117 protein-coding genes, 13 tRNA genes and 1 riboswitch are annotated in these 115,087 nt (G+C 42.0%); of the genes, 27 read left to right on the top strand and 103 right to left on the bottom strand.

Translation table 11 applies throughout. The features are described from left to right. Window positions 1–91 precede the first annotated feature (91 nt). Window positions 92–280, top strand: coding sequence for a hypothetical protein (locus Q1B03_RS07515; RefSeq protein WP_299739944.1), 189 nt, complete (start codon window positions 92–94; stop codon window positions 278–280). Between the two features lie 173 nt (window positions 281–453). Here the strand turns inward: Q1B03_RS07515 and Q1B03_RS07510 are convergent, their stop codons facing one another. Further along, complete coding sequence (locus Q1B03_RS07510) at window positions 454–714, bottom strand: metal-sensitive transcriptional regulator (protein ID WP_299739942.1); 261 nt, start codon at window positions 712–714, stop codon at window positions 454–456. A gap of 145 nt (window positions 715–859) precedes the next feature. On the opposite strand from Q1B03_RS07510, the gene Q1B03_RS07505 reads away from it, so the two are divergent. Together Q1B03_RS07505 and ugpC are read left to right on the top strand one after the other, a co-directional pair. Continuing rightward, window positions 860–1,777, top strand: coding sequence for a CdaR family transcriptional regulator (locus tag Q1B03_RS07505; protein ID WP_299739940.1), 918 nt, complete (start codon window positions 860–862; stop codon window positions 1,775–1,777). A gap of 96 nt (window positions 1,778–1,873) precedes the next feature. Continuing rightward, window positions 1,874–2,971 (top strand): ABC transporter ATP-binding protein, encoded by a 1,098-nt coding sequence (gene ugpC / locus Q1B03_RS07500; RefSeq protein WP_299739938.1) that lies wholly within the window; start codon window positions 1,874–1,876, stop codon window positions 2,969–2,971. 50 nt (window positions 2,972–3,021) lie between these two features. Here the strand turns inward: ugpC and Q1B03_RS07495 are convergent, their stop codons facing one another. After that, the gene (locus tag Q1B03_RS07495; protein WP_299739936.1) at window positions 3,022–3,273 is read right to left on the bottom strand and encodes a hypothetical protein; all 252 of its coding nucleotides are present in this window, start codon (window positions 3,271–3,273) and stop codon (window positions 3,022–3,024) included. Window positions 3,274–3,567: 294 nt separating this feature from the next. On the opposite strand from Q1B03_RS07495, the gene Q1B03_RS07490 reads away from it, so the two are divergent. Beyond that, window positions 3,568–3,786 (top strand): alpha/beta-type small acid-soluble spore protein, encoded by a 219-nt coding sequence (locus tag Q1B03_RS07490; RefSeq protein ID WP_064091756.1) that lies wholly within the window; start codon window positions 3,568–3,570, stop codon window positions 3,784–3,786. A 114-nt stretch (window positions 3,787–3,900) separates the two neighbouring features. Here the strand turns inward: Q1B03_RS07490 and fumC are convergent, their stop codons facing one another. The 4 genes from fumC to Q1B03_RS07470 all read right to left on the bottom strand — a co-directional run bounded on the left by fumC (window position 3,901) and on the right by Q1B03_RS07470 (window position 7,741). Next, window positions 3,901–5,286 (bottom strand): class II fumarate hydratase, encoded by a 1,386-nt coding sequence (gene fumC / locus Q1B03_RS07485; protein ID WP_299739932.1) that lies wholly within the window; start codon window positions 5,284–5,286, stop codon window positions 3,901–3,903. Window positions 5,287–5,469: 183 nt separating this feature from the next. Then, a complete protein-coding gene (locus Q1B03_RS07480; RefSeq protein WP_299739931.1) occupies window positions 5,470–6,204 on the bottom strand; it encodes an amino acid ABC transporter ATP-binding protein in 735 nt (244 codons plus the stop codon). Window positions 6,205–6,237: 33 nt separating this feature from the next. Further along, the gene (locus Q1B03_RS07475) at window positions 6,238–6,933 is read right to left on the bottom strand and encodes an amino acid ABC transporter permease (protein WP_113971234.1); all 696 of its coding nucleotides are present in this window, start codon (window positions 6,931–6,933) and stop codon (window positions 6,238–6,240) included. Continuing rightward, window positions 6,917–7,741 (bottom strand): amino acid ABC transporter substrate-binding protein, encoded by an 825-nt coding sequence (locus Q1B03_RS07470; protein WP_299739926.1) that lies wholly within the window; start codon window positions 7,739–7,741, stop codon window positions 6,917–6,919. The genes Q1B03_RS07475 and Q1B03_RS07470 overlap by 17 nt, the downstream gene beginning before the upstream one ends. Before the next feature lie 204 nt (window positions 7,742–7,945). Between Q1B03_RS07470 and Q1B03_RS07465 the strand changes: the two genes are divergently transcribed. Then, window positions 7,946–8,557, top strand: a complete 612-nt coding sequence (locus Q1B03_RS07465; protein WP_341357740.1) for an SDR family oxidoreductase — start codon at window positions 7,946–7,948, stop codon at window positions 8,555–8,557. Between the two features lie 75 nt (window positions 8,558–8,632). Here Q1B03_RS07465 and Q1B03_RS07460 read toward each other — a convergent pair whose 3' ends face one another. The 14 genes from Q1B03_RS07460 to yfcC all read right to left on the bottom strand — a co-directional run bounded on the left by Q1B03_RS07460 (window position 8,633) and on the right by yfcC (window position 22,305). Continuing rightward, window positions 8,633–9,127 (bottom strand): hypothetical protein, encoded by a 495-nt coding sequence (locus Q1B03_RS07460; protein WP_299739924.1) that lies wholly within the window; start codon window positions 9,125–9,127, stop codon window positions 8,633–8,635. Further along, window positions 9,124–9,504 (bottom strand): hypothetical protein, encoded by a 381-nt coding sequence (locus Q1B03_RS07455; protein WP_299739922.1) that lies wholly within the window; start codon window positions 9,502–9,504, stop codon window positions 9,124–9,126. The genes Q1B03_RS07460 and Q1B03_RS07455 overlap by 4 nt, the downstream gene beginning before the upstream one ends. Window positions 9,505–9,541: 37 nt before the next feature. Next, a complete protein-coding gene (locus Q1B03_RS07450) occupies window positions 9,542–9,772 on the bottom strand; it encodes a hypothetical protein (RefSeq protein ID WP_299739920.1) in 231 nt (76 codons plus the stop codon). 3 nt (window positions 9,773–9,775) lie between these two features. Further along, a complete protein-coding gene (locus Q1B03_RS07445) occupies window positions 9,776–10,795 on the bottom strand; it encodes an ABC transporter permease subunit (RefSeq protein ID WP_299739918.1) in 1,020 nt (339 codons plus the stop codon). Beyond that, entirely contained in the window at window positions 10,788–11,690 is a 903-nt protein-coding gene (locus tag Q1B03_RS07440) for an ABC transporter permease subunit (protein ID WP_299739916.1), read from the bottom strand. The genes Q1B03_RS07445 and Q1B03_RS07440 overlap by 8 nt, the downstream gene beginning before the upstream one ends. A 124-nt stretch (window positions 11,691–11,814) precedes the next feature. Continuing rightward, window positions 11,815–13,833 carry an ABC transporter ATP-binding protein gene (locus Q1B03_RS07435; RefSeq protein WP_299739914.1) on the bottom strand — a complete coding sequence of 673 codons (2,019 nt, stop codon included), beginning with the start codon at window positions 13,831–13,833 and terminating at the stop codon, window positions 11,815–11,817. Continuing rightward, window positions 13,830–15,587 (bottom strand): ABC transporter ATP-binding protein, encoded by a 1,758-nt coding sequence (locus Q1B03_RS07430; protein ID WP_299739912.1) that lies wholly within the window; start codon window positions 15,585–15,587, stop codon window positions 13,830–13,832. The genes Q1B03_RS07435 and Q1B03_RS07430 overlap by 4 nt, the downstream gene beginning before the upstream one ends. Before the next feature lie 552 nt (window positions 15,588–16,139). After that, the gene (locus Q1B03_RS07425) at window positions 16,140–16,454 is read right to left on the bottom strand and encodes a YbjQ family protein (protein WP_299739910.1); all 315 of its coding nucleotides are present in this window, start codon (window positions 16,452–16,454) and stop codon (window positions 16,140–16,142) included. Then, window positions 16,451–16,663, bottom strand: coding sequence for a sigmaY antisigma factor component (locus tag Q1B03_RS07420; protein ID WP_113971228.1), 213 nt, complete (start codon window positions 16,661–16,663; stop codon window positions 16,451–16,453). The genes Q1B03_RS07425 and Q1B03_RS07420 overlap by 4 nt, the downstream gene beginning before the upstream one ends. Then, a complete protein-coding gene (locus Q1B03_RS07415; RefSeq protein WP_299739908.1) occupies window positions 16,660–16,980 on the bottom strand; it encodes a YxlC family protein in 321 nt (106 codons plus the stop codon). Before Q1B03_RS07415 ends, Q1B03_RS07420 begins: the two co-directional genes overlap by 4 nt. Next, window positions 16,958–17,497, bottom strand: a complete 540-nt coding sequence (gene sigY / locus Q1B03_RS07410; protein WP_299739906.1) for an RNA polymerase sigma factor SigY — start codon at window positions 17,495–17,497, stop codon at window positions 16,958–16,960. The genes Q1B03_RS07415 and sigY overlap by 23 nt, the downstream gene beginning before the upstream one ends. Before the next feature lie 369 nt (window positions 17,498–17,866). Further along, a complete protein-coding gene (locus tag Q1B03_RS07405) occupies window positions 17,867–19,138 on the bottom strand; it encodes an MFS transporter (RefSeq protein ID WP_299739904.1) in 1,272 nt (423 codons plus the stop codon). Between the two features lie 415 nt (window positions 19,139–19,553). After that, window positions 19,554–20,726, bottom strand: coding sequence for a beta-aspartyl-peptidase (gene iadA, locus Q1B03_RS07400; RefSeq protein ID WP_299739902.1), 1,173 nt, complete (start codon window positions 20,724–20,726; stop codon window positions 19,554–19,556). Window positions 20,727–20,802: 76 nt separating this feature from the next. Beyond that, window positions 20,803–22,305: a putative basic amino acid antiporter YfcC gene (yfcC, locus tag Q1B03_RS07395; protein ID WP_299739900.1), complete on the bottom strand. Its 1,503-nt coding sequence runs from the start codon at window positions 22,303–22,305 to the stop codon at window positions 20,803–20,805. A gap of 174 nt (window positions 22,306–22,479) precedes the next feature. Between yfcC and Q1B03_RS07390 the strand changes: the two genes are divergently transcribed. After that, a complete protein-coding gene (locus Q1B03_RS07390; RefSeq protein WP_299739899.1) occupies window positions 22,480–24,537 on the top strand; it encodes a sigma-54-dependent Fis family transcriptional regulator in 2,058 nt (685 codons plus the stop codon). A gap of 245 nt (window positions 24,538–24,782) precedes the next feature. Here the strand turns inward: Q1B03_RS07390 and Q1B03_RS07385 are convergent, their stop codons facing one another. Beyond that, complete coding sequence (locus tag Q1B03_RS07385) at window positions 24,783–25,073, bottom strand: hypothetical protein (protein ID WP_299739897.1); 291 nt, start codon at window positions 25,071–25,073, stop codon at window positions 24,783–24,785. Between the two features lie 139 nt (window positions 25,074–25,212). Between Q1B03_RS07385 and Q1B03_RS07380 the strand changes: the two genes are divergently transcribed. Then, window positions 25,213–25,737, top strand: coding sequence for a universal stress protein (locus Q1B03_RS07380; RefSeq protein WP_299739895.1), 525 nt, complete (start codon window positions 25,213–25,215; stop codon window positions 25,735–25,737). A gap of 55 nt (window positions 25,738–25,792) precedes the next feature. On the opposite strand, the gene Q1B03_RS07375 is transcribed toward Q1B03_RS07380, so the two are convergent. Next, complete coding sequence (locus Q1B03_RS07375; RefSeq protein ID WP_299739893.1) at window positions 25,793–26,245, bottom strand: helix-turn-helix transcriptional regulator; 453 nt, start codon at window positions 26,243–26,245, stop codon at window positions 25,793–25,795. A gap of 156 nt (window positions 26,246–26,401) precedes the next feature. On the opposite strand from Q1B03_RS07375, the gene Q1B03_RS07370 reads away from it, so the two are divergent. Further along, window positions 26,402–27,808: a deoxyribodipyrimidine photo-lyase gene (locus Q1B03_RS07370; RefSeq protein ID WP_299739892.1), complete on the top strand. Its 1,407-nt coding sequence runs from the start codon at window positions 26,402–26,404 to the stop codon at window positions 27,806–27,808. A 61-nt stretch (window positions 27,809–27,869) separates the two neighbouring features. On the opposite strand, the gene Q1B03_RS07365 is transcribed toward Q1B03_RS07370, so the two are convergent. Then, complete coding sequence (locus Q1B03_RS07365; protein ID WP_299739890.1) at window positions 27,870–29,114, bottom strand: dicarboxylate/amino acid:cation symporter; 1,245 nt, start codon at window positions 29,112–29,114, stop codon at window positions 27,870–27,872. Between the two features lie 386 nt (window positions 29,115–29,500). Here Q1B03_RS07365 and Q1B03_RS07360 point away from each other — a divergent pair, with 386 nt between their 5' ends. Continuing rightward, the gene (locus tag Q1B03_RS07360) at window positions 29,501–29,929 is read left to right on the top strand and encodes a phosphatase (protein ID WP_299739888.1); all 429 of its coding nucleotides are present in this window, start codon (window positions 29,501–29,503) and stop codon (window positions 29,927–29,929) included. Between the two features lie 46 nt (window positions 29,930–29,975). On the opposite strand, the gene splB is transcribed toward Q1B03_RS07360, so the two are convergent. From splB to Q1B03_RS07320, 8 genes are all read right to left on the bottom strand, one after another. After that, window positions 29,976–31,004, bottom strand: a complete 1,029-nt coding sequence (splB, locus tag Q1B03_RS07355; RefSeq protein WP_299739887.1) for a spore photoproduct lyase — start codon at window positions 31,002–31,004, stop codon at window positions 29,976–29,978. A gap of 12 nt (window positions 31,005–31,016) precedes the next feature. Further along, entirely contained in the window at window positions 31,017–31,262 is a 246-nt protein-coding gene (locus Q1B03_RS07350; RefSeq protein WP_299739885.1) for a transcriptional regulator SplA domain-containing protein, read from the bottom strand. Between the two features lie 125 nt (window positions 31,263–31,387). Beyond that, a complete protein-coding gene (locus Q1B03_RS07345) occupies window positions 31,388–32,167 on the bottom strand; it encodes a TatD family hydrolase (RefSeq protein WP_299739883.1) in 780 nt (259 codons plus the stop codon). After that, window positions 32,160–32,897: an ABC transporter ATP-binding protein gene (locus Q1B03_RS07340; protein WP_299739881.1), complete on the bottom strand. Its 738-nt coding sequence runs from the start codon at window positions 32,895–32,897 to the stop codon at window positions 32,160–32,162. The genes Q1B03_RS07345 and Q1B03_RS07340 overlap by 8 nt, the downstream gene beginning before the upstream one ends. Before the next feature lies 1 nt (window position 32,898). Further along, window positions 32,899–33,660 (bottom strand): ABC transporter permease, encoded by a 762-nt coding sequence (locus Q1B03_RS07335; protein ID WP_299739879.1) that lies wholly within the window; start codon window positions 33,658–33,660, stop codon window positions 32,899–32,901. Then, complete coding sequence (locus Q1B03_RS07330) at window positions 33,657–33,950, bottom strand: thiamine-binding protein (RefSeq protein ID WP_299739877.1); 294 nt, start codon at window positions 33,948–33,950, stop codon at window positions 33,657–33,659. The genes Q1B03_RS07335 and Q1B03_RS07330 overlap by 4 nt, the downstream gene beginning before the upstream one ends. A 12-nt stretch (window positions 33,951–33,962) precedes the next feature. Continuing rightward, a complete protein-coding gene (locus Q1B03_RS07325) occupies window positions 33,963–34,949 on the bottom strand; it encodes an ABC transporter substrate-binding protein (RefSeq protein WP_299739875.1) in 987 nt (328 codons plus the stop codon). Between the two features lie 175 nt (window positions 34,950–35,124). Further along, a riboswitch (TPP riboswitch) is annotated at window positions 35,125–35,234 on the bottom strand. Window positions 35,235–35,311: 77 nt separating this feature from the next. Then, window positions 35,312–36,217, bottom strand: coding sequence for a phosphotransferase enzyme family protein (locus Q1B03_RS07320; protein ID WP_299739873.1), 906 nt, complete (start codon window positions 36,215–36,217; stop codon window positions 35,312–35,314). 86 nt (window positions 36,218–36,303) lie between these two features. On the opposite strand from Q1B03_RS07320, the gene Q1B03_RS07315 reads away from it, so the two are divergent. Next, a complete protein-coding gene (locus Q1B03_RS07315) occupies window positions 36,304–37,206 on the top strand; it encodes an aldo/keto reductase family oxidoreductase (RefSeq protein ID WP_299739871.1) in 903 nt (300 codons plus the stop codon). A gap of 53 nt (window positions 37,207–37,259) precedes the next feature. Here the strand turns inward: Q1B03_RS07315 and Q1B03_RS07310 are convergent, their stop codons facing one another. The 5 genes from Q1B03_RS07310 to Q1B03_RS07290 form a co-directional block, all read right to left on the bottom strand. Beyond that, a complete protein-coding gene (locus Q1B03_RS07310) occupies window positions 37,260–37,445 on the bottom strand; it encodes a Fur-regulated basic protein FbpA (protein ID WP_299739869.1) in 186 nt (61 codons plus the stop codon). Between the two features lie 91 nt (window positions 37,446–37,536). Beyond that, window positions 37,537–38,430: a cation diffusion facilitator family transporter gene (locus Q1B03_RS07305; RefSeq protein ID WP_299739867.1), complete on the bottom strand. Its 894-nt coding sequence runs from the start codon at window positions 38,428–38,430 to the stop codon at window positions 37,537–37,539. A 10-nt stretch (window positions 38,431–38,440) separates the two neighbouring features. Next, window positions 38,441–40,552, bottom strand: coding sequence for a heavy metal translocating P-type ATPase (locus Q1B03_RS07300; RefSeq protein WP_299739865.1), 2,112 nt, complete (start codon window positions 40,550–40,552; stop codon window positions 38,441–38,443). After that, window positions 40,542–40,913, bottom strand: a complete 372-nt coding sequence (locus Q1B03_RS07295) for a metalloregulator ArsR/SmtB family transcription factor (RefSeq protein WP_299739863.1) — start codon at window positions 40,911–40,913, stop codon at window positions 40,542–40,544. Before Q1B03_RS07295 ends, Q1B03_RS07300 begins: the two co-directional genes overlap by 11 nt. 323 nt (window positions 40,914–41,236) lie before the next feature. After that, the gene (locus Q1B03_RS07290) at window positions 41,237–41,566 is read right to left on the bottom strand and encodes a hypothetical protein (RefSeq protein ID WP_299739861.1); all 330 of its coding nucleotides are present in this window, start codon (window positions 41,564–41,566) and stop codon (window positions 41,237–41,239) included. A 308-nt stretch (window positions 41,567–41,874) separates the two neighbouring features. On the opposite strand from Q1B03_RS07290, the gene Q1B03_RS07285 reads away from it, so the two are divergent. The 3 genes from Q1B03_RS07285 to Q1B03_RS07275 all read left to right on the top strand — a co-directional run bounded on the left by Q1B03_RS07285 (window position 41,875) and on the right by Q1B03_RS07275 (window position 45,419). Beyond that, a complete protein-coding gene (locus tag Q1B03_RS07285; protein ID WP_299741270.1) occupies window positions 41,875–43,170 on the top strand; it encodes a hemolysin family protein in 1,296 nt (431 codons plus the stop codon). A 167-nt stretch (window positions 43,171–43,337) separates the two neighbouring features. Beyond that, entirely contained in the window at window positions 43,338–44,624 is a 1,287-nt protein-coding gene (locus tag Q1B03_RS07280) for a GntP family permease (RefSeq protein WP_299739859.1), read from the top strand. 18 nt (window positions 44,625–44,642) lie between these two features. Next, window positions 44,643–45,419, top strand: a complete 777-nt coding sequence (locus tag Q1B03_RS07275; RefSeq protein WP_299739857.1) for a 3-hydroxybutyrate dehydrogenase — start codon at window positions 44,643–44,645, stop codon at window positions 45,417–45,419. A gap of 44 nt (window positions 45,420–45,463) precedes the next feature. Here Q1B03_RS07275 and Q1B03_RS07270 read toward each other — a convergent pair whose 3' ends face one another. Next, complete coding sequence (locus Q1B03_RS07270; protein WP_299739855.1) at window positions 45,464–47,068, bottom strand: DASS family sodium-coupled anion symporter; 1,605 nt, start codon at window positions 47,066–47,068, stop codon at window positions 45,464–45,466. A gap of 265 nt (window positions 47,069–47,333) precedes the next feature. Between Q1B03_RS07270 and Q1B03_RS07265 the strand changes: the two genes are divergently transcribed. Further along, a complete protein-coding gene (locus tag Q1B03_RS07265; protein WP_299739853.1) occupies window positions 47,334–47,963 on the top strand; it encodes a YitT family protein in 630 nt (209 codons plus the stop codon). A gap of 37 nt (window positions 47,964–48,000) precedes the next feature. Here the strand turns inward: Q1B03_RS07265 and Q1B03_RS07260 are convergent, their stop codons facing one another. The 4 genes from Q1B03_RS07260 to Q1B03_RS07245 form a co-directional block, all read right to left on the bottom strand. Further along, on the bottom strand, window positions 48,001–48,345 hold the full coding sequence (locus Q1B03_RS07260; protein ID WP_299739850.1) for a hypothetical protein: 345 nt from the start codon (window positions 48,343–48,345) through the stop codon (window positions 48,001–48,003). 135 nt (window positions 48,346–48,480) lie between these two features. Next, complete coding sequence (locus tag Q1B03_RS07255) at window positions 48,481–49,893, bottom strand: SpoVR family protein (protein WP_299739848.1); 1,413 nt, start codon at window positions 49,891–49,893, stop codon at window positions 48,481–48,483. A gap of 161 nt (window positions 49,894–50,054) precedes the next feature. Further along, window positions 50,055–51,245 (bottom strand): MFS transporter, encoded by a 1,191-nt coding sequence (locus Q1B03_RS07250; protein ID WP_299739846.1) that lies wholly within the window; start codon window positions 51,243–51,245, stop codon window positions 50,055–50,057. 389 nt (window positions 51,246–51,634) lie between these two features. After that, window positions 51,635–51,937, bottom strand: coding sequence for a DUF3889 domain-containing protein (locus Q1B03_RS07245; RefSeq protein WP_148968280.1), 303 nt, complete (start codon window positions 51,935–51,937; stop codon window positions 51,635–51,637). Between the two features lie 166 nt (window positions 51,938–52,103). Here Q1B03_RS07245 and Q1B03_RS07240 point away from each other — a divergent pair, with 166 nt between their 5' ends. Further along, complete coding sequence (locus Q1B03_RS07240) at window positions 52,104–52,358, top strand: YhdB family protein (RefSeq protein WP_299739838.1); 255 nt, start codon at window positions 52,104–52,106, stop codon at window positions 52,356–52,358. Window positions 52,359–52,477: 119 nt separating this feature from the next. Here the strand turns inward: Q1B03_RS07240 and Q1B03_RS07235 are convergent, their stop codons facing one another. The 6 genes from Q1B03_RS07235 to Q1B03_RS07210 all read right to left on the bottom strand — a co-directional run bounded on the left by Q1B03_RS07235 (window position 52,478) and on the right by Q1B03_RS07210 (window position 60,371). Then, window positions 52,478–53,017, bottom strand: coding sequence for an NADPH-dependent FMN reductase (locus Q1B03_RS07235; protein WP_299739836.1), 540 nt, complete (start codon window positions 53,015–53,017; stop codon window positions 52,478–52,480). A 21-nt stretch (window positions 53,018–53,038) separates the two neighbouring features. Further along, window positions 53,039–53,674: a response regulator transcription factor gene (locus Q1B03_RS07230; protein WP_299739834.1), complete on the bottom strand. Its 636-nt coding sequence runs from the start codon at window positions 53,672–53,674 to the stop codon at window positions 53,039–53,041. 17 nt (window positions 53,675–53,691) lie between these two features. Further along, window positions 53,692–54,813: a GAF domain-containing sensor histidine kinase gene (locus Q1B03_RS07225; protein ID WP_299739832.1), complete on the bottom strand. Its 1,122-nt coding sequence runs from the start codon at window positions 54,811–54,813 to the stop codon at window positions 53,692–53,694. A 187-nt stretch (window positions 54,814–55,000) separates the two neighbouring features. Continuing rightward, on the bottom strand, window positions 55,001–56,752 hold the full coding sequence (locus tag Q1B03_RS07220; protein ID WP_299739830.1) for a phospho-sugar mutase: 1,752 nt from the start codon (window positions 56,750–56,752) through the stop codon (window positions 55,001–55,003). Between the two features lie 168 nt (window positions 56,753–56,920). Next, window positions 56,921–58,462, bottom strand: coding sequence for a bifunctional GNAT family N-acetyltransferase/carbon-nitrogen hydrolase family protein (locus Q1B03_RS07215; protein ID WP_299739829.1), 1,542 nt, complete (start codon window positions 58,460–58,462; stop codon window positions 56,921–56,923). A gap of 235 nt (window positions 58,463–58,697) precedes the next feature. Continuing rightward, the gene (locus Q1B03_RS07210) at window positions 58,698–60,371 is read right to left on the bottom strand and encodes an alpha-glucosidase (protein ID WP_299739827.1); all 1,674 of its coding nucleotides are present in this window, start codon (window positions 60,369–60,371) and stop codon (window positions 58,698–58,700) included. A 165-nt stretch (window positions 60,372–60,536) separates the two neighbouring features. Between Q1B03_RS07210 and Q1B03_RS07205 the strand changes: the two genes are divergently transcribed. Both Q1B03_RS07205 and Q1B03_RS07200 read left to right on the top strand, forming a co-directional pair. After that, window positions 60,537–60,962 (top strand): disulfide oxidoreductase, encoded by a 426-nt coding sequence (locus Q1B03_RS07205; protein ID WP_299739825.1) that lies wholly within the window; start codon window positions 60,537–60,539, stop codon window positions 60,960–60,962. 1 nt (window position 60,963) lies between these two features. Continuing rightward, a complete protein-coding gene (locus tag Q1B03_RS07200; RefSeq protein ID WP_299739823.1) occupies window positions 60,964–61,437 on the top strand; it encodes a thioredoxin family protein in 474 nt (157 codons plus the stop codon). Window positions 61,438–61,624: 187 nt separating this feature from the next. On the opposite strand, the gene Q1B03_RS07195 is transcribed toward Q1B03_RS07200, so the two are convergent. Next, window positions 61,625–62,026: a DUF5365 family protein gene (locus tag Q1B03_RS07195; protein WP_299739821.1), complete on the bottom strand. Its 402-nt coding sequence runs from the start codon at window positions 62,024–62,026 to the stop codon at window positions 61,625–61,627. 171 nt (window positions 62,027–62,197) lie between these two features. Here Q1B03_RS07195 and Q1B03_RS07190 point away from each other — a divergent pair, with 171 nt between their 5' ends. Further along, complete coding sequence (locus tag Q1B03_RS07190) at window positions 62,198–63,082, top strand: RluA family pseudouridine synthase (protein ID WP_299739820.1); 885 nt, start codon at window positions 62,198–62,200, stop codon at window positions 63,080–63,082. 61 nt (window positions 63,083–63,143) lie between these two features. Here the strand turns inward: Q1B03_RS07190 and wrbA are convergent, their stop codons facing one another. The 8 genes from wrbA to Q1B03_RS07150 form a co-directional block, all read right to left on the bottom strand. Beyond that, window positions 63,144–63,758 carry an NAD(P)H:quinone oxidoreductase gene (gene wrbA / locus Q1B03_RS07185; protein WP_299739818.1) on the bottom strand — a complete coding sequence of 205 codons (615 nt, stop codon included), beginning with the start codon at window positions 63,756–63,758 and terminating at the stop codon, window positions 63,144–63,146. Window positions 63,759–63,967: 209 nt separating this feature from the next. Then, complete coding sequence (locus Q1B03_RS07180) at window positions 63,968–64,375, bottom strand: DoxX family protein (RefSeq protein WP_299739816.1); 408 nt, start codon at window positions 64,373–64,375, stop codon at window positions 63,968–63,970. A 282-nt stretch (window positions 64,376–64,657) separates the two neighbouring features. After that, window positions 64,658–65,488, bottom strand: coding sequence for an aldo/keto reductase (locus Q1B03_RS07175; RefSeq protein ID WP_299739814.1), 831 nt, complete (start codon window positions 65,486–65,488; stop codon window positions 64,658–64,660). Window positions 65,489–65,613: 125 nt separating this feature from the next. Further along, window positions 65,614–67,881, bottom strand: a complete 2,268-nt coding sequence (gene helD / locus Q1B03_RS07170) for an RNA polymerase recycling motor HelD (protein WP_299739812.1) — start codon at window positions 67,879–67,881, stop codon at window positions 65,614–65,616. A 497-nt stretch (window positions 67,882–68,378) separates the two neighbouring features. Continuing rightward, entirely contained in the window at window positions 68,379–69,560 is a 1,182-nt protein-coding gene (locus Q1B03_RS07165; protein ID WP_299739810.1) for a HAMP domain-containing sensor histidine kinase, read from the bottom strand. Between the two features lie 227 nt (window positions 69,561–69,787). Continuing rightward, a complete protein-coding gene (locus tag Q1B03_RS07160) occupies window positions 69,788–70,720 on the bottom strand; it encodes a RimK family alpha-L-glutamate ligase (protein ID WP_299739808.1) in 933 nt (310 codons plus the stop codon). A gap of 91 nt (window positions 70,721–70,811) precedes the next feature. Next, window positions 70,812–71,273 carry a large conductance mechanosensitive channel protein MscL gene (mscL, locus tag Q1B03_RS07155; protein ID WP_299739806.1) on the bottom strand — a complete coding sequence of 154 codons (462 nt, stop codon included), beginning with the start codon at window positions 71,271–71,273 and terminating at the stop codon, window positions 70,812–70,814. 205 nt (window positions 71,274–71,478) lie between these two features. Then, the gene (locus tag Q1B03_RS07150) at window positions 71,479–72,438 is read right to left on the bottom strand and encodes a LacI family DNA-binding transcriptional regulator (RefSeq protein WP_299739804.1); all 960 of its coding nucleotides are present in this window, start codon (window positions 72,436–72,438) and stop codon (window positions 71,479–71,481) included. A 163-nt stretch (window positions 72,439–72,601) separates the two neighbouring features. On the opposite strand from Q1B03_RS07150, the gene Q1B03_RS07145 reads away from it, so the two are divergent. Further along, window positions 72,602–72,742: a hypothetical protein gene (locus Q1B03_RS07145; protein WP_299739802.1), complete on the top strand. Its 141-nt coding sequence runs from the start codon at window positions 72,602–72,604 to the stop codon at window positions 72,740–72,742. Between the two features lie 27 nt (window positions 72,743–72,769). Here Q1B03_RS07145 and Q1B03_RS07140 read toward each other — a convergent pair whose 3' ends face one another. After that, window positions 72,770–73,078: a helix-turn-helix domain-containing protein gene (locus Q1B03_RS07140; RefSeq protein ID WP_299739800.1), complete on the bottom strand. Its 309-nt coding sequence runs from the start codon at window positions 73,076–73,078 to the stop codon at window positions 72,770–72,772. A 150-nt stretch (window positions 73,079–73,228) separates the two neighbouring features. Between Q1B03_RS07140 and Q1B03_RS07135 the strand changes: the two genes are divergently transcribed. After that, complete coding sequence (locus Q1B03_RS07135) at window positions 73,229–73,840, top strand: nitroreductase family protein (protein WP_299739798.1); 612 nt, start codon at window positions 73,229–73,231, stop codon at window positions 73,838–73,840. Window positions 73,841–73,886: 46 nt separating this feature from the next. Here Q1B03_RS07135 and cydC read toward each other — a convergent pair whose 3' ends face one another. Together cydC and cydD are read right to left on the bottom strand one after the other, a co-directional pair. After that, window positions 73,887–75,605 (bottom strand): thiol reductant ABC exporter subunit CydC, encoded by a 1,719-nt coding sequence (gene cydC / locus Q1B03_RS07130; RefSeq protein ID WP_299739796.1) that lies wholly within the window; start codon window positions 75,603–75,605, stop codon window positions 73,887–73,889. Next, on the bottom strand, window positions 75,606–77,336 hold the full coding sequence (gene cydD / locus Q1B03_RS07125; RefSeq protein ID WP_299739795.1) for a thiol reductant ABC exporter subunit CydD: 1,731 nt from the start codon (window positions 77,334–77,336) through the stop codon (window positions 75,606–75,608). A 238-nt stretch (window positions 77,337–77,574) separates the two neighbouring features. Here cydD and Q1B03_RS07120 point away from each other — a divergent pair, with 238 nt between their 5' ends. Further along, window positions 77,575–77,730: a hypothetical protein gene (locus tag Q1B03_RS07120; protein ID WP_299739793.1), complete on the top strand. Its 156-nt coding sequence runs from the start codon at window positions 77,575–77,577 to the stop codon at window positions 77,728–77,730. 99 nt (window positions 77,731–77,829) lie between these two features. Here Q1B03_RS07120 and Q1B03_RS07115 read toward each other — a convergent pair whose 3' ends face one another. After that, the gene (locus tag Q1B03_RS07115) at window positions 77,830–79,473 is read right to left on the bottom strand and encodes a M20/M25/M40 family metallo-hydrolase (protein ID WP_299739791.1); all 1,644 of its coding nucleotides are present in this window, start codon (window positions 79,471–79,473) and stop codon (window positions 77,830–77,832) included. Window positions 79,474–79,717: 244 nt separating this feature from the next. On the opposite strand from Q1B03_RS07115, the gene Q1B03_RS07110 reads away from it, so the two are divergent. Beyond that, on the top strand, window positions 79,718–81,019 hold the full coding sequence (locus Q1B03_RS07110; protein ID WP_299739789.1) for an NCS2 family permease: 1,302 nt from the start codon (window positions 79,718–79,720) through the stop codon (window positions 81,017–81,019). Window positions 81,020–81,045: 26 nt separating this feature from the next. Here Q1B03_RS07110 and Q1B03_RS07105 read toward each other — a convergent pair whose 3' ends face one another. From Q1B03_RS07105 to Q1B03_RS07095, 3 genes are all read right to left on the bottom strand, one after another. After that, entirely contained in the window at window positions 81,046–81,636 is a 591-nt protein-coding gene (locus Q1B03_RS07105) for a histidine phosphatase family protein (protein WP_299741269.1), read from the bottom strand. A 68-nt stretch (window positions 81,637–81,704) separates the two neighbouring features. Next, window positions 81,705–82,190 carry a tetratricopeptide repeat protein gene (locus tag Q1B03_RS07100; protein ID WP_299739787.1) on the bottom strand — a complete coding sequence of 162 codons (486 nt, stop codon included), beginning with the start codon at window positions 82,188–82,190 and terminating at the stop codon, window positions 81,705–81,707. A gap of 15 nt (window positions 82,191–82,205) precedes the next feature. Next, on the bottom strand, window positions 82,206–82,742 hold the full coding sequence (locus Q1B03_RS07095; RefSeq protein WP_299739785.1) for a GNAT family N-acetyltransferase: 537 nt from the start codon (window positions 82,740–82,742) through the stop codon (window positions 82,206–82,208). A 314-nt stretch (window positions 82,743–83,056) separates the two neighbouring features. On the opposite strand from Q1B03_RS07095, the gene Q1B03_RS07090 reads away from it, so the two are divergent. The 3 genes from Q1B03_RS07090 to Q1B03_RS07080 all read left to right on the top strand — a co-directional run bounded on the left by Q1B03_RS07090 (window position 83,057) and on the right by Q1B03_RS07080 (window position 85,206). Then, complete coding sequence (locus Q1B03_RS07090; RefSeq protein ID WP_299739783.1) at window positions 83,057–84,007, top strand: L-lactate dehydrogenase; 951 nt, start codon at window positions 83,057–83,059, stop codon at window positions 84,005–84,007. Between the two features lie 87 nt (window positions 84,008–84,094). Then, the gene (locus tag Q1B03_RS07085; RefSeq protein WP_299739782.1) at window positions 84,095–84,544 is read left to right on the top strand and encodes a hypothetical protein; all 450 of its coding nucleotides are present in this window, start codon (window positions 84,095–84,097) and stop codon (window positions 84,542–84,544) included. A gap of 8 nt (window positions 84,545–84,552) precedes the next feature. Next, a complete protein-coding gene (locus tag Q1B03_RS07080) occupies window positions 84,553–85,206 on the top strand; it encodes an SIMPL domain-containing protein (protein WP_299739780.1) in 654 nt (217 codons plus the stop codon). 172 nt (window positions 85,207–85,378) lie between these two features. Here Q1B03_RS07080 and Q1B03_RS07075 read toward each other — a convergent pair whose 3' ends face one another. The 14 genes from Q1B03_RS07075 to Q1B03_RS07010 form a co-directional block, all read right to left on the bottom strand. Beyond that, window positions 85,379–85,918, bottom strand: coding sequence for an NAD(P)H-dependent oxidoreductase (locus Q1B03_RS07075; protein ID WP_299739778.1), 540 nt, complete (start codon window positions 85,916–85,918; stop codon window positions 85,379–85,381). Window positions 85,919–85,993: 75 nt separating this feature from the next. Continuing rightward, on the bottom strand, window positions 85,994–86,419 hold the full coding sequence (locus Q1B03_RS07070) for a MarR family winged helix-turn-helix transcriptional regulator (protein WP_299739776.1): 426 nt from the start codon (window positions 86,417–86,419) through the stop codon (window positions 85,994–85,996). Between the two features lie 72 nt (window positions 86,420–86,491). Further along, window positions 86,492–87,298, bottom strand: a complete 807-nt coding sequence (gene proC / locus Q1B03_RS07065; protein WP_299739774.1) for a pyrroline-5-carboxylate reductase — start codon at window positions 87,296–87,298, stop codon at window positions 86,492–86,494. A gap of 118 nt (window positions 87,299–87,416) precedes the next feature. Beyond that, on the bottom strand, window positions 87,417–87,620 hold the full coding sequence (locus tag Q1B03_RS07060; protein WP_299739772.1) for a hypothetical protein: 204 nt from the start codon (window positions 87,618–87,620) through the stop codon (window positions 87,417–87,419). Next, window positions 87,617–88,639: a phosphotransferase enzyme family protein gene (locus Q1B03_RS07055; protein WP_299739770.1), complete on the bottom strand. Its 1,023-nt coding sequence runs from the start codon at window positions 88,637–88,639 to the stop codon at window positions 87,617–87,619. The genes Q1B03_RS07060 and Q1B03_RS07055 overlap by 4 nt, the downstream gene beginning before the upstream one ends. A gap of 11 nt (window positions 88,640–88,650) precedes the next feature. Then, complete coding sequence (locus Q1B03_RS07050) at window positions 88,651–88,971, bottom strand: YciI family protein (RefSeq protein ID WP_299739768.1); 321 nt, start codon at window positions 88,969–88,971, stop codon at window positions 88,651–88,653. Between the two features lie 200 nt (window positions 88,972–89,171). Next, window positions 89,172–89,888 (bottom strand): DUF421 domain-containing protein, encoded by a 717-nt coding sequence (locus tag Q1B03_RS07045; protein WP_299739766.1) that lies wholly within the window; start codon window positions 89,886–89,888, stop codon window positions 89,172–89,174. Window positions 89,889–89,999: 111 nt separating this feature from the next. After that, the gene (locus Q1B03_RS07040) at window positions 90,000–90,491 is read right to left on the bottom strand and encodes an STAS domain-containing protein (protein WP_299739764.1); all 492 of its coding nucleotides are present in this window, start codon (window positions 90,489–90,491) and stop codon (window positions 90,000–90,002) included. Between the two features lie 150 nt (window positions 90,492–90,641). Continuing rightward, window positions 90,642–91,811, bottom strand: coding sequence for a sporulation protein YhbH (gene yhbH / locus Q1B03_RS07035; protein WP_299739762.1), 1,170 nt, complete (start codon window positions 91,809–91,811; stop codon window positions 90,642–90,644). Between the two features lie 277 nt (window positions 91,812–92,088). Further along, window positions 92,089–92,262: a multidrug ABC transporter ATPase gene (locus Q1B03_RS07030; protein ID WP_299739760.1), complete on the bottom strand. Its 174-nt coding sequence runs from the start codon at window positions 92,260–92,262 to the stop codon at window positions 92,089–92,091. 78 nt (window positions 92,263–92,340) lie between these two features. Beyond that, complete coding sequence (locus Q1B03_RS07025; RefSeq protein ID WP_299739758.1) at window positions 92,341–92,523, bottom strand: hypothetical protein; 183 nt, start codon at window positions 92,521–92,523, stop codon at window positions 92,341–92,343. Window positions 92,524–92,621: 98 nt separating this feature from the next. Further along, window positions 92,622–94,517, bottom strand: coding sequence for a PrkA family serine protein kinase (locus Q1B03_RS07020; protein ID WP_044337899.1), 1,896 nt, complete (start codon window positions 94,515–94,517; stop codon window positions 92,622–92,624). Between the two features lie 400 nt (window positions 94,518–94,917). Continuing rightward, window positions 94,918–96,207 (bottom strand): purine/pyrimidine permease, encoded by a 1,290-nt coding sequence (locus Q1B03_RS07015; RefSeq protein WP_299739753.1) that lies wholly within the window; start codon window positions 96,205–96,207, stop codon window positions 94,918–94,920. Beyond that, window positions 96,204–96,875: an ankyrin repeat domain-containing protein gene (locus tag Q1B03_RS07010; RefSeq protein WP_299739751.1), complete on the bottom strand. Its 672-nt coding sequence runs from the start codon at window positions 96,873–96,875 to the stop codon at window positions 96,204–96,206. The genes Q1B03_RS07015 and Q1B03_RS07010 overlap by 4 nt, the downstream gene beginning before the upstream one ends. 105 nt (window positions 96,876–96,980) lie before the next feature. On the opposite strand from Q1B03_RS07010, the gene Q1B03_RS07005 reads away from it, so the two are divergent. Beyond that, window positions 96,981–97,877: a LysR family transcriptional regulator gene (locus Q1B03_RS07005; RefSeq protein WP_299739749.1), complete on the top strand. Its 897-nt coding sequence runs from the start codon at window positions 96,981–96,983 to the stop codon at window positions 97,875–97,877. A gap of 68 nt (window positions 97,878–97,945) precedes the next feature. On the opposite strand, the gene nfsA is transcribed toward Q1B03_RS07005, so the two are convergent. The 4 genes from nfsA to queG all read right to left on the bottom strand — a co-directional run bounded on the left by nfsA (window position 97,946) and on the right by queG (window position 101,428). Then, window positions 97,946–98,695, bottom strand: coding sequence for an oxygen-insensitive NADPH nitroreductase (gene nfsA, locus Q1B03_RS07000; RefSeq protein ID WP_299739747.1), 750 nt, complete (start codon window positions 98,693–98,695; stop codon window positions 97,946–97,948). 86 nt (window positions 98,696–98,781) lie between these two features. Continuing rightward, window positions 98,782–99,255, bottom strand: a complete 474-nt coding sequence (trmL, locus tag Q1B03_RS06995; RefSeq protein WP_299739745.1) for a tRNA (uridine(34)/cytosine(34)/5-carboxymethylaminomethyluridine(34)-2'-O)-methyltransferase TrmL — start codon at window positions 99,253–99,255, stop codon at window positions 98,782–98,784. Window positions 99,256–99,321: 66 nt separating this feature from the next. Beyond that, complete coding sequence (locus Q1B03_RS06990) at window positions 99,322–100,200, bottom strand: amidase domain-containing protein (protein ID WP_299739743.1); 879 nt, start codon at window positions 100,198–100,200, stop codon at window positions 99,322–99,324. A 94-nt stretch (window positions 100,201–100,294) separates the two neighbouring features. Next, the gene (queG, locus tag Q1B03_RS06985; protein ID WP_299739741.1) at window positions 100,295–101,428 is read right to left on the bottom strand and encodes a tRNA epoxyqueuosine(34) reductase QueG; all 1,134 of its coding nucleotides are present in this window, start codon (window positions 101,426–101,428) and stop codon (window positions 100,295–100,297) included. 110 nt (window positions 101,429–101,538) lie between these two features. On the opposite strand from queG, the gene Q1B03_RS06980 reads away from it, so the two are divergent. Then, window positions 101,539–102,210, top strand: coding sequence for a B3/4 domain-containing protein (locus tag Q1B03_RS06980; protein WP_299739740.1), 672 nt, complete (start codon window positions 101,539–101,541; stop codon window positions 102,208–102,210). A gap of 337 nt (window positions 102,211–102,547) precedes the next feature. Here the strand turns inward: Q1B03_RS06980 and Q1B03_RS06975 are convergent, their stop codons facing one another. The 22 genes from Q1B03_RS06975 to Q1B03_RS06870 form a co-directional block, all read right to left on the bottom strand. After that, entirely contained in the window at window positions 102,548–103,516 is a 969-nt protein-coding gene (locus tag Q1B03_RS06975) for a sugar phosphate isomerase/epimerase (protein WP_299739738.1), read from the bottom strand. A gap of 12 nt (window positions 103,517–103,528) precedes the next feature. Beyond that, window positions 103,529–104,569 (bottom strand): Gfo/Idh/MocA family protein, encoded by a 1,041-nt coding sequence (locus tag Q1B03_RS06970; RefSeq protein WP_299739736.1) that lies wholly within the window; start codon window positions 104,567–104,569, stop codon window positions 103,529–103,531. 17 nt (window positions 104,570–104,586) lie between these two features. After that, window positions 104,587–105,612, bottom strand: a complete 1,026-nt coding sequence (locus tag Q1B03_RS06965; RefSeq protein ID WP_299739734.1) for a Gfo/Idh/MocA family protein — start codon at window positions 105,610–105,612, stop codon at window positions 104,587–104,589. 21 nt (window positions 105,613–105,633) lie between these two features. Continuing rightward, window positions 105,634–106,359 carry a ThuA domain-containing protein gene (locus Q1B03_RS06960; RefSeq protein ID WP_299739732.1) on the bottom strand — a complete coding sequence of 242 codons (726 nt, stop codon included), beginning with the start codon at window positions 106,357–106,359 and terminating at the stop codon, window positions 105,634–105,636. 15 nt (window positions 106,360–106,374) lie between these two features. After that, complete coding sequence (locus Q1B03_RS06955) at window positions 106,375–107,949, bottom strand: response regulator (protein ID WP_299739730.1); 1,575 nt, start codon at window positions 107,947–107,949, stop codon at window positions 106,375–106,377. Continuing rightward, window positions 107,930–109,741 carry a sensor histidine kinase gene (locus Q1B03_RS06950; protein WP_299739728.1) on the bottom strand — a complete coding sequence of 604 codons (1,812 nt, stop codon included), beginning with the start codon at window positions 109,739–109,741 and terminating at the stop codon, window positions 107,930–107,932. Before Q1B03_RS06950 ends, Q1B03_RS06955 begins: the two co-directional genes overlap by 20 nt. Window positions 109,742–109,882: 141 nt before the next feature. Next, window positions 109,883–111,160: an ABC transporter substrate-binding protein gene (locus Q1B03_RS06945; protein ID WP_299739726.1), complete on the bottom strand. Its 1,278-nt coding sequence runs from the start codon at window positions 111,158–111,160 to the stop codon at window positions 109,883–109,885. Between the two features lie 82 nt (window positions 111,161–111,242). Beyond that, window positions 111,243–112,070: a carbohydrate ABC transporter permease gene (locus Q1B03_RS06940; RefSeq protein ID WP_299739724.1), complete on the bottom strand. Its 828-nt coding sequence runs from the start codon at window positions 112,068–112,070 to the stop codon at window positions 111,243–111,245. After that, the gene (locus Q1B03_RS06935; RefSeq protein ID WP_299739722.1) at window positions 112,070–113,011 is read right to left on the bottom strand and encodes a carbohydrate ABC transporter permease; all 942 of its coding nucleotides are present in this window, start codon (window positions 113,009–113,011) and stop codon (window positions 112,070–112,072) included. The genes Q1B03_RS06940 and Q1B03_RS06935 overlap by 1 nt, the downstream gene beginning before the upstream one ends. Window positions 113,012–113,685: 674 nt before the next feature. After that, a tRNA-Gly gene (locus Q1B03_RS06930) sits at window positions 113,686–113,759 on the bottom strand. 3 nt (window positions 113,760–113,762) lie between these two features. Further along, a tRNA-Leu gene (locus tag Q1B03_RS06925) sits at window positions 113,763–113,846 on the bottom strand. Window positions 113,847–113,854: 8 nt separating this feature from the next. After that, window positions 113,855–113,928, bottom strand: a tRNA-Cys gene (locus Q1B03_RS06920). Window positions 113,929–113,935: 7 nt separating this feature from the next. Further along, window positions 113,936–114,010, bottom strand: a tRNA-Gly gene (locus tag Q1B03_RS06915). 4 nt (window positions 114,011–114,014) lie between these two features. After that, a tRNA-Gln gene (locus tag Q1B03_RS06910) sits at window positions 114,015–114,086 on the bottom strand. Window positions 114,087–114,125: 39 nt separating this feature from the next. Further along, window positions 114,126–114,201 (bottom strand) — tRNA-His (locus Q1B03_RS06905). 11 nt (window positions 114,202–114,212) lie between these two features. Next, window positions 114,213–114,286 (bottom strand) — tRNA-Trp (locus Q1B03_RS06900). Between the two features lie 80 nt (window positions 114,287–114,366). After that, a tRNA-Tyr gene (locus tag Q1B03_RS06895) sits at window positions 114,367–114,450 on the bottom strand. Between the two features lie 19 nt (window positions 114,451–114,469). After that, window positions 114,470–114,545, bottom strand: a tRNA-Thr gene (locus Q1B03_RS06890). A gap of 13 nt (window positions 114,546–114,558) precedes the next feature. Then, window positions 114,559–114,634 (bottom strand) — tRNA-Phe (locus Q1B03_RS06885). A 17-nt stretch (window positions 114,635–114,651) separates the two neighbouring features. After that, a tRNA-Asp gene (locus tag Q1B03_RS06880) sits at window positions 114,652–114,728 on the bottom strand. Window positions 114,729–114,862: 134 nt separating this feature from the next. Further along, window positions 114,863–114,936 (bottom strand) — tRNA-Met (locus Q1B03_RS06875). Between the two features lie 75 nt (window positions 114,937–115,011). Further along, window positions 115,012–115,087 (bottom strand) — tRNA-Val (locus Q1B03_RS06870).

The following is a 115,087-nucleotide window of genomic DNA, read 5'->3' as shown; positions in this document are numbered from 1 at the left end:
ATAATCCAAATGAGATAATAAATAAATTATTTCGTACATCATGCATAACTTCAGCCCCCTTTCCAAAACTAAAGAAAGGAGGCTGATAGGCATGAAAAAGGATAATAAAGATGATCAATTCCTTCCAGATACGAATTATGAAGGAAAAGAAAAAGCATTTCTCGATGTTGACCGCTTCATCAACGAAGGAATGTCCGGCGGTTCCGTCCACATGAGGGAAAACACAACCAATATCGAAGAAGCAATCGAAATCACCGACCACGAAGAACCACCGAAATAGAAAAGCGGAGGGGGCTTGCCCAGAGGCGACAAGCATAAGACGAGAATGCCGGAAAGGCGCTTTTTGCCTTTTTGGCATTCTCGTCTTATGACCTCGAGCCTCTAGCCACCGGAGCTGGACAAACAAAAAAGCTGCCAATCAAGGAGTCTTTCCCTGAGGCAGCTTCTTACCATTTATCGACTTCTGACAAGCATATTGACGGCTTCTTGAATAGCATCTTCTGCATTGATGCCCTCTTCTTCCGATTCACGTATGCAAGCTTCCAGGTTTTTGGCTACGATGAGGCCGATTGTACGGTCAACGGCAGTACGTACGGCAGATAATTGAGTCACAACATCTTTACAATGTTTTTCCTCTTCCATCATTTTCAACACGCCGCGGACTTGTCCTTCAAGACGTTTCATTCGATTCGTAACTTCTCTATTATATTCCATTTTGGACACCTCATAATGATTTATTTCTACAATAGTATTAAAATTAGTGAATTTTTGCAATCATGCACCCTTTGATTACTCGGACTATTTCAGTACAATATCATTATAACCTTTTTTACTATAATAATGAACAAAGAGGGATGACATGTTTACATCTTTACGTAAAAAATTTCCTGATGCTATAATCCAACACCATTATCCAACCAATCTTGAAGCTACAAAGATTTGGTTTACAAATGAAGCAGAAGATGAATACATAGGCATTGATAAAAGTGAGATCACTCCGGAGGAAATGGAGTTATTGCATTGCTTGTTCAAAGAAATTAAGAACCCGTCGGGACCCGGCAATGATTCTCCCCACTCTACGGAATGGTTCTCTTATTTATTTAAGAACGGACCAATCCCTTCAAATATAGCAGGAGAATTTCGTATCATTCAATTCTCCATGAAGGAAAGTTTGGACCAGCTTCTATTAAAAGAGGCGTTTCAACATCTTTTACCTCTCAACACGACTCTTGTATTACTAGATGACAATATGGGGTTGCTCATTGAAGAGAAAAATGAATGGAATATGGATGAAGAGCAATTGCTGTCGATTTCACATGTGATTGAATCGGACTTTTTCGTCAGCCCTTCATTTTTCATAGGTCAATTTCATGTAATGGATTCCTATTTCCCTCTCACTTTTAAATATGAGCAGGAGTTATTTTCGTTTTCCAGAACGGTTCAGAAGCAGTCATTCATTCATACCGTCGTGACAGTGCTGCCTGCATTCACCCTGCATCATTTACCTCAGGAGTGGAAAACACAGCTATTCTCGAAGGTTACCGAAACCTTCAGGGAAGATGCTGAACTGATTTATACCGTGAAGGCTTTTCTTGAAAACCAATCAAATATCAGTCAAACAGCCAAGAAATTATTCATGCACCGAAACAGCGTTCAGTATCGAATTGATAAGTTTATTGAAAAAACCACTATTGATATTAAAACATTTCAAGGCGGTATATTAGCCTATTTCGCCTGCTTGAACTTTCAATCTGACAACCTGCCTAAAAAGGAGTAAGGAACTTTGTGCAGGTTGACCATATCGTTTTGAATCCGCTTTCTCTATAATGAAGCTATAGATGAAAACGATTGCATTTCAAGGAGGAGAAAGAAAATGGCTGAATTAAAATTAGATCATATCCACAAAATTTATGATGGGAAGGTAACGGCAGTAAATGACTTTAACCTTCACATTCAAGATAAAGAATTTATCGTATTTGTTGGACCATCGGGCTGCGGAAAATCAACTACCCTGCGCATGATTGCAGGACTTGAAGAAATTTCAAAAGGAGATTTCTCCATTGACGGAAAACGCGTGAATGATGTGGCGCCAAAAGACCGTGACATCGCCATGGTTTTCCAGAACTATGCCCTTTACCCACATATGAGCGTATATGATAATATGGCATTTGGCCTTAAATTACGTAAGTTCGATAAACAGGAAATTGACCGTCGTGTTCAAGAAGCGGCTAAGATCCTTGGCCTTGAAGCACTGCTTGATCGTAAACCGAAAGCACTATCAGGCGGTCAGCGTCAGCGTGTAGCACTTGGCCGTGCCATCGTCCGTGATGCGAAAGTGTTCTTAATGGATGAGCCATTATCCAACCTTGATGCTAAGCTTCGTGTGCAAATGCGTGCAGAAATCGCCAAGCTTCACCAACGTTTACAAACTACAACGATCTACGTAACACATGACCAAACAGAAGCCATGACAATGGCGACACGTATCGTTGTCATGAAGGATGGAGTCATTCAACAAGTTGGTTCTCCTAAAGAAGTATACGATAAGCCTGAAAATGTTTTCGTAGGCGGATTCATTGGATCACCTGCTATGAACTTCTTCCACGGATCCCTTGAAGAGGGGAAATTCGTTATCGGCAATGCTAAGGTATCGGTACCTGAAGGGAAAATGAAAGTACTTCGCGAGCAAGGTCATGTAGGCAAGAGCATCGTCCTGGGAGTGCGTCCTGAAGATATTCATGATGAGCCCCTTTTCTTAGATACTGCTGAAGGTGCCAAAATCACGGCGAAAATTGAAGTATCTGAATTGACAGGTGCTGAAACAATGCTTTACTCTCAATTAGAAGGACAAGAATTTGTAGCCCGCGTTGATTCCCGTACAGATATCGTGGCTGGTCAAACGATTGAACTTGCTTTTGACATGAACAAAGCCCACTTCTTTGATTCAGAAACTGAGTCAAGAATCCGATAAGAACATAAAAATGCCGCACTCATTTACGAGTGCGGCATTTTTTATATCGTTTAAAACTCTGTCAAATCAATGCTTTTCCCCTCTTCTTCCCCACATCGTACACATGTAAACAGATGCAGGCAAGTATCCGAGCAGCTGCTATTTGGTATGCCATCGGCTAATTGAACATGCTGTATATCCATGTACGCACTGTACTCATCGTAAAAATCATAATATCTTCCCTGATCCGTTGTAGAGTCACCACACTTCTTGCAAAGCCCCCTATATTCAACGATTCCATTACATAATGCGCAAGCTTTCATGCTGTGTCACCATACTTTCAATCTAATCATTGTATAGTGTTATCCTTTTTACATTCATGATGATTTATGTAGAAAAATTATAGGTATTTAACAGGAATAAATTCCCTGTCCTCACTTTGAATATAATTCCCCGGAAAAACCATAATACCTAGTAACAAGGCAGCAACAAGCCTTCTTACACCCAACACGATGGGTTACACCATACTAAAGATGGTCGCTCATGGAATAGCGGGCTGGTGCAAATCCAGCTAACCCAACCAAAAAAACTTATACATTTTAAGGAGATGACAGATTATGCAACAGCAACAATCTCGCAGCAATTCATCTAACCAATTAGTAGCTCCAGGAGCTCAACAAGCAATCGACCAAATGAAGTACGAAATCGCTTCTGAATTTGGCGTACAATTAGGGCCAGATGCAACAGCTCGTGCTAACGGTTCTGTAGGTGGAGAAATCACTAAACGCCTAGTTCAAATGGCTGAACAACAAATCGGTGGCGGGTACCAACAATAATTAGCAATTTCATATGAATGGATCAAGCCCCCGGTTTTTGACTGGGGGTTTTAATTATGTCTGTTTGGCGTTATGAAAAGAACTGGCCCATTTTATTAGAGCCAGTTCTTCCTGTTATTTATTATGAACCATGTTCGCGGGATCGATCCATTCGTCATATTGCTCTTCTGTTAAGTAGCCAGATTCTATGGCTGCTTCCTTTAATGTAGAGCCATTATTGTGAGCTTTCTTAGCAATTTCAGCCGCTTTTTCATACCCGATATGAGGATTTAATGCCGTTACCAGCATAAGGGACCTTTGAACAAAGTCTTCTATTACCTCTACGTTCGCTTCAAGTCCTTTCACACACTTATCGTTAAATGACTTTATGCCATCTGTAAGCAGGCGTACGGATTGCAGCATATTATAGATGATGACTGGTTTAAATACATTAAGCTCGAAGTTACCTTGACTTGCGGCAAACCCTATAGCCGCATCATTTCCGAAAACTTGTGTCACTACCATCGTCACTGCTTCACTTTGGGTCGGATTCACTTTACCTGGCATGATTGAACTTCCTGGTTCATTCGCAGGTATCGTAATTTCTCCGATTCCACTTCTGGGACCGCTCGCTAACCACCTTACATCATTCGCTATTTTCATAATATCAGCAGCGAGGGCCTTTACAGCACCATGTACGTACACGATTTCATCATGGGACGTTAAGGCATGAAACTTATTATCAGATGAGACAAACTTGATGCCTGTTTGATTTTCTAATTGTCTTGCCACTTTGTCGCCGAATTTTGGATCGGCGTTAATCCCCGTCCCTACAGCCGTTCCCCCTATAGCCAGATTGACTAATCGATGAACGCTTTCTCTTAGCATGCTATAGGATCTTTCCATCATGGCCCGCCAACCGCTGATTTCCTGTCCCAGCGTCAATGGTGTTGCATCTTGAAGATGGGTACGGCCTATTTTAATGATGGATTGAAATTGGTTTTCTTTTTCTTTCAGTGTCGAGGTAAATTCCTGAAGGATCGGAAATAGCTTTGATTCGATTTCCTGATAAGCTGCGATATGCATCGCTGTCGGAAATGTATCATTGGAACTTTGGGACATGTTCACATCATCGTTGGGATGAACTTTTTCATCCACACTTTTTTCTTCAAGGATTTCATTCGCACGAAAGGCAATTACTTCATTTACATTCATATTGGATTGAGTACCGCTACCTGTTTGCCATACGACAAGCGGGAAATGATCATCCCATGTTCCTTCCAGTATTTCATCACATGCTGTACTGATCGCCTGCTGTTTCGCTTCTGAAAGCTTTCCAAGTGAATGGTTAACAACCGCAGCCGCTTTCTTTAGCTGGGCGAAGGCATATGTAACCTCAATGGGCATTTTCTCTGTACCGATTTGGAAGTTTTCTTTACTCCGTTGAGTCTGGGCACCCCAATATTTTTCTTTCGGCACCTTCATTTCTCCGATTGTGTCACGTTCAATACGATATTCCATTCTGGTTCCTCCCTTGTTTTGATCTTGTTATTACCATATTTCCACTAATCCTGGTGAACTAACCTTTTTCTGAGAAGTTTATTTGAGACTCATCAATTTATTCTTAGAAATTGTAACGTTGAGGTGTTCCTTCATGAATATAAAAAAGATGAATGAGCATCTGTCCCATTCATCTTTTACACTCTATTGTATTAAATTCAGGAATTGTTTCGTACGTTCATTCGTAGGGTTTTCGAAGACCTCCTGTGGCGTGCCTTCTTCTACGATATATCCGCCATCCATGAAGATGACCTTATCGGCTGCTTCTTTCGCGAATCTCATTTCGTGAGTAACGACAACCATGGTCATCCCTTCTTCGGCAAGATCCTTCATTACCTTCAGAACTTCTCCTACCAGTTCAGGATCGAGTGCAGAGGTGGGTTCATCGAAGAGCATCACTTCCGGCTCGATAGCGAGTGCTCTTGCGATTCCGACCCTTTGCTGCTGTCCACCTGAAAGCTGGAACGGATAGTAGTCAACTTTGTCACCCAATCCTACTTTTTCAAGCAATCTGATGGCTTTTTCCCTAGTTTCAGACTTGTTACGCCTCTGTACAATAGTAGGTCCTTCCATGACGTTTTCCAGGGCTGTCATGTGAGGGAACAAATTGTAGTTTTGGAACACCATCCCTGTCTTTCTTCTTAGTTTAATAAGCTCTTGCTTGGATACTTTTTTATTGAAATCAACGGAGGTACCGCCTATTGAAACGGTTCCGTCATTAGGGATTTCGAGGGCATTCAAACAACGCAGGAAGGTTGTTTTCCCAGAACCTGAAGGGCCGATCAGGACGATTACCTGTCCTTTATTCACCTCAACATTCATTCCCTTTAACACTTCTAATTGATCAAATCGTTTCGTTAATCCTTTGATGGAAATCATATTCAATCTCCTTTAATTTGTTGCGGCATATAATTACTTGGCAATATATCGATCTAGTCGTGTCTCGATACGGCCTTGAATGATGGATAAGATAAAGCAAATGATCCAGTACAAGAGGGCAGCTTCCATGTACATAAGCAGGAACTCATAGTTGGTCGCAGCAATCTCCTGTGCTTTTCTGAACATTTCTGTTACAAGAATCAATGAAGCCAGCGACGTGTCCTTCACCAGACTAATGAATGAATTCGATAACGGCGGGATGGATACACGAGTAGCTTGGGGCAGGATGATTCTCTTTAAAGCTTGTGAATACGTCATACCGATGGAATAGCCTGCTTCCCATTGACCCTTGGGAATCGATTGAATCGCTGCACGGACGATTTCAGAGGAGTAGGCACCTTTATTTAATGAGAAAGCAATGATGGCAGACGGGAACGGATCAAACTTTATTCCAAGTGTCGGTAAGCCGTAGAAAATAATGAACAATTGAACAAGTAATGGTGTTCCCCTAATGGCAGATACATAAAATCGAGCAATTCCTCTTAAAATCGATACATTGGACAAACGGGCAAGTGCAGTAAGGACGGCCAGGATCATTCCTAAAGCAAAAGAAATCAGCGTCAGAGGGATAGAATAATACAAAGCTCCCTCTAGCATTGGAAGCAGGGAGCTTTGTAGTATATCAATCATTGCTTCGGGATCCTGGTAGATACTACTTAGGAGATACATCTTCTCCGAACCATTTCTCAGAAATCTCTTTGTACGTACCGTCTTTCTTCATTTCCTCTAACGCTTTGTTAACTTCTTCTACTAACTTGTCGTTTCCTTTACGGAACATCAGACCACTTTGTCCGGCCTCTTCAGCTTCAGCAGCTATTTTGACATTTGCGTTCGGCTGTTTCTTTAAATAGTCAAGAATTGAAATTTTATCGTTTACAGTTACATCTACTCTGCCTTGCTCAAGAAGTTGGATAGATTGTGCCAAGCCTTCAACGGGCTGAATTTCCGCCCCATTTTTTTCAGCGATATCTCTATAGTTACTTGTCAGAGATTGAGCAGAAGTTAATCCTTTAATATCTTCAAATGTCTTCACATCGTTATTGTCTTTGGATACAACCACTACTGCACTTGATTCGATATATGGTGTTGAGAAATCATATTTCTCCTGGCGATCTTCACGAATCCCCACTTGGTTTGCAATTACGTCAAAACGCTTAGAGTTCAAGCCTTCAAACATCGCGTCCCATTGTGTTTCCTGGAATTTCGCTTCAACGCCCAGACGCTTTGCTACTTCACGGGCAATCTCTACATCAAATCCAGTCAGTTCCCCGGATTCGTCGTGGAATGTGAAAGGAGGGTATGTACCTTCCGTTCCAACAAGTAATTCTCCTTCTTCCATGACTTGGTCGTATAGTGATGTTTTAGAGTCTTCTTTAGAATCACCACTTGATTCTTCTTTATCATTAGATTGACCACACGCAGCTAATACCATGGATAAAGCTATTAGCATGATGATGGATAATTTCCATTTTTGCATCGTATAACCCCCACTATTCTTATCGGATTTAAATTCGTTACGATTGTCATCATAAAACGAGACAAGAAATAAGTCAACATAAAAGTTTTCAATTCGAGACTTTTTTTATTCTTCTCCTTCCTAGTATGTAACCTGAGATGCAGATTCATGTAAATAATAACGGTTTTGCGGTACACTATTTCCATAGTGAGACTGGAGGTCATAATGATGAAAATCGCTTTATTCGGAAGCACCGGGCGGGTCGGTTCTGTTGTCTTTCAACAAGTAAAATCTGTACATGAGGTAAACCGTCTGATAAGGAGCGAAACTGATAGAGAAGCGTGCAGCAATGATATTGTAGGCGATGTACTGAACGAAGAAGATGTGATGAGAACCATTGAAGGCTGTGACACGGTAATCAGCTGCTTGAATACAGATAAAAACGACGTACTCACAAGGAGTATGCCCAACCTCTTAAAAGCCATGAGATATCATGGAGTGAAAAGAATCATTACCTGTGGTACCGCAGGGATCCTTCAATCCCGAAAAGATTCAGCAGTATTTCGATTCCAGTCAAGTGAATCTAAACGAAGAAGCACAACTGCTGCCGAAGACCATTTAAGAGCCTATTTCATCTTAAAAGCCTCAGAGATGGACTGGACGATTGTCTGTCCAACCTATTTACCTGATGGAGAAAGACTGGGAATATACCGAACGGAAAAGGAAGTCCTGCCTCCTGAAGGAAAAAGCATCTCCATGTATGACACCGGGGATTTTATCTACCAACAGCTCGAGGATGATAGATATATCAGAACTCGTGTGGGGATTTGTTATTGAGTGTTTGGGACGCAGGTCTCTTGTCTCAGGCTCTACCAAAAAGAAATAGGGACAGTCCCCTGTCCCTACTACTCATTATTTGAAAATAGTTGAAATGATTTCGTCTGTTGTCATTCCGCTCTCCACTTCGAAAGTACCCGGACGCAAATCATTTTCAAGTCCGCGCTTTTCAACTTCTTTGTAGAAGTCGAGGCCGCTTTTGATGATGTTTGCGTTCTCCAGGGCATTCCCGACGTCAATGCTGGTCATTCCGGTAGACACGGTCAACATTGTACGATAAACGACACTGTCATCGTTTTTCCGCTCTTTAATGTCTTCCTTTTCTTCTTCCTGCTTCTCGTTCATGGCAGCGAGCTGCTTATTCCATTCATCTTCGGTATGTATAACAAAGCCATTGGAAGTAAGTTGTTTTACCATTTCTTCTTCTGTGAGTTTCTCCGTTTTAACGGTTTCCGCTTTCCCTGTACTTTCGGCTTCAGTAGGACCAAACATATATACAGACCCAATTACAGTGGTTGCAATTAATAGACCTGCAGCAAAACTGCGCAATGAATTAGGTGTCACTCTCATTGTGCTACTAAGCCCCTTTCAGCCTTTTGGGCCCTAAATGGCGCAAGCAGATGTTCTACTTCATTAGGCTTCAGCTTTGTTTTTCCCGCTATGCTTTCAATGGAATAGCCCCTTTTATACAAATCAAGCATCTCACGCAGCAGGGTGCGCTCCTCAGATCCCGCTAATGCAACCCCTGCCTGCTGGGCTGTAATTTCGGCATCCAATTGAATATTTCGTAACTGCTTCTCCAGTTCATGAACCTCATTCAACACAGAAATCGATACATGCTCTATCTGTTGCTCAAGCTGCGAGTTGGTTTGTGTCGTTTTAATAAACGATAAAATGAGCAGCACAACTGCTGTCCCAAATAAAATGGCGATTGCCCATCCCATCATAGGATCCTCCCTTTATGAAACTTTTTTATCAATTAAATTATACATTGATAAAGGGAGAAATTCGATTTAAAACGACAAAATCCCACGAAAGTCCTGTTTTCTTAACAGGAAATAGTATTTTTGCTTGAATGACAGGGTATAATTGGTGACCCCTTTGGCGTTTTTCTACCAAAAAGAGTCCGTTTTTATCCAAAAACACAAAATTTGTTGGGATTTTGGGATTTTGGGAATTTATTTTCAAATTCCCAACTTTTATTTTCAAACGCACATCCTACCCCCTATATGTCTCCTCGGACTCCATCACAAACATTTCACCTTCCACACGCTCCACAGATCCCCTCTGCTTCCCATCCCCTTTCCTGATTCTCTTCACTCTCCCCTTGTCACCCAACAGTACCCGTTGAAGCGATGTCGCCATAAGATTATAGGAAAGCACAGTGAATGATAATGCAATAAGGGGCACAAAAAGAATCCACGGTGCCACCATCAGTTCAAAGTAGGCTTTCCCGATATTTCCTGCCCATTCATTGGAAAGAGAAAACAATCGCGTTACTCCCATCATGATTTCCCTTTCTACAGCCCCTCCCAGGAAAATCTCAAGAAAGCCGAGATGAGCAAATAATATCAGTACCGCCACATTTCGCTGAAAAAACAACAAGATCAGACGCGGGAATAAATTTCTCAGGATATGCCTCCGATACAAAGATAAGCCACTTGCTCCCAACGTTCTGGCACTCAGGACAAACTCTTCCTGGAGCACTTTCTTAATCTCTTTGGATAGGACTACAATCAATGGCGGAATGCCGATCAGCGTCAGGATGAAGATCTGAATACTTATCACTTTCACAAATGCCTTTTCCGGTTCATCGATGACGAAACTGATTGGTGAAAGGAGCATGAAGGCGATGACAGCCATGGGGATATAGACCATGGACTCTACCAACTCTTCAAATACCCTTTGCACTTTTTTAAAGAAGTTTATAAAGATCACTGATAATGAAAAAGCCAGTACCACCTGAAGAAGGCTGATGATCAATCCAATGATGATGGTAAACTTCGCCCCCTGAATGACATATGACCATAAGGGTAGACCCAATCGATCTGACCCGAACGGAGGCAGCTCAGCCGGTGTGAACGGCGGCCCCACTGTTTCGCCGTTATAGTTAAAGAAACTATACATCTTCACCTTTTCTTCTATAAATGGTTCATACAAAAAACTCAGCACTAATAGGCCCGTAATGAATAGGAACCCAATGAGAAACTGTGGCTGCTTCCAGAGATCTTTAAGCATAGGTCCCGTCCTCCTTTAGTCCGATGCTCTTCTTCATGCGCATCTCAATCAAAGTAAAGACCAGATAGAATGGGAGGAAGATGACAGTGGAAATAATCACAAAAGTGAATCCACTCGACCAGATCAGTAAATCCATTATCCCCCTCATATTGAACAATCTTTCTAATATAAACAAATTGGATAGCATAAAGGAGAAAATGATTTTGGATCGGTAGAATAGGCTGTAGACTACGTTCCTGAAACCATGTGTCACTATGACTTGAAATGCATTGAGACCTTTCCCCCTGGCGAGCTCTATGTACGGTTTCCGGTCTTCCTCTTTCAGCAGGAGAACGATGGTTTTAATTAAGAATACGGTCGGCACGATCGTTAAGCAGGTGACCGGCAACAGGTATAATTCTTCACCCGTCATGGCAATATCCCCTATTAACACACCGGTATGACGGAAATACATCACTACAGCCAGTTGAATACCGATGATGATGAATACATCGGGAAGCGATTCGAGGATATTCACCAGACTTAAGAACGCACGTTGCATCCATTTGGAAGAAAGAGAGATGAATAAACTGATTAAAAATGAAATTCCAACCGCCAATCCCAGAGAAAATACGAATACCTTCATGGAGTAGAAATATCGTTCAGCCAGAACATCCTGAAGCGGATATTCCTTACTCAGAACAAACAAGATCCACTGATCCTGTTGAAAGATTCGTGAGAATACATGATAAATTCCTAGGAAATATTCTTTCGGATAAAAGCCAAATGAGCTTCCTTGATCATTCATCATCAAATAATATAATTCCGTGTTTCCTCCTCCATAGAATAAGACGGGCAGCACGCTTATCAGTATAAAGCCCACAATAATAAGTACGAGTTTACGAAGTGCCTTCATGATTTCCCCCTTGTGATTGTCTCTATCTATTTACTGTTCTTGTAAGAGGTGAAAAAATCCTTTTTCTGGATAAATTTTAAAAAAGAAAAGCACCCGACTCTATCAGTCGGATGCTTCCCGTGTCCTATCCTGCCTTATCACCTTTTGCCCCCTGCTGGAGCTGGTACATTTGATGGTATCGTCCCATCCGCTTCATCAATTCGTCATGATTGCCCCGTTCGACGATTTCCCCTCGATCTAAAACCAGTATTTGATCGGCATTCTTAATCGTAGAAAGTCGATGAGCGATGATGAAGGTCGTTCTTCCCTTTTTCAACACTTCCATCGCTTCTTGAATGATGGCTTCCGTCTCTGTATCAATACTCGACGTCGCTTCATCCAAAATCAGGATCGCTGGATTAAAGGCGAGAGCCCGTGCAAAGGAAATCAATTGACGCTGCCCTGAAGAAAGAGTGCTTCCTTTCTCGATCACGGGTTCGTCATAGCCGTTCTCAAGGTTTTTGAACACCTTTTCCGCACCAACGGCCTTGAGTGCTTCTTCCACCTGTTCCCTCGAAATCCGAGGATCATCAAGACTTACGTTGGATGCGATTGTACCCGTAAACAAATAAGGATCCTGTAAGACAATCCCCATATGCTCGCGAATTGTTTGATAGGGAATATCGACAATGTCTTTTCCGTCAATCAGGATTTTTCCTTCATTGCTATCGTAGAAACGGAATAATAGATTCATGATCGAGCTTTTCCCTGAACCTGTGTGTCCCACCAGGGCAACAGTTTCGCCTCTGCTTGCGGTAAACGTGATATCCTTCAATACATATTCATTTTCCTTGTACCCAAAGAAAACATTCTCAAAGCTGACATTTCCCTCATAACGATTCATTTTCTCATCTTCAACAGAAGTTCCACTCTCTTCTAGCAGTCGGAAAACCCGCTCCCCTGCCACTAGTGCCTGTTCAAGGTTCGCAAGCTGATTTACGATTCCTGTCACCGGCTGGAACAAACGGTTGATGTAATCGACAAAGGCATATAGTACGCCCAATGTTACCACCGATCCTACTCCGGTAGAGGCTCCTCCGAAATACCATATGAATGCCACGAAGGTGATATTTCTTAATACCCCTACAAGGTTATGGGAGGTCATTGAATTTAAGCTTAAAAGTTTATTTTGATATTTGAAGTGAGTTTCGTTCAAGTCTTCGAATTCTTCGTTTGTTTTCTTCTCTCTGCTGAAAGCCTGAATGATGTTCATGCCCTGTATCGATTCATTGATCATGGCATTGATATCGCTCACTTTCGATCTGATGATGTGATTGTATTTAGACGCATAAATACGGTACAGGTACGTCCATACAACCAGAATCGGGATCAGGATCAAGCAGATGGCCGCCAATTTCGCATCAAGTATAAAGAGTGCTATATAAATTCCAATAATATAAATCGTACTTGAGAAAAAAGTCGATAAAACTGTTACATACAGGTCTCTGATCGCTTCGGTGTCGTTTGTGATCCTCGCTACGACCTTCCCTGCCGGCAGATTATCAAAATAACGGATCGGCAGCTTCTGGATATGCTGAAAAACGTCATTACGCATTTTCTGAATCACACGGTTTGCAGCTTTCTGAAGGTAGAATCGCTGACCGTATTGGAAAAAGGCGGCGATTACCAATAAGCCAAAATAAAAGGCAATCAATTTGATAATTTTCGGGATTTCCGGATTATAAAAACGCAGCAGCTCGTTTCCCTTCAATTTTTGGGCGGGATAAGTTGCTGACTCATCCCCTTTTGTAATGGTCATTTCCCCTGCTGTGACAGATCGTTCACCATCAAAGGAAACACTAGAAGGAACGAAATAAAATGCTCTTCCCACTTGAAGAATACGGATGTCTTCCCCTTTGCTCTCCCCTTCAGAGAAATATTGATCACGCTTATACCAATTGCCCTCATAGGAAACAGCTTCTTTTCCCTCCACTGTTTCATACCAGGTTGATTCTATTCCAAGAATATGATCATCGATCAGTTTTTTTGCAATGAAAGGTCCTGCAAGTTCTGCCGCTACTGACACACTAAGCATCAAAAGGGCAGCAATAATGATTTTTTTGTAAATAAGGGCATAATCGACTAGTTTTCTTCCGACGTTCATGCGCCCACCTCCTCTAGTGAGGAATCTTCAACTTGTTGGCGATCGAATTGTTCTTTATACCAACCACCGTTTTCAAGGAGTCGTTCATGTACCCCTTCTTCTACCACTTTTCCATCTTCAAATACGATGATCCAATCTGCATGCTGAACCGCCGAGAGACGATGAGTCGTAATAATCGTTGTTTTTCCATCACGTTCTTTTCTTATATTGTCAATGATCTTTGCTTCTGTCTTGGCGTCAACAGCGGATAGCGAGTCATCAAGGATCAGTATTTCCGGATTTTTGATAAGTGCCCGGGCTATCGAAATCCGTTGCTTCTGACCACCTGAAAGCGCCACACCCTTTTCTCCTACAAGAGTGGTCAATCCGTCCGGAAGCATTTCAAGATCTTTTTTGAAATCAGCCAGTTCAATGGCTTGTTCCAGGTCTTGTTCAGTCGCATCATGTCTGCCGAACAGAATGTTTTCTCTAACGGTCCTTGAGAAAAGGACATGATCCTGGGGTACGTAGCCGATCCAGTCCCTTACCTGCTGGATGGTCAAGTCACTGATCGGGACACCTCCTATGGATAAAGCCCCTTTTCCGGCAGGGTATTCACGGAGGAGCTGCTTGATAAAGGTCGTTTTTCCACTTCCAGTCTTCCCGACGATTCCAAGAGTGCTTCCTTGATGGATATTCACATTAATATGGGACAGATTTAACACTTGTGAGGATGGATATTGAAAGTCCACATCCTTAAACCCTATGCGATCAGGAGAATCTATCCATTGAGGAGTCTCAGAATCCTGGACGTCCTGAACATAATCAAGGGTCTCCTGAACCCGGTCAAGTGAGGCATTTCCGCGCTGCATGACATTTATTAACTCACCAATGGCAAACATCGGCCAAATCAGCATACCGAGATACACATTAAAGGAAACAAGCTCTCCCAATGTGATCGACTGATGAAACACAAGATATGCCCCGTAGCCGAGTCCAATTAAATAACTTAGCCCTACAAGTACTTTTATGGTAGGTTCAAAGAGTGAGTCAATCTTTGCCACTCCTATATTCTTGTTATATACATCTTCTGTCATATCAGCGAAACGCTTCTCATCAGCTCTTTCCTGGACGTACGCACGAATGACACGAACGCCCGCAATGGACTCAAGCACTTTATCATTCAAGTCCCCGAATGAATCCTGAGCTTCCGTAAATCTCTTATGAATTCTCGCACCGTACACCTTCATCAACATTGCCATGATCGGCAATGGCAGTATAGCCGCTATGGTCAGTTTCCAGCTGATAAGAAATCCCATTGTAAAAAGGATCGTTAACATAAAGACACTGGAATCGATTAAGGTCAACACTCCGAAACCGGCTGTGACCGAGATGGCCTTCAGGTCATTCGTTGCCCTTGCCATTAAATCTCCCGTACGATTTTTCTCGAAAAACGTCGGTGTCATCTTTAACAAATGTCCCATGAATTTACTGCGGAGCTTCCGTTCAACCAGAAAGGCCCCTCCAAATAATTGATACATCCACACATACGTCATTGCGTACGATATGATAGCGATCCCGGCGATCAACCACAGATATTCCCCTACGACATCCCACGTCATCGCACCCAGGTGAATGTCATCAATGGCATTTCCGACAAGCTTAGGAGGAATCACATCAAGGATTCCGACAATCGTCAATAGAACGATCGCCACCGTATATCTCTTCCAATTTTCAATAAAAAACCATGATAATTTCTTAAAAATACTAAACATTCCACATTACCTCCTCTTGTTGATTTTCTTCACTATCCGCCTTCTGTCTCCACAGCAGACATCATCTTCTTCATTTGAATGATTAACATATTCATTTCCTCCTTCTAAATTAGGTATATATGTGATCAAGGATGGTCCTTGGGTACACCTAAACGAAAAAAAGACAGACGCTTAAGGCTTTTAACACTAGATCTGATAGAGGTTTCCTTTCGAATCCCCACCAATCTGTTGCGCCTTAAAACGTCCGTCTTTGTTTTTGGACATACAAAAGCACAGATTATATGCATAACCTGTGCCATTAATATTCATATTTCAGAATGATTAAGGAGTTACTGGTTATGTGATGATATGAAATTGGCTGCTGGTACTCCATGAATTGTATACACTTTCATCATCACAAACCCTCCATTCATTTTTATTATTAATTCCATTAATAACCATACTATACGCTTGAAATTGTGTCAATATTATTTTTATTATTAATTTTCTATATACTATATGTGATACCACATCAATAGTGAACCACCATTATTCTACGCTTTCACTTTTCATTTATTCCACGACGACAGCCGTTCCGTAAGCAATAATTTCTGAAGCATTCTGCATGACGGCAGAGGTTTCTAAACGAACGGCAATAACGGCATTTGCACCTTTTTGAGAAGCTTCTTCCATCATACGATCTATCGCCTGTTTCCTTGCCTCCTCCATCAACTCACTGTATTCGCTTATTTCTCCACCAATAATGGTTTTAAGACCGGCAATAATGTCTTTGCCAATATGCTTGGCTTGTACGGTACTACCCCTTACAAATCCTTTTAATTCTTTTACTTCTTTACCTGGTACAAAATCGGTTGTCACAATAATCATGATTCCCTCTCCCCTGCCTTGAATTTTCTCCAAATCTTCTTTGCAAATATGAAATAAAAGATAAGTGGAAACGGGCACTGAATCAATCCCCAGATCCCCCAGAACCAATAGTTATGTCCGTTCTTCCGGGCATCGATAAACAGGTAAATACTTTGAGTCAGAAGGATCGGAATGACAAGGGGTAAAATATATAGTTCTTCTTTCGTCATATCCTTTTCACCTTTTTCGTATATGTTATGCCAGTAAAGATCGAGGCTCCCACAAAGATGGCGACTTGAAGGAGAAGAAATAGAATTGGCATTTGAAATAACGTAAGGGAAAACACAGTCAAGATACAACAGGCCAGAAGAAGAAAGATGGTGAGATCTCGTTTAAACCTTGCTTTAAGCTCCACTTGCTTATCCTCTACTAATTGCTCGAACCACTGCAGGGACGGGGTGCTTTCGTCAATGTCTTCATCAATTGACTGGAATCCCTCCTCCAGTAATTTCTTTAATTCATCGTTATGTTCCTGATGATTGTTCATCTATTTTCAACTCCTTCCTCAGCCGGATGATCCCATGATGAACACGGGATTTCACTGTCCCGGGTGGCACTTCTGTCATTTGACCAATCTCTTCATAGGAATAACCGTAGTAATGTTTAAGGATGATAGGGAGCCTGATATCTTCTGATAGTGTGGATAGGGCTGCCAGCACATCATTCCATTCTTCATTCCTTGACTCCATCTCCCATTTTAATTTTCTAACGTTCACTTCTTCATTCTGCCAGTTCTGTTCTCTTTTCTTTTTACGCTGCAGATCAATATAACGATTGGTTGCGATGGAAATCAGCCATGATGAAAATTTTGATTTCCCATTGTATTGATGAATCTTCTCTACACATTTTGCCATTGTATCCTGAGCAAGCTCCTCTGCCTGATCCCGATTCATTGTCACTTTCATTAAGTATTTCACTAGAAAAGGATAATGCTCTCGAAAAAGAATAGCAAAGGCTTCGTGATTCCCTTTTTTCGCCCGTTTGATCAGATCTCTCTCTTCCATCCTTTACTGTCCTTTCTTTCCACCCCAGCCTGCGAGTTCATTAATAAGACGCACAAGAAGAAAAATCGTTCATAAAATCATTATACTTTTTTTGAAATATTTTCATTCTATTTTCAAAAGCCTTTTTTCGCAAAGATTGTTTCTTTATAACATTGGATCTGCCAGGGCTCTGTCAATCAGTGTGTGCTGGATGGTGAGGAGAACCGCTCCGCTTGCAGCTAGCGTTCGGCCGAGCCAGCCCCGCGGAAAGCGAGCATCCTGTAGCAGAAATCAACTACTTCTTCTCTAAAATAGCAACAAACTTTTCGGGAAATCCCACAATAAAGCCCTCTATGAATAGCCCTTTTCTATTCATAGAGGGAATCTCACTTAGCCATTCAGAACAGCAGGCTGAGCATTCTTTTCTTCTTTCACATATTTAGGTAGAATGATGGTGTAGAAGATACCTACTATGATTAGGCATCCTCCAACGAGCCAGTAGAGCATTTCAACGGTTACGACGGTAGGGAATGTCAAGGCAATCACTCCCAGTGTAATCGATTGTGACAGCATCATAAGAGGATTGATCCACCCTTGCACCCTGCCCATCATTTTTGGATCAATGATGCTCGGCATCCATCCTCCGATGGCAATATTCACAAGGGGTAACCCCAATGCGGCAAAAAAGATGATCGTGAGGAAGATCCAAGTCGCAGGCGCAAAAGATGCTGCGATGATAAATGTTCCGGAAATAACCAGCCCTGCAACGATCAACACATGAAACTTATACTTCTGAGCAAGCATCGAAGAGAAGATACTGCCGATCAATACACCCGCGCCGAATGCGACACCTAATAGAATCGAATATTCTTCATAAGACTCTGGGGCTAATTTATATTTCAATATGAAAATAGGAATGACCGAGAATCCGCCGTTCACAATTCCAAATACGACAAACCCTCCAATTAAGGATAACAACAGCTTGTGATTCAGAATATAATTCATCCCCGCTGTAAAATCCTTCCTCACAGACTGAATGTTCAAGTCTGTCCACGTATGCTTGCCGTTTGGAAGACGAACCTCTTCAGGAATGATACATTTCCTGATTAAGATGGCAGAAATAACGAATGTAACAAAATCGACTGCAATCGCACCGTAGATCCCCGCCGTCCAATATACAAAGATGGCCACTGCATTTCCAAGTAACATAAACAAGCTCATCACCATCTGATTCAAGCCGGCGGCCGTTGAATAATCATCTTTCGAAAGCACTCCTTGCAATATCCCCTGTTCAGCAGGAAAGAAAAACTTCTGAACGCCGCTTCGTAGAAACAAGATCGTAAATATGAGGGGCAGCCAGCCAATGTAGATGGCCCCGAATAATAAAAGTGTAAGGAACGCACTGATTGTATCACAGTGATAGGCGATTTTTTGCCGGTCCATTCTGTCAGCGAATACTCCAACAAGAAAGAAGACGAGAAGAGTGGGTAATGAGTACATCATTTCAGTCAGGGAAGCATACATGGGTTGCTCGGAAAACCGATCCAGCAGATAAAACATAAAGGCAGTCAAACCAATCACACTTCCCATATGCGAAGTGAAATTAGCAAAAAATAACTTTAGAAATATTGGATTCTTAAAGATTTCGATCATTTTTTTCATGAATAACCGTCTCCCATCAATGATTAACTATCTTTATCATATAAGGAAGGTTAAGTGAACTTGAGGGTCTATTGGTGGTTTTTTCCTCCGTCTGTAGTCGGATGTGGATCGGGAGGCTGGAAGTCTAACAAAAAAAGCGTAGGAATCTACATACCCCATTGTGTATTATAGTCATTTCAGTAACCCACTTGTGCCAAAATCGGGGGTTGTTGTGCCAGTTTTGTTGTTTATTGAGCCACTTTTGGTATTTGTTGTGCCAAATTGTGAACCTCTCTCTGAGTTCAACCAACAATACCCTGCCACTTTACCATTTATTGGCCAAACCAGCACACTAAATCGCCACGTATTCAATCCATACATACACAAAAAAAATAGCCCAGAGCCCCACGGCTCCAAGCTATTTAAAACCAAACAATTATTCAAACGTGCCCTTCACTATTGCTTCCCCGTTCTCTACCATCAACTTCCCCTTGGCAAACACCGTGTTTACTTCAAGTGTATTTTTATCCAACAGCACCAGATCAGCGTCTTTTTCAGCCTCAACGTGACCTTTTTGCTTTAATTTCAGGATTTTGGCAGGATTTGATGTAATGACTTTAATGGCTGTTTCCAAAGGAATCCCTTCTTCCAGAACAGCGTCTTTCACTTCACAGTATAAACTGGAAACCTGGCCAATCTGTAATCCTATCAGCTCGCCGTCCCCATCAAAATTAGGCAGGCTTGCTTGTCCATCCGAGGTGTATGTGATTTGTTCAACCGGCACACCTGCATCCAGCATGCGTTTTAGCGCTTTACTGCATTTCACTTCGCCATCTTCGAGAAATTGTGGAATCGTACTGGTCGTAAAGTCTACATAACCACCCCTTTGAGCATATTGAATCCCTGCTTCAAATAGATGGGCATTTCGATTAATATGAGTTGGATAGAATTGTTTAATCGGAATATCCGTTGTGTCGACTATTTCCTCTAGAAGCTTTAAATGGTCATGACTATCTCCTACATGAACATTGACAATTCCCGATTTGCCTGACAGCATGCCGCCAATTCGGGCAGCAGAAGCAATTTTCGTTAATTCATTTACCGTGGGTTGAGATGAGCGGTGGTCAGCAATTGCCACTTCGCCTACTCCTATGATGCGGTCTACTAAAATAATATCGTCTTCAATTTTTCCAGTAAGCGTTTTTAATGGTACTTGATAAGAACCGGTTTGCGCGTAGCAGGTAATTCCCTCTTCTTCAAGACCCTTTGCTTTCGCTACAAGGCTCGCCATCGTTCTTGTCGTTCCATCTGTTCCTATCACACCAACAAGCGTCGTGATACCGGCAAGCGTGGCCTGAGTCAGTTGAATTTCCGGTGTTCTTGTACGAAAGCTGCCCTCGCCGCCTCCACCCATAATATGTACGTGTGAGTCTATGAATCCAGGTACAACATACTTTCCAGTTGCATCCACAATCTTTATATCCACAAATTGATGAGGAGGTTCAATCTTATCTTCAATAAAACCTATTTTATTATCTACTATTAATATATCCTTTTTCCCTAAATATTCTGGAGCATAAACTTCTCCGTTTTGAATTAATGTCAGCATGATGTTTGCTCCCTTCATTTCTTATTCATACAATCGTACCGAACCTTTCGATAAAGGTTCGGCACTATAAATCAAATCAGAAACCGATGAATGTTGCCGTTATCACAAAGATCGATGAAAGAACGAATAGAATCAGCATGAATTTAATAATAAATTTCGCCCATATTCCCCAATCGACACGGGCTGCTCCAAGTGTACCAAGTAAGGCAGCAGAGGTCGGCACAAGAATATTGGTTAATCCATCTCCTAATTGGAAGGCAAGGACCGCTACTTGACGAGAGACTCCGGCAATATCTGCAAGTGGAGCCATTAAAGGCATTGTTAAAGCGGCTTGACCGGAACCAGATACAACAAAGAAATTGAATACAGACTGGAATAAATACATACACCAGGCAGAAATGGCTTCAGGGAAATCCCCAACCACTTGCCCTGCTCCATATAACATCGTATTTAATACAGATGGTGCGTCAGGTGAATCTCCACCAAGGATAATGACGATTCCTTTTGCCATACCTACAACTAAGGCAGCCGGCAATAAATCCTTCGCCCCGTCGATGAATCCATCTGCTATATCATCCCATGACATTCCATTCAATTTAAACAGAACGCCAATGATTCCTGCTACTAATCCAATCGTAAAGAATTGGCTCGCAATCTCCGGAATATAGTAAGCGTGTTCCACTACTCCCCAAATGATCCAAGCAATACCTACTGCAACCGTTAATATGACAAGTGAATGACCCAAAGTAAATTTCGTATTTAGGTCTTGTACTCTGCCTTCTTTACGGAAGTATTCATCAGAAGCGTAAGAAAGACTCCGTTTAGGTTCCTTTCGAATCGCTACAGCATATCTCCATGTGTAAATGATCCCCACAAGTGTAAAGACAATCCACATCACAATACGGAAACCTGATCCCGAAAGAACCGGTACACCTGAAACACCTTGTGCGATAGCCACTCCGAATGGATTCATCCATGAAGTGGCGAAACCGATTTGAGTCGCCACGTAAGTGATCATGATTCCAGTGATGGCATCATACCCAATCGCAATCATGATTGGAACGAGTATCATGGCAAAGGCAATGGCCTCTTCCCCCATCCCGAACACGGCTCCCCCTAATGAGAACAAGAAGAACATAATTGGGATGATGAGAGATTCCTTTCCTTTCGTCCTCTCAATGACCTTTAGGATCCCTTCCTCAATGGCCCTTGTCTTCATAATGATGCCAAAGGCACCACCAATGATTAAGATAAAGGCCACAACACCTACAGCCGACCCCCATTTATCCCCTGATACAAGACCTTCAAATACATAATTAAGGAATCCAATTCCGCCACCCGGCTCGAAAAGACTGGTTCCTTCTCTAATTAGATTCCCATCATCATCCTTTAAATAACTGAACGAATCAGGATTTAATACCGTTTTGGTTTGTTCTTCTCCATCCTGCATAAATGTGATTTCTTCTGTCGTGAATTGCCCCTTTGGTACGACATACGTTAAAATTGCAGCTGCCAGTACAACGAAAAAAACAATAATAAATGTATGCGGCACCTTCCAGGCTTTTTGTTCTTTCTCCATTTCTTTCCCCCCGTTTGACAGTATGATTTGTTTCACATATGTACATGCAAGTTCCGTGCCAATCTATAATTATCTGAAAATACAAACTTTGGGTGCACTAATGGTTATTATCGGTTAAAATATACTTAACCAATAAAACACTTATCAACCAATTAAACCATAAGGGGGAGACGTATGAAACATGAATTAATTCTATTAGCTGGAACAAAGGAAACAGAAAGAGCTCTTAAGCAACAATTACAATCCGTTTTTGGAGAACTGATCAATATTACGAGTTATGCTTGTGATGAAGGAATTCCTACGTATTTCACCAATAAATTGATTGTTTATTCTTCTGCGCTCATCGCACCAGAAGTGAAAGAATATATCGATTTCGATTCATGCACCATCATTAAAGCTCGCCGCACCGTCAATTATGAATACATAGATCGTATTTTCGAGTTACCTCCGGGAAAAAAGATTTTATATGTGAATGACTTTATCGAGACGGCTCAAGAAGCTGTCTCTACATTGAAACGATTAGGAATAGATCACGTCGATTACATTCCATACTCCCCAACCGGAGACTACCCTAGACAAATTGATATTGCCATCTCACCAGGGGAAACGGCAAGCATACCACCTTCCATTCCCAGCAAAATCGATATCGGTGTAAGACTGATCGATTTGAATACCATTATGAAAATCATCTACCACTTTCAGTTGTCAGAGCAGTTAACCTTTGATATTACCGACCGCTATACGAGAAAGATCATCGAGCTCAGTCAAAAACTGGGCGCCATCAATCGACGGGCAAAAACGTTAAATAAATTTTTAAATAAAGTAGTGGATGGTGTAAATGATGGTATCCTCGCCTTTCAGGAAGACGGAGAAATTACCGTATTCAATGAAGTGCTTGAACGAATGGTCGGGATTACAGCTGCCCATGCGAAAGGAAAAAAACTAAACAGGGTGTTCAAGAATATCGAGCTCAATCACTTTTTGACATCGCAACAGGATGAAGATCAACAATATTTCACTCTCCGTCAGCAGAATGTAATGGTCTATCGTTTCCGTTTGAAGGCAGAAGGAGTCATCGTTGCAACGTTTAAAGATATGGAAGAGACCATTGAGATGGAAAAGGTCCGTAAACGGGAGCTTCAGCGAAGAGGGTATATTGCGAAATATACATTTGATAGCATACTGGGTAACAGCGCAATCATTAATGAAACAAAAATGATTGCCAAAAAACTCGCACAAAGTGAGCTCCCGGTTCTAATCTATGGGGAAACAGGCACAGGGAAAGAGTTGTTTTCAAGCGCTATGCACAATGATTCTTCCCGAAAAAACAGTCCGTATCTTGCCGTTAACTGCAGCGCCCTGCCCGAGGATCTATTAGAAAGTGAATTATTCGGCTATGAGGACGGAGCATTCACAGGCGCAAAAAAAGGAGGTAAAAAAGGATTGTTTGAACAAGCTGATGGCGGGACCTTGTTTCTTGATGAGATCGGTGATATTAGCCTAAAGCTTCAAGCCAGACTCCTGAGGGTTCTTCAGGAAATGGAAATCAGACGGATCGGAGGAAACAAAAACATCCCTGTTGATGTCAGGATCATTGCTGCAACGAACAGGGATCTCCAAGCCTTAATAATTGAAGGAACGTTTCGTGAAGATCTCTATCACCGTCTGAAAGTTCTATCTTTGCAGCTGCCAAGTCTGCAGGATCGCAGCGAAGATATCCCCCTCCTCATTGAGAATTTCCTCCGAATGGAACAAAGCAAAATCTCTACAATCGACGTGGCTGTATTAGATGCATTGAAGAAAGCACCATGGAGTGGGAATATACGCGAACTTAAAAATACGCTGCTTTACATGATCACCGTTGCAGAACAAAATCGTCTAACGGTACATCAATTACCGAAAAATGATAATAATTTTAAAGGTAAAGTGCATACTAAGGATAACCTATCTCCTCCGGCCATCACCATGTCAAAATCAGGAGAGTATGTAAATATCCTTTCCGCTTTAGTTGAATTTTTCGAAGAAGGAAAACGAGCCAGCAGACAAAAGATTTATTCTTGCCTGCAACGAAGCTCCACTCCTCTATCCGTTCAACAAATTAGGACAAGACTAAACGAACTCCAGGATTTAGGCTATGTATGTATCCAGAGAGGGAGAATTGGAACAGAAATAACGCCTGAAGGAGTAGCCTGGCTAAATAATAATGTGGAGAAGGTTTTAACTATTCGTTAACAGGGTAACTTTACATTAACCGGTTAGAAATACAAAGCATATTTCATTGATACGATAAGTCGAGGTGATTTTAATGATACGTACAATCTTAATGGTCGTTGGAGCAATTGTTGTCATTGGTTGGATTATCAGCATGCTGTAATCAGAACCATTCAAACTGAACATTATTCCTGCTATTATATGAATTTTAATCAAAAAGAAAGAGCAGAACGGATCTTCCTCCGTTCTGCTCTTTCTTTTTGTTATTAAGCCAATGTTGAATCTGCACCTATATATTCTGCATTCCATTCACCGTTTTCCTGAATAGCTTTCATATAGGTAAATACAACCTGACAGGTTTGATCATCAGCGTTTAATACCTTTAAATGCTGAATACATTTTCGAATGGTTGGATCGTAGTTTCCATGGGATTCTTCTTCATTTAAAGTTTGAAGAGATTTCAAATACATATACACGATTTGCCGTGTTTTCTCATCAGTATTGATTTTCGTTAAGTGTTCAATACACTTTCTGATGATTGGATGCATTTTATCCATATCCTTTTCTCTCCTTAGTAGAAATAATTTACCATAATATTTCGTGTGATTGTCTCGATTTATGAGGGATTTTCCTAAAAAAGATTATAATTCATATATTGGGGTAAATAGTAGATATCCCAATATTGAGGTGATTTTAATGTATAGACATATTTTGTTAGCCTACGATGAAACAGATGGAAGCAAGAAAGCATTGGATGAAGTGCAGAAATTAATAAAAGGTTCTATAGATACAAAATTAACCGTACTCCATATATCAGATGAAAAGATAGCCAATCAAACCCATGATAACTATACTCCCACCCATGCACTGGCAGATACATCACCAGGGTTTGATAATAATTATATGGGGAATTTATCGGTTTCACCGGACAACAAAACTCATTCGACGGAGGAAGAACGTCATGAAATCAAGACCCCTTCCTCTACACATCACTTTTTAAAAAATGCAAAGGAAAAACTTTCTCCTTACGGGATTGAAGCAAACTATATTCACCTATCCGGTTCAGAAGCAAAACGCATATGTGAATATGCCAAAGAAATCCAGGCAGACCTGGTAGTGGTCGGAAGCAGCGGTAAGTCCGGTATGAAAAAATGGGTACTCGGAAGCGTCAGTGAAAAAGTCACTCAAAACTGTGAATCCAGTGTATTGGTTGTAAAATAAAATTAAATATCAGAAAGGGAGGGACGGACCTTGCAAGGTCCGTCCCTCCCTTTCTTTACTCACCTGTTAACTCATCAAAACGTTTATGGGCATTTTCTTCATCAAAGCTGCTATAAATTCGGTAGTCATCAAAATCTAATATTCGATAGTGCTTACTGAAAAGGTTCTGTTGAAGTATGTATTCATCATCCTTCTTCAAATCCTTCCACCAGACCTTCCCGCCTAACGTCTTTTCCTTCCGGTAATCAATCCCTTCCCGAGCAATTGTCTCTATGATTTCAAGAGGTTCCCCCCCAAGACTCGTGGTTAAGGTTTCACTATCTTTAAACAATGCACAGACGGCAATGACCGCGGTCCAGCTGGCCATGACTCTGCCTTTTTCTATTTGGACAAGGGTTTTTTTGGATAATCCGATGATGTTCGCCATCTTGTCCTGTGTATACCCTGCTTCTGTGCGTATTAGCCTTAATTTATCTGAAATGATTAAAACGATTTCTTCTTTTGTCATCGATTCACACCTTATTTCCGTTTTAGTGTAATATTACACTAATCTCAAAATTATTAAAACATATTTGATTGAACCCATTGATTTTTGTATCACTCTGTCCATTTTACTATACTTTAGATTAAGAATAGACGCATTCGAATCAACGGAGGGAAAATCATGACAAAAAGCATCATTGTCCTTATTAGGCAAGACCTTCGCCTTCACGATCACCCAGCTCTCTACAAAGCTTCTCAAGAAGGAAAAGTGATTCCTCTCTATATCTTGGATGAGGAAACTTCTCCTGCTTCAACCGGAGAAGCCAAGAAGTGGTGGCTGCATCAAAATTTAGAAGCCTTTCAAACATCTCTTCAAACGATTAACGGAAGACTATGGATGGATAGAGGAAAAGTAGAAAATGTTCTCCCTCAGTGGGTTAAGAAAACCGATGCACAAGCAGTTTACTGGAATCGGGTATATGATCCAAAGGTGTATGAACGGGATCTCACATTAGCCCGTTCTTTGTCCTCACAAGGAATAGATGTTCAAACATTTGAAGGTACACTTCTCCTCCCGCCTTGGAAGGTCAAAAAGGAGGACGGCACCCCTTATAAAGTGTACTCGGCATTTTATAAATCATTAAGGAAGGAAGAAATCCCGAAACCCCTCTTACCTGTTAAGAAACTAGAGGTCCCTAGGCTCGGTGCCGAGGGTCTATCACTTATCGATTTAAGTCTAAAACCCTCTATACCCTGGTTTCACATCATGGAAAGCATTTGGGACCCCGGCGAAGAAGCTGCTATTAAAAGGTATCATTCATTCGTTCAAAAAAGCATCGAGGACTATGCAGAAAGAAGAGACATGCCTGCAGAAGGACATCATTCCACTTTATCCCCATACTTAGCTCTTGGTGTCATTTCTGTGAGAAGCTTGTATCATTCACTCCTTGAAATGGGAGGTACACAAGTGGAGCCGTTCATTAAACAATTGATTTGGAGAGAATTCTCCTACTCCGTCCTCCTTCAGTTTCCTGAGTCCACCACACGGCCAGTAAATGAGAAGTTCAAGAAATTCCGATGGAAGAAGGAAAAGGAGTATTGGAATAGATGGACAAGAGGAGAGACAGGCTATCCAATCGTTGATGCAGGAATGAGAGAATTATGGGCAACGGGGTTCATGCACAACCGTGTCAGAATGATCGTCGCATCGTTCCTGACCAAGCATTTACTGATTCCTTGGCAAGAAGGCGCAAGGTGGTTTTCGAATACACTCATCGATGCAGACCTCGCCAATAATTCAATGGGGTGGCAGTGGGTTGCAGGCTCCGGCTTTGATTCAGCCCCCTACTTCCGCATTTTCAATCCAACCCTCCAAAGTGAAAAATTCGATAAAGAAGGCACTTATATCCGGATGTGGGTTCCTGAATTAAAAGATGTTCCCAGTAAACATATCCACAAACCTTCAGAAGCTTCCGTGGAGATTCTGGAAGGGGCCGGGGTCATCCTGGGGGAAGATTACCCCTATCCAATCGTGGACCATAAAGCCGCCAGGGATCGGGCATTAGATCGCTACCACGAAATAAAATAGATATAAAAAATCGAGTCTATCGCCTTTACAGGCCATAGACTCGATTTAATTTATGAGGAGATCACGCCTCTCCTCTTTGTTCCTTAATTGTACGTTTCTTCTCAGATTCTGATACAAACAGCGCACACGCTGCATCTCCTGAAATATTGATCGACGTCCTTGCCATATCAAGCAGGCGGTCAATCCCCAGAATTAATCCAATTCCTTCTACAGGCAGGTTTACACTGCTTAATACCATGGCAAGAAGGATTAATCCTACACCAGGAACCCCTGCTGTACCGATGCTGGCTAAAACAGCCGTTAGTACAACCGTAATCAGTTGTTCCAATGATAAATCGACACCATACACCTGAGCGATAAAGACGGTCGCAACCCCCTGCATGATGGCAGTACCATCCATGTTGATGGTGGCTCCTAATGGTTGGACGAAAGAGCTTACTGATTTCGATACGCCTAAACGCTGCTGTGCAACATCCATTGAGATGGGAAGCGTCGCGTTACTGCTTGATGTACTGAATCCTACACTCATCGCAGGACTGAAATTCTTGAAGAACCATAGCGGATTCTTCTTTGCCAGGAGGAGAATCGTTCCACCATAGGTAACGATGGCGTGAATGATCAATGCTGCAAGAACGACGACAAAATACAGCCACATCGCCTTCAAAGCACTGAAACCCTGGCTCCCTATTGCTGAAGCGATTAATCCGAATGTGCCGTATGGAGCGAATTTCATAACGAGTGTCACAAGGTACATCATAAGATCATTACCTTGTTCAACAAGCTTCAATATTCCTTTTGTTTTATCCCCTAAAGCTGTTAATCCAAATCCAATAAAGATGGCAAATGCAATGATTTGCAGCATATTTCCCTCTGTCATCGCCGTGAGTGGATTTTTTGGAATAATGTTCATGAGAGTCTCTCCCACAGGAGGAGCTTCTTTGGTTTCAAAACCTTCTGATTGTGTTTTGTCGATTCCCTCTACCAGGCCGGGATCAATGACATAAGCCAGAGATAGACCAATCACGATGGCTATACAGGTAGTCACCAAGAAGAATACAATGGTCTTCAATCCTATTCTCCCCAGTTTCTTAGGGTCACCCAGACCTGCAGATCCAAGGACGATGGATAGAAACACAATTGGCACGACAAGCATGCTGATGAGGTTAAGGAAAATCTTCCCTAACGGAGTAAATAGATAAGGATCTAATATATCAAATATATCTTTAGCAAAAATATTGAGCAGTAATCCCACAATCGCCCCCAAGATCAAGGCGATGATAATCTTCGTTGTTAAATTAAACTTCATAGATGTCCCTCCCCATAAAAAATACAAAATAATTAAAAGATGTTTACCCTAAATTAAAGCTTGCAAAACCATTCTCTCTTCTTCCTTCAAAAAAACAGTCTGCAATTCGTGCCAAGCTGCCTTCCCATTCAGATTTCATCCCTCTAGCTTCTTCATTCTCCCTCCCCTATTATACTGATTTTTTTAATAATTGAAGAAGTTTATGGGAGATTTAAAACATATTTACTATATTTCATCCCACTACACCCACAATAACAGGGAGAAACATGATTCAATCTTACTATGAATTGAATTCCAATCTTTTCTTTTTTACATTTAATGATTAAATACTACGTGGTTGGGTAAATAGTAATAACAGCATGAAAATAGAAAGGAAAATACCTAAAATGAATAAAACAGTCTATTTTCTTTCAAGTAGTCAACAGCGCAGCTTGATAGCTGAAGGGTGGGCCGAGAAGCTCGATGTGTCGGATTGGTCGTTCAAAAGTGCAGGTTGGGTTGCCGAGAGTCGTGCTGAATTCAGCGTTTTAGCAATGAAAGAGTTATGTATCGACATTAGTACCTTCCCGCTTTCGCGCATCGAGATGAATGAACTTGGTGATGCTTCGGTTATTGTTGCGATTCAGGATACAGAATTTGATGATAAGATTGAGATTCCATCTGAATTAGAAGATAAGGTCATCTATTGGAATTTGCCTAATCCAAGGAAGCGTTCCAAGACACCTATTGAAGAATGGGTACACTATCAAGAAATTTGTGATGAAATTGCCATGCGAGTGAAAGATTTAGAAAACATCCTTCCACAACTACATTAAGAGGACTGATTACAACTGAAATTCTATTGTAATCAGTCCCTTTTTTTTATGTGAAATACTCCAGCTTCGCTTTCGGAAAATGCTTCTCCATATACGCATACAGATGATCTTTCATTTCCTGCTCCTCATCCTTCTGATAAATATACTTGCCTATCCCGTATTTCCCCCACTTATATCGACGTTCTTCTTCGTTTAGTTCAAGTTTAGTCATCGGATAATTTTTCTCTATGACCCTTTTAGCCGGTTTTGTGAAACGATGTTGAATAAATTCAAAGGTCAGATCCTTTTTCGCTTCTTCCGGCAGGTGAGCTTCCAAATGTTCAAACATTTGCTTATACCCTTCCTGCCATCCTTCATGGATATAGATAGGTGCCACAATGAATCCTAATGGATACCCTGCTCTCGCTACCTTTCCTGCTGCCTCAAGTCGCTTATCCAGGGGAGATGTACCAGGCTCGAAATTCTTGATCACATAATCTGCGTTGATGCTGAACCGGAACCTTGTTTTCCCGTTATGCTTTGCATCAAGCAGATGGTCGACGTGATGGAATTTCGTTACAAAACGAAGCTTGCCATACTCGGATTCACCAAAATGTTCGATGGCTCGTTTCAGTGTATGAGTGAGATGATCAATCCCTACGATATCGGACGTACAAGCAGCTTCAAAGCGAGTGAATTCAGGAGCTCTTTCCGCGATATACTTGTCCGCCGACTCAAAGATTTCATCCACATTGACATAGGTCCGGATATACGGCTTACTTCCCATCGTTGTTTGCAGATAGCAGTAGTGACAGTGTCCCATGCACCCTGTTGCAAAAGGGATGGCATATTCAGCAGACGGCTTGGATGTATCAAATTTCAACGTTTTTCTTACTCCAACTACTAATGTGGATTTAGCAATGCGATATTTCTGAAAGTGGTTATCCCCAGGCAGATTACGAACCTGGTTATGCGAAGTTGTGTACCGGATTTCCACCTCCATTTTTTCAAACTTTTCTTTGAGCTCTTTACCGAGGGGATATTCCAAGGCATTCGGTTCAAAGTAGACCAATTGTGGCACGAACGGTTTAACCATGCTTCATCCCTCCTACATGTCTCCAAATGATTGAGTATAGGCTTGCTCCGCTTCTGCTTCTGAAGAATAAACCGCAATTTCATGTGTTAACGGATAATAGGTTTCATATAGAAATAATGCCAGTTCATTCGGATTTTCCGGATCATGTACTATGGCTGCTTCCTGCACGTTGGCTACACTTTGTGTGTGGGGGTTTCGATAAATCACATATACGACATCCCCTGCTTGATAGGGCATATATTGATCATTCAGTTCCATTCTTTTCACCTTTTTCCTAAACGTCATTACTATCATTTTTTGTTATCTTCCCGATAAATATGATGGTAAAAGATGTTTATAAAAAAAACTTCTCCTGCACCTACTATGCAAGAGAAGTCACTCTTTTAAATACCATATAAATCATTCGTATTTTTGAATAGTTGTTTATATACATCTGCTTCTGGAATGCCTTTTATCTCTGCTATTTTTTCAATGGTTCGATGCATCATTCCAGGATGGGTCATCCTCCCTTGAAATTCTCCTTCAAACCGCCAAGGACCATCCGTTTCCACCATTATTCCTTCAACAGGATACTTTCTTACAAGCTTCTGTATCTCAATTTCATAAAGGACATCAGGTGTAATGGAGATTGAATAGCCATTTTCAATCATTCTATCAACGGTCTCATCATCTCCTTTAAACCAATGAAAATGAGCTTTCCCTATGGAGTGCTTTTCTAACAGGGCACAAACGATGGGTGCGTGTTCATACACCGCATGAAGGATAATCGGTTTGTTCATCCTCTTTGATTCAATCATGAACCGTTCCAACAGATCGATATACCGCTCAACTTCAACATCAGGATCTTCTTTCATTTTGTAATAAGGCAATCCTACTTCTCCAATCGCCACTATTTCCTGTTGATGCAGCTCAATGAATGATAGTAGTTCCTCAACTTCTCCTTCAGAGGGCAGTTCCTGCTCCGGATGGAACCCTGCAGCTGGTTTGACCCTAGCATCTCTTCTTGAGAGATCTATATTTGTCCTGGAAGACTGAAGGTTGGAAGATACAGTTATGAGCGCTTCAACAGCATACAGTTCAAGTTCCTGCAGAATCTTATCACGTTCATACCAATCGTATAAATCCAAGTGTATGTGAGCATCGATCAAGGAAGGTTTACACATATTGAGAAAGCTCCTCAAAAATGCTCGTTTTCCATTTCAGAAACTCCTCTGTTAAGAGAATCTCTTTGTCCCGGGGTCGGGGAAATGGTACTTTGAACTCTTTCTGTACACGGGCAGGCCGAGTCGATAAAACAATAATCCGATCTGAAAGGAATAGGGCTTCGTCAATATTATGAGTGACAAATAGAACGGAACTCAAATCTTCCTCCCAAATGGAAAGGAGCCACTTCTGCATGTCTAATCGTGTGAATTCATCCAGGGCAGAAAACGGCTCATCCAAACATAAAAAGGATTGAGGACTGACCAGGGCACGAATAAAGGCAACTCTCTGCTTCATCCCTCCAGAAAGATCACCGGGATAAGCATGCTCATATCCCTTCAAACCCGCCCGTTCAATCATACTCATTGCTTTTTCTCTATCCCTTTTTCCGTGCAGCTCCTGACCCAGCATCACATTCTCAATCACCGTTCTCCATGGAAGGAGGGACGGACTTTGAGGCATATAACTGATGGTTCCTCTCTGACCATTAATCGACCTTCCATCTAATTGAATATCTCCTGAATCGGGTGTGAATAATCCGCCGATGACATGAAACAGCGTGCTCTTCCCGCTTCCAGAAGGACCAAGGATCGAGACAAACTCACCTTCTTCCACATGTATGGAAAGGTTATCCAGGATCAGTTCTCCGTCAAAGTATTTGGACATATTTTGAATGGATAAGGTTGTCATGCTATTTGTCCTCCTTCCGATTCCACTTAATCATGATTTTTTCTAATAACAAGATGATGCCAAAGAAAGCCAGGCTGAGCAGCATAATCATAAAGATGGCAACAAATACCCTGTCTGTCCTGAAGGAAGAAGAGGCAAGTGTCATGTAGACCCCGATTCCTTTCTGAGCACCTAACCATTCCGAGATGACTGCCCCCATCACACTATAGGTAGCTGAAATTTTCAGTCCTGAGAAGATGGACGGTAGTGCATGCGGCCATTCAACTTTTCGAAAGATTTGCCCCTTTGATGCTCCTGACATTTTCATGTAAAGAATATACTCGGGGTTCGTCTGTCTGAACCCATCCAGCGCCGAGACCGCGACCGGAAAAAAGCAGATCAACGTTATCACAATGATTTTCGGCAATAGTCCAAATCCAAACCAGATAACAAGTAAAGGAGCCAGGACGATGATCGGAATATTTTGAGACAAAATCATAAGTGGATATATCGCTTCTCTTACTTTAGGGAGGAGATGCAGACCCACTGCAGTCCCGATGCCAATCGTACATCCAATCACAAACCCTCCGATCGTAAGGAGTGTTGTCGAAGCAAGATGTGTTGTAAACGTGGACCATGAGGCGACTCCTTCCGCCCATATTTCTGAAGGTGAAGGCATTAGCCATGCCGGCACCTCAAATACTCTAATGGTGGATTCCCAAATGATGAATAAAAGGATGATGACCAAGAAGGGTCTCCATCCTTTCGATATCCATGCTTTCATCCTTTATACTTCTCCGTTAATTGATCCATTTCAATCCCGGCCGGCTGATATAATACCTTGATTTGAGAAATGACGTTTGAGCTGCCCATTTCAATCATTCGTTCATTCATTTGTTCAATCACCTTAAATAAGTCAGATAGATTTCCTTCCATTGTCGTTTCTAATGGATGGACTTCATAACGGACACCAGATTTATCAATGATCGCGATGGCTTCATCCACGTATGGTATAACGTCTTCACCATTTTTCGTCTTCGAAATAATTTGTATGCTTACGAGTGCGTTCCCCATTTTGTTCACCTCTTAATTTGGTAAAAATTCGTTTGTAAAAGCTTTTTTACTGTCCAGTTCCTTATCTAATAAATTGTTCTCATACATCCATGAAGCATAGTTTTCCCATACCTCAAGCTTCTGCTCTCCCCATCTGTCAGCATCATCCTTGTATTTAGGAGCCAGCCATTCCTGGCTCTTCATGACTAATTCTTCATCAAGATCCGGAGCTGCCTCTAAAAGAATTTCACCTGCATCCTTCGGTTTGTCGATTGCAAACTGATACCCTTTTGAAGCAGCTGCCAAGAAGGCTTTAACCGTATCGGGATCTGATTCAATCATTTTTTCATTTGTTGTCAGGACAGGAGTGTAATAATCCAGTTTTTCAGAGTAGTCCTTTACGTACATCATGTTCAATTCCTCACCGCGAAGCTCTGCTTCAATACCTGTCCATCCATAGTAGATCCATGCAAAGTCAACATCCCGTTTCACGGCAGTAAAGAAATCTGTATCTCCCATGTTTACAAAATCCACTTTCTCTACATCTGCGTTTTCTTGTTTCATAATCGATGTCATGACAGCTTTTTCAACAGGGGAACCCCAACCGCCATAACTTTTACCTTCAAAATCCTTTGGTGTCGTAATATCCTTGCTCTTAGGTGATGCAAACCCCGAGGTATTATGCTGTATAACCGCAGCGATTGATACGAGGGGAACATCCTGTACCCTGGCTTGTGTGACACTTTCCTGGTATCCAACCCCGAACTCAGTTTTACCCGAGGCAACGAGTTGATCTGCCCCAGCCTCACCTGGTAAGATGATATCCACATCCAGCCCCTTCTCTTCGAAGTATCCTTTTTCTTTCGCAACGTATAATCCAGTGTGATTGGTATTCGGTGTCCAGTCCAGTACGACCGATACCTTTTTAAGATCATCCTTTTGTTCATCTGCCGTATTTCCTCCACCGCTGCAGGCAGTTAAAAGAAAGACAGCACAGATGATGACCATCCATTTTTTCATCTTGATTCCTCCTCAAATCCTCATATGTAGTTGTAACGTTTATTCGTTATTCTTCACTTAATAAGGTGAATGAATGTAAAACAAAAGGCAGATGGAACCTAAAAAGCTTTGGGACACTATAACAAAAAGCGCCCCAAGCCTTCAGCCCGGGACGCATCGTTAAACATGATCATGTATTGTTTAAGAGAATGTTTCCTACGCTGGTATCAGCCAGTTCAGGTTCAAAGGGTCAGTATCTACAGGATACAATCTCAACCGGCCATACCGGTTCCCCTACACTTTTACTATGAAATTAAACGTTATCTTCTACCCTACTTTGCCACAGAGTAGATGGATATTCAAGCATTTCCTATTAAAGTTAATTAAATTTGAAAGGCTCGTTCGTAATCACCGTTATCTACAAGTCCGTTAATGAACGGTATATAGGTAGATACAAGATGTGAATACCCTTTTTGATTGTAAAAAAACGTATATTGGACAAGGAAGATAATGACTAAGAATGGCAGCAGTCTCTTCTCATCTTGCGTTAAGGCAGCATCGAAGTGATACCCCGCCAAAAAGGTATGGATACATTCGAAATGCTCTTTCTTATCTTGCTGTACCAGGTCTTTGAGGATCCCTGCGATAAAGTAACCCATATCTGCTATACGGGGGGCTTTTCGTATCCTTTCAAAATCGATGACCCCGGTCACCCTTTCCTCATTTATGAGGATATTCCGCGGGTGGCAGTCACCATGTACGAGTTGATGAGGCAATTTGCTATAGGAGAAAGACCACTCATTTAGCCTGCCTATAAACCCTTTCCCCCATATTTCAATCGATGTCGGATCTTGCCCGGCTATCCACTCTCTCAAATGTGTGTCAACTTTCCATTCTTCTACCTCGTATTTACAGACATATTGCTTTAGTCTGCCATGGAGTTGAAAGAGATACGTTCCCGCCTTTTTAAGAGAAGCTAAGGAATAGACTTGTACTGGCTTTCCTTCGAGGGCTGGATACAGGGAGTAGAAATCTTGATGCTGTTGTACATAAGACTGGTGTGAGACCGTTAGCAATGGCCTTTCAACGGTAAGTCCGCTTTCCTGTAAATAGGTCGTTAAGAGATACTCTTCTTCTAGCATCTTCACAGAAGAATTGAATCTTTTTTTCAAATAATATGTCTTCCCAAGATTCTTTACCTTATAAACATTCGGATGACTGTCCACAGTCTCTATGCAGGAAGGATGAACCTTCCAGTTCAATAATAGATCATGAAGAGGTTCAATCATTTTTAATTCCCTTCCAAACATAGTAATATACGTTTAGTATGACTATGAAAGAATGTCTACATACCATATGAAAAGAGGTTGCATCCATGCAAAGAATACAAATGACGGAAGACTTATCATTCTCAAGAATCATTCATGGGTTGTGGAGACTTGCAGACTGGAATCAATCAAAGGAAGAAACCCTTGCTTTGATCCAGGAAAATATTGAAAATGGAATCACAACTTTTGATCACGCAGATATTTATGGCTCGTACATGTGTGAAGCCTTATTTGGTGAAGCCCTTGCCCTTCAGCCTTCCTTACGTGAGAAAATGGAGATTGTGACGAAATGCGGTATTGTCCTCCCTTCTGAAAATCGTCCGGAACATAAAACACATCATTACAACACGAGTAAAAAGCATATTTTGACATCTGTTGAAAACTCCCTGCAGAATCTAAAAACGGACTACATCGATTTATTATTGATTCACAGGCCAGATCCATTTATGAATGGAGAAGAAGTGGCTGAAGCCTTCACTCAATTGAAGGAAGAAGGAAAGGTACGTCACTTTGGAGTATCAAACTTTAAAGATCATCAATGGAATATGCTTCAATCCTATTTGCCGTTTCCATTGATCACGAATCAAATCGAATTATCTGCCTATCACTTAGAAAACTTCGAAGACGGTACATTAAACCTTTGTCAGGAGAAACGTGTCGCGCCGATGGCCTGGTCTCCACTCGCAGGCGGTGCGATTTTCAAGGGAGAGGATGAGAAAGCCATTCGTCTTCAACATACATTGAAGAAGATAAAAGAAGAAACAGGTGCAAAGGGAATTGATGAAGTTCTATATGCCTGGCTTCTTAATCACCCTTCAAACATTATGCCTATTGTCGGTTCCGGTAAAAAAGAACGCATTCAACATGCAATCGACTCTCTTTCTATTTCTTTAAACCACGATCAATGGTTTGAAATCCTGCAAACTTCTATGGGACATGATGTGCCGTAATAGAACTTAGTACAGCAAAAAAGACGATCCTTTTTCTAAAAGGTTCGTCTTTTTTAATTCGCTATATCGCCACCAACGTAATATTCCAGATAGACATCTTGTAGTTCATTCATGGAGAGCTCATAAAGCTGCTTACCAAAATATTTATATACGCCAATCCTTAATAATTGTTGAATATAGAAATCCTTCTTAAATTCAGGTGTCTTTTGCTTCTCTGATTTATTTTCTTGATGTAACATGTTCATCCCTCCAGTTGAGGATATACCCCAAATCGAGACTGAACTAAACATCCTCTTACACATTGGTAATATTAGGATAAAGCGACAGCTGTTACGTACAAACGTGATGATGTCCCTCTGTGACACTTTTTCCCTCCACTTGAATCGTAGAGTGATGTATAGCAAATTCCTCTTCAAGATAGGCTGAGAGCCGTAATAAAATCGTATCTCGATTCACTTCGCTTCCCACCACCACATGACAGCTTAGAGCTGTGAATCCCGACGTGATGCACCATACATGAAGATCATGGACTTCAATGACTCCCGGGATAGCTGCCAGGCCATTCATCACTTGTTCCGTATCGATACCTTTTGGGGATCCCTCCATTAAGATATGAATGGAATCCTTCGTTACTCTCCATCCGGAAATGACGATTAGAATGGCAACCATGACAGAAGCAATAGGATCCGCCAAGTTCCAATTAAAGAAATAGATCAAGAGTCCGGCTGCGATGGCCCCGACCGATCCCAACATATCACCAAGTACATGAAGAAAGGCACTTCGGACATTCAAGTTATGTTCTGTATCCCCTCTCATTAAGATCCATGCCACGATCATGTTTACAACCAGACCTGTGATGGCGATCACCATCATACCTGGTGAAACTACAGGAGTATCTATAAAACGGTGATACGCTTCCCAGAAAATATAGAGTGAAACGAGAATCAACGTGATGCCATTCATAAACGCCGCCAGTATTTCGAATCTCTTGTACCCATACGTCTTCCCTTTATCCGAAACCTTCTCACCTATATAAAAAGCTGCCAAACTAAGACCTAAAGCGGCTGCATCACTAAGCATATGTCCCGCATCGGAAAGAAGAGCAAGACTATTTGTGACGATTCCACCTATGACTTCTACGATCATAAAGGTGAAAATAAATAGGAAACTGATTAATAATGCTTTTTTATTCTGATTGTGTCCATGACTGTGGTCGTGACCCACTTGACATCCCTCACTTCCGGTCTCTTACTCTTAATAATCTAAGACCATTCAATGTAACGAGTAATGTCGCTCCCATATCGGCAAAAATCGCAATCCATAGAGTAAGCCAACCGGGAATGACAAGTAATAATGCAAGGAGCTTGATACCGATGGCAAATGAGATATTTTGCTTGATGATGGTAAGCGTTTTTCGACTTAAGCGAATGATATATGGCAGTTTTGAAAGGTCATCGTTCATTAGCGCGATATCGGCCGTTTCCAGTGCTGTATCGGTTCCTGCCCCACCCATGGCGATTCCTACATTTGAAGCAGCAAGTGCTGGGGCATCATTGATTCCATCCCCAACCATGGAGACTTTTCCATAAGTGTTCATGTATTGCTTAACAAAGTCTAATTTATTCTGGGGAAGCAAACCTGCTTTGATTTCTTTGACTCCTACCCTTTTTCCGATCGATCTTGCCGTATTTTCATGGTCTCCTGTAAGCATCATTGTTTGCTCAATACCCAATTGATGAAGGCTGTCGATGATTTCGCGACTTGTTTCCCGCACTTCATCTGCTACGGCTACAAGAGCCAAAGCAGTATCCTCGACTCCGAACACCATGACCGTTTTCCCTTCCCGTTGAAGCATTTCAATTTCAGCTGAAGGAGTATTTACAAAGAAGCTATCGGATCCCAGGAAGTATTTGTTGTCACCTATTCGGCCACTGATTCCTTTACCCGTATGGGATTGAAACTCAAGCACTTCACAGTCCCCATACTCAATGTTCAGCTCCTTCGCCCTTTTTAGAAAAGCGTGAGCGAGGGGATGCTGGGAGTGAAATTCCAGTGCAGCCATCTTCATCCACAGCTCTTCTTCTTCTACATCTCTTAATCGTATAAAATCCGTTACTTCAGGCTCTCCTTTAGTAAGAGTTCCTGTTTTGTCAAAGGCGATGGCCTTTAAACGCCCTAATTCTTCTAAATACACGCCGCCTTTAATAAGAATGCCATTCTTGGCTGCGTTCCCGATGGCCGTTACGATGGCTACGGGAGTCGAAATAACCAGTGCACAAGGACACCCCACTACCAGGACGGATAGTCCCTGATACACCCAGGTTGACCATTCTGCTCCAAAAAGCAGGGGTGGTATGATCGCAACAAGGAAAGCGATGACCATAATAATGGGCGTATAATACTTTGCAAATACATCCACAAATGCTTGAGAAGGGGCCCTTTCTCCCTGTGCTTCTTCCACCAGATGAATAATCCTGGCGAGAGTCGTGTCTTCAATACGCTTTGTCACCTTAACCTTTAGATACCCTTCTTCGTTTAATGTTCCTGCAAATACAGCATCACCCTGGTGTTTCTCCACTGGTACCGATTCTCCTGTGATCGCTGCCTGATTGACAAATGAAGAGCCTTCGAGGATGTCACCATCCATGGCAAACTTCTGACCAGGTTTGACCACCATGATGTCCCCGATTTCAATATCCTCGGCATCAACGGCAAGCTCCATTCCATTTCGTATGATGATGGCTTGAGGAGGGGCAATGTCCATCAGTGAACGAATGGACTCACGAGCCTTATCCATAGAGTACGATTCCAGAACTTCACTGATGGCAAAAAGGAGAACGACGATCGCTCCTTCACCCCATTCACCAATAAACGCAGCTCCAATAATCGCAATGGTCATTAAGGTTCTCATATCGAATTCTAATTTAAGTAAGTTTTTGAATCCCGTTTGAAATAATCGATACCCGCCTACAGCAATCGCTGCTGCAAATGAAACAGTAGAAAAAATGTCACTGTTCTCGATTTTCATAAGTGGGACAGAGTAAGCAAGAAGGATAAAAAGAACAGAAAAAAGTAAATGCTTATATTTCGTGTAAAACGGGTCTTTTTTTTCCTCTCTCTTTCTGATTCCGTCTTCTTTAATGCGAAGCCCTTCAAAGGCTCCTGCTTTTTCTACCGCTTCCTGAGTGGTTTCTCCGTATACGGTAATCTTCGCCGCTCCAAAGTTCACCTTCGCATCTACTACTCCGTCGAGATGCTGAACGTTCTTTTCGAACTTCGCCGCGCACCCGGCACACGTAAACCCCTCGACCCGGTAAGTTTGTTTATGGGCCGCTTTACTGGTCACGTTCCTCCACCTCCATTTGATGCGTTACAGCAATTTCGATTAACTGTTTTACATGATGATCATCCAAGGAATAATATACGAGCTTGCCTTTTTTTCTGAATTTGGCTAACCCCTGCTTTTTTAATAAGCGTAAATGATGGGATGCTGTTGCTGTTGAAGAACCCGCAATATTGGCCACATCGCATACACACAGTTCGTCCTCGATGGTAAGTGCATACGCAATTTTCATTCTTGTTTGATCAGAAAGGGCTTTAAAGATCTCGGCTACCTTAGAGGTATTTTGTGTTAACATCATTGATTTTAAGCGATTGACCTTTTCATCTTCCACACACGCTACTTCACATACATCCGTCTCTTTCATCTCTTCACCCCTCTAACATTCAAATACTCTTTTGAATATAGTATAGAAGAAATGCCAATAATGTTCAAACATTCTTTTGAATGTATGGGATTTTTCGAAAATTCTAAGTAATGATATTCTGCGTACCAGGAAATTGGTTAGATTAATACCCATTTTCAGGAAAACTTTTTGCGTGCAGAGGAGGCTCATCGCCGTACAGTGCAAAGCGGGTATCCTGGACCGGAAATCAACTACTCCTTTCTTCCTTAAGATCGCCACAAACTTTTGGGAAAGAGCCAAATAAAAAAAGCCCTGGAATGATTCCTGGGCTTATAAGTAACATATTAATTTTGTTGTAGCTTTTTCCGATCACGTTTCATAAAGAGATCCAATGTTACCCAGAAAACGACAGATGTAATCGCAAAGATTGCGATTCCGAAGTAAATGTCTTCTGTTTTCCAGTCCAATCGTGGAATAAGCAGGCCAAGTACGCCTGATAATATATAGTAGCCACCAATTAATTGCAGGTATAATCGTCCAGTTTGGGACTGATTATTTTCCAGATAGCCTTTCCCTGCTTTGCCAAAGAAAATAGCTATTCCTCTTAAAATGACATAAACCGAAAAGGCAATGATAAGGGCTACAACAAGCTCTTGATTAAACACGTCTGCCATAATCGTTCTCCTTCCCATTATCCACTATTTGACACCTAAATGGTTGTATTGTCCATTCCTATTCTCTATGATGAATCCATACATCATTTGGTAAATAGTTATTACTTAGAATAACCGAATTATGTACACATTGCAACGAACATTTGGGCATGGATAAGAATGTGATACTTTTAAAAGGATATACTCAATGGAAACGGATTTCAAGTGTTATCTTGCTTCAATTTTCACGGAACCATGACTTTTTATACAGGAGGTGTTTGAAGCGAAGAGTGGTGCATGTCTCACGTTCACTCCTCAGCTTCCGCTCATTGGACATTCTACTTAATTTATTTCTTGTTGTTGTTTTAATTGCACTGACTGCTTTCTTCGTGGCTTCTGAGTTTGCCATCGTCAAGGTAAGAAGCTCCCGGATCGATCAGTTGGTATCTGAAGGAAATCAAACGGCCATTGCTGCTAAAAGGGTCATTTCACATTTAGACGAATACCTTTCAGCCTGCCAATTGGGCATTACCATCACAGCCCTCGGACTTGGGTGGTTAGGTGAGCCGACTATTGAAACATTGCTTCATCCCGTGTTTGAGAAACTTGATTTGAATGCTTCCATCACAAGTATCATTTCATTTGGACTCGCATTTTCCGTCATTACCTTTTTGCATGTGGTGATTGGAGAATTGGCACCCAAAACCTTTGCTATACAAAAAGCAGAGAAAGTCACTCTATTATTTGCACGACCATTGATATGGTTTTATCGGCTCGCTTATCCATTCATTTGGACATTAAACGGCTCTGCTCGAGTGTTCACGGGGTTATTCGGTTTAAAACCCGCTTCTGAACATGAAATTGCCCATTCAGAGGAAGAGCTTAGAATCATTCTTTCCGACAGCTACAAAAGTGGGGAAATCAATTCATCTGAATTCAAGTACGTAAACAAAATTTTTGAATTCGACGAACGAATCGCAAAAGAAATCATGGTTCCGAGAACGAATATCGTGACTCTATCCGCAGAGTCCACCATCGATGAAGTATTAGCCATTATCAAAGAAGAACGCTATACAAGATATCCTGTCGTGGACGGTGATAAAGACAATATTCTCGGTATAGTGAATGTGAAAGAATTGCTGACAACACTTGTGAACCACAAGGCGGAACACGAAGACTTAACTTCCTTTATCAAGCCTGTGATCCGAGTCATTGAAACCATCCCCATTCAAGCCTTACTCGTCAAACTTCAGAAGGAACGGTCGCCAATGGCCGTACTCCTGGATGAATACGGTGGCACTGCCGGCCTTGTTACTGTAGAAGATATCATTGAAGAGATCGTCGGGGAGATTCGGGATGAATTTGATATCGATGAAATTCCTGAAGTCCGGAAGGTGAAAGAAGATCATTATATCTTTGACGCTGTAATGCTCATTGAAGATGTGAATGACCTTCTTGGAATCACCATTGAAGAAGATGAGGTCGACACGATCGGAGGCTGGTTCCTGACTCAGAAGTACGAAGTGAAGTTGAATGACAAGATCGAGGAACAAGGATATTGCTTTAGAGTGAAAGAAATCGATGGTCATCATATTCAATATTTAGAGGTTACAAAAATGGCATAGGCAGCCATGATGAAAAGAACGAGTCCGATTAACGGCTCGTTCTTTTTCTCTCAGTGAATGCAGTCATACGGAATGTCTGCATTCAAATCCCACTAAACAGATTTCCCTATAGAATAAATCCTTTCATAAATGGAAAAATAACCTCAAACATTTATGAGAGGTGAGTTATGACTAGCATCATTGTCGGATTAATCCTGCTTATGGTCTTAGCGTATTTAGGCTGGTCAATCATTTGGATCGCTCCACTGGTAGCAGGTTTAGTGGCATTAATGAGTGGACTTGAACTGCTTCCTGCGTATACAGAAACGTATATGACCGGCTTTGTGGATTTTGCTAAAGAATGGTTTCCTGTATTCCTTTTTGGAGCCATTTTCGGAAAGCTGATGGAAGACGTTGGAGCAGCGCAATCCGTCGCATACAAAATCACGAATATCATCGGAAAAGACCGCGCAATTCTTGGCGTGTTAATTGCCGCGGCCGTTCTAACTTATGGTGGTGTCAGTTTATTCGTTGTAGTATTTGCTATTTACCCTCTTGCCATCGCCATGTTCAGAGAAGCAGATATCACACGAAAATTGCTGCCCCCCACGTTCGTATTAGGGGCTTTCACATTTACAATGACAGCCATTCCGGGTACCCCTCAGATCCAAAACTTAATACCGATCGATTATTTCAAGACTTCCCCCACTGCCGCACCGATCATCGGTATAGTCGGCGGATTAATCATGGCGGTTGGAGGATATTTTTATTTAAGATGGCGTCAAAAGCAATTTACAAGTAAAGGAGATACGTTTACCGAGCCTAAAGGTGGAAACGATGTAAAGGAAATTAAAGAATCAGAGCTTCCTAATTTCTACTTATCATTTCTTCCTCTTGTCATTGTCGTCGTTACATTGAATGTCTTTAAGTGGAACATCCTGACCGCTCTTCTTGTAGGAATACTTTCGATATTATTCATTAACTTCAAACATTATAAAAAATTCATCCCTGCTGTCAATGGCGGAGCAAAGGGCTCAGTCATGGCAGTCATTAACACAAGCGCTGCCGTTGGTTTCGGAGCGGTTGTCACAGCGGCACCCGGTTTCAAGACGTTAACGAAGCTTATTCTTGGCATCAAAGGTAACCCCGTCATATCTGAAGCCATAGCTGTTCAAACTCTTGCAGCTATCACTGGATCTGCTTCAGGAGGAATGGGGATTGCCCTGGAGGCTTTGGGAGATAAATATTATGAGCTCTCTCAAACGAGTGGTATCAGTGCAGAAGCTTTCCATAGAATTGCTTCCATTTCATCAGGAGCCTCGATTCTGCCACATAACGGTGCACTGCTGACCTTATTTGCCGTAACAGGACTAACCCATAAAGATTCGTATTTGGATGTAGCTGTTGTCGGGCTGCTTATTCCTACGATTGCAGAAATCGTTTCAATCATCCTTGCCAATATGGGAATTTATTAATTAGAGGAGGAAAAGAAGATGGTCAATGATAAAGTTGTATTTATTACTGGTGCTGCAAGGGGAATTGGTTTTGAAATCGGGGAACACTTTGCTCAAAATGGTGCGAAAGTCGTTCTCTCTGATATCAATCAAGAAGGATTGGATGAAGCGGTTGAAGAACTGAAAGACAGAGGCTTCGATTGCCTGGGCATTAAATGCGACGTTACCAGTGAAAAAGAAGTGAAAGCGGGAATTGATAAGACAGTTGACCACTATGGCCGGATAGACGTTTTGATTAATAACGCAGGTATTCAACACGTAGCTCCAATTGAAGAATTCCCTATTGAAAAATTTGAGCTCCTGATAAAAATTATGCTGACCGCTCCCTTTATCGCAACAAAATTTGCTTTCCCTTATATGAAGAAGCAAAAATTTGGTCGTATCATTAATATGGCATCCATTAATGGACTGATCGGGTTTGCCGGTAAAGCGGCATACAACAGTGCCAAGCACGGTGTCATTGGTCTGACAAAGGTATCTGCTTTAGAAGGTGCCGAGCATGGGATTACTGTCAATGCCCTATGCCCCGGATACGTGGATACCCCCCTTGTCCGTAACCAACTAAAGGATATTTCAACCACTCGCGGAGTGGAACTTGAAAAAGTATTAAAGGATGTCATCTACCCTCTTGTTCCACAAAAGAGATTGTTATCAGTAGAAGAAATTGCAGACTACACCATTTTCCTATCCAGTGACAAAGCAAAAGGTGTAACTGGTCAGGCCGTTGTTTTAGATGGTGGATATACTGCTCAATAATAAGCACCCGAAAAATCGGATCAGGAAACTGATCCGATTTTTCTTCAGTTCATATTTTCAGGTAAGACACCTAAATCGATTCCCCACACGAGTGGCATGAAAAAATAAATCAAAAGTGCAATACATACGATACTAATCAGATTTAACCATATACCCGCCTTGACCATGTCTCCCATTTTGATATAACCTGATCCGAATACGACAGCATTCGGAGGTGTAGCCACCGGCAGCATGAAAGCACATGACGCAGCTAAGCCCGCCGCCACCATCAGACTATAAGGGTGAACATTCAAGGCAGCTGCAAGAGCAGCCATTATCGGAAACATCATCGTGGCTGTTGCCGTATTGGACGTAATTTCCGTTAAGAAAATAACAAAGGTCGTCACTGCAAGCAAGATGATAATGAAGGATATTCCTTCAAGAATCGTTAGTTGCTGTCCGATCCACTCTGCCAACCCCGTCTCTTTGAAACCTTTGGCAATGGCAAGACCTCCACCGAATAAGAGCAGGATTCCCCATGGAAGCTTCTTCGCATCATCCCAATTGATCAATCGCGATTCTTTTCTTCCTGGAAGAAGGAATAAAACGAGTGCCCCTGTAATCGCTATGATGGTGTCGTCTAATGACGGAATCCATTGGTTCAATAGAAACGATCGGGTGATCCAGCATAGGGCTGTAGCGACAAAGACCGTAAGAACAAGCTTTTCTTCAAATGAAATGCGACCAAGAGACCGGTTTTCTTTCTCTACAATCTCCCTTCCCCCCGGCAATTCTTTAATCTTTAATGGAAAAGCCACCTTGATTAAATACCACCAAGTAACAAATAGAAGAATAGCAGCAAGTGGAACCCCAAAAAGCATCCATTTCGCAAACGAGAAATCAATCCCATACAACTGTTTCACCACTGCAGCAAATATCGTGTTTGGAGGCGTTCCGATCAACGTTCCCAAGCCTCCGATCGAGGCACTATAGGCAATCCCCAGCATGATCACTTTACTGAAGTGACCTGTTCTTTTAGCCCCCTCCTTTTCTAGACTTTGATTCACTTGATAAATCACGGCTGTTCCAATCGGAAGCATCATCATAGCCGTTGCCGTATTCGAGATCCACATAGATAAAAAACCAGTAGCCAGCATGAATCCAAGTACAATTCTTTCAGTGCCTGTACCAATCAACAAAATGATGTTCATGGCAATGCGCTTATGTAAGTTCCACTTTTCCATCGCAATTGCAATGATAAACCCACCCATAAAAAGAAAAATCGTACTATCACCATAGGCAGACGTGACATCCCCGGATTGAAGAGCTCCCGTAAGTGGAAACAAAATGATAGGCAACAAAGCAGTAGCCGGAATTGGTATTGCTTCTGTTATCCACCATACCGCTATCCATGTTGTACCTGCAAGGACAGCAACAGCCTCCTTCGCTAAACCTTCAGGAGAGAAAAATAACATAATAAGAATAAATAGGAGTGGTCCCAAAATAAACCCGATTTTCTGTCTTGGGTTTGCATTAGGCTCCGGAACAAGATTTGTATCCACCGTGTCTGAAGCAGCAGGCGTACTTCCGGAAGTGAAAAATTGCAAAGTATCCATCACATCTCCATGCCATTTCCAAAGTGTCCCCCATGCGTTTTTCACAATTAGCATCTACTCATTCCCCCATTACTCGTCTTACTAAAACTCTATCGACCATCGAAAGCGCTGTCAATTATATCCACTCCAAATAATATAAATAACTGAATATTCATTTCTTTCTTCCTACTCTCCTCACGCTTTCTCCTTCAAAGGATGTACATCTTCTTCAGGACATTCGCCCTCTCCCTACTAAACAAAAAACAAACCATATCTTCATAAACCTTTTCGTTGTAAAATATTGTTATAGAGTGATGACTGTTATTTCAAAGGAGACAATATGAAAATCTATTGGCAAATAAGCTATTTTGTAATAGGATTACTTATTTTCAGCTATGGGATCAGTATGTCCATTAAAGTGCAATATTTAGGGATCCATCCATGGGATGTGTTAAACATTGCCATGTTTGAGAAGTTCGGCTTAACGATTGGAACATGGAATATAATTGTCGGTGCCACCCTGATTGCAGGCACCCTTGTTCTGAAAGGGAAGTATGTTCGTATCGGGACAATCCTTAACGGAGTAATGGTTGGCATGTTGGTCGACTTCTTTCTATTTTACGATCTACTTCCGCCTCAAACGAACATAGTCGCAGATATCCTGATTCTATTATCAGCGATTATTTTAATGGGGATTGGCGGAGGATTGTATTCAGCGGCTCACCTTGGTACAGGTCCGCGTGACGGGTTTATGCTTACCATTTCGGACCTGACCAACTTATCAATCAGCAGAGTCCGGATCATGTGTGAGTGTGCGGTGTTACTAATCGGACTGCTTCTTTCCGGTCCAGTCTTCGTTTTCACCTTTATTTATACGTTTATTCAAAGTCCCATCTTTCAAAAATCCTTTTTATTTTTTACCGATAGACTCAATACCCGATTCACCAGTCGAAATAATGTAAGTTTGTAAAAAGGACAAATGCCTCAGGCATTTGTCCTTTTCTGCGTTATGACATCTCGCATGCCACTAAGCCGTATTGTTGATGGGGATTCAATTGCTTTATAAACTGAAATAATTGCTGCACCTGTTCATTTTCCATATCCCGCTTATAGTATTCTTCCAAGACCGACAGCATTTCATCAGGATACATCAAACAGGTATGACTTCCCCAGTCTGTTTGCCTGCCTTCTAATTTCTTATAATAAATGCCATCCAATAGGGAGAAAAAGAGTTCATACCCTTTCGGAAAAAACGGACTGATCCTTTTCGGGTAATTATGATTCCAGTCTCCCCCTTCATAATGAAATGTCTGGTCCGTTAAATCACCGATAAAGACTTCAACATCTGCCAAGCTATCTCCTCCTCTAGATAAATTTTAACCTTTATTATTATGTATAAGCCCGTCCTGTTATTTAGAACTGATTCGTTATTATTAAACTAGAAAAGAGCCGCTTCAGGATCTTCACCTGAAAACGGCTCCGTATTTTCACAAATATTTTCTTTGAACACTTCTGCCGTCATACGTAAATAACATATCACGGTTCTCCACACGGGTTTCGATATGCACCGGTCTTCCCCACAGCTGATGCAGATACGGTAAAACCTTTTCTAAATACTTAATATCGAGCTCCACGTCTTCAAACCAGTGCTTAAGATAAAGCTCCCCGCTCTTCATATAATCCCCATCATTCACCGTAATGTAAGGGAACCCGCCATTAACCCTCATGCCTACCAGCTGGTCCCGTACATGAGTCCATTCTTTATCGACGATTTTATAGTCCTTCCCTTGCTTCTGGAACAAATACATATCTTCTCTCGCAACAAGATCCTTTGTTAAATAGTTCCGTAAGAAAGAAATGTCAGATTCAATCTCACGAACCTCAAACATTTTTTCACGGCCGGAATTCGGTTTCGCCCCACGCTTTTTCATTTCATCCGTAGGGTTGTCGAAACGATCTTCAATATCCTCAAAAATCTTCAATCCTAAATAATACGGATTAATCTGCGTACGGGAAGGCTGTACAACACCTGCATTCAGCTTTGCAAACTCAATGGACTCACCACTCGTCAGATCCATTTCACGGATGATTCGCTGGTGCCAATACGAAGCCCATCCTTCATTCATGATTTTCGTTTCAAGCTGTGGCCAGAAATACAGCATCTCTTCCCTCATCATCGTCAATATATCCCGCTGCCAATCAGACAACTCCCTGCTGTACTGCTCGATAAAGAGAAGAATATCTTTTTCCGGCTGAGGAGGGAACTTCTTCTTCACCTTTTTCTTCTCTCTGCTCTTCGGCTTTTCATCCAATGACCACAGATCATCATAAGGTGTCGCATGAATCACTTCTTCCTCTACCCATTCCACATCATCCATCGTCCACGACAGCTTCGGGCGCATTAATGACGGATCAATATGCTCATCCACGGCAAGCACGGCATCCAGGAAGTTTTCAACCTCCTGCTTCCCATGTTCTATCTCATATCTTCGCACTCGTTCCGCAGTAGCCGCCATGCTCTCTACCATATCCCGCTTCGTGTTCTGGAATCGGACATTATTCTTAAAGAAATCACAATGGGCCAACACATGTGCCACAATCAACTTATTCTGAATAAGCGAATTCGAGTCCAATAAAAAAGCATAACAAGGATCAGAATTAATCACGAGTTCATAAATCTTGCTTAAACCCAAATCATATTGAAGCTTCATCTTATGAAACTGTTTACCAAAACTCCAGTGAGAAAAACGAGTCGGCATCCCATAAGCACCAAATGTATAAATAATCTCAGCAGGACAAATCTCATAACGCATCGGATAAAAATCAAGACCAAACCCGGCTGCAATCTCAGTAATTTCCCCTATAGCATTTTGTAACTGCCTTTGCTCCTCTAAATTCATCGTCATCCCCCTCTTTATTCTCTTATCTAAATGTATGAAAAGAAAAGGGATTTGATGAGAAGAAAAGCGGAGGCGGGTTGGGCAGGCCAGACAAGCATAGGATGAAGTCGACAAAAAAAGCTGCTCCCTATCGTTAATTGGGAACAGCTCTTCAACAAATATTACATTCTTATATTCTTTTGCAGGATCATTACTGGAATGAGAGTACCCAGCAGTAAGAGCGCTGATAGTGAGAAAATCATTGAAATACTCAGTATTTCAAGAAGCAGCCCTACTCCAACAGAGGATAACCCAAACAGCAATGTGGTTAACGCTCCTTGTGCAGCATAGATTTTCCCAAGCTCTTCAGGTGGTGCACTTTCCTGCAAATACGTCTGAAGAACGACATTTTTAATTTGATCAAACAAACCGAACACAAAGGATAAAACGAGTGCAAGGAGAGCAACCTTATTCAAGGCAAAGACGAGTGTCACACTTGATGTAAAGACCATGCAAAGCGGGAGCCATCTACGCCTGAACTTTGAAAACAAGCCGTGAAGCTTAAAAATCAAATACGAAGCAAGAACCAAGCCTACAAAGAAGCTGGAGTTGATGAACCCCCACCATTCTTCCCCTCGCTGCAATTGCAGATCAACATACAAATACAAAACAGCCGCAATCCAAACGGTGCCAGAAATCGACTCTAACCCATAGATCCAAAACACGGGAACTAATCCCTTTCTCTTTCTAACCTCTGACCACCCTTCTCCAAGCTGTTGCCACCAAACTTTTCTCACTTCTAAGCTGGTGCTTGGGATAACAGGCAGCTTCATCATAAACAACGTACTTGCAAGAAACAAAACAATGATCACGATAAAAAGATTCGTTTCATTTATAAGCGATAATAGGATTCCACCTAATGCCCAGCTTGAGAATTGTATCGTCTGATCCACGGTAGAAAGGAATCCGTTCGCCCCCATCAACTCTTCCCGTTTCACAAGAAAAGGCACATAAGAGTTCCTGGCAGGCAATGCCCAGCCATCTAAAAATGAAATGATACTCGCACACCCTAAAAAGAACCACACATTTTCAATATTGAGTACCATTAACAAGAGAAAAAAACATAGGAAGAATGTTTTCCCCATTTGAGAGTAAGCAATCAAACTCTTCATTTGCGTGCGATTCAACAGAAGAGGTGCCGCCATACTACTGATGAAACGCGAAAACGTAATCACCAAAGGAACGGCCGTCATATAAACAGCAGAACCCGTTATATTGTATACAAGGGAGATTAACCCAACAATGTACAAAATATCTCCCATATTGGCTAACGCTTGACCGAACCAAAGATTTCTAAATGCAGTGGAATGCATATCTTTTCCTCCCTCTATTCAGTTTTTATTTAGGTGAGAAAAGATGGCATCACATGGGAATAAAGATCCCCTTTCAAATTATGTATAGGTTTATTTTAGCAAATCGTTTCAATTTTTGCAGTGAATACTTTATTTTATTAACAATACGGTGTTTTGGTGTTAGATTGTGACGCATTCTAACATACGCCACGTGGTATATAGGTGTTTTGCTAGGTTTATTGTGCCAAATCTGGTTTGTTGTGCCAGATTTACGCTTTGTTGTGCCACTTTTGGAGAAACTTGTGCCAAATTGTGAACACCGCATCATTGCAATGACAAAATACCCTCCTTTAGATATTCACAAGCCGAACAAAAAAAGCCTTCTCTTAAGAAGACTTTATCTGTTGCACCTATTCCTGCACCGTAATGTTCAGTATTTTTTCATTATCAAGATCGTGTACGACGACTACAAGTACCTTTTTCTCTGCATTGTTCTCTTGAACGGTAAATTCAAATGAATCGGCCACTTTGTTTTCAGTCATTTTCTTTCTACCTTGATATTGATAATCCTTCACAGGCTGACCAGGATAATCTTCTTTAATAACGGCTGTGGCAATCCGGCCAAATTTTTGATAATCCGTTGGTTGAGCATTTGCATGACTTGAAAATAACAGAAAAAATACGGTTGATGCAATCACTATGACTTTCTTCATTATCATCACCTCTGTTTACGTTTCATTAATAGGATGAATTAAATTCACTGATTTATTCACCCAATAGTAGGAAAGCCAGCATTTGCAACATAACCAACTTTTACAGAGAAATAAATGCGGTTTTCTCCATACAATATGATTACCCCTTCAAAAGGAGGGAAACCAAGTGAACAAAGTCGATTACGATCGGGCCTTGTATTACACTCACCGATCAGAATGGGATAACCTGTTGATCCTCATGGTGAGAACGAAGGATGACCTTCTTTCCAAAAGAATTGAACACTTCTTACATGCGTACCATTTTTCAAATGATTACACGATTGTAGAGCGTAACCTATATACGCTTTTACGATATATTGAACATGCAAACTTCACCTATAGTGTAGAGCAACCACTTGAGGAAACCTTTGCAGAGATGTAGCTACAAGAGAATTCCACCTACGGCTGATCCAATTAGTATGCGCTATTGGATCAGCTTTTATTATTTTGAATTGTATAAATTGAACCTAAAAAAAACCGGCACAATGCCGATTTTCGCGACTAAGAAGATATTTCACTTTTCACCAGTTCAGCCGCTTTCACATACACCTTCAGTTCCCTCATCAAGTCATCGACTAATTTAGCTGGTTCTTCTAAGAGTCCGTCCCCTTCATAATCAAAACAGTGTGGATCAAGGATGAGCTGCTTTGGAATGACGTTTGCATACACTCCACGGCCGACGATGCGAAGGTTGTTCAAGCAGTTGATCCCCCCCTTTCCTCCACCGGCACATGCAAGTAGTGCCACTGGTTTGTGGGCAAATTGCTCGCTGCTCAGAAAATCGAGTGCATTTTTCAATGTCCCGCTCATACCGCTGTGATATTCAGGGGAAGCTAAAATGACGGCGTCTGCTTCCGTCACTTTTTGTTTAAGTGCTCGAACGGATTCAAGCTCTGATTGATCCTGCTCCCCATTGTACAAGGGGAGTGACCCCTCACTTAAGTCGATAAGGTCACAGTCATATGCCCGGGCAATGAATCGTGATGCAATTCCAGTACGCCCGCGTTTTCTTGGACTTCCATTAATAATTACAATACTCATATTAGAAAAATCCTTTCCTGTTTAGTTTGATGTCAATTGATGTTTAACGGCATACAATGCCGCTTGGGTTCGATCCGTTACTTCCAGCTTGGAAAAAATGTTTGAAATATGAGTCTTGACGGTTTTTTCCGTTATAAAAAGGCTGGAAGCAATCTCTTTGTTACTCTTCCCTTTCGTAAGCTCAATCAAAACATCCTTCTCCCGTTTGGTAAGCTCATGGATTTTGTGGGGTGGTTCTTTTCTGGAAATACGGGTGAGTAAATGGTTGGTTGCCTTAGGATGGAGAGAGTTTTCCCCGGATAAAAGCTTCCGGATACTATTCACTAATTCATCGGGTTCAATATCTTTTAATTGGTACCCGGCTGCTCCTGCTTCAATGGCCGGAATCACGTGATTCTGATCGGAAAAGCTGGTGAGCATGAGTATTTGAATAGCGGGATGATTCTTTTTAATTTCCTTTGTTGCTTGAATTCCGTCCATGACCGGCATCATTAAATCCATCAAGATGATATCGGGTTCCAATGTTTCAGCTAATTGAACGGCTTCTGCACCATTCTTCGCTTCTCCCACGATGTCCAGGTCCTTTTGTGTTTTCAGAAAGAAGACGAGGCCTCTACGTACGACATGGTGGTCATCTACTATTAACACTCTGATCATGCATGGCACCTCCTATCCTAATAGGGTATTTGAACTGATATACTCGTTCCTTTTCCGAGTTGACTGTTTATCGTTAGTTCTCCACCAATGCTTTTCACACGTTCCTTCATACTTTGTATCCCCACAGAAGGCAGAGCATGTTTGGTGTCATATTGAAACCCGTAGCCTCTATCTTCAATCATTAAATGAATGAAATGGGATTCACTTTTTAATGTATAAAAAATGTACTTCTCACCAGAATGCTTTTTACAATTACTAAGGGCTTCCTGGCTTACCCGCCACAGGACTTCTTCTATCCTGGAACTAAGGGAAATGACGCCCTCTACTTTCGTTTCAAGGGTCAAGCCCAGCATTTCTGCGTATCCTTTCACGGCTTCGACTATTCCATTTTCCAAACCATGGGGTCTTAATTGCCAGATGAGGGCCCTCATTTCCGATAGAGCTTCCTGGGCAAGATTCTGAATGGTCTTGAAGGTGCCCTTCACTTCCTCTTCCCCGGTCATCTCCGCCCCGCCTCTTGCAGTTAGCGTAAGTGAGAACAACAGTTGATTCACAGAGTCATGAAGATCCCTTGCCAATCGGTTCCTTTCACCAATAAGAGCAACTTCCTGCTCTTTCTTTGTCAGTGTAATTCTCTTGATGGCGGAACCGATTTGGAAGGCAACCGATTCGAGAAGAGCAAGTTCAGCGGTTGAAAAGTGGGTTTTATTCGGAGCTGCAACATTTAATAACCCAAAGGATTCGTTTCCGGACTGCAGAGGGACCGTTGCATGGTACGTGATTTCATCTGTATCCCCTCTGTTTTCTTCAATGGCCTGCTCAATGCGCTGACATTCGATGATATTGGAGGCTTTCGTAAGCTTTCCATTTCGAAAGCGATTGACACACCAGCAGCCGCCCCTTTTCATCAGCTCACATTTCCGGTCAGATAGTGACTCCGGGAGATTCTCATGGGAGACAAGCTCGTGACTGCCTTCCTTTTCAATAAAGAAAATCCATCCCGTTGTGAAGCTTGTGCCTCTGATCAGCTTCTTCAATGCACCTGAAAGCATAGAAGAAAGCTCTGTTTCATTGTTCAGCAATTCGGCTATCTCTTTCAAAAGCTCGATATTTGAAAGGGATTCTTGATTCATCTTCATCGTCCTCCCCGATCCTTCACTACTATTATATAGATTTCACACAAAACCGGTATTCTCAAAAAGAATGAAACACTCTACGACCTTTGACTGAAAACGTATGTTCTTTTTCAATCCAAAAAAACAAGAGATGTACCAGCACATCTCTTGTTTTTTTATTACGCAATCCAATGCAATACTGCTGTTTGTTTTACGCCTCACCTACAGATGAACTGATCATCGTTTCTACTTTCGCCATGATGGCTTTTTGCAGAGCATGTAATTTATTATCGCTATCGCTTTGTGTCTTACCAATTACACTGAAATAGAATTTGATCTTCGGCTCTGTTCCTGATGGACGCAGGCAAATCCATGATCCGTCTTCAAGATGATATTTCAGAACATTGGATGACGGTAATTGAATGGTTGATTCTTCACCGGATTGCAGGTCAACCTTTTTACTTACTTTATAGTCTTCCGATGATACGACCTTCAAGCCAGCTACTTCTTTCAGTGGCTCGTTTCTGAAATCCTTCAGAATTCCCTGAATTTGTTCAGCGCCTTCTTTTCCTTTTAGAGTTAAGCTCTTAAGCCCCTCTTGATAGAAGCCATGCTGCTCGAATAAATCATTCAGCACATTATAGAGAGTTTTCCCCTGCTTCTTATAGTATGCAGCCGCTTCTGCTGCCATCAATACGGCTTGTATCGCATCTTTATCGCGGGCAAAGTCGCCGATTAAGTACCCATAGCTTTCTTCGTATCCGAATAAGAATGAGTATTCGCCTGTTTCTTCATATTTTTTTATTTTTTCACCTATGAATTTAAAGCCTGTTAGTACATCTTCCACTGAAGCCCCGTAATGTTCAGCCACTTTACGGCCAAGTTCAGATGTAACGATCGTTTTAAATACACGCCCATTCTCAGGAATCATATTTTTTTCCTGTTTACGTGCCAGAATATAATCAAGTAGAATCGCACCTGTTTGGTTTCCAGTGAGAAGAATATACTCGCCTGATTCTCCTTTTACAGCTACGCCTAAGCGATCTGCATCGGGATCTGTCGCAATCAGGATATCTGCGTCAATTTCCTTCCCGTCACGGATGGCATATTCAAAGGCCGCTTTATCTTCCGGGTTCGGGGATTTCACAGTCGTAAACTCAGGATCAGGAATCGCCTGCTCCTTTACGATGTGAACAGACTCATACCCTAAAGCTTTCAGACCCTTTTCAGCCATCTTTAAAGCTGTTCCATGTAATGGAGAAAACACGATTTTCAAATCGACTTCCTTGGCGATTTGCGGTTTTTCAGAAATCGAAATCAGATGCTCCAGGTAAGATTGATCGATCTCTTCGCCAATCAATTTAATCAGGCCGGATGATTTCAATTCTTCTTCAGGTTTAACTTCAATTTCCAGCTCATTTTCCACTTCATTCACTTTATCGATAACGGCATCGGCTATGTGTGGAGGCAGCTGAGCTCCATCCTCACCGTATACTTTGTATCCATTATATTCAGGTGGATTATGGCTTGCCGTTACCACGATTCCAGAGAACGCCTTTAATTGTCTAAGGGCAAATGAAAGCTCCGGAGTCGGCTTGAGTTCGTCGAACACATATGTTTGAATACCACGTGTAGCCAATGTCTTAGCTGATTCCATGGCAAATTCAGGTGATTTATAACGGGAATCGTAAGCGATTACAACTCCGCGCTTTTTAGCCTCTTCGCCTTGTTCTTCTATGTATCGTGCTAATCCTTCAGAGGCCTTTCTAACTGTATAAATGTTCATCCGGTTGGTTCCGGGACCAATTTCTCCTCTCATTCCACCAGTACCAAATTCAAGATTTTTGTAGAATGCGTCTTCTAAGGTTTTTTCGTCGTCTTTCATTGCTCCTAAAAGCTCGTTGATCTCTTCATCTAGATGCAAGTAGTCGCTCCATTTTTCCCATGATGTTTTCCAACTCAAAACGATCCCCTCCTAATGCTGTATAATAATAAATTCTATCACAAATTGTAGAAATCCTGCTAAAACAATCCGTCACATGTCGACAAGATTCGTTCAGTCCTTATTTTAGCATAATTTTTCTTAAATAAAGCCCCACTGAATAAATCAGCGGGGCTTTATATTTCAGCATTACTTCTTATAATTCACTCCATATACATCATGTCGTCGATCTTTCAGCTGACGGACCGTTCCCGATTGACGCTGGCGTCGCAGGACTTCGAGATCGACGTCTCCGATCATGACCATTTCAATGTTCGGATTGGTTTCGCCGACGATTCCGTCACGTGCAAATTCAAAGTCGGACGGAGCAAAGATACCTGATTGAGCATATTGAATGTCCATATTTTCCGTTTGTGGAAGATTTCCGACCGTACCGGAAATGACTGTATAGATTTGGTTCTCAACAGCACGGGCTTGTGCACAGTATCTGACACGAAGATACCCTTGGCGATCTTCTGTACAGAATGGGGTAAAAATGATTTTCGCCCCTTTGTCTGTTGCGATACGGGCAAGCTCAGGGAATTCAATATCATAGCAGATTTGGATCGCAATCTTACCGCAATCCGTATCAAAGACCCTTACAGAATCTCCAGGGCTGATTCCCCACCACTTGCGTTCATTTGGTGTGATATGAATCTTGTACTGCTTCTCAATCGTTCCATCACGGCGGAAGAGATACGCGATATTGTAAATTTCATCGTCTTCTTCCTTAACGAAGTGAGACCCTCCAATAATATTGACGTTGTAACGAACGGCTAAATCCGTGAATAATTCAATGTATTCCTCTGTAAAATCCGTTAACTTTCTTACAGCGAGGCTCGGTGATTGAATATTCAGGAATGACATGAGCTGTGTAGTGAAGATTTCAGGGAACACGACGAAATCTGATTTCGCATCTGATGCTACATCTGTGAAATATTCAACCTGATTCGCGAATTCCTCGAAGGAATTGATTTTACGCATCATGTATTGAACAACACAGATTCTGACAGGATAACTTGTTTTGAAATGCCGCTTGCTTGACGGACGGTAATCGACGTTATTCCACTCCATTAAAGTGGCATATTTATGTGATCGTTTGTCGTCAGGTAAATAGTTCGGGTTGATCCGCATCAGGGTGAAGCCGTTTAATAATTGGAAGGATAGTACAGGGTCATAGATCTTATGACGCCCGACTGAATCCACGTACTCCCTTGGAGACATCTCCTCTGAGTGTTTATGGTAGTTAGGGATGCGTCCCCCAATGATGATACTCTTTAAATTCCATTGTCGTGCAAGATCCTTCCTTGCTTCATATAAACGGTGTCCTACCTTCATGCGTCGATATTCAGGGTGCACCATGACTTCGATTCCGTACAGGTTATAGCCATCAGGATTGTGATTCGTTATGTAACCATTATCCGTTACATCATCCCACGTATGGCGGTCGTCATACTCGTCAAAGTTAATGATCAGGCTCGAGCATGATGCAATAATTTCCCCTTCTAATTCGGCGACAAGCTGACCTTCCGGAAAAACGTCCAAATGACTTTCCAGATGCTCTACCTTCCAGGGATCCATCCCTGGGAAACAAACAGACTGCATGTTGATAATATCTCGAATGTCCTTATGTTCCATTGGACGAATGATCATTTTCTTTTCAAACTGTGATAAGTCTAGTTTTTCTGCCATCTATGATCTACTCCTTCATAAAATACCTGAATTATATACCCTTATAGTGCACTGTTGAAACGAAGTTCATGACAGTCCATCCCTTTTATTTTAGCAAAGGGGGGTGTATGAATTGAAGAAATTTGATTTGTCTGGAAATGTTCTGCAGTGGTGGTTGATTTGTTCAAGTTCTTTAACAACAAACAAATCCCCTTAAAAATAGAAGCACCCGATGATATGGGTGCTTCCTTTCATTTTATCCTCTAAAATAATATGCCGTTGCTTCCCATGGGTTTAAAGTAAACTCATCTTTCTCCTGCTTTTCTTCGTTTGTTATGAGGACTTCAGCCTGATTGATATCAAAAGAAGCGACGTTATCGATGACTTGCTTTTCTCCTGATACATTGCAAAGAACCAAGATTTTCTCACATCCATACGTTCTTGTATAAGCATACACGGAAGGATGATCTGCATAATGAAGTTCGAATGATCCGTATGGGATAATTTCATACTCCTTGCGAAGAGCGATCAATTTTTGATAGTAGTAAAAAATGGACTCGGAATCATTCAGTGCCTTTTCTGCATTAATTTCTTTGTAGTTCGGGTTAAGGGCAATCCACGGTTCTCCTTCAGTGAACCCTCCCTGGTCACCGCTGTTCCACTGCATAGGGGTTCTGGCGTTGTCCCTTCCCTTTACGTAAATGGACTTCATGATATCTTCCGGATTCATGCCTTCCGCTACTTTTTCACGATACATGTTCAGGGTTTCAATATCTTTGTACTCTTCAATGGAAGAAAATCGGACATTCGTCATTCCGATTTCTTCCCCTTGATAAATGTAAGGCGTCCCCTGCATCAGATGAAGAAGTGTTGCCAGCATTTTCGCAGATTTTATGCGGTACTCTCCATCGTCACCAAGTCGTGACACAATCCTTGGCTGATCGTGGTTGTTCCAGTACAAACTGTTCCAGCCCTTTCCGTGAAGTTCCGTCTGCCACTTTGTTAAAATGGTTTTCAATTTTACAAGGTCGAAAGGAATGACATCCCATTTCCCTCCTGGGCCCGAGTCCACATCCATATGCTCAAACTGAAATACCATATTCACTTCATTGCGATCCTTACCTGTGTAAAGGACGGCTTCATCCGGCGACACACCCGGCATTTCACCAACCGTCATCGCATCATAATGTGAAAGGACCTCTTGATTCATTTCCTGTAGGAACTCATGAATACGTGGACCGTTCATAAAGTAATCATGACCTGAAGCATACGTTTTGCCTTCAGGATTCGGCGCATCAGGCAATGTTGGCTCTTTGGAAATGAAGTTGATGACATCCATACGGAAACCATCGATCCCTTTGTCCAGCCAGAATTTCATCATGTCATAGATTTCCTGGCGCAGCTTCGGATTCTCCCAGTTTAGATCCGGTTGTTTTTTCGAGAAGAGATGCAGGAAATATTCCTCTGTCGTTTCATCATATTCCCAAGCAGAACCGCTAAATACAGACTCCCAGTTATTCGGCTCTATTCCGTCTTTTCCTTCACGCCAAATATAATAATCGCGATATGGATTGTCCTTCGATTTCCTCGATTCCACAAACCAGCCGTGCTCATCGGAAGAGTGATTCACCACTAAGTCCATCACAAGCTTTATACCACGATTATGCATTTCCGCAAGCATTTCTTCCCAATCAGCCATCGTTCCGAACTCATCCATAATCTTTTTATAATCGCTTATATCGTACCCATTGTCATCATTAGGAGATTCATACACAGGAGATAACCAGACCACATCGATCCCCAATTCTTTCAAATAATCCAATTTTGAAATGATTCCTCTAATATCCCCGACACCATCCCCGTTCGAATCCATGAAGCTGCGAGGATAAATTTGATAGACGACCGATTCTTTCCACCATTGTTTTGTCATGTGTGTTTTCCTCCTATAAAATCAATTTAAAAATAGAGCGCTTTCTGCAAACGCTTGCACAAATCGTTAAAAAAATATCATATTTGCTCATAAAGATTTCTTATTTTACTTTTATAATAATAACATACTATAATTTGATAGAATATACGAAGAAAGGAATTCTATATGAACAAAAAAGCAGATTCTCTGTTATTCCTGGCATGGGCTTCCTCTCTTGTGGCATCTCTGGGGAGTTTATATTTCTCTGAAATCATGAAATATGAGCCATGTGAATTATGCTGGTATCAGCGTATTTTAATGTATCCAATGGTCATTCTATTAGGTGTGGCTTATGTTCGCAAAGATTTTCAAGCGGCACTATATTCTACGAGTTTATCTGGAATCGGTATCCTCGTTTCCTTGTATCACTACTCTATTCAAAAAGTATCATTCCTATCAGAGAGTGCACCTGCCTGCGGACGTGTCCCATGTACAGGCGAATACATTAACCTGTTCGGCTTTATCACCATCCCGTTCTTGGCATTGACCGGTTTCATCATCATCTTCATCGCAAGTGTAATGGTATTAAAAGCATTAAAGGAGGACAAATAGATTGAAGAAAATCATCATATTTCTTGTAGCGATTGTCGCATTATTTGCTAGCATCGCGCTCATCACAAGCATGCAAAACAGTCAAAAGGCAGAGGGAAATAAGTTCAAAAAAGCGAATCTTAACCCGGCCACTGTAGAACTGCTGGACGACCCTAACTATCAAAATGTAATCTTACCAGAGGAATTAGAAGAAAAATTAAAGAATAACGAAGACGTGACTGTGTATTTCTATAGTTCAACATGTGTTCACTGTAAGAGAACCACTCCTACCCTGGCACCTCTCGCAGAAGACATGGGAGTCGATATGGTTCAGTACAATTTACTTGAATTCGAACAAGGATGGGATCAATACCGAATCGAAGCTACACCGACACTGGTACATTTCAAAAATGGTAAAGAAGTAGCGAGAATCGTAGGAGAACAGCCTGAAGAAGAATTCGAGAAGTTTTTTGAAGAGAACGTTACGAAAGAATAAGTAAGCAAAAAAAAGAGGGGCTGACTTTTCTACGAGTCAGCCCCTTTCAAGTGAGGAGGAATTTCAAGATGAAGACACAGTGTATCTTCAAATTAACTTATTACAAGCTATTTTCCCCTCACTTGAATCTTCTAAACATTTTTATGCGAATTTTCTAAAGTATCAAACTTTTCCCGGCGTGATTTTTCTATACAAGCAACTGGTTATCCGCTCTCGAATAAATACTTAAATTATGCTTACAATCCGATTCTTCACTGAATTGATCATACGACAGTGGGAAAAACATACCAAAGCCTTGAAGAATTTCAGCATTGTGGTAAAACATTTCTTCATACACATCTTCTTTTGATCCGCTCTCCACAATGGAAATCAATGTTTGTAAGCTTGAAATCACCTGAAATGCTTCCTTAAGGGTTCCAAAGTATTCAAAGTTTCTCGTCGTCGTATGTAATACTTGCATATCATCAAATTGTTCAATTTCATCATCTGTGAAATAATCAGGGAAAATAGTACAATACATGTACTGTATAAGCTCTTGAATTTTGTCTTCCTGTTCATGTGTTGATGCTAGTAAAACTTTCACCGTCATAACCCACCTTTGTAATGGTTGTAATCTCTCTGTAATAGATATATTAAGGATAACATAGAAGTAGAACCAACAGCGTGGTAATTATACCCATGAAATGGGTTGAACAGGAGTTAAATTAGGTTTAAATACCCACATAAGTATAAGATTATTGTCATTTGAAGGAGTTTTTTGATGAAAACACAGAAAAAAGGAGAACTATTTGAACTACTCATTCCAGATAAATGGAAAAATGTAACGATTGAAACAATTCTTAGAAATCACTGGCAAGCACCTAAGAAACTAATTCATTCCATGAGGATGAAGGGTGATATTAAAGTGAACGGGGCATCGATTTCCTGGACCCAGCCCCTATCCCCGGGAGATGTGCTACAGCTTCATTTATTTAAAGGAGTTGAATACGATGTCCCTCCGACATACGGAGAAATCGATGTGTTATTTGAAGATGACCACCTGATTGTCGTCAACAAACCTGCCGGGATCGATACTCACCCAAACCATCCTGATGAGACGGATTCCCTTGCAAATCTGGTGGCCTTTCACTATCAAGCCCGGGGAGAAAGCTGCCGCGTCATGCACATTCATCGTTTGGACCATGACACGTCGGGTGCAATTATTTTTGCCAAACATCCGTTAAGTAAAGCGATTCTTGACCGCCTCCTCACTGAGAGGCAGATCAAGCGTACATACCACGCTCTCGTTCATGGTCGATTGAAGCAGAAAAATGGCACCATCTCTGAACCGATAGGGAGGGACCGCCACCACAATACAAGAAGAAGAGTTTCACCTTCAGGTAAGGATGCAGTCACCCACTACAAGGTGCTGGAATATAAAAATACTTATACATTAGTGGAGGTCCAGCTTGATACGGGACGTACCCATCAGATTCGCGTCCATATGAGTCACATCGGTCATCCTCTGGTTGGCGACACATTATATGGAGGAAAACCGATTTTCAAAAGGCAGGCCCTGCATGCAGCACGAATTTCATTTCTCCATCCGCTGACGGACGAGTGGATCGAATGTGAGGCTGAGTGTGTGGATGATGTTGGGCTGTGAGAACACAATAAAAAAACGAGACACTCTCAATCGCGAGTGTCTCGTTTTTTTCATATGTTGATTACTTCAATCCGTTTTTAACCGCTTCAGCGATTTGGATCGTACGGCGAGTTTGGTGTTTCACTGCAGGCTCTACGGATTCAACCATATTGCCCTCTTGATCGACTGTTACACTCGTTCCGTACGGGTTTCCTCCTGTAGTAAAGCTTGATTGATCTGTGTATCCAGGAGCTGCGATGATTGCACCCCAGTGCATCATCGTTGTGTATAGAGCTAGAACCGTCTGCTCCTGTCCACCGTGTGAGTTGCTTGCAGATGACGTGGCGCTCACTACTTTGTTTGCCAGCTTCCCATTGAACCAAAGACCTCCAGTGGTATCCAGAAAAGCTTTGACTTGAGAAGGAACGTTACCGAATCGTGTTGGGACATTGAAAAGGTATGCGTCTGCCCATTCAAGATCGTCAAGTGTCGCAACAGGTACACTATCTTTTGTTTCATTATAATGCTTCTCCCAAGCAGGGTTTGAAGCAATTGCTGCTTCAGGTGCTGTTTCTTCAAAACGGAGTACCTTCACTTCAGCTCCAGCTTCTTTCGCAGCCTCTTCTGCCCATTTCGCCATTTGATAATTGGTTCCTGTTGAACTGTAATACATGATTGCTAATTTTACGTTAGACATAGTCGAAATCTCTCCTTTAAATATGGTTGATTTATAATAAATAAGTGAAACACAGAATCAGACTGCAGGTAAATCAATCAACGTGCACCTGCAATATTCATTTGCTACCTAATTGGAAGTAGTGATGTTGGATTGCATGCCGAGTTTCTGTGTTGAATTTCCACATCATATATGTGAACATTTGAATTCCTATTGAAAAATGAACTTATTTAAAATAAAAGTGCGTCTATAGAGAATGATCCTGCCCCTACCAATGCTACTCCAAGAGCAACAACAATGAGCATCACATTATATTCTGTACCATTTTGTGTTACCCAATAACCATTTGGTCCGTGAACTTTTACGATCGCTACAATCATCGTTCCAATGATAAGCAAAGCGGCCAGTGGTGTCAGGAAACCTGCTGCGAATAGTATTCCCCCTGCAACTTCAGAAAGTCCTGCAAGTAATGCCATCGTTTTTCCAGGCTTGATTCCAATGGACTCAAAGAAACCACCTGTTCCTTGTAGCCCGTGTCCTCCAAACCAACCAAATAATTTCTGTGCTCCGTGAGCAGCGAATGTTAACCCCACTACTAAACGAATAACCAATAAACCGAACGCAGCTAATGCTGTCATCTTACTTCCTCCTCTTTGTTTTCCCTTCGAGATTTATCTTCAAACATTTCAAATTCAATTATTCTCAAATCATTTATCTTGAATTTGAGATATACGTGTAAAAAAAGAGTACTTGTTATCTCGAATATGATTATTTTGATTTCGAGATAATTGTATACTACTCCTCACAACTCTGTCAATACTATTTTACAAATTTTATTAAAATGGGAACCGGAGGAAGGAGGGTAAAAAAAAGAGGTCCGTCCCTCATCTGGAGGGACGGACCTCTTACATATATATCAATCAGAAATCGAAGTTGTCTGGATCGGGTCCAAAACGTTCGTCGAGATTCAGTTGATTGATTTGGTTCATTTCTTCCAGTGATAGTTCGAAGTTGAATAGATCTGCGTTTTCTTTGATGCGGCTTTCATGAACAGATTTAGGAATGATGATAACATCATTCTGAAGGTGCCAGCGCAGAATCACTTGGGCAGCCGATTTTTCATGCTTTTCAGCAATGTGATTCAGTGTTGGTTCATCCAGTACACGCCCTTGAGCGATTGGTGACCATGCTTCCACTGCAATATTTTGTGATGCACAGAATTCTCTTATTTTTTCCTGATTCAGACGAGGGTGTAATTCGATTTGATTTAATACAGGCTTTTCATTGCTGTTCTGCATTAAATCTTCAAGGTGATGCTGATGGAAGTTACTTACACCGATGGATTTCACTAAGCCTTCGCTAGACAACCTTTCAAGAGCCTTCCATGTATCGTTGTACTTTCCTTCTACCGGCCAGTGAATTAAATAAAGATCCAGATAGTCCATATCAAGCTTTCTCAAACTGGTTTCAAATGCTTTTAATGTTGTATCGTAGCCCTGATCACTATTCCATACTTTCGAGGTAATGAAGAGTTCTTCTCTCGCTACTCCACCGTCTTTCACACCTTGACCTACACTTTCTTCGTTGTCGTAGATCGCCGCTGTATCGATGGAACGGTACCCTGACTCAATCGCTGTTCGAACAGCTTGTACCGTTTCAGACGGATCTTTCATTTGGTAAACTCCTAAACCGACATAAGGAATTTCGATTCCGTTATGTAATGTCTTCGTACTCTTTAAGTTTTTTAACATATTGCATCCCTCCTGATTTATTATTTTACAAATCCACTCAGCTTTTTGCTAATATTATGATTGTGAAATTCGTTTTTTACTAAATTAAGGTCCGTCCCTCACCGTGAGGGACGGACCTATTTTGATCATCGGCCGATAAATTGCTCCCTTCTCTTCCCGATAAAGGCGAGCTTATGAAGGGGGCGTGTCATGGCCACGTATTGGAGCTTGATGTCGAGTTCGTTTTCCGGATTGAAAGCTTCATCCACCGCTGCAATGATGACCACATCGAATTCAAGCCCTTTTGACAGATAAGATGGAACGACGACGATTTGATCTTTCGGGATCGATTCCTGTTCTTCCAACAACTTCACTTTCCCTGGCTGCCGCTCTTGAAGGACTTCACTGATTTTCACACAATCTTTCATGCTTTTTCCGATCACAGCGAATGTATGGAATCCTTCTTCTCGTCCAGCATTCACCTTCTCCTCGATTATGGCAGCCAATTCTTCCAATCCCACATACTCATCGAAGCCGGGAGCATCCCCATGTCTCACCACTGGATTCACTTTAGGAAAATCATAGGGTAAGAGATTCAGCAATTTATTTGCTTCCTCCATGATTTCAATTGTGGTTCGATAGCTTTTTTGGAGCTCGGTATACGTAGCCCTCGGAAACACATCTCTATACACCGGTTCCCATGACTGAAGTCCACGATAGGAATGAATCCCCTGGGCAAGATCCCCTACCAGTGTAAACATGTCGGTTTCAAGTGCCCTCTTCAACGAATAAAGCTGCATGTAACTATAATCCTGTGCTTCATCAATCACGATATTTTTTGCTTTATAAAATTTATCGATTCCAAACAAGTGAGTTTGCAAGTAAAGAAGGATGGCTAAGTCTTCTACCTCATACTGTTTTTTCTTCGCGTATTTCAACGTATAATGACTAAGCTGTTCTGCCTGCTGCATACTTAGCTCACCTTTCGAGTAAGAAGCCAGCCGTTTCGGATCTGAGAACAATTCTATGAAGTATTGATCTAGGTTTTTCTTTTCAAACTGCTTCATGTAGGCCGTAACGCTTGTTCGGATCGCCTTCTTAATTTCTTCAACCCGCTCACTTTTCTTGTCCAATGCTTTGGACACATAGTCCTTCCGGTTTGCTGCCTGTGTCCGTTGAAAAAGCGCTGTTTCGATCCGTTCATCGAAAAACTTCTCTACCTTCTCCACCATCTGCTTCTTGTTCGTCCGAACATAACTCTGTAAGAGAGACTTGAGCTTTTCCATCCGGCGATAGATTGGCATATACGTATATTCATCTTTAAAAAGATGAGTGAACTTTTTGGCGGTGTAGAGCTTGTATTTATCCACATAGAAGTCTTTAGACGTATAAAAGCGTTGTTCAATTTCTTCTATATAATAATCAAGTATTCTCCTGAATGCTTTGGAGCCTTTGAACCCAGATATCCACGAGGCAGTCGCTACGTCTTCATCATGGGTTTCTATCAACTGGGTGAGCTTGTTATCTTCTACTAAATTCAGCTTTTTCTCTAAGCAGGTCATGACATAATCTGTGAACGTCGTTTGTCTAACACGTTCTACTCCAAGTTCCGGCAATGCCTCTGAAATATAGTCGATAAACAAATTACTTGGTGCAAGGATCATCAGTTGTTTCGGGTCAAAATGCTGTTTGTAGTTGTAAATAAAGTATGAAATCCGATGAAGGGCGATGGTTGTCTTTCCACTTCCTGCGGCCCCTTGTACAATGATGGGCTTGTTTAAATCGGCCCGGATGATCCTATTTTGTTCTTCTTGAATGGTGGAAATGATCTCAGTTAAACGATTGCTGGAGCTTTTGGCTAATGAATCCTGAAGCAGTTCATCTGTGGTCGTTAAGTCAATATCCCTGATTTCTTCTAACAAACCATCCTCGATCATGTACTGACGCTTTAATGAAAGATCTCCTTCATATGTCTCGTCTTCCGCAACATACGAAACGTCACCAATCCTTCCTTCGTAGTATAGATTCGCTATGGGAGAACGCCAGTCCACAATGATTTGCTCTTGATTTTCACGCTGATACAAGGAGGTCTTGCCAATATAGTGCTTCTCCACCTTGTCCGATCCCTCGTGTTGAAAATCAATCCTGGCAAAATACGGTTTCGTTTTCGCTTTCGTCAGGGACTCCAGTTCTTCTTTGGACATCTCAAAAAAGCTTGAGTTCGTCAGGATATCGATGTACGCAGCACTCGATTCGCCCCAATCAATATCTCCAAAAGCTTTTTCCATGTTTTCCTTATACTTTTCCTTACTCGTCTGGGATGTGCTGATGACTACATCAATGTAGCGCTTCGTAAACTCCAGGCGTTCTGATTCAATTGAAAAATCGGGATGAATAGTTGATTCCTTCGTCATACATTTCTCCTTCCAAATGTTTTAGCCGCAATGGAGAAAAAAACGTCTCATCACTAGAACTGAGGTAACGACTCTCATTGGATGAAACGTTTAAAAAAGACTTATCGAAATCTGGATAAATTATGTAGGCGTTTGGGAGCAGGAATATATATTATCAGATAATTAGGGAAAGTTCAATAGAAAAGCGGAAGGGCTTTGCTCAGAGGCGACAAGCATATGGCAGGCATGCCGGAAAGGCGCTCTTTGCCTTTTTGGTATGCCTGACTTATGACCTCGAGCCTCTAAGCCCTGGAGCTGGACATAGCGAAAAGCGGAGGCGGCTTGTTCAGGCCCGACAAGCATATGGCGAGGACACCGGAAAGGCGCTTTTTGCCTTTTTGGTGTCCTTGACTTATGACCTCGAGGGCCTAGCCGCCGGAGCTGGACATACCGAAAAGCGGAAGGGCTTTGCTCAGAGGCGACAAGCATATGGCTTCAACAAAAAAATAACCCTCCACCTATAAAGATGAAGGGTCTTTTATAAGATCCACAGGAAACACAATCTGAAAACTCGTCCCCTTGCCTACTCGACTTTCAACTGTAATGACGCCTCTCATCGCTTCAATGATGCGATAAGAAACCATTAGCCCCAGACCGGTTCCTTTTTCCTTCGTAGAAAAATAAGGTTCACCCAGTCTGGATTGTTGTTCAGAGGTCATACCGACTCCATTGTCAGTAATGGTTATGCTGACGTTCCCCTTTTGAACCTTCGAAAGTATCGTGAGAGTACCTCCTTTTGGCATGGATTCAATCGCATTTTTAATGATGTTGAGAAATGCTTGCTGAAAGCTCCGTGTATTGCCGACGATGGTGGCGTCGATGATGTGATTATGTACAACCACCGATTGCTGGTTGCTCAATGGTTCCACCATATCAATGAGCTTATTGAGTTGTTCAGAAATTGAGATGTTCTCCACATGATCAGGGTCCGGCTTGGCGAATGTAAGATAGTCGTTGATGATATCTTCTGCCCGTTTCAGTTCTGATGATGCGATTTCTAAGTACTGCTCTTTTTTTCCAACTGGAAGATTTTCTTGATTGAGCAGTCTCAGAAACCCTTTAATAACGGTTAAAGGATTCTTTACTTCGTGTGAGATGCTGGCTGCCAGCTGAGACAGTACTTCCATTTTTTCTATTTTCACGAGTGCTTGTTTGATTTGGATCTGTTTTAGTAATGTTTCACAAATGTAAGTCAGGATAAGCATTCCCAATGAAGGGAGTAAGATGAAATTAATGAGATAGCTTTCATCAATCACAAACACGGTCATCGCATTTGCAATAAGAGCTGCTACTATGGAATGAGTGGTAAAGAGAATCACTGAGAATATGATCTTCTTACGGCTCGTTAACCGGTCGAAATCGAACCACTTCATCCCGATAACTGTCAAGAGGTAGATCACCACATAAATAACAAATGCTACTATACTCCAACCATATATCATTGTCCTGGAAACCATTAAGACAACTAAAAGTGCAAACCCCGTATAGGGCCCTCCATACATAATTCCGAGTACAAAAGGAATCATCCGTAAATCATGTACACAGTATGGATTTTGATAAATAGGGGAAAGCATGCACAGGATAATGGCCGTACTCAAAGAAACAAGGGTTGCTAACCTTGTATACCAGCCCTGTATCATTTTTCTTTCAAGAAGGAAAAAAATTAAAAAAATACTCAAAATGATATAAAAGAAATTATTAATAACATCCTGATTAAAGATAATCATACTTACCCTTTGACCTTTCAAAGATATTGTCTACTTTATAGAAATTCTACCACACTACTACAAAAATCGTTACAATTATATATGTAATTCTACATTTACATAAGACAACTCTCCCGTAATTGTACAGGAGAGTCATCAACTTACACAGTTTTCAATTGTTCACCAAGATAGTTTGCTAACTCAAGCATCCCGTATTGTCCGTACTTCGCCTCGGCATCCTTGTTGTAATTTGTATTGGTGTTCACATCATATGTGTAGATGGTGCCTTCATTGTCTTGAATGAATTCAATCCCGGCTACATCAATCCGGTTCTCTTTTAAAAATGCTTCGTAAGACGAGATGATACCACAGGAAAAGTTTTCCCTTATTTGGAATTTAGGCTTCTCCTCTTGCTCCCCCACTGGACAGAATAGATCATCGACCTGACAGACATCAGCCGGACATAGTTCAAATCCTTTTGACGTATCCACCTTCACAGCATAAATGAATTTGCCGCCAATGAACTCACACCGTGTAATCGAAGCGTCTGGTGCTTCAATGTATTCCTGGATAAGCGTCGTTCCGTCTAACGGTTCTTCAAACGTATCACTGCATACATAGTTTTTCAAAGCATCAACTGAATGAAACAACTGAACTCCCAATCCTTTTCCTGCACGATTATGCTTGGTGATAAAGGAAGGTTTATTAAGCTTTTCAGCCGCTTCAATTATATGCTCATTTCCAACAGCTGCAATGGTTTTCGGTGTCTTGATGCCTGCAGCGTTCAAGGCCATATACTGATTCACCTTACTCACTTCCAACCGAAGGGCACGGCTTCCGTTCAGTACCTTTCTATCGTACCTCTCTAACCAAGAAAGAACGCTTTCCGTTAACTCAGGCGCAAAACGATGGTCTCGTGTATGGGAAGATGCACTGATTCGATTATAGAAAACACCTTCTGGCGGCTCTGATGATAAATCGACGAGTCCTTGGTCCAGGAACCATTCCTCATAAGGCAATTGAAGCTCGTTGAGACGAGTCGTTAAATGATTGGTCCATTCACTGTTTTCATGAATAATATGAATTTTCTTCACGATCATTACCCCATTTGTTTGTAGGAATTTTAAAATAGTCTCACAACACAAAGTAATCCTACTATAAAAGTAGGATTTAGGTCAACGATCATCACCTTGTTTTTCTCTCGGTTCTCATTTGAATTTTCATACCACTTTTGGTGAGCTGATCGCTCGGTCTCTGAATGTCATGTCTAATGGAAGGTCTTTGATCATCCTTCAATATATCCCTGATTTCCTGTAAGACTTCAAGGTTGGTCGTTTGCTTCACCTTGTATGGCTGCTCCCCGCCTTTCAAGCGGTTGACCACCTTTATCATCAGAAAAATGCTCATGGCCACGAGAAGAAAGTCTACAAGGGCTTGTAGGAACTTTCCCAATTCAATCACCTCTGCTCCAATTCGAAGGTGCAGGCCTTCTAAGTTAATGCCACCAAATAAAATTCCGATTGCCGGCATCATCATGTCCTGAACGAGAGACTCCACAATCTTGCCAAACGCTGAACCAATGATGACAGCAATCGCTAAGTCAACTACATTCCCCCTTGAAATGAATTGCTTGAATTCAGACCACATGATACATTCACCTACCGCTTCACTTACTCTTAACATATGGCAGAAACAAATGAGATATGAAGACAAGGTCAAAAAAGCCTAAAGAAGATATTTCCCTACAATAGCAAGCAACACAATAAAAGCAACAACGACCATTAAGATGATCAACATTTTTTCATCTTTATTCCCTAGCATTCTTTTCTCCTCCTCTTATCCCTTGAGGAACTTATACGGTCCCTCTATCAAATAATTTCGTTTCCAGTATCACCGGTTGAGGATCCGCCTTTTCGAGAAATAGCTTAAACGATTCTTCTCCTACTTTTCGTATCGGGACTTCAAATGACGTAATGTCCAGTGCATCGGCAATGGGATGATTATCAAAGCTTAGTATAGCCAAATCATCGGGTATCCTGATTCCTCTTTTAGCTGCCTCTGTCACCATTCCGGCTGAAACCTGATCACTTGTTACGATAAGGGCTGAGGGCTTTTCTCTCAGGTGTTCCCATGCTTTCACCACATCTCTCCCATCTTGCAGATGATAGCAGTCATTGAAGATCCACTCATCACGCACAGGATGGCCGGCAGCTTCTGAGCTATCGTAGAACCCCCGGATCCTTTCCTCACTATTCGTCCCGAACGTCCGATGCAAACACAGTCCGATCCGTGAATGACTTTTTGAATAGAGGTATTCGAGTCCATTCCTTATTCCCTGGTAGTGATCGATGAACACCTTTTTATACGAGGGATCATACACATTTTCACAAAAAACCACATTGGGACCGACGAATGGGGCAAGAACATCCAGTGAATTGGAGCGCGACGTCAGGATCAATCCATCCACTTCCTTCATTTGCAGTCGATGAAATGCATCAAGTTCTGCTCCCCTGTCATAATTCGTTTGGAAAAGCTGAATATGGTATCCATGTTTTAACGCTTCCCCTGCTATGCCTTGAAGAATCTCTCCGAAGTAAGGAAGATTCAAGTAGGGCAAAACAACTCCTATGCTATAGGTCTTGCCTTTTGATAAATGGACAGCATTCGCGTTTTTTATATAATTTAATTGCTCGACGGCCTCTAGAACCTTCTTACGTTTTTCTTCTTTCACATATGGATGTTCATTTAATACCCTTGAAACCGTTGAAACTGAGACTCCCGCCAATTTGGCGATACTGCGAATATTTGTCATACCCATACCCCTCATGAAATATTCTGAATGGTCCACCTATCCCTTTTACACAAATAATCAAATAAAACGCTTGCTCTGAAACGCGTTTCACACTTTAGAGTTAATCATGCAAGGGGTCTTAAGTGGCATACCGAACCCCTAAAACCGATAAGGAGGCTATACTATGCTCGGTATTTTATTCTTACCCGTTCTTTGTATCATCATCATCGGAGGAAGCTACGCCGCATTAAAGCCCATCCATTTCTACACTCCTCACGATCAAGAAGATCCATTTGAGCATATATTCAATAATAAACTCAACTAACCGCCTGCCTGCAATGACGCAGGCTTTTTATTTTACCCATTTCACTGCCCAATTCTGGACGGCATCCATCACCTGCTCTAGTTCTCTACCTTTTTTCGTCAGGCTATAGAGTACCTTGACCGGCTTTTCGTCGAGAACTTCCCGAAACACTATGCCATGTTCCTCCAATTCCTTCAATCTGTCCGTCAACACCTTTTGACTGATATTTGGTATTTCTTCATTTAAATCTTTAAAACGGCATGTGCCTTCAAATAATACCTTTATAATCATCCCGATCCAGCGCTTACCTAATAATTCAAAAGCAGCGGCATATTTCGGACAAAGTTTTGTTTCCATCGCTCTCAACACATCCTAAATATTTATCCCTTGACGCATACTAAAACGTCGGGTATATTGTTCATATTGCTTATACACTTACAAAAAGTAAGTAACATACAAATATATACCATATTATAACACTTTTTTAAACATCAAGGAGGCTTTATCATGGATAATTTCTTTCAAGTAGTCGAAGAACGGCGCTCAACGAAAGTGTACGACCCTCAAGTGGAGATCCCTCGCGAGGAATTAGTCAGCCTGCTCGAAACAGCAGGGAAGGCTCCATCTGCCTGGAATCTTCAACAGTGGAAATTCCTGGTATTCGATAACAAAGAAGTTCAAGAACGCTTACTCCCGATAGCCTATCACCAGCAGCAAGTACATGATGCTTCTGCAGTTGTGGCTATACTTGGTGACTTGGAAGCCAACAAGAACGTCGATCCTGTCTTTGACCCTGCCATTGAAAAGGGGGAAATGACGGCTGAAATCAAAGAGGTACTTAAGAAACAAATCGACGGAGCCTACAGCCGTGACGAATACCCAAGAGACGCAGCTTTCAGCAATGCTTCCCTGGCTGCTATGCAATTCATGCTTGCTGCGAAGGCGAAGGGCTGGGATACTTGCCCAATCGGCGGCTTCAATCCGGCAGCTCTCGCAAGCGAATTCAATGTGTCGGAGCGCTATATTCCGATTATGCTGATTACAATCGGAAAACCGCTTCAAGAAGCACGAAAATCAGGTCGTTTAGATATCCGCAACTTAATTGATTGGGCAGAATAAGCCTATGAAAAAGCCGCATCCAAGGGGATGCGGCTTTTTCAGGTTCTTAAAAGAGTACGCTCTTTTCAATCTGTTTCATTTCATAGAAGTAGCCTTTTTTCCTCATGAGCTCATCAAAACTTCCTGCTTCTACAACCTTTCCCTGATCCATGACGACGATTTGGTCCATTTCTTCAAGACCTGTCAATCGGTGACTAATCAGAATCAGTGTATCACCATCCGCTACGGTATAAAGATGCTTGAAAATCTCTTTTTCCATCAAAGCATCAACAGAAGATGTCGGTTCATCCAGCATCCATAAGGGTGAACCTTTCAATAGGGCCCTGGCAATCGCTAATCGCTGCTTCTCTCCACCAGAAAGATTCTCTCCTTTTTCTAATATAGCGTCCTCTAAAGAAAAGTGATCCAGCTTCACTATTTCTAATGCCGTTTCCATTTCCTCATCTGTCAGATCGTCACGTACCAGCATTAGATTATCCTTCATTGTGCCGTAGAAGAAATGATTTTCTTGAAGAACCACATTGGCTTGCCCCCACAACGACTCTTTATCGATATCTTTAATTGAAAGATCATTCACGTAAATCGATCCTTGATCCGTTGAGTAAAAGTTTAATAACAATTGAAGCAATGTTGACTTCCCTGATCCCGAAGGTCCTACAATCGCCGTTTTCGATCCTGCAGGAAGCTCAATTCTTACCTCGTCCAAGGTCTTCCTTTCCTCTCCATTAAAGGAAAAGCTCACATCCTTCATACTGAAGGAAGGTGCGTGCCCACTCAGACCCCAGCCTAAGGAAGGTCCGTCCCCGAAGGTCCTCTCTTCTGGAATAATGGAAGACAGACGGCTTGCCCCGCGGCGTGAGTCTTCATAGTGTGTAGGTAGTACTGCCATTGGTGTGGCATTTTCGAATACGGTTAGCGAGATCATGACAAGCATCGCAAGGTATATCCCATCCAAATGACCTGCTGCGACTGAATACGCCCCTAATGCTATAACGATCCATGAAATGAGTTGGGAAACCAGGATGTTCGTTGAATGACTAAAGAGAGAATAGATGCTCTCCCGTTCTTGCTCACTCACATAACCTGTTGCTGCATGAACGAGACTCCTCTTTTTATCCTCCAGTCTTTGATATATCTTCAGGTCTCTGAACCCATAAAGAAATTCTGTTACCTCTGTGGATAAATCCCCTCGACTTTCTCGTAAGGTCGTTTCAATTTCCCTCTGTTTATAAGCAAAATAGGCTGGGACAATAAATCCCGTTAATAGAAGCCCCCCGAGAAGGATCAACGCAATAGAAACAGAATAAAACATCGTAAACAAGATCGTACTTAAGAACACCATCACCAGGATAATCGGTGGATAAAAGACGCGAAGAAAGAAATTCTGTAAGCTTTCTACGTCTCCTACGATTCTAGAAAGAAGATCTCCACTTCGATATCGCCAGAAAATCCTCGGTGCTAACGGCTCGATTTTTTCATAGATGGAAACCCGCAAGTTCGCCAAAATCGTGAACGTAGCCCTATGGGAAAAATAGCGTTCCCCATACCGGCTTAACGCCTTCGTAAAGCCAAACAGCTTCAAGAGAGCAATCATTACCGTAAGAGCATAAAGAGGTACCTCCAATGCAGCTTTAGAGATTAAATAGCCACTGGAAGCAAATAGTCCGACCGAGGTTATTCCAGCCAGAAAGCCAAAAAGAATAGAGTACACCATATCCTTCTTTTCCTTCATCATCAGCTTTACGACAAACCCTAACTCCTTCATCTAAAGCTTCACTCCTTGTTGTGCAGTCACCATATCACGATAGTGAGAAGTAGACTTCATTAATTCCTCATGATTTCCTATGCCCGCTAATTTCCCATTTTCTAAAAATAGGATTAGATCCGCTTCTCGAATCGTATGAAGACGGTGAGCTACTGTAATCACCGTTGAATTCTTTGATAATTCCTGTATGGATGATTGTAGGATCCTCTCCGTTTGAAGATCCAATCCCGTTGTTGGTTCGTCGAAGAGAATAAGAGACGGTTTTTTAAGAAAGGCCCTGGCTATGGCCATACGCTGCTTTTCTCCACCAGAAAGCCCTCTCCCTGCTTCACCAATCGGGGTCTCATATCCTTTATCGAGGCCTGCAATCATTTGTGAGATTCCCGCTTTTTCAGCAGCGTATTCGATCTCTTCCAGGGTGACGCCCTCTCTTCCGCCAACCGCAATATTCTCGGCAATCGTGCCTGAGAATAAGTAAGGACTCTGTGAAATATAACTCAATTGATCAAACCAGTCTCTTTCCCCATATTCACATCTCGAAAGTCCATCAATCACAATGTCACCATCAGAGGGATCAAGAAGGCCGGCTAATAGATGAAGGAGGGTTGTTTTCCCTGCTCCACTCTGACCCACGATCGCCACTTGGCTTCTGGGAGGAAAAGCAGCCGTAATGCCTCGAAGATCAAATCCCTTATCCTCGTAGGAAAACCCTACATTACATAGCTTAATTGTTGGAGGAGTCCCATTTGTTTCGAACTTCTTCTCTCCCCATCTTACAGGTTGATCCTTCTCTTCAAGCTCCTCCATGACTTTCTTCGCGGCTCCCACACTACCTCGCCCAGTATGAAAGGCATGCCCCAGCTCTTTTAATGAAAGATAGAACTCTGGTGCAAGAACGAGAACAAAGAAAGCTGTGAAGAATGAAATACTTTCAAAGACGACTAATCTGAGCCCCACTTCCAGGGCAATCAATCCAATACTTAACATAGAGATAAACTCTAACATCAAGGAAGATAAGAAGGCAGTCTTTAACACTTCCATCGTGGCTTCACGAAAATCAAGACTGGCAGAACGTATCCCCTCTTTTTGTTGCTCCCCTCTTCCAAGCAGCTTCAAGGTAGTCAATCCCTGCAGTGTATCGAGAAATCGTCCAGAAAAAGCCGTCAGTTTGTCCATTTGCTTCTCGGATTTATTCTTTGTCATGACTCCGATAATCGCCATAAACAAAGGAATGAATGGGGCTGTTATCACCATGATCAGACCCGTATACACATGCTCAGTAAAAATAATGATTAAAAGAATCAACGGGACGATGGTCGTTTGAATTCTTTGGGGTACGTATTGACTGTAATACCCGTCCAGTCCATCAACGGCATCCATCATCGTACTGACCTTTTGTCCAGACTGTCCTTGAAGGGATGCTTGCAGTGGATTTTTTGCCCACTTAATTAAAAGCCGTTTTCTCAAGTCGACCTTTACCTTCGAAGCCATCCTGATTCCTGTTCGTCCGTTTACATAAGAAAGTGCCGCTCTCCCCACTAGAATAAGAAGCAAAGCACCCAGCATTGGGAGGATGTCTTGAAACCCAGCTTCCTCTATAAACATTTTATCTACAACGCTAACCAGTAAGTAAGCTTGTCCAATAACGACTCCCCCCATTAATAGGGATGTTCCGTAAAGCGCCATCATGGATGATCTCTGCTGCTTAGCCAATCGATTCAGCTCTTTCATAACTTCTCTCAACTCCAAAAGTTAAAAGTTAGTGAAACACTTCACAAATTCAATAACTCTATTATAGTAAACTTGTTCCCTTTATGCATCTTTTAGGATTGACCTTTTTGTGACAATTCCAGAACACAGGTAGTTTTGAATGCGGCGGAAGTGGATATTCCCACAAAGTCTACTATATTAACAGGAAATATGGATACTTCATTTTGAAATCTACTTTTACAAGGGATTTGTGACGGTCATGGTCTGGTATTTCTATGATGTCCTAACGAATCCAGCCGAAATCACCAATAATCCGGCCGTTTTTCTGGATAATCCGGCGGAAATCATCAATAATCCAGCCGATTCTGATAAAAATCCAGCCGTTTTCTTAATTAACCCAGCCGTATTACAATAATTGTAAAAAAAGAGCACAAAATAATTTCAAATCAATAAAAAGAGAGAGGCGCATCCCTAAGCGAATGACCTCTCTCTTTGTTCAGCTATACTCGGCACATCATATCTTCAATAAATCCTTCGTCACACGCTGGATAATCTCCGGCAGTACTGAGAATGTGTAAGGTTTATACACTCTCTCTGTCCACTGATGGCCATCCTTTCCATAAACTCCTATATTAATAGAAGGGATGTTCAGCTTTCTGATCATTTCGATAGGGACAGGATACAACTGATCGATCAGCGGCAGGTTCTTTTTAAATACCTCGATATCCTCGTCTTCTTCATGAAGAGAGAGAAAACTGCCGTCTGCTAGATAAGGGAAAAACCGTTTAATGACAAATTCTTCGCCGGTTTCTTTGGCTATATCATTTAAGCATTTTCCTAACGCTTCTCTTACCCTCTTGCCATACTCATTTTCTTCATTTACAAAGTTGTGAGGTAAAAATGGCGGTGCGAAGAAAATGATCACTCTGGGTGTTCGATCGGGATCCAGGTGCTGTAAGGCTTCCACCATCGTATATGCAATCGTTCTTCTATCTTCTCCTTCCATATCATGAAGAATCTTTTTCATGACAGGATCCGGATCAATGCCTCTTTCCTTTAGCCAGAAGATATACTCCCGTAATGTCAGCACCTCCACTTCCCAGGAAAACTCCCTTTCCGGGAAACCATGATAGCTCCGATATTGCTCAAACTGCTTTTTGCTCCGTTCTTCCAGTTCACTCACTGCCTTTAATGCTGCCTTTTTCATATCGTAGAGCACTTCTCTGGCGGTTCTCTCGTAGACAAAATAGTTGAAGTAAAGAGAAGCGCTAAGAGGGGTTTGGACATTATACGTATGCTTATCATCTTTGAAATACAAGCACGATGGCGGCAGGGTGAATTCTCCAGGTATATCCTCCAGATAATCCAGGTTCTGATTGATTTCGAGATTGATTTTTGAAGCAATCACAGTAGGATCGATGGATGTCAGCACATCCCCTACATGCGCTTCTCTTCCATATATATAAAAACTTGGCAGAAGCTTCCCTGCAGCACCTGTGTAAATATATCGTTTACAGTCCCCGTCATAGATCGGAGAAATGAAATCCGTATTGATCGCTGCCAAATAATCAAAGCCCTCTTTCTTTAAACGATAGAGATCACTTAAAGCAGCAATCATTCCGGCATGTTCACTTTCTTCGTCACCATTAAACAGGAAGAGTAAATTTCCTTCCGGGGCTGCTTGATCCGTATGGTGTAAAAGATTGGCTATGTGGACGGCAATCCCGCTCTGCATATCCAAGGCCCCTCTTCCAAATAGCCAGTTTCCAGAAAGTGCATCTTCCCTAACCTTTTCCTCTCCTTCATAATCCATAAAGAATTTCTGAAGAAAGTCGGGATCATGAGCCATATCTTGAAGTGCCCCATAATCATCCGTCCCTACCGTATCATAGTGGGCATGGAATAATACGGTTTTCGAAGACGTTCCTTTCACGAGGGCAAACACGTTTTTCCTTCCTGTGGGATCGTTCGGGACTTCTTGCAGCCAGACCCGATCAGGATGCTCCTGAAAATAAGGAAATGAGGAAATCATTTCATATATATACTGGGCTTTTTCACTTTCGCCTGTTGTTCCGTTATAGCTTTTCAGAGCGACTAAGGATCGTGTGATCTGCTCAATCTGCTCGGAGATTGAGTTGTTTTTCAATTGAGTATACACGTTAGTACCGCTCCTTTCCTTATGAAATGTTACTTCCTGCGTGGTAAATCGTTTACTGACTGGGCATTATAGAGACTGATTCTTCTATAATTGATAACATCTTATCGAAAACAAAAGGGGTTTGGAAGGGGTTTCAAGATATTTTCTTAAAAAAATTTCGGTATCCCCTATTGAAATCCAATCTATTACCGAATATTATAGAAGTTGCGTGTTTTTAATGTTCGTTTTTATTGGAGGTATTACGATGTTTAAATTGAAGGAACACGGCACTAATCCTAAAACTGAAATACTGGCAGGTATTACAACATTTTTAACAATGGTGTACATTGTCGTTGTGAATCCCATTATTTTAGCTGATGCAGGTGTCCCATTTGATCAAGTCTTCTTAGCAACCATTATTTCAGCCGTAGCCGGAACGTTATGGATGGCCTTGTTCGCAAACTACCCGATCGCCATCGCACCAGGGATGGGATTAAATGCTTATTTTACGTACTCAGTAGTCGGTGCGAATGATGATATTTCTTATATCGTTGCGTTTTCTGCCGTTTTTGTAGCAGGTATCATCTTTATCATTCTCTCTTTAACACCGTTTAGAAAAAAATTAATCGAAGCCATTCCTCAAAATCTAAAGCACGGCATAACAGCAGGAATCGGTTTGTTTATTGCGTTTATTGGATTACGATTGACAGGACTCATCCAAGCTCACCCAACAAATTTAGTACAGTTGGGGGATCTTCATTCATCCTCTGCGATCTTAGCGTTAATCGGGCTGGCTGTTACCCTGATCCTCATGGTCTTACGTGTCCATGGAGCATTATTTATCGGAATGATTGTCACTGGACTCGTTGCATTCTTTACAGGAGAATTATCATTTAAGGAAGGGTTTGTGGCCCTCCCACATCTTCCAGAAGGACTGATCGTAGCAAATCCGGCAACTGCTTTTGCTGATGTTTTCCAGTATGGATTATATGCGGTAGTCTTCTCTTTCTTGCTTGTGACCATCTTTGACACAACGGGAACAATGATCGGAGTGGCTCAACAAGCAGGTCTTATGAAAGGCAACACGATGCCAAGAGCACGTGAAGCACTATTGGCTGATTCCATTGCAACGACTGTTGGAGCTATGTTTGGAACAAGTCCTACGTCCGCTTATATTGAATCTTCAGCCGGTGTTTCCGCTGGAGGAAGAACAGGACTGACAACATTAACGGTTTCTGTTTTGTTCATCGCTGCTGCATTCTTCGGTCCTCTTGTAAGTGCCGTATCGGGAATTTCAGCTATTACTGCTCCAGCACTTATCATCGTTGGAAGCCTGATGATGGGAAGCATCTCCCAAATTAAATGGGATCAATTAGATGAAGCCTTCCCTGCTTTCTTAATCATCCTAAGCATGCCATTAACATCAAGCATCGCAACGGGGATTGCACTGGGATTCATTTCTTATCCATTATTAAAAGTAGTAAAAGGACAATGGAAGCAGGTACATCCACTCGTGTATATCTTTGCCGTCCTGTTCTTCTATCAGCTGGCATTCCTGCCTCATTAAACCGATATAGATACTTGAAAGACCGTTCATAATGAACGGTCTTTTTGTAGTGCAAATTCAGCTGGTTGTGTCCATATTCTCTTGACACTTTTTAGATTTTCATCATCAAAAGTTAAACAATATATATCCGGCATTTCAAGCTTTCTCCAAAACCTGATATCATATTGAGGATCAAAGTAACTCATGATCAAAACCATAATATTACCATGTGTTCCAATCACAACGTTTTTCCCATTATATTCTTCAATGATCTTAAATATCCCTTGTACGCCCCTTTTTTGAGCAGTGAGATTCGACTCTCCGCCTTCCAAGGAAAAAGCAGGATCCTCCCACACCATTGAGATTGCCTCTTCAAAGTTTTGAACAGGTTTTCCAGAGAGAGTTCTTTCTCTCAATTCTTCATATAAATTGATTCCCTTCCCAATATGGCGGGCTGTCCCTTCAACGGTTTCCACCGCCCTTTTATATGGACTGGAACATACTGCATCAATCTTTTCCTTCTTTAATAATTCCGTTACATTCTCAGCACCCACCTTACCTTTCTCAGAAAGGGGTCTGGTTAATTCCTCGGGGGTATATTTTGAGTGAGCATGCCTCACCAGATACAGTTGAGTCATTGCCAACTTCAATCACTCCTTTTTACTTTCCAACCACAAAAAAGAGCTGTCATGGAGAACAGCTACTCTTATTTCCACACAACGTCCAATTGACTAGCATAAAATGTTATCGCCTTTTTATAAGGTTCGATGGTGGATTCTTGTGACGATTCTCCAATACATGTCAGCAGTAGCTCCATTGCTTGACTATGTTCGTTCAAATTATAGAGGGTCATGGAATAAAAGACCGTCAACGCTTTATTTTCAGGAAATCGTCCGATTGCTTTCTCGAACACGGTTTTGCTTTTATCATACTCTCCCAATGTCCGATATGTACTCCCTAATCCAAGATAGGCGCCTTGTAAATCTTTATCATCCAGTCCCAATTGAATCGAACTTTCGTAATAAGGAACGGCTTCGCTTTCGAGTCCCATTGCGTCATGGCTCCATGCACATTGGTAATGCAGAAAACCATTATCTGGTTCTTCCCCAATCAATCGCTTCCACCTTTCAATGGAAGCTGCGTATTCTCCCGACTCTCTCAGTTCAATGGCTTCTTCTATTTTTCTATTCATTTTAAAGTCTCCCATTCACTCTGGAATGAACTCCATCAGCCAGGAATCATGATGTTCGCCTTCATGAAGCTCATGCTCCCGTAGTATTCTCGCTTTACTATATCCACATTTCTCATAGCAGCGGATCGCTCTGGTGTTCCAAGTCATGGGATCCACCACGAGGCGGTGGACCCCCTCTTTCTTGAGCAAGTACTCTACTACAGCTCGAATGAGTTCCGTCCCTAAACCCCTGTTCCAATATGCCGCTTCTCCGATGAATTGATCCGTACCATAAATCACTTCATCTAAATTCGTGTAACCATACCGGATCATCGTTTCTTCATCAAGCTGATAATACTGGAGATAACCGATTTCATTCCCCTCATACTCAACCAGACAACCTGAGACGGCCCTCTCTGCAAGGAATTTCTCCTCCACCATCTGAAGAGTGAAGGGACGGTCCCTCCCTTCATAAAACTCCAGTACCTCCGGATCCTGCAACCACCTTGCCAACGTGTATTTATCCCCCTCCACTAAAGGACGGATAAATAAATCCCCACTCCTGACATTCATACACACACCTCCCATAGCTCTCCTCTTCCTCTATACATTCATCACTCACCAGAAAAAACCCTTTTTTTATTTGAGGGACGGGCATAGGTACGTTCCTCTGTATGACAAGTTTGTGAATTAATTCACATTTATTTATGTTATGCTATATTTCAGAGTAGAATATCAATGTGTTTCGTGTTATCATTTGGTTGTGAATTACTTCACAATATCTCCGCTCATATTCTGAAAGCTTTATTACTTTCTCTTAATCTCACCATTGTTAGATTCATGTGACCAATTTTTTTTACAAATAATTAGTGAATAGGTGATGACGTATGACAATCAAATGCACAAACAAAGTAGCTTTAATCGGTACAGGATTTGTAGGTTCAAGTTATGCCTTTGCTCTCCTCAATCAAGGAATCGCACATGAACTTGTGATGATTGATTTGAATAAGGAGAAAGCTGACGGAGACGCACGTGATTTAAACCATGGTCTTGCTTTCGCTTCTCCTATGAAAATATCTGCAGGAGATTACAGTGATTGTAAGGATGCTGACCTGGTCGTGATTACGGCAGGAGCTAACCAGCAGCCAGGCGAAACCCGTCTGGATCTGGTGGAAAAGAATGTGAAAATCTTCAAAAATATTGTAGACTCTGTCATGAATAGTGGATTCAACGGCATTTTCCTTGTGGCAACGAACCCTGTCGACATCTTAACGTATGCAACGTGGAAATTTTCCGGACTGCCGAAAGAAAGAGTCATCGGATCAGGAACGATTCTCGACACAGCCAGACTTCGTTACTTAGTCGGCGAGCACTTTGATATTGATACACGGAATATTCACGCCTATATTATGGGAGAACACGGAGACACGGAATTTCCCGTTTGGAGCCACACAACTGTAGGAGCAAGTCATTTAAGTGAGTTGATTGACCTCCACCAGGATGACGTCCAGAAACAGCTTGATGATGTATTCGTTAATGTAAGAGATGCAGCCTATCACATCATTGAACGGAAAGGCGCAACCTATTATGGTATTGCCATGGGTCTTGCCAGGATTACCAAAGCGGTCTTTAACAATGAAAATAGCATTTTAACCGTATCTGCCCTCCTTGAAGGGGAGTATCATCAGGACGATATCTACATCGGTGTTCCTGCGATTATTAATCGTGAGGGCATCAGAAAAGTCGTCGAGCTTCCATTAAATGATAAAGAAAAAGCTCAATTCGCCCACTCTGCAAAAACACTCAAACATGTGATGAAAAAAGCGATGGAGACTTGATCCATTCCCTTCGCTAAATTAATAGACACGCACGCCCACCCAACCTCCTCATAAGATAAAGAGAATTCTTTATGAGGAGGTTCTTCTATGTACGATCACAGACAATTATTCCCTGGATTTCCTGGCGGCGGAGGAGGCGGCTTTCCCGGATTCCCTGGAGGTGGCCAAGGATCAGGGGGCGGCGGCTTTGGCATCCCAGGTTTTCCTGGTGGAGGACAAGGCGCACCAAGCTCACCACCACCTACTGGCGGGCAAGGCGGACAAAATCAACCACCACCCGGACCACCACCGAACTTCCAACCGCAAAAAACGGTGATGCAAGGAACACAAGGTGGACCAAGTGTTTTTGCAGTAGACCCAGGTGCCATCAGAAGATGTTTATTCCGTTACACGTATATTTGGTTAAGAAGGGATGCTTTCTGGTTCTATCCTGTCTTTGTTGGACGCCGTTCCATTGCCGGATGGAGATGGATTGGATTCACATGGGTATACTTCGGCATCGACTTGGATAAAATTGAATCCTTTACGTGCGTGTAGGACTGCTCATGTATTCATATCCATACTATAGGACCGGCAACACCAAGGGGACGATTACTGTAACAGGTGAGCATACCCTTTATACCGATCCTGATCAAGCCATTGTCTCTGTCGGTGTTGTCACTAAAGATGAAGAGCTTGAAGCGGCCCAAAACCAGAACCAGCAACAATCGAGTCAAGTCGTTCAATCACTATTAAACAACGGAGTGTCACAAAAGGATATCCAGACCTCCACCTATCAAGTGTTCCCACAGTACAACTATGAGGACGGAAAGCAAATTTTCACAGGATATGAGGTTCGCCAAGTATTCCGAGTTACCATTCAGAACATTGAAAAAGTCGGTACGATTATTGATGATGCCATTAAGAGCGGTGCGAATCGTGTAGAAAACATTTCATTTGTCAATTCCAACCCCATCGAATCCTATCAGCAGGCCCTTGCTATGGCATATCAAAAGGCGTATCAAAAAGCACTCACATTATCCAGCCAATCGGGGCAGCAGCTCGATCCCCAGCCAAAGTCCATCACAGAGCAATCAAGCCCAATCGTCACCCCCTTTATGACCACCGGGTTTGTAAAAGCCGCTGAAGAGAGTGCAGCCGTCCAACCAGGACAAATCGCCGTCACAGCCATCTTGACAGTAGAATACCAAACCCGATAAACGACAAACTGCCAAAACAATTCAGTACTTTGGCAGTTTGAATAACGTTTTAGAGGGACGGACCTCCAGGTTTGGTGGTTTATGCGTCGATTTCTACTTTCATGCGTTAAAAATCCTTTCACTCATGACTAATACTAAAGAGCCCATCCCGAAAACGAATGAGCTCCCCCTGCTATCGCCCAAACCTCAGCTCAGGATTCACCACATGCGCTGTTACTTTTTCAGCAGACGCAACCACTTCATCGTCACTCATCATTCGAACCCCATGCTCTACATAAGCAGGCAAGAATGTCATTCCCGTTAAATTAGCAGTAGCCTGCAGTGGTTTCAGCAGTTCACTCATGGAGTAGTGATTAAAGCCTCCTGATCGGTAAGCTCCACCCGGACCACCGGTTGAAGTCACGACTAAGAATTCTTTTCCGTGAAGCTTCGTCCCCTCTGCTCCATAAGCCCATCCATATTCTAACACCTTATCCTGCCATTCTTTTAAAATCGCCGGTGTGCTGTACCAGAAGAATGGAAATTGGAAGACGATTCGGTCATGTTCTAATAAAAGATTTTGTTCTCTCTTAACATCAAAATTCATGTTCGGATATTCTTTATATAAATCATGTACAATAACGTTCTCTTCTTTTTCCAAACGTTCTGACCAAGCTTTGTTCATTCTTGATTCTTGTAAATTTGGATGTCCTACTAACACTAGTGTTTTCATTTCAACTACTCCTTATTTGTATGTACAAATAATATCATCATTTGTTTGTACACACAACTAACATGTTAAAAAATTTTATTTTTTATTTTCCAATATCGAATTGGCTTCGTTCACATCACGCGTCAGCTTGCGAGCCTGTTCCTCCCCCATGATTTCAGCATAGCGTTTAAATAGGTTCTTCCAGCACTGAGAAATGTCACCCTGCATGCTATAGCCTTTATCCGTCAGGGCAATGATTGCTAACTTTCCTTTGTTCTTTCGTGTAACAAGTCCCTTCATCTCTAATTTATCAACAAATCGGGTACTTGTTGAAGGAGCGATATTTAAAGCACCACTAAGCTCTTTTTGTGTTAGACCGTCTTTATCCTTTAAGGTCATCAACAAAAATGCATAAGTGGGAGACAAACCGATCGGCGCAAACTCTTCCTCCGCCATCTTGTTCATCATTCTTGCCAAGTGATTGGCAGAAAAATAGAGACAGTTACAGAATTGATCTTCCACTATCCTCGACCTCCGTTAATGTTTGTATGTACAAACTACATCAGTCATGAGGATTTGTCAATGGTTTCCACTCTACTCACCCAGGGATTTCGATTTACGGCTGCATGCGTCCATTGCTGTTAAGATGGCTCCTTTAAAATTATTTTTCTCCAGGGCTGACACAGCTTCAATCGTTGCTCCGCCCGGTGAACATACGGCATCCTTCAATTCCCCCGGATGAGTGCCTGTTTCAAGGACCATCTTCGCCGCTCCAAGTACAGCCTGTGCTGCCAGCTGATAGGCTTGTTTTCTTGGAACGCCTTGCAGAACCGCTCCATCGGCCAGTGCTTCTATGAACATAAATACATATGCAGGAGATGATCCGCTCACAGCCGGAATGGCATCCATCAAGCTTTCCTCTACCATTTCAGACTTTCCGAAGCTATCTAAGATCGCTTTCACATCTTCAAGATCAGCGTCGGTTAATTCGCCATTTACACAGTACGCTGTCATACCTTCACCTACAAGAGACGGTGTATTTGGCATGGTTCGGACAATTTTAACAGACTTAGAAAGCTGACTCTCCATCCAATCAATCGTGATTCCTGCAGCAATGGTAATGATGATGGCGTCCTTTTTCAGAGAATCCTTTATTGATTCAACAATGTTCCGATATTGATCTGGTTTCACTGCTAAAAACACTATGTCTGAAAAAGCTGCTACGCTCTTATTATCACTAATAACCCCCACTCCAAATTCCTCTGCTACTTTTTCCTGCGTCTCTTGTGTTCTGGCGCTGGCTTTAACCGAATGATTCTCTACTAAACCGGACTTCAATATCCCCCCCATGATCGCTTGTGCCATATTTCCGCACCCTATAAATCCAATGGTTTTATTCATTTTTTCACCTCGTCAGTTTGTATGTAAACAGTCTTTAGCATCATACCAAATTTTTCTCCACATATAAAATAAACGCCATTAAAAAAGGCTCAAAGGAGAAATCCTTCAAACCTTTCCATCATTCCACCAGCTTCCCGCAATGGGGGCAAAGAGATTTTTGATAATCCTTTGGAATCTTCCTGTGACAATGAATACATGTCTTTACATACACAGGCTGTTCAAATAAATCCTCTGACATTCCGTATCCGCTTTTAAATGTGGTCCTCATCAAACGGACTAATAATCCGATGATCACACCTGTAATAAGGAGTGCCCAAATCATTTTTCTCTCGCTTTTTCAAGAATTTCACTGTAGTGCAAATCGACGATTGGCTCATCATGGAGCAATCTGTCCCTGATCTCTGAAAGCAAGGACTCCTCGACCTCTGATAAATTCTCTAGATCCCACTTTTTATGGAAAACAGAATAAAGTGTTAAATCCCTGAGGAGCAGAAAATGGGGAATGCGGTCCACCCATTCTTTCTCTAAATCACACTCCGTCAAATATCCTTTTAAAAACGAAATGAGGAACCTTCTGCCAAATTGACTACGGGTATCTAAGTTCTCATTACGAAGCTTCCACCACACGGAATAGTATAGGGGAATGGCGACATCACTTATAAAAAAGAACTGTGTACTATCATCAAAGTCAAACACATGAATATCACCCTTATGGTAAAAAAAGTTCCCTGGATGGATGTCAGAGTGAATCAGTCCAAAGGTATCTTTCGTTTCCTCATAGCTTTTGATCGTTTTTTTATTTATCTCACCTTTTTCGATGATGTACTCATCTTTCACAGAAGATAAATACTTCCCATACTTCAACACGTCATCCTCATCCCAACGATCACGACGATTGATACCCTGAACATATCCTTTTGTCACTCGATGCATATGTCCTGTGATTTTCCCCCATTTGTAAAAGAGTTCCTCATCGAACAATGGGTCATTTATCTTAACCGGACTTCCTGGAGCTTTATCAAACAAACAAACATAAAAATACGTGTCCCCTGCTTTGATAATTTCTACGAGCTTCCCTTTATCAGAATGTTTGACTAATGATACATTCACTCCGTGTTTATGTAAGTAGTTAATCCATTTCAGTTCAGCTTCCACTTCTCTTTCTGAACGATGAGAACTGTGAGTGAGGCGGAGGATATAGGGGCTGTCTCCCTTATGAACCTCATACACATAGTTTTCAAAGTCTCCGAGCTTCTTCGCTTGAGCAGTGTTACAGCCATATCGTGAGGCAGCTTCCGCAAATAGCTCCTCTGTAAAAAGTTCTTCGATCCATTTTTCCATTGTACCTTCTCCTACTCCACTAAAGTATTGGTCTCTTTTCTCAGGAGAGCCACTCGATACGGAAACAGCTCTGCTGTCATAATCCCCTCTTTTACGGTAGGATCTTCCTTCATGAACACTCTGGCCTTTTCCGCATCTTCCGCTTCAAAAATAACGATTCCAAAAGCATTTTCTTCTTCATTTAACGTTCTGCCGGCAAGGATCACCACTCCAGAGTCCGTAAGCTCCTTCAACCTCTCAAAATGACGATGAACAATCCCCTCATCCCCGGTTGTCCAATTTTCTTCCTTATGTAAGCGCGGAATCAGCTTTAATACATAGATAAATTCCATCGTGATCGAACCTCCTTCTCCACTATATATACGACTTCACTTACCGGGATTCCTTTTTAAGTAAATCAAGTAAACGCAAAAAAGCGATTGAACCCTGTTCAACAGCTTACATGGTTATTTAAGAATCCATGCTCCCTCATCCATTCATCCATCGCCCGATTTGAGTATCTTTTTCACAGGCATCACCTTTTTATGAATGCTCAGTTAAAGAAATCAGGATACGAATGAATATCAGGTGTTTTCACAATATGGATTTCTTTCCTTGCATTGATGGAGGCATAGAACACCTCATCGATTGAAGAGAATCCCGCTTTCCCGATTTCTTCCCATACCCGTTTTTCCTCCACGTTTAATTTATCTAAAACGCTTGTATGCAATATTCCATCTACAATAAGAGGGAACGCAAGGCTCGTTCGCTTCATGACTCCCGCATCTTCAGCTGTAACGGTTTGTTTTGAAGGCATCTTTTGAATCGATAAACTTCCGTTAGGCTCAATGATTCCGATTTGTATATCTTCCAGCAGGAAAACTTCTTTTTCCCGAAGGAGCATCAAGATATTATCAATCGTATAACCGGTTTTCTTTAATTCTTCTTTTAGAATCTGACCGTTTTCAATGACAACAGTAGGTTCAAAGGAAAGAATTTTACCCATTTTTCTTGAAGAAATTTTCATTTTGGTCAAGATTTTTTGTAATATGGCGATAAGAATCATTGCGACGATGGTATGGATGTGTTCGATGTTGGGATCGGCAATATCTGCCCCTACAACAGAACCGAATACAAGGACCACTAAAAAGTCAAACACCGGTAATTCTCCAATTGACCGCTTTCCCATATATAGTGTCACAAATATCATAAATGGAAGGATCGTAAAGATTCTTAATGCTACGATACCTAAGTCTTTAAAATCTACCATAAGCAGCTCAAATCCTTTATGTCTCAGATAAGGATAGTTTTCCCTATCTTAGATCAAACATGAAAGGTGTTTTCAGTCACGAAAAAGAACCAACCATTGGGGAAGGTTCTTCTACTCACTTATCTTTTGAAATTCAAGGTCCTTTTCACTCATCAAGTACTGCAATGCCGTGCGGAATGTGAGGAAGCTTTTGATTCCTTGAAGTTCTCTTACTCCTGAATTGATCATCACTTGAGTCAGAGCCGGGGTAAATCCGACGAAAAGGGTTTCGATCCCCATCAACCCAATAGCTTTGACCATGTTATGTATATAAGTGCCGAAGATGTCAATTTCCCCGATTTCATTTTCTGATATGGCTGAAAAGTCTATAATAATCGTACTAATATCTTCTCCATATGACACGTCCAGTATCTTTGAAATGATCCGCTCAAAGCGTTCAGGGTTGAGTCTTCCAGTAACAGGAATCAATATGGTTTCAGGGATGATGGATGGGATAATGGGTGCAGAAATATCCATGATGATTTGTTCCGATTGAGCTAACTGTTCTTGTAATTCCTTAATTTCCTGTTTTAATCGTTGGATTTCTTGCTTTTCATCTGTCATGATAAACCTCATCGCTTATAGAATGTTTTTATTTGTAAAACGATTTCTTCCTTTCTATTTTAGCACTTTGGTTATAGAATCACCTAATTATTTAATATGTAATTAGATTAATAGATTCCAGTGAAAAACCAGCCTCATCGGCTGGTTTTCTCATGCGAATGCTTTTTCCTGTTCCTTGTGGAAGAAACTTTTCATGGCGTGGAACACATCGGCTTTTTGTTTGAGAATATAGTAACGGAAATCGTCGTTTTTAATGTTCTTGTAGGCTGACATGAGAGTGGAATGACGGTTATACTGGTTTACTTCCCCGTATCCGAACATGCTGGATACTTTCATTAATTCTTCTACAAGCTTGACACATCGCACGTTATCAGACGTTAAATTATCTCCATCAGAGAAGTGGAACGGATAGATATTGTAGCGGCTCGGAGCGTACTTTCCATCGATGAGTTCCAACGCTTTACGATAAGCTGATGAACAGATGGTTCCTCCGCTTTCCCCTTTAGAGAAGAAATGTTCTTCTGACACCACTTTGGCTTCGGTATGATGAGCGATGAATTCAATTTCCACCGTTTCATATTTAGTGCGTAAGAAGCGGGTCATCCAGAAGAAAAAGCTTCTTGCCATATATTTCTCCCATACTCCCATACTTCCACTCGTATCCATCATGGCCAAGACGACCGCTTTGGATTCAGGTTTCAACACTTCATTCCATGTTCTGAACTTCAAGTCTTCGGTATATATCGGATGAAAGCTTGGTGCTCCTTTCATGGCATTTCTCTTGAAGGCAGACATCATCGTCTTCTTTTTATCTATATTCCCCATTAGGCCTGTTTTACGGATATCATTGAATTCAATGTGCTCGACGGTTTGAACATCTTGCTCCTTCTTCTTTAGGTTCGGAAGTTCCAATTGGCTAAATAAGGCTTCTTCAATCTCCAGCATCGACACTTCTGCTTCATAGTAGTCTTCACCGGCTTTATCTCCGGCCCCTTGACCTTTTCCAGGATCCTGCTGCTGTGGTGTGCCGTCTCTTGCAATGACGTCCCCTACCTGACTCTCACCGTCTCCTTGCCCGACATGTTTATTCTTATCATAGTTGTAACGAATTTTATATTCATCTAAAGAACGAATCGGTATCTTGACGACGTCTCGACCATTGGACATGACAATATTTTCTTCTGTAATCAAATCAGGTAAGTTATTTCGAATCGCATCCTGTACTTTCTCTTGATGTCTTTGTTGATCATCGTGACCTTTGCGGTGGAGGGCCCAATCTTCCTTGGAAATGACAAACTGATGATTATCCATTTGACTCAAATTATTCCCCTCCTTAAAATTTTTCACAATTTTTCGTTTTCCTGCATACACTATGTTGACTGTCTAAACTGCATGTATCCCATGAAGTGAAACGGGGATTACTCTATCCTATGCAGAAGTATTGATAAATTTACAAATAATTTCGACAATTAAACGTTCTTTTTTGATTGGACAAGCCTATTTTTCTGACAGGTTGTGTAGAGGTCATTGATCGTTCTATAGAAATGACTCCATAGCACGTTCAGTCAAAAAAAAATAACCAGGCAGAAACACCTGATTAAGCTTCTTCTTCATATTGAGCCGGGTCTGATACTCGATTGTGTATCTTTAATTCGCCACTGGAACGTAACTTTTCCATTTGCTTCCCTAGCTTAATGACTTCCTCCATATTGGAGGCCATGCTTCCGTTAAGAGGTTCTGCATCTTCTGGCCGATGAGGTTTAGAAGACATCCTCTCCACCCACTTTCATATTAGATAATGGGCCCAGCTCTCTATCTATAGACTATTATATTCAGACTTTTCCGTCAACTATTCCTTGTCTTTCTCTTTAAATTGAACAGGGTCGGGTTGTTTCTTGTCTTCTTTCAGCTCTTCATTCGTTCTGAGTTTGTCCATTTGCTTCCCTAGCTGCTCCATCTCTTCCATATCATGTGCCATCGATCCATTTTCAGGTTCATAGTTTTTATCCAGTTCATATTTGTTTTTGGTCAATATTCTCACCTCTTGGCTACTACTTTTCCCTGTAGGTAAGAGATTTAAACTTTAAAGAAAAATCGGGAGGTGCCCGGCACCTCCCGATTTCACTTCTATTAACGATTCAACAGGCTGCCCACATAGCGCAGTAATTCGTTGGCGGATGTAGAGTTGTAGCCGTGTTCATCGATGAGGCGGGCAACCACTTCGTTGACTTTCTTCAGCTGCTGTTCGTCTGGCGTTTTAGATGAAGTCGTGATTTTCACAACGTCCTTCAAGTCAGCGAATAGCTTCTTCTGAATGGCTTCTCTCAAGCGATCATGTGAATTGTAGTCGAAACGTTTTCCTTTGCGGGCATAGGCAGAGATACGGATAAGAATTTCTTCACGGAATGCTTTTTTCGCATTTTCTGAAATGCCGATTTGCTCTTCAATGGAGCGCATCAGCTTTTCATCCGGATTGATTTCTTCACCGGTTAATGGATCATGAAGCTTAGCCTTATTGCAGTATGCTTCAACGTTATCAAGATAGTTATCCATAAGCGTCTTCGCAGACTCTTCATATGAATACACGAAGGCTTTCTGAACTTCTTTCTTGGCAATATCATCGTATTCCTTACGGGCGAGGGAGATAAAGTTCAAATACTTATCACGAAGCTCATTTGTAATCGATGGATGCTGATCCAGTCCTTCTTTCAAAGCACGTAGCACATCTAACGCGTTAATGGTCGGTATCTCTTTACGAATGATCGTAGATGAGATTCGGTTAATGACATAACGCGGATCGATTCCGCTCATTCCTTCATCCTGATATTCCTTCTTCATTTCATCCACATCTGCGGAGTTAAAGCCTTCGACATTCTCACCGTCGTACAAGCGCATTTTCTTGATTAAATCAATATCACCACGCTTTGGTTCTTTCAATCGGGTTAAAATGGTGAACATCGCCGCTACCCGTAACGTATGAGGAGCCACGTGGACGTTCGACACATCACTTTCGTTGATCATTTTCTCATATATTTTCTCTTCTTGAGTGACTTTCAGGTTATATGGAACCGGCATGACAATAATACGGGAATGTAAGGCTTCATTCTTCTTATTAGAAATGAAGGATCTATACTCAGTTTCATTCGTATGAGCCACAATCAACTCGTCGGCTGAAATAAGGGCAAATCGGCCTGCCTTGAAGTTTCCTTCCTGAGTAAGGGATAATAAGTGCCATAAGAACTTTTCATCACACTTAAGCATTTCCTGGAATTCCATCAATCCACGGTTTGCTTTATTTAATTCTCCATCAAATCGGTAAGCCCTCGGATCTGACTCAGAACCAAACTCGGCAATCGTGGAAAAGTCGATACTTCCTGTTAAATCAGCGATATCCTGTGATTTTGGATCAGATGGACTGAACGTACCAATTCCGACACGTTTATCTTCAGAGAAAAAGACTCTTTCGACCTGAACGTCTTCTATGCGGCCATGATATTCTTTCTCCAAACGCATAGTATTTAACGGAGAGAGATTTCCTTCAATGCGAATGCCATATTCGTTGTAAAAATCTTCACGTAAATGTTGAGGAATCAAATGCAGTGGATCTTCATGCATCGGACAGCCTTTGATTGAAAAGACGCCTCCTCTTTCAGTCCGGGAATACTGCTCCAACCCGCGTTTAAGCATCGACACAAGGGTTGATTTCCCTCCACTAACAGGGCCCATCAGTAACAAGATTCTCTTTCGGACATCTAATCGCTTCGCAGCAGGATGAAAGTATTCTTCAACGAGTCTTTCCAGCGCCTCTTCTAAGCCAAATAATTGATTGCTGAAGAACTTATACTTTCGTTTCCCCTCGACCTCCTCAACCCCGGCATCCTTAATCATATTAAAGACTCTTGAATGAGCGGATTGCCCAACCCAAGGCTTCTCTTTCAGCAGGTCTAAATACTGAGCAAACGTCCCTTCCCATTTCAGTTTCTCTTCTTCTTCTCGGTAATGTTCGATTTTTTTTAAAATATCCATAAGGACCTCCCCCTGTCGCTTAATGAGAGACGATTAATATACTGTATGCGCTTGGTCAACTGAACATGTTAACAAGATATATTTATTACAGACAAAGGTCCGATATTCACGGGAAACAATAGGGCATGCCTGTAAGATACAAGGGTTTTCATTTTCATTTCGTCAAACTGCCATAGATTCAGTAAAAAAATAACTGATTTCATTCACATCAAATAAAAAATAGGCTATACTAAAGACAGACTGTGGAATAAGTGAAACTGGGAGGTTACCAAACATGGGTACTATAATGATTATAGGTGTATCTTTAGCATTCTTAGTAGCGATTTTCACTGCTGGATATAATGATAAACCCGGCTCCAACTAATTCATAAACTAAAAAAACTGGCCCGGGCCAGTTTTTTTAGTTATTACGCCATATTAAATTAAGAGCAATCACTACAAATGTCCCCACGATCAACCCATTACTCATTACAATTTGAAGCGAACTCGGAAGGTCTTTGAAAAGATCCGAAGATTGAAAGAAAAGACTCGTGCCACTCAAAAGTGAAATACCAATGATTGATAATTCCCTTTGTTTCAACTGAATCGAAGTTATCTTCTTTACCGAAATGATAAACATATTCACGATTGTTGAAAGCAGCGCTGCACTTGCGACGGCTACAGGCAAAGTAGACACGACATGGACCACCTGTGGCATAAAGGATATGAGTAATAAACTGCCTGCTGCTATAAGAAATGGCAGACCGCTTCTTTGTTTCGTCGTTTGTACAAAACCGGATGTAACCGGTAAGGGCACAATGGCAAGAGCAGAGAAAATGGATGATAACCAATGATTGATTCCTCCGACGACAAACCCTCTTCTTATACTGTCTTGTTTATTGATCTTCTCTCCATCATAAACATCATACATCGAATCAATGGCTGCAATATTGTTTAGAATCAGGGTAAACGAAAACAGAATAGTCGCAGTGATGATACTACCGTTGATTGCAGGGGGTCCCCATGAAAATAGTTCTGGCACAGCTAGACTATTAAGATCCCTCTGTCCAATAGGGGTAGAAGCCCCACCGAAAATGGCGAACACACCCCAGCCAACAATGATGCCTATTAAGAGTGAAAACTGCTTTCCCCAACCTTTTGCTTTAATTGATAGAATCACAATAAAGATAAAAACGAATATGGCAAGCATCGTCAGTTTCCAATCAACGTTTCCTTCTTCTTGTACGATCATCCCATTAAAAAAGATACCACTAAGCTGAATCGCTAGAAGAAACAAAAATACACCTGAAACCAAAGGTGGAAATACTCTTTGGTAAAATAATTTATTTTTCACTAATCCCATAAGGATCAGTATACATCCTGCTAAAGCAAGTGAGCCCATACCAAGTGATAAAGATTCTTCAACCGACAGACCATTTTGCTTAGAAAAGGCTGCCAAAATAACAAACACACTTACCCAGGATCCAGCCGGTCCTTCAATAATCGGAAGGGAATGTCCAATTACTTTCTGAAGAATGGAGCCGAGAGCAACCAGGAAAAGCGTTCTTTGCATTAACCCTGAAATCTCGGTCTCACTTAAACCAAACACACTACCAATCACAATGGGAAGAGCAATCGACGTGCCAATTAAAAACATGAGCCATTGAAAGCTTTGTAGGGCGGTTCCTACGGTCTGCCCTTTGTATTTCATGATACTTTAACCGCTCCGGCTTTAAGCAGCATCTCCTCAATTTCTACAAAACCTCTTTCCCTCGCACGCTCAATTGGTGATTTACCTTCCCGATCAGGAATGGTTACATCCGCACCATACTCGATTAATGTGGCAATAATCTCTTGATGTCCCTCTCCACCGTCACTCAATACAATGGCTTCCATCAACGCCGTCCAGCCAAGATCGTTAACATGATTGATATCGACGTTTGTTTTATCCAGTAAAAGTTTCACGGTCTCCCCGTGGCCTTTTTCCGCAGCTGGAATTAGAGCGGTTCCGCCATATCGATTCACTAAAGCAGGATCTGCTCCTGCATCGATTGTGAGAAGCAGAATGTCATTCATTCCTTCTGCACCGGCGTACAGAAAAGGATTGTTTTTTAATTCATCCTGTAAATGAATATCGGCTCCCTTATCAATCAGTAAACGGACCATATCCGTATTATTTTGATATGTCGCCAGCATAACAGGCGTTCTACCAAGGGCATCCTGTTGATTAATATCAGTCCCTTCATCAATTAACGTTTCTACCTCTTCAATATATCCTTCTTTTATATAGGTGAAAATCACTTCTTTTTCCTCCTTTTGAGCATTAAACGAACATCCCGCTAGAGTACTGATAAAAATAGCAATGAGCATCTTCTTCATTTTCACTCCCCCTAACAACTTTTAGGGTATCACGGCTTGATATATATGGATAATATCTATTAAATTGTATTATTATATATTTATCATATAAGGAAGGGGAATACCATGCTGGACCTTAAACAACTGCGTTACTTTTTGGCGATTGTGGAAGAAAAAACAATACTCTCTGCAGCAAAGCGACTACATATGTCTCAGCCCCCCCTAAGTCAGCAGCTGCGCACGATGGAAGAGGATCTCGGTGTGAGCTTGTTTTACCGGAAAGGAAGAAAACTGGTGATTACAGAGGCTGGTAAAGCCCTTTATCAGCATGCTTATCAGATGATCAAGCTGCTGGAGGCTGCTGAAGCAGAAGTGAAAGAAATTGGTTCAGGGGAAAAAGGCAAGCTGAGGGTTGGTGTAAATACATTATCAGACATTGATTTACCATATATTTTGAAAGAGTATGAAAAGAACTTCCCAAACATCACCTATAACATTCATCAAAACGAATCCTCACAGCTCATTCATCTTTTAGAATTACGTGAGATTGATGCTGCTCTGATTCGACTGCCATTTTCAGCAGACAATATGGAGACGGTGACCCTTCAAGAAGAGCCATTTTACTACATTACGAATGTTCCGATTTCAAGTCATGGCACGATTGCATTAGAAGATATTGTTCACCAGCCATTAATCCTTCCAAGTACACGAAGTTTGGGCTTGTACGAAATGATTGTTCAGTCATTTACTTCAATCGGGTTGACGCCGTATATAAAGGCAGAATGTTCGGATACCGTTCTTCTTGCCAATCTTGTGGAACAAGGATTCGCTTCCTCCATCGTTCCCCATAGTGCTCTGCAAGTATTTAAGCATAAAGACGTTCAACAATTGGAAATTGAGAACATGAACAACGCAAGCTACGGTATCGTATGGAAAAAAGACTTCTATCTTCCTAAAACAACGAGGGAGTTTATCCGGTTAGTCACAGAACATTTTAAAGTCGGGTTTCCGGAGATGGATTAGGAAAAAGCCCGAAAAAGATTTGATCTTTTCGGGCATATTTTTTTAGATTCTTTATCTACACGCGGGTGCTACCTTTTATTAAATCCTTTCTTCTCCACAAATTCCTTCATATACATGCGTTTCTTACCTGACAGCATGTTGGCCATTTGCTCGGTCCATCGATCCGAACGTTTGCCGTCAGTTCGTACATGATAATAGGAAGAAATGGTTTCGTCATAGCGATCGAGTCCCTCTTTCATGTACCCTTCATCATGTTGATATGAATCCTCATGGTAAATGGCTTCCATTGGCAACCTCGGCTTCACATCAGAATTTCCTTCAGGGAAACCGACAGCCAGCCCGAATAAAGGAATGACGCGATCAGGAAGCTCCAGCAGTTCACTTACTGATTCCAGATCATTCCGAATCCCACCAATATAGCAAATGCCCATCCCCATGGATTCAGCAGCAATGGACGCATTTTGGGCCGCCAGTGAAGCATCAATCAATGCCACCATGAATTTCTCCGTGCTTTCAAGTGTTGGAATGACATCAGCATTTTCCCATTCACCTATCTTCTCGTGGCGGTACAAATCGGCACAGAATATAAAGAAATGACCATTTTCTTCTACATATAATTGTGGACCGGCAAGCTCCGCCAACTTCTTCTTTTTAGCAGGATCCTTCACCCCAATGATTGAATACGCTTGAATATAACTGGACGTACTGGCAGCCTGGGCACTCGAGACAATTGTCCGGATTTGCTCCTCGGTTAACGGCTCACTCTTGAATTTCCGTATGGATCGATGCTTAAGAATCGTTTCAATGGTTTCATTCATTATGTACTCTCTCCTTCACATTCTTTCCCTTAGTATAAGCCAAATAAAAAAAGGAATGAAAATCATATGATTCTCATTCCTTTTTTTTATAACAGACCCGGATATTTTCTTTGTCTTAATGCTTCATAAATCAGAATCGCCGCTGTATTGGAAAGGTTCAATGAACGCACGTTTTCGTTCATTGGTATGCGCAGGGCGCGATCCAAATTATTTTGGATGATGTCATCCGGCAGTCCTGAAGTTTCCCTGCCAAAAATGAAGAAGTAATCCTTCTCTTCTACACTGTAGTCAAAATCAGTGTGAGGGATCTTTCCGTATTTTGTTAAGTAGAAAAATTCTCCACCGTCATTTTTCTCGAAGAACTCTTCAATTGAATCATAGTATACAATGTTTACAAACTGCCAATAATCAAGGCCTGCCCGCTTTAACATTTTATCATCTGTTGAGAACCCGAGTGGACGGATCAAGTGCAGAGTTGTGTCCGTTGCTGCACACGTTCTCGCAATATTCCCTGTATTAGCAGGGATTTCTGGTTGATATAATACAACATGTACTCCCATGTTCCTGTCACCTCATTCATAAAACTCTAAGTGACATTATACCATTTCCTCCCCATAGAACAAGACTTAGCCGTCATCTACTATGGTAAAAAATCTATACTTGATATTGGGTGTATAAGCAGTCGAGTCCTCATACTTCCAATACCGCATTCTGCTGTTGAACGTATGGGCATTCACGAGAGGCTCTCCTGCAGCATCTTTACCGGTTACGATCGTAGTATGGTCAAAACGACCATCCCCTTCAAAGTCATAGCAGATGACATCTCCAAGCTTCAACTCTTTAGCGTCATTTACCTGTCTTCCCCTTAACCCGACCGTCGAATTGGGGATATACCATCTCATGGAATTCGCAACCGTCCAGCTATAGCTCCAGTTCTGATTTCTCATCCACCAGCCTTTCCCTTTCGTCGGATACCCCCGCATGGGAGCGTCCCCGGCATGGAGGCACTGTGAAATATAGTTCGTGCAATCATTCTCAAACTTCTTATATGCAGGGTTATAGCTGTTCCACCATCGCTCAGCATATTGCACGGCGCTAAGCCGATCATATTGATACGTCACTCTAGCCTCTTTCCCGTCGAAGTTTGAACTCTCTTCACGTACAACATTCTCTTCATAGAGAATCGGAATCTCGCCGTCTTCATAGATTTTACCCTTATAAAATGCTGAACGCCTATTCTCTACTTCTTCTTCTAAATAAAGAAGATCCCCCTGCTTAATAAGATATTTATAGTGAACATCGTATAAAATGGTTTGTGTTTCATTACGCTGGGGTGTCATGCTTTGGATTTTCCCTGCTGCATCCACCTTTACAATTTCCGCATTCCGTCGAAGACAAGATTCCTTCTTGCTTCTCACTTTGTCATTGTGATAATCTGACTGACTGCGGGATGTATATTCATCAATCACATGTTGAACCTTTTCCATTAACAGCTTTCTGATCATTGTCTTCCCTCCTCCCTAATTGTTATGCGGGGAGAAGACTGTTCAAAACAAAAAAGGATAAACTCAGGTGGATATGTGAGTTTATCCTTTTGGACTATTTGGTTATCAGGCTAAGGCCCTTTTTGATTTCGTTTAATACATCGTCATCTGTTTCTACTGACTGCTGTTTCAGTAACGCCTGTTGTGCTTCTTCTCCGCCGATTTTGCCAAGTGCCCATGCAGAGGTACCTCGGATCACCGGTCTAACATCCTTTTTCATCACGTCAACGAGATCTTTAATGGCTGTTGTATCCTTATAATGAGCGAGTGCAATGATCGCGTTTCGCTGGATCGGCTTCTTACCTCTCCATGAACCGGATACATGACCATACTTTTCTTTAAACTCACGGTTACTGATCGTTAGAAGCGGCTTTAATAGCGGCTTTGCAATTTCTGGATCCGGCTCCATCTCTTCGTGAAAATGAAAGTCCATCCCTTTATTTTCAGGACATACGGTCTGGCAGGTGTCACATCCATAAAGGCGGTTCCCAAGCTTTACCCGGTATTCATCGGCAAGAAAGCCCTTTGTTTGCGTCAAAAAGGCAATGCATTTCTGAGCATCCAGCTGTCCTCCTTCGATAAGAGCTCCCGTTGGGCAGACATCCACGCATTTATTGCATGTGCCACATTGGTCCTCCATCGGTGTATCAGGGGCAAAGGGAAGATTTGTCACCATTTCCCCGAGATACACATAGGATCCGAACTCAGGTGTTATAATCGAACAGTTTTTTCCGCTCCAGCCAATCCCGGCACGCTCAGCCACGGCACGGTCAACGAGTTCACCCGTATCCACCATGGATTTGAAACGTGCCTGGGGAACCCTTGATACGATATATTCTTCCAGCTTTGAAAGACGATCCCTAAGCACATGGTGATAATCCGTCCCCCATGATGCCCGGCAAAAGATCCCCCGTCTCTCTCCCCGTTTACTTTGTGGAGCGTTCTTCATTTTGGAAGGGTAGGCGAGAGCAATGGCGATGATCGATTTCGGCTTATCAAATATCAAAGAAGGATCAACCCGCTTTTCTATGTCCTTTTCCTCAAACCCGGATTGATACCCGAGCATCTCCTGGCGCAGGAGCCTGTTTTTCATTTCCGAGAACGTATCCGCCGTTGTAAAGCCAATCTTATCAATGCCGATTTCCTTGCTATACTCGATGATATCCTGTTTTAATTGATCGATATCCATTGCCCTGTCCTCCTTTCTATCTATATATTCAACACTTACAATTAAGCTTACGTGAAATAGGAACGTGTATTATGATAAACTATTTTAAAACAAATGTGGAGGGAAAATAAGTGGAAATCACGATTGATTCATCCATTACAAGCAAAATCCCCGATTTCAAAGTGGGATTCATTCAATATCATGATATCGAAGTCGGCACTTCTCCTCAAATGCTGAAAGGAAGGCTTCAGCTGTTCCAGGAATCCATCTTCTTTGATCTTCACGATAAAAATGTGACGGAAATTGAAGGAATTGTCGCGTGGCGGGACATCTTCAGGAAAACAGGAAAGGACCCCAATCGCTACCGTCATTCTGCCGAAGCCCTTTTTCGCCGGGTTAAAAAACAGAATTATTTGAGCACCATTAACTCAAGCATCGATCTCAACAACTTCTTCTCCCTTCAATACGAAGTGCCCATCGGCATTTACGACAGGGATCAACTTAACGGAGACACCATTCAATTGAAAATTGGTGAAACCGGACAATCATACATAGGGCTCAACGGCCGGGAAAACTCCCTGGAAAACCTGATCGTCGCATGTGACGGGGACGGACCTTTCGGAAGTCCATTCGTCGACTCAGACCGAGCACCCGTCGGGGAAGAAACCAAAAATTCCGTTCAGATCATCTTTCTGAAGCCTTCCCTTTCTATAGAAGAAAGCGAGAAACTCACGAAATCGTTAATGGATATGTTCCTCGGTGTCCATGGTGGAGAAGGATCATTTGAAGTGGTGGGTGGATAGAAGTTTGTGCAGGATCCCTGTTTCACGGGATCCTGTTTTTGATTGAGAATCTTGTACGAGAACCATAGCCATTTCCAAGAAATCTCAGCCTCTAAAGCATACGAATGGCTTATTCCTTAGATGAAAGGGAATATCCAACCCGCTTTCGGCTGTGGCCGGAGTCAATCCGGCCGAAATTCACGATAATCCGGCCATTTCTTGTGAAAATCCAGCCATTTTGGCAAATAATCCAGCCGTTTTATATTAAATGTAAATTAAACACTACTAATTTGAGACTAACACATCACGCAACTACTCCACAAAAAAAGAGAGCCCAATGGACTCCCTTCTTACCAACCTACACCCACCACATATCCGACGGCTGTTCTTCGATCAGTATCGACTTCAGATTCTTCACGGCACGCCCGAAGCCTTCTTCAATCGACATGATCGGATCCTCATGCTCGATGCTTACCACATAATCATATCCGAATGTGCGCAGTGCACTCATCATATCAGACCACTCCTGCAAGGAATGTCCACAGCCCACTGAACGGAAGGACCACGCTCTTGTTTGGATGCTTCCGTAAGGCTGCATATCCGTCAGACCGTACATGTTGACGTTGTCTTGGTCGATATACGTATCTTTCGCATGGAAATGGTGAATCGCATTTTCTTTACCCAGGATTTTGATCGCGGCAACCGGATCGATTCCTTGCCACCACAGATGACTCGGATCAAGGTTTGCACCGATTGCGTCACATGTTTCTTCACGGAGCTTCAATAACGTATATGGAGTGTGTACAAGGAAACCTCCATGCAGCTCGAGACCGATCTTCACATTATGATCCTGAGCGAGCCTGCCCATCTCTTTCCAGTAAGGAATCAACTTTTCTTCCCATTGCCATTTGAGAATATCCCCATATTCATTCGGCCAAGGGGATACTGGCCAGTTCGGATGCTTTGCTCCTTCATGGTCGCCCGCTGTTCCAGAAAAACAGTTCACAACCGGTACATTCATCAAGCTTGCGAGCTTTATTGTTTTCTGAAGTGCTACATGGGATTCTTCCGCAAACGCTGCATCAGGCGAGATCGGATTTCCGTGACAGCTGAAGGCACTGATTTCCAAGCCTCTTGACGTTACTTTCTCTACGTATTCGTTTCTCTTCTCTTCGCTTTCTAAAAGAGCGTCCAGGTCACAGTGAGCATTTCCGGGATAACCTCCCGTGCCGATTTCCACTGCGTGTAGCCCGGCTCCTTTTACATAATCAAGCATTTCATCAAGATTCTTTTGTGAAAATAATACAGTAAATACGCCTAGTTTCATTTGTGCTTCCTCCTATTTCAATCGGATGCTCTGTCCGGTTTCACTGCTTTTATAAATGGCATCAATTATTTGAGACACTTGCATGGCTTCCTGGGGCTTCACAACCAGCTCCTCTAAACCGAGACAGCTGTTGATAAAGTTCCGGGCTTGTGGAAGACTTGGATCATCTTCACCGGGAACCCAATCCGCTTCACTATTCAGAAGCATGCCGTGTTTCATTTGGTTCATTTGGAACGGGAATAGATCGATCCCCCCCGTTTCCCCTGATATGCTCATGCTTTCTTCATCACCCTTGACATTTGCAGACCATGACGTTTCGAAGAGCATGGATGCACCGTTATCGAACTTGATATAAGCCGTCACATGGTCATCGACTTCAAATTTCTCTTTATCAAAATCTCCCCACTGATTCACTTGATCTGGCATTCTACTAAGCTTGTTGTAGGTCGTCCCGGTTACTTCAACAGGCGCCGGGTTCCCAAGGAGCCATAGGGATAGATCCAGGAAGTGACATCCGTAGTCGATCAGGCTGCCGCCTCCTTGAAGTTCCTTGTTGGTAAACACTCCCCAGCCAGGAACTTTGCGGCGGCGGATCGCCCTTGCCCTGGCCACCATTGGTTCACCGATTTCATCTTCCAGGATGACACGCTTTGCCGCACGTGAATCCTTCATGAAACGATAATGATAGGCGATAGCCAGAACCTTCCCTGACTGTTCCGCAGCTTCGATCATCAATTCACATTCTTCAGGAGTCATGGCCATCGGTTTCTCACAAAACACATGGATCCCGGCTTTGAGCGCTGCAATCGTGATTTCCGCATGAAATTTATTTGGAGTACAGATCGTCACAGCATCCACATGTCCGAACATGTCCCGATAGTCACTGAACACGTTCGGAATGCTAAAGGTTTCTGCCACGGTTTGAGCAGTGACAGGATTGATATCACTGATCGCTTCAATGGATACAGAATCTGATAGTTTCATAAAAGTAGGGATGTGGCGCGTTTGGGCAATGCCCCCTACGCCGATCACTCCCATCCGAAGTTTAGTCATTGCTGCATTCACCTCTATTACAATTTTACGATCCGTTTTGTTTCACTTGATTCCAGGGCAGATAAAACCACTTCTAACGATTTCTTTCCTTCTTCACCTGGAACAGGAGGCTCTGCATCATGAAGGATGCTGTCGACAAATTGATCGATTACACGGGAATTCGTCTGGCCGCCCTCGTCATTTGTCTGAATGCCGCCAAGCTCATACTTCACTACTTCTCCGCTTAAGTATTGAACGATAAGGGAGTTGACCGGATCATCCTCTAAACGCAGGATGGCCTTCTCTCCATAAATGATCGTAGAGTTGTCTTCTTTCGAAACATAAGACCAGCTTGCTGCAAGGGTACCGATTGTACCGCTTTCGGTTTTCAATACACAGACAGCCGTATCATCCACATCTGCATTTTCCTTTGCACTTGTTTCAACAAAGGCACCGACTTCGGCAAATTCTTCCCCTAAGATGTACCGAAGGAGATCGGTTTTGTGTACCCCAAGGTCACCCATGGCACCGATGAATGCTTCATTCTTTTTAAAGAACCAGCTGTCTTTCCCGTCAGCACTCCACCCTTCAGGTCCACCGTGACCAAATGCAGAACGGAAACTGTAGATTTTACCTACTTCACCACTTTCAATCAGCTGCTTCGCTTTTTGGTGAGAAGGGACAAAACGCTGGTTATGAGCGATCATCAATTTTTTACCGTTTTTACTAGCTGCATCGATCATTCTTTGAGCTTCTTCACTTGAAGTGGCCATCGGCTTTTCACATAATACATGTTTTCCGGCGTTTAGGGCATCGATGGAAATCGGTGCATGCAGGTAGTTCGGTGTACACACACTCACGGCTTCCACTTCAGCGTTCGCCAGTAGTTCTTTATAATTGGTATACGCTTTCGCTCCGACTGCATTGGCTATTTTCCATGCCCGTTCTTCCACGATGTCACACACCGCTACCACTTCAACGTTTTCATTGTTTGCATATTCCGGCAAATGACGATGCTGTGCGATGCTTCCACACCCGATAACCCCGATTTTTAATTTACTCATGATTTTTCCTCCTCTTGTTCTTTAGTTAGATCCTTTGATTTCTTCTAACGGCTGTGCGTTTCCGTATACCGGTCTTGCATGATCTACAGGGGATGCCCATTTCACTGCATTGACGATGACCTTCTGAACGTCTTCATTGTAATAGGTTGGATACGTTTCATGTCCTGGACGGAAGTAGAATACTTTTCCGTTGCCACGCTGATACGTACACCCGCTTCTAAACACTTCCCCACCTTCGAACCAGCTCACCATCACAAGCTGATCAGGAGTCGGAATGTCAAAATGCTCTCCATACATTTCTTCCTTCTCAAGCTCGATGTATTCCCTTAAGCCTGCTGTAATCGGATGACTTGGATCGACTATCCAGATGCGTTCTTTCTCATCAGCTTCACGCCATTTCAGGTCACAGGAAGTACCCATCAATGTTTTGAAGATTTTAGAGAAATGACCTGAATGAAGGACGATCAATCCCATTCCATCAAGGACACGCTGTTTCACTCTTTCAACTACTTCATCAGTGACTTCATCATGGGCGATATGTCCCCACCACAGCAATACGTCTGTACTATCCAGCACATCTTCCGTCAATCCATGCTCACTTTCGTCTAATGTAGCCGTTTTCACATTGAATGATGCTTCTCCCAGGAAGGAGGCAATGGCACCATGAATTCCTTCAGGGTACACCTCTCTCACTTTCGGATTCTTCTGCTCATGACGATTTTCATTCCATACAGTAACGTTTAACATTGTAAAACCTCCAAGTTATGTGTTTGATTGTAAGTGCCGATATTCATTTGGTGTCATACCGACGTGCTTTTTAAATACTTTGCTGAAATATTTTTCATTCCCATACCCTACACCATAGGCGACTTCATATATCTTCAAATATGGATTTTCAAGCAGTTTCCTTGCCTTTTCCATCCGAATATTCGTGATGTAATCCGTGATGGTAGATCCATGATCCTGTTTGAACTTACGTGAAATGTATTCCCTGCTTAGGTAAAAGCGATCGGCAATGTCCTGAAGATTGATATCCTCTTGATAATGCTGCTGAAGGTATTCTTCAATGTGCTGCATATTGTTCTTTTCCCGTTGGTACTTTACCTTTGAAAGGGTTTGAATTAATTCTCTGAACTCTTTCGCCTTTTCCTCTTTAAATTTCCTGAACGAAAACGAGCCGTCTTCATTCCAATAATCAAGGCCCCGATAGAGTGGTTCTGGATGCTGAATCTCATACTCTTTCAACCAATTATTCCGTAATAACTCAAATTGATTTTCCCAAACCTGGAGCTGCTCAAGTGAGAGTGCATGCCCTGTTTTCAACTGTGCAAATATCCCGTCCAACTGGGACTGAACCTGCTCCCGGCTCCCTGAACGGATTGCCCATTTCAATTCATTTGAGTGATCCAACAAATGCAGCAGGGGCTGTCTTTTCACATCTTTATGGGTGACGATTTTCTTTTGATCAAGCAGAGAATGCTTAAGATAAACCTGTAAAGCAGATTCATACGCTTCGTTTATTTTCTTAGACTTCTGTCCAATTGCAATGATCGTAAAGAGTTTACTATATTGATAGATCAATGAGTAGATTTCCTCTAACAGATACGTCACATTTTTATCATTCCAGAAGAGAATCACAAGCTCTTCTTCTTTGTTCCCATTCCGGAAGCAAACTCCATCATTTTGCTTTCGCAGCAATTCATTGCAAATGTTGATAAGTGTAAAGAAGGCAAGGTCGCGGTCTCCTTGAAAGGACTTCATCACAATCGGTTTTATGGGGATGAGGGCAACGGTCTTTGCAAGCTTTGTAATGGTAATCCCAAACTCCTGATCAACCTTTTCTACCATCTCTGTGGTAATGTTCTCCTTCGCACAGAGACTTGAAAACAACCGATCCCAATAGAGGGGCTTTGCCTCATTCATCACTCGATTTTCCTCGACCTGGGATTTTCTTGATCGAGCCTGCTCATTCCACTCTTTTACCGCTTTATCCAGTGTTTCATTTAACACATCCGGTTCAATCGGCTTCAGAATATAATCAAAGCTTTTGTAGAAGATCGCGTTTCTCATATACTCGAAATCATCATACCCGCTTACAACGATGGTTTTGCTTTTAAGGTCAGAGGCATGAAGCCATTTTAAAAGGTTAATGCCATCCCGCTTCGGCATCCTCATATCAGTGAAAATGATTTCCGGCCGGTGCTCTCTGATCATTTCGATGGCTTGGTCTCCATCTTCCGCCTCCAGAATGGTGTGGATCCCATGCTTGTCCCATTCCGCTAATAAAAGTAACCCCTCACGCACATGCTTTTCGTCGTCAATGATGATTGCCTTCATTTGCTTCACCTTCCATTCTTATTGGCAGCCTCATAGTGACCATAAAGCCTCCCTCAACATGATTTTCAAGCTGTAAAGTGGCCAGGTGATCATAGTAGAGCTTTAATCGAACATATACATTCTTCAGTCCGATATTGGTCTCATCCCCCGTTTTATTCCATGCTTCTGCTTTAAAATGATCCCCTATTTCCCGAAGTCTGCTTTCCGTTACGCCAACACCATTATCACGGACAATCATCACCAATTCTTTCTCATCCTGAAAGCAAGATAACCATATTCGCCCTACCCCGTCCCGGATATCGAATCCGTGTTTGAAGTAGTTTTCAATGAGAGGCTGCAGGAGCATCTTCGGTACCGGGGTCTCCATTACCTCTTCTTCTACCTCTACACTGTAATCCAGATTCTCACCGAAACGTTCTTTTTGTAAAAGAAGATAGGCGTTCGTGTAATTGATTTCCTTGCTTAATGGAACCACATCCTCCTCCATATTCATCCCGTACCTCATTATTTTGGAAAGGTGGGTGATCAGGGAGTAGATTTGCGGAACCTTGTTCTTCAAAGCAATCGTTCCAATGGATTGCAGGGCATTATAGAGAAAATGCGGATTGATTTGAGACTGGAGGACCTTTAATTGATTCGTCTTGTTTTCGAGCTCCAGTTTGTACTCACGGTTGATCAGATGATTGATCCGCTCGATCATCTGCTGAAACCGGTAGCCGAGGATCCCGATTTCATCGGAACCGAACGATTCGGACTGTACCTTCATATTCCCTTTTTCAACCTGTTGGATATGTTGAAGCAGAATCCGTATGGGTGACGTAATTTTGAAAGAAACAAATAGGGTCGCGAGCACCACAAGTGATAGCCCAAGAACTCCAAACAGAATATTAATCTTCGCGACACTAAATGCGCTTTCATAAAGATTCACGTAAGGAACCCGTTTCACTAACAACCAACCGCCGGCCGAAGCAGGGAGCTGGTCGTACATCATCACCCCGTTGAAGGAGTCCTCCTTCCACTCGAGTGTCCCTGATACATCTTTTGATTCCATTATTCTCTTAATCCACTTCTGGTTGTTGCCATCATCCGATACATCCCGGTCCGAGCTATAAATCATTTCCCCTTCCGAAGAAAGAAGATAGAATTCTTCTGACTTAGCGTTATAGAGGTTTCTACTCAAATCGATGATCTTGTCAGGTGAAACCTCCAATGAGATATAAGCAAGCACCTCATCACCGGGAACGTTTCGGAATGCCCGGTGAATCGTGACAATATCCTTCGACCGGTTGATATTCTTTTCTTCCTGACTATGGGTTGGTTCAATATACATGTTATAAGGGCTGCGCTCTGCATTTCTGAAGGATTCCCATTGCGAATCCCTTACCTTATTAGAAAAAACAACTGTAGAGCGCTTTGTTGCCGAAATGACGCGGTCACCATCGGCGAAGGAAATACGTACCCCGTTAATTGTATCACCCGTGTAGAGAATCGTTTGCACAACATTCTTTACAATGCCAATCGTCAAGTAATTATTCTCTTGACTTGGTGATCTCATGAAGTTAATAAAATCAGGATTATTATAGAGTGATAGAGTTAACCCGTTGAGCTCATTAATATAGCTCTCCAGATTCACCTTTCCCTGATAAAGAAGATTGCTGCTCTCCTCCACCACCTGCTCCTCTATGGAGTCCTTCGTATAAAAATATGTAATAATAATAGAACTGCCAAACGGCACAATCGTCGTAATCATCAACAACACAATCAACTTATTCCGAATGCTGGTCTTTAACATGAGGGACGGACCTCCCAGGTCTCACTTATACACTAGTATAAAGTGTTTTTCCCTGCTCTTGGAAGTGTTTTTTCGAAATATTCCTATTAAACTTATAAAATAGAAAGCATGCCCAGTAGACATGCTTTCTATTTTTTCAATTTACTTCAAGTTATCCCATGTTTGCTGGAATCGCTCAAGTACAGTGTCGTAATCAATTTTCCCTGCGGCATACTCCTGGATCGTTGCAGCGAATTCCTTATTCGCTCCATCCGGCCATTTGAACCAAGTCCAAGGAATCGTCTTCTCTTCTTTAGAGTAGTCAAGGATGGACTGACCTAAGTCTCCAAGACCATTTGGCTCGATGTTATCGAATGCCGGGATGAACGCAAACTCTTCCGTGATATAACGCTTACCAGTTTCAGATGAAACCATCCACTCTAAGAATGTTTTCGCTTCTTCAAGATGCTCAGAGTTCTTGTTTAATACCCAGTTATTCGGTACACCTACAGGAAGGCGATCAGCACTATCATCATTGCTGATAGAAATTGGAAGGAATCCCATGTTGATTTCAGGATTGATCTCAGTGATCATGTTCTCAGTCCAGTTTCCTTGTTGCAGCATCGCAGTTTCACCAGAAGCAAATAGCGTTACTTGTGTATTGTAATCCGTCGTTAACGGATTATCATTTGCGTACTTAAGCTCAGCATCTAAAACTTCTTTGAATTGTTTGAACTTTTCGTTGCCTACAATCTTCTCGGAACCATCATAAAGACCGGCGATGAACGCATCCGGATCTTCCTGCTGAGCAAACGGAATGTTAAGTAAATGTTGACCAATTACCCACCACTCGCCATAACCAGCTGAGAAAGGCGTGATTTTCTTCGCTTCAAGCTTCTTCGCAGCGTCTTTTAACTCATCAATCGTTGTAGGCGGCTCAGTGATTCCCGCTTCTTCAAATAAATCTTTATTATATACAAATCCGTAGCCTTCAAGGTTAACCGGCATACCATAAAGCTTGCCATCTTCATCCGTCATCGGCACTTTACCGATCGGAAGAACATGCTCAACCCATGGCTCACCGGAAAGATCTGCTAACTTCTCTTTCCAAAGCTCTAACTCTTTAAAACCACCGTTGTTGAAAATGTCCGGCTCTTCACCAGAAGCAAATTTCGCTTTCAAAGCAGCACCGTAATCGGCACCTCCACCAACTGTTTCAAGCTTAATCTTAATGTTTGGATGCTCAGCTTCGAACTCATTGATCATTTCTTGAAGCTGATCGGCAATTTCAACCTTGAACTGGAAGAAATTAAGGGTAACTACATCGTCACCTGATCCAGACTCTCCACCTGATTTGCTTGTAGTGTCTTTAGAAGAACAGCCAGCAATAATACCAAATACTAAAACCAAAGACATACAAAGTAAAAGTATACGTTTCATAAATGGATTGACCTCCCTGATATAAATTATTTTATATAAATTTCTGTATCAATGATAGACCATCTCGACAGAAACTTTATATCTACTTAATTGACCCTGAAGCAATACCTTTGATGATATGCTTCTGTAAAAATAAGAAGAAAATGATGATCGGTGTAATGCCAAGCACCAATGCTGCAAGACCCATATCCCATTGCTTCGTATACTGAGCGAAGAATGAGCTTGCTGCGAGTGGAATCGTACGCAGTTCCGCATCCTGTAATACAAGAAGGGGAAGCAGATAGTCATTCCAAATCCATAAAGTGTTCAAAATGACCACGGTTACTGTTATCGGCTTAAGTAATGGGAATACAATTCTCCAGAACACACCAAACTGACTGCAGCCATCAATCATCGCGGATTCTTCAATCTCAATCGGAACGGTTTTCACAAATCCATGATATAAGAAAAGAGAAAGTGGCACGCCAAATCCGAAGTACATGATGATCAAACCTGGAATACTATTCGTAAGTCCCAACGTCCCTCCTACCTTCATAAGAGGAATCATCACCGTCTGGAACGGAATGACCATGGCTGAAACAAAGATGACAAATAAAATTTTGCTGAACTTCCCTGGCGTACGTACCATCTTCCACGCCGCCATGGAGCTGATAATCACTAATCCAATGTTACTGAAAACGGTGATGACCAAGGAGTTCCAGAAAGCACGGGGGAAATTGATGATCTCCCACACCTTCGCATAGTTAGAGAAAACAAATTCCTTTGGCCACGCCGCCGCATCGATCAAAATCGCTGCAAACGGCTTCACTGAGTTGATCAGTACGAAGTAGAAAGGAATAAGGAAAATGAGCCCTATGACAATTCCGATAATCTCTAATACAAACGTTCTTTTCGTATAGCGATTGCCCATTACGCCTGAACCTCCTTCTTCTTCGTCACCATCACCTGAACCGTTGTAAACACTGCCACTACCACAAAGAACAGGATCGATTTCGCTGTTCCCAGGCCATAACGGTTATTCTGGAACGCTTCTTGATAAATATTGATCGCCACAGATTGTGTAGAATTGAATGGTCCCCCGCCTGTTAACGAGATGTTCAAATCGAATATCTTAAAGGCCATTGAAATCGTCAAGAAGAAGCAAATTGTGAATGCCGGTAAAATCAACGGAATGATAATCTTCGTCAACAACGTCCAGTTGGATGCTCCATCTATCCTCGCTGCTTCCAAAAGTGAATTATCCACCCCTTGCAATGCCGCAACATAGATGACCATCATATAACCACTGATCTGCCATGCAAACACGATGACAATCCCCCAGAATGCCGTCGTCTCATCACCAAGCCAAGGCATTTTAAAGAATCCGATCCCCGTCATATTCCCGAATGATGCAAATCCTTTCACAAAGATGAACTGCCAGATGAATCCGAGTAGCAATCCACCAATTACGTTGGGAATAAAAAACACTGTCCGCAAAATGTTTCGCGTCTTCAATGCTGCATTCAGTAGAAGTGCAAACCCGAAACCTATTAAATTACTAATAATCACAGCCGCAAACATAAACTTCGTCGTGAACATAAAGGAATTAAAAAATGTCTTATCATCTGTGAAGATCTTTTTGTAGTTATCAAATCCAACCCACTCTACAACTGAGCTGACACCATTCCATGAGGTAAACGAATAATACACCCCCATCAAAAATGGAAGAATCTGAATCACTAAAAAAAATATAAGTGCCGGTCCAACAAAGGCAGCATACGTCAGCAAGCTCTTATACTTGAACTTCTTCTTCGTAACCGCCTTGATTTGCGCATCTGGGCTTACTGGTCCAGTCTGAATCTTGGTTTCCACCCGTATCACCACCCCTAATAATGTAATCGCTTTCTTACATTATAATGGGAGCGCTTTCTTAAATAGGGGGACTCAATTGACAAAGAAGGTGCAAAATTTTGACTAGATGGGTTTGGGATGGGTTGGTGATGGGTAAATGAAAAGGTTGGGTTTCTTTGGCTTGATAAGGTGAACGTAGGGTACAATGCGATTTTGAAAATAAAATGCTGGAATTGAAAATAAATGTGGTGAATTTGAAAATAAAATTGGAAAGTCGATAATAAATGTAGCAAAGTCGATAATAAAATCGAAAGGTCGATAATATATCTGCCAAACTCGATAATAAATCCGAAAAGTCGATAATATATCTGCTAAACTCGATAATAAATTATCAAGTGCCTATAAATCTAGCAGTTATATAGTTATAGAGAGTCGCTTTTTTATGTAAAATTATCATTTTCACTCTAAAATAGTCTTTTTTCAACTCCATTCCTGTACAAAATGCTACTAATACTATCTATAATATTGAAAAACTTCGAATCTCCCCCCTTATCCTACTAAAATAAAGCTGTTACTCATTGATCCACACTAAAATCCACTCATTTATTACATTCTTCCACATTTACCTCCTAAATTTCAGTCTCAGAACAATAAAAAAAGACTTCCTCTAATGAGAAAGTCTATCATATGTAAATTGGAGCGGGTGAAGGGAATCGAACCCTCATCATCAGCTTGGAAGGCTGAGGTTTTACCACTAAACTACACCCGCGAATGGTACCGGTGGCCGGGGTCGAACCGGCACTCCAGAGGAACACGATTTTGAGTCGTGCGCGTCTGCCAATTCCGCCACACCGGCATTACATTTGGAGGCGGCAACCGGATTTGAACCGGTGATCAGGGTTTTGCAGACCCATGCCTTACCACTTGGCTATGCCGCCTTAATATTGGAGCGGAAGACGGGATTCGAACCCGCGACCCCCACCTTGGCAAGGTGGTGTTCTACCACTGAACTACTTCCGCACTACTGGGCTAGCTGGATTCGAACCAACGCATGTCGCAGTCAAAGTGCGATGCCTTACCGCTTGGCTATAGCCCACTGATAGTATATGTCACGGAAATGAAAATGTGACTTTTATGGGGCGACTGATGGGAATCGAACCCACGAATGCCTGAACCACAATCAGGTGCGTTAACCACTTCGCCACAATCGCCATGATAAAATTGGCAGGGGTAGTAGGAATCGAACCCACACCAAAGGTTTTGGAGACCTTCGTTCTACCTTTAAACTATACCCCTATAAAATATAATTGGTTTCCAATGAATCTTCCTGCTATTAGCTGGGGTTCAATACTCCGCTTACGCTAGGAAAAGAATCTTGGTGGAGGGGGGCAGATTCGAACTGCCGAACCCGAAGGAGCGGATTTACAGTCCGCCGCGTTTAGCCACTTCGCTACCCCTCCAAATAGTAAATCACTCGGTTGGTGCCGGCAAGAGGACTTGAACCCCCAACCTACTGATTACAAGTCAGTTGCTCTACCAGTTGAGCTACACCGGCATCAAGTAATAAATGGTGGCTCAGGACGGAATCGAACCGCCGACACATGGATTTTCAGTCCATTGCTCTACCAACTGAGCTACTGAGCCATTATGCAAAATAAATATGGCGGTCCGGACGGGACTCGAACCCGCGACCTCCTGCGTGACAGGCAGGCATTCTAACCAACTGAACTACCGGACCAAAAATTTTTGCGCCTGCAAATTTTTTTACCATGAGTTGCGCCAGCAAAATAACTTTCATTACCTCGCAATAGCGAAAATAACTATCCATGCGTGACTCATTAAGGATTATACTATCCAAAGTCAAAAATGGTATTGCGGGGACAGGATTTGAACCTGCGACCTTCGGGTTATGAGCCCGACGAGCTACCGAACTGCTCCACCCCGCGACGATATGATTTGTTAAGTTAAACTTATAAATTAAGGATGATTATTCAACTCAGCTTATGCTTCGTGAAAAATCATGGTGGAGGATGACGGGATCGAACCGCCGACCCTCTGCTTGTAAGGCAGATGCTCTCCCAGCTGAGCTAATCCTCC

This window comes from uncultured Rossellomorea sp. (assembly GCF_947488365.1).
Lineage (GTDB): Bacteria > Bacillota > Bacilli > Bacillales > Bacillaceae_B > Rossellomorea.
The sequence above is the reverse complement of the archived record's forward strand: the minus strand, read 5'-3'. Positions and strand labels throughout refer to the sequence as shown.

Bases quoted from the DNA above. Each gene is read 5' to 3' on its own strand.
- sigY (WP_299739906.1), bottom strand. From the start codon at position 17,497: ATGGAAGAGAGAGATCTGATCAAACGGGCGAAAAAAGGGAATCACGAA.
- Q1B03_RS07205 (WP_299739825.1), top strand. From the start codon at position 60,537: ATGAACAAAAAAGCAGATTCTCTGTTATTCCTGGCATGGGCTTCCTCT.
- Q1B03_RS07105 (WP_299741269.1), bottom strand. From the start codon at position 81,636: ATGACTCAACTGTATCTGGTGAGGCATGCTCACTCAAAATATACCCCC.
- Q1B03_RS07165 (WP_299739810.1), bottom strand. From the start codon at position 69,560: ATGATACAGGGCTGGTATACAAGGTTAGCAACCCTTGTTTCTTTGAGT.
- Q1B03_RS07505 (WP_299739940.1), top strand. From the start codon at position 860: ATGTTTACATCTTTACGTAAAAAATTTCCTGATGCTATAATCCAACAC.
- Q1B03_RS07385 (WP_299739897.1), bottom strand. From the start codon at position 25,073: ATGGATAAAATGCATCCAATCATCAGAAAGTGTATTGAACACTTAACG.
- Q1B03_RS07045 (WP_299739766.1), bottom strand. From the start codon at position 89,888: ATGGTAGATTTTAAAGACTTAGGTATCGTAGCATTAAGAATCTTTACG.
- Q1B03_RS07335 (WP_299739879.1), bottom strand. From the start codon at position 33,660: ATGAAAGCATGGATATCGAAAGGATGGAGACCCTTCTTGGTCATCATC.
- Q1B03_RS06960 (WP_299739732.1), bottom strand. From the start codon at position 106,359: ATGTTAAACGTTACTGTATGGAATGAAAATCGTCATGAGCAGAAGAAT.
- Q1B03_RS07090 (WP_299739783.1), top strand. From the start codon at position 83,057: ATGACAATCAAATGCACAAACAAAGTAGCTTTAATCGGTACAGGATTT.
- Q1B03_RS07420 (WP_113971228.1), bottom strand. From the start codon at position 16,663: ATGACGAAAGAAGAACTATATATTTTACCCCTTGTCATTCCGATCCTT.
- Q1B03_RS07085 (WP_299739782.1), top strand. From the start codon at position 84,095: ATGTACGATCACAGACAATTATTCCCTGGATTTCCTGGCGGCGGAGGA.
- cydC (WP_299739796.1), bottom strand. From the start codon at position 75,605: ATGAAGGAGTTAGGGTTTGTCGTAAAGCTGATGATGAAGGAAAAGAAG.
- Q1B03_RS07345 (WP_299739883.1), bottom strand. From the start codon at position 32,167: ATGTGTAAACCTTCCTTGATCGATGCTCACATACACTTGGATTTATAC.
- Q1B03_RS07110 (WP_299739789.1), top strand. From the start codon at position 79,718: ATGTTTAAATTGAAGGAACACGGCACTAATCCTAAAACTGAAATACTG.
- Q1B03_RS07470 (WP_299739926.1), bottom strand. From the start codon at position 7,741: ATGCAAAAATGGAAATTATCCATCATCATGCTAATAGCTTTATCCATG.
- Q1B03_RS07350 (WP_299739885.1), bottom strand. From the start codon at position 31,262: ATGGAACTGAATGATCAATATATGCCCTATCAAGCAGGGGATGTCGTA.
- Q1B03_RS06950 (WP_299739728.1), bottom strand. From the start codon at position 109,741: ATGTTAAAGACCAGCATTCGGAATAAGTTGATTGTGTTGTTGATGATT.
- Q1B03_RS07445 (WP_299739918.1), bottom strand. From the start codon at position 10,795: ATGCTTAAAGATCTCTGGAAGCAGCCACAGTTTCTCATTGGGTTCCTA.
- Q1B03_RS07135 (WP_299739798.1), top strand. From the start codon at position 73,229: ATGGATAATTTCTTTCAAGTAGTCGAAGAACGGCGCTCAACGAAAGTG.
- Q1B03_RS07210 (WP_299739827.1), bottom strand. From the start codon at position 60,371: ATGACAAAACAATGGTGGAAAGAATCGGTCGTCTATCAAATTTATCCT.
- iadA (WP_299739902.1), bottom strand. From the start codon at position 20,726: ATGCTGACATTAATTCAAAACGGAGAAGTTTATGCTCCAGAATATTTA.
- Q1B03_RS07060 (WP_299739772.1), bottom strand. From the start codon at position 87,620: ATGATTTGGGCACTCCTTATTACAGGTGTGATCATCGGATTATTAGTC.
- Q1B03_RS07440 (WP_299739916.1), bottom strand. From the start codon at position 11,690: ATGAAGGCACTTCGTAAACTCGTACTTATTATTGTGGGCTTTATACTG.
- Q1B03_RS07425 (WP_299739910.1), bottom strand. From the start codon at position 16,454: ATGATTATTGTGACAACCGATTTTGTACCAGGTAAAGAAGTAAAAGAA.
- Q1B03_RS07460 (WP_299739924.1), bottom strand. From the start codon at position 9,127: ATGAGAGTGACACCTAATTCATTGCGCAGTTTTGCTGCAGGTCTATTA.
- Q1B03_RS07235 (WP_299739836.1), bottom strand. From the start codon at position 53,017: ATGAGTATTGTAATTATTAATGGAAGTCCAAGAAAACGCGGGCGTACT.
- Q1B03_RS07225 (WP_299739832.1), bottom strand. From the start codon at position 54,813: ATGAAGATGAATCAAGAATCCCTTTCAAATATCGAGCTTTTGAAAGAG.
- Q1B03_RS07480 (WP_299739931.1), bottom strand. From the start codon at position 6,204: ATGATTTCCATCAAAGGATTAACGAAACGATTTGATCAATTAGAAGTG.
- Q1B03_RS07270 (WP_299739855.1), bottom strand. From the start codon at position 47,068: ATGCTAATTGTGAAAAACGCATGGGGGACACTTTGGAAATGGCATGGA.
- Q1B03_RS07005 (WP_299739749.1), top strand. From the start codon at position 96,981: ATGCTGGACCTTAAACAACTGCGTTACTTTTTGGCGATTGTGGAAGAA.
- Q1B03_RS07290 (WP_299739861.1), bottom strand. From the start codon at position 41,566: ATGGCAGACGTGTTTAATCAAGAGCTTGTTGTAGCCCTTATCATTGCC.
- Q1B03_RS07230 (WP_299739834.1), bottom strand. From the start codon at position 53,674: ATGATCAGAGTGTTAATAGTAGATGACCACCATGTCGTACGTAGAGGC.
- Q1B03_RS07320 (WP_299739873.1), bottom strand. From the start codon at position 36,217: ATGATTGAACCTCTTCATGATCTATTATTGAACTGGAAGGTTCATCCT.
- Q1B03_RS07365 (WP_299739890.1), bottom strand. From the start codon at position 29,114: ATGAAGTTTAATTTAACAACGAAGATTATCATCGCCTTGATCTTGGGG.
- Q1B03_RS07340 (WP_299739881.1), bottom strand. From the start codon at position 32,897: ATGACAACCTTATCCATTCAAAATATGTCCAAATACTTTGACGGAGAA.
- Q1B03_RS07375 (WP_299739893.1), bottom strand. From the start codon at position 26,245: ATGACAAAAGAAGAAATCGTTTTAATCATTTCAGATAAATTAAGGCTA.
- Q1B03_RS07465 (WP_341357740.1), top strand. From the start codon at position 7,946: ATGATGAAAATCGCTTTATTCGGAAGCACCGGGCGGGTCGGTTCTGTT.
- Q1B03_RS06940 (WP_299739724.1), bottom strand. From the start codon at position 112,070: ATGGGCAATCGCTATACGAAAAGAACGTTTGTATTAGAGATTATCGGA.
- ugpC (WP_299739938.1), top strand. From the start codon at position 1,874: ATGGCTGAATTAAAATTAGATCATATCCACAAAATTTATGATGGGAAG.
- Q1B03_RS06975 (WP_299739738.1), bottom strand. From the start codon at position 103,516: ATGAAACTAGGCGTATTTACTGTATTATTTTCACAAAAGAATCTTGAT.
- Q1B03_RS07010 (WP_299739751.1), bottom strand. From the start codon at position 96,875: ATGAAGAAGATGCTCATTGCTATTTTTATCAGTACTCTAGCGGGATGT.
- nfsA (WP_299739747.1), bottom strand. From the start codon at position 98,695: ATGAATGAAACCATTGAAACGATTCTTAAGCATCGATCCATACGGAAA.
- wrbA (WP_299739818.1), bottom strand. From the start codon at position 63,758: ATGTCTAACGTAAAATTAGCAATCATGTATTACAGTTCAACAGGAACC.
- Q1B03_RS07140 (WP_299739800.1), bottom strand. From the start codon at position 73,078: ATGGAAACAAAACTTTGTCCGAAATATGCCGCTGCTTTTGAATTATTA.
- Q1B03_RS07145 (WP_299739802.1), top strand. From the start codon at position 72,602: ATGCTCGGTATTTTATTCTTACCCGTTCTTTGTATCATCATCATCGGA.
- Q1B03_RS07055 (WP_299739770.1), bottom strand. From the start codon at position 88,639: ATGGAAAAATGGATCGAAGAACTTTTTACAGAGGAGCTATTTGCGGAA.
- Q1B03_RS07050 (WP_299739768.1), bottom strand. From the start codon at position 88,971: ATGGAATTTATCTATGTATTAAAGCTGATTCCGCGCTTACATAAGGAA.
- queG (WP_299739741.1), bottom strand. From the start codon at position 101,428: ATGGATATCGATCAATTAAAACAGGATATCATCGAGTATAGCAAGGAA.
- Q1B03_RS07370 (WP_299739892.1), top strand. From the start codon at position 26,402: ATGACAAAAAGCATCATTGTCCTTATTAGGCAAGACCTTCGCCTTCAC.
- Q1B03_RS07415 (WP_299739908.1), bottom strand. From the start codon at position 16,980: ATGAACAATCATCAGGAACATAACGATGAATTAAAGAAATTACTGGAG.
- Q1B03_RS07175 (WP_299739814.1), bottom strand. From the start codon at position 65,488: ATGTTAAAAAACTTAAAGAGTACGAAGACATTACATAACGGAATCGAA.
- Q1B03_RS06990 (WP_299739743.1), bottom strand. From the start codon at position 100,200: ATGATCAGAAAGCTGTTAATGGAAAAGGTTCAACATGTGATTGATGAA.
- Q1B03_RS07515 (WP_299739944.1), top strand. From the start codon at position 92: ATGAAAAAGGATAATAAAGATGATCAATTCCTTCCAGATACGAATTAT.
- Q1B03_RS07020 (WP_044337899.1), bottom strand. From the start codon at position 94,517: ATGGATATTTTAAAAAAAATCGAACATTACCGAGAAGAAGAAGAGAAA.
- Q1B03_RS07195 (WP_299739821.1), bottom strand. From the start codon at position 62,026: ATGACGGTGAAAGTTTTACTAGCATCAACACATGAACAGGAAGACAAA.
- Q1B03_RS07510 (WP_299739942.1), bottom strand. From the start codon at position 714: ATGGAATATAATAGAGAAGTTACGAATCGAATGAAACGTCTTGAAGGA.
- Q1B03_RS06970 (WP_299739736.1), bottom strand. From the start codon at position 104,569: ATGACTAAACTTCGGATGGGAGTGATCGGCGTAGGGGGCATTGCCCAA.
- Q1B03_RS07080 (WP_299739780.1), top strand. From the start codon at position 84,553: ATGTATTCATATCCATACTATAGGACCGGCAACACCAAGGGGACGATT.
- Q1B03_RS07075 (WP_299739778.1), bottom strand. From the start codon at position 85,918: ATGAAAACACTAGTGTTAGTAGGACATCCAAATTTACAAGAATCAAGA.
- Q1B03_RS07455 (WP_299739922.1), bottom strand. From the start codon at position 9,504: ATGATGGGATGGGCAATCGCCATTTTATTTGGGACAGCAGTTGTGCTG.
- Q1B03_RS07495 (WP_299739936.1), bottom strand. From the start codon at position 3,273: ATGAAAGCTTGCGCATTATGTAATGGAATCGTTGAATATAGGGGGCTT.
- Q1B03_RS07380 (WP_299739895.1), top strand. From the start codon at position 25,213: ATGTATAGACATATTTTGTTAGCCTACGATGAAACAGATGGAAGCAAG.
- Q1B03_RS06955 (WP_299739730.1), bottom strand. From the start codon at position 107,949: ATGAAGGCAATCATCATTGACGACGAAAAGCATGTGCGTGAGGGGTTA.
- Q1B03_RS07490 (WP_064091756.1), top strand. From the start codon at position 3,568: ATGCAACAGCAACAATCTCGCAGCAATTCATCTAACCAATTAGTAGCT.
- Q1B03_RS07435 (WP_299739914.1), bottom strand. From the start codon at position 13,833: ATGAACGTCGGAAGAAAACTAGTCGATTATGCCCTTATTTACAAAAAA.
- Q1B03_RS07265 (WP_299739853.1), top strand. From the start codon at position 47,334: ATGAAAATCTATTGGCAAATAAGCTATTTTGTAATAGGATTACTTATT.
- Q1B03_RS07180 (WP_299739816.1), bottom strand. From the start codon at position 64,375: ATGACAGCATTAGCTGCGTTCGGTTTATTGGTTATTCGTTTAGTAGTG.
- proC (WP_299739774.1), bottom strand. From the start codon at position 87,298: ATGAATAAAACCATTGGATTTATAGGGTGCGGAAATATGGCACAAGCG.
- Q1B03_RS07255 (WP_299739848.1), bottom strand. From the start codon at position 49,893: ATGAATTTAGAGGAGCAAAGGCAGTTACAAAATGCTATAGGGGAAATT.
- Q1B03_RS07015 (WP_299739753.1), bottom strand. From the start codon at position 96,207: ATGAAATACAAAGGGCAGACCGTAGGAACCGCCCTACAAAGCTTTCAA.
- Q1B03_RS07250 (WP_299739846.1), bottom strand. From the start codon at position 51,245: ATGCATTCCACTGCATTTAGAAATCTTTGGTTCGGTCAAGCGTTAGCC.
- Q1B03_RS07280 (WP_299739859.1), top strand. From the start codon at position 43,338: ATGACTAGCATCATTGTCGGATTAATCCTGCTTATGGTCTTAGCGTAT.
- Q1B03_RS07275 (WP_299739857.1), top strand. From the start codon at position 44,643: ATGGTCAATGATAAAGTTGTATTTATTACTGGTGCTGCAAGGGGAATT.
- yfcC (WP_299739900.1), bottom strand. From the start codon at position 22,305: ATGGAGAAAGAACAAAAAGCCTGGAAGGTGCCGCATACATTTATTATT.
- splB (WP_299739887.1), bottom strand. From the start codon at position 31,004: ATGGTTAAACCGTTCGTGCCACAATTGGTCTACTTTGAACCGAATGCC.
- Q1B03_RS07390 (WP_299739899.1), top strand. From the start codon at position 22,480: ATGAAACATGAATTAATTCTATTAGCTGGAACAAAGGAAACAGAAAGA.
- Q1B03_RS07245 (WP_148968280.1), bottom strand. From the start codon at position 51,937: ATGAAGAAAGTCATAGTGATTGCATCAACCGTATTTTTTCTGTTATTT.
- Q1B03_RS07215 (WP_299739829.1), bottom strand. From the start codon at position 58,462: ATGGCAGAAAAACTAGACTTATCACAGTTTGAAAAGAAAATGATCATT.
- cydD (WP_299739795.1), bottom strand. From the start codon at position 77,336: ATGAAAGAGCTGAATCGATTGGCTAAGCAGCAGAGATCATCCATGATG.
- Q1B03_RS07475 (WP_113971234.1), bottom strand. From the start codon at position 6,933: ATGTATCTCCTAAGTAGTATCTACCAGGATCCCGAAGCAATGATTGAT.
- Q1B03_RS07030 (WP_299739760.1), bottom strand. From the start codon at position 92,262: ATGTCTTCTAAACCTCATCGGCCAGAAGATGCAGAACCTCTTAACGGA.
- Q1B03_RS07095 (WP_299739785.1), bottom strand. From the start codon at position 82,742: ATGAATGTCAGGAGTGGGGATTTATTTATCCGTCCTTTAGTGGAGGGG.
- Q1B03_RS07360 (WP_299739888.1), top strand. From the start codon at position 29,501: ATGAATAAAACAGTCTATTTTCTTTCAAGTAGTCAACAGCGCAGCTTG.
- helD (WP_299739812.1), bottom strand. From the start codon at position 67,881: ATGACGAAGGAATCAACTATTCATCCCGATTTTTCAATTGAATCAGAA.
- Q1B03_RS07405 (WP_299739904.1), bottom strand. From the start codon at position 19,138: ATGAAAAAAATGATCGAAATCTTTAAGAATCCAATATTTCTAAAGTTA.
- fumC (WP_299739932.1), bottom strand. From the start codon at position 5,286: ATGGAATATCGTATTGAACGTGACACAATCGGAGAAATGAAGGTGCCG.
- Q1B03_RS07190 (WP_299739820.1), top strand. From the start codon at position 62,198: ATGAAAACACAGAAAAAAGGAGAACTATTTGAACTACTCATTCCAGAT.
- trmL (WP_299739745.1), bottom strand. From the start codon at position 99,255: ATGGGAGTACATGTTGTATTATATCAACCAGAAATCCCTGCTAATACA.
- Q1B03_RS07040 (WP_299739764.1), bottom strand. From the start codon at position 90,491: ATGACAGATGAAAAGCAAGAAATCCAACGATTAAAACAGGAAATTAAG.
- Q1B03_RS07295 (WP_299739863.1), bottom strand. From the start codon at position 40,913: ATGAAAGAGACGGATGTATGTGAAGTAGCGTGTGTGGAAGATGAAAAG.
- Q1B03_RS07430 (WP_299739912.1), bottom strand. From the start codon at position 15,587: ATGTTTAGTATTTTTAAGAAATTATCATGGTTTTTTATTGAAAATTGG.
- Q1B03_RS07310 (WP_299739869.1), bottom strand. From the start codon at position 37,445: ATGTTACATCAAGAAAATAAATCAGAGAAGCAAAAGACACCTGAATTT.
- Q1B03_RS06945 (WP_299739726.1), bottom strand. From the start codon at position 111,160: ATGAAACGTATACTTTTACTTTGTATGTCTTTGGTTTTAGTATTTGGT.
- Q1B03_RS07150 (WP_299739804.1), bottom strand. From the start codon at position 72,438: ATGACAAATATTCGCAGTATCGCCAAATTGGCGGGAGTCTCAGTTTCA.
- Q1B03_RS07315 (WP_299739871.1), top strand. From the start codon at position 36,304: ATGCAAAGAATACAAATGACGGAAGACTTATCATTCTCAAGAATCATT.
- Q1B03_RS07120 (WP_299739793.1), top strand. From the start codon at position 77,575: ATGGTCTGGTATTTCTATGATGTCCTAACGAATCCAGCCGAAATCACC.
- mscL (WP_299739806.1), bottom strand. From the start codon at position 71,273: ATGTGGTCTGAATTCAAGCAATTCATTTCAAGGGGGAATGTAGTTGAC.
- Q1B03_RS07325 (WP_299739875.1), bottom strand. From the start codon at position 34,949: ATGAAAAAATGGATGGTCATCATCTGTGCTGTCTTTCTTTTAACTGCC.
- Q1B03_RS06965 (WP_299739734.1), bottom strand. From the start codon at position 105,612: ATGAGTAAATTAAAAATCGGGGTTATCGGGTGTGGAAGCATCGCACAG.
- Q1B03_RS07330 (WP_299739877.1), bottom strand. From the start codon at position 33,950: ATGGGGAACGCACTCGTAAGCATACAAATTATTTCGAAGACGAAAAAT.
- Q1B03_RS07100 (WP_299739787.1), bottom strand. From the start codon at position 82,190: ATGAATAGAAAAATAGAAGAAGCCATTGAACTGAGAGAGTCGGGAGAA.